Origin of the sequence: Anaerococcus ihuae, assembly GCF_928368155.1 — a bacterium.
GTDB lineage: Bacteria > Bacillota > Clostridia > Tissierellales > Peptoniphilaceae > Anaerococcus > Anaerococcus ihuae.
Window position 1 is genome coordinate 555,344 of sequence record NZ_CAKMRU010000001.1, and the last position, 115,343, is coordinate 670,686.

Annotated in this window: 114 protein-coding genes and 1 pseudogene (2 of these 115 running past the window's edge); 57 read left to right on the plus strand and 58 right to left on the minus strand. The window is 27.3% G+C overall.

All coding sequences use genetic code 11. The annotated features are described in order from the left end of the window. The 13 genes from L6653_RS02630 to L6653_RS02690 form a co-directional block, all read left to right on the plus strand. Window positions 1-1,231: the 3' portion of a sensor histidine kinase gene (locus tag L6653_RS02630; protein WP_236785391.1), read on the plus strand. The gene continues 131 nt to the left of window position 1, outside the view; only the last 1,231 of its 1,362 coding nucleotides appear in the window; the start codon falls outside the window, past its left edge; the stop codon is at window positions 1,229-1,231. Then, window positions 1,228-2,703, plus strand: coding sequence for a hypothetical protein (locus L6653_RS02635; RefSeq protein ID WP_236785392.1), 1,476 nt, complete (start codon window positions 1,228-1,230; stop codon window positions 2,701-2,703). The genes L6653_RS02630 and L6653_RS02635 overlap by 4 nt, the downstream gene beginning before the upstream one ends. A gap of 51 nt (window positions 2,704-2,754) precedes the next feature. Continuing rightward, on the plus strand, window positions 2,755-3,339 hold the full coding sequence (gene rdgB, locus L6653_RS02640; protein WP_236785393.1) for an RdgB/HAM1 family non-canonical purine NTP pyrophosphatase: 585 nt from the start codon (window positions 2,755-2,757) through the stop codon (window positions 3,337-3,339). Beyond that, on the plus strand, window positions 3,340-3,822 hold the full coding sequence (locus L6653_RS02645) for a YfcE family phosphodiesterase (protein ID WP_236785394.1): 483 nt from the start codon (window positions 3,340-3,342) through the stop codon (window positions 3,820-3,822). A 2-nt stretch (window positions 3,823-3,824) separates the two neighbouring features. Further along, window positions 3,825-4,172: a hypothetical protein gene (locus tag L6653_RS02650; RefSeq protein WP_236785395.1), complete on the plus strand. Its 348-nt coding sequence runs from the start codon at window positions 3,825-3,827 to the stop codon at window positions 4,170-4,172. Next, the gene (locus L6653_RS02655; protein WP_236785396.1) at window positions 4,159-4,902 is read left to right on the plus strand and encodes an HAD family hydrolase; all 744 of its coding nucleotides are present in this window, start codon (window positions 4,159-4,161) and stop codon (window positions 4,900-4,902) included. Before L6653_RS02650 ends, L6653_RS02655 begins: the two co-directional genes overlap by 14 nt. A gap of 364 nt (window positions 4,903-5,266) precedes the next feature. Further along, complete coding sequence (locus tag L6653_RS02660; RefSeq protein ID WP_236785397.1) at window positions 5,267-5,806, plus strand: hypothetical protein; 540 nt, start codon at window positions 5,267-5,269, stop codon at window positions 5,804-5,806. Window positions 5,807-5,857: 51 nt separating this feature from the next. Beyond that, entirely contained in the window at window positions 5,858-6,352 is a 495-nt protein-coding gene (gene ruvC / locus L6653_RS02665) for a crossover junction endodeoxyribonuclease RuvC (RefSeq protein WP_236785398.1), read from the plus strand. After that, window positions 6,352-6,945: a Holliday junction branch migration protein RuvA gene (gene ruvA / locus L6653_RS02670; protein WP_236785399.1), complete on the plus strand. Its 594-nt coding sequence runs from the start codon at window positions 6,352-6,354 to the stop codon at window positions 6,943-6,945. The genes ruvC and ruvA overlap by 1 nt, the downstream gene beginning before the upstream one ends. Window positions 6,946-6,954: 9 nt before the next feature. Beyond that, window positions 6,955-7,962 (plus strand): Holliday junction branch migration DNA helicase RuvB, encoded by a 1,008-nt coding sequence (ruvB, locus tag L6653_RS02675; protein WP_058990441.1) that lies wholly within the window; start codon window positions 6,955-6,957, stop codon window positions 7,960-7,962. Between the two features lies 1 nt (window position 7,963). Beyond that, the gene (gene queA / locus L6653_RS02680; RefSeq protein ID WP_236785400.1) at window positions 7,964-8,986 is read left to right on the plus strand and encodes a tRNA preQ1(34) S-adenosylmethionine ribosyltransferase-isomerase QueA; all 1,023 of its coding nucleotides are present in this window, start codon (window positions 7,964-7,966) and stop codon (window positions 8,984-8,986) included. An 8-nt stretch (window positions 8,987-8,994) separates the two neighbouring features. After that, a complete protein-coding gene (tgt, locus tag L6653_RS02685) occupies window positions 8,995-10,119 on the plus strand; it encodes a tRNA guanosine(34) transglycosylase Tgt (protein WP_236785401.1) in 1,125 nt (374 codons plus the stop codon). Further along, complete coding sequence (locus L6653_RS02690; protein WP_236785402.1) at window positions 10,109-10,378, plus strand: preprotein translocase subunit YajC; 270 nt, start codon at window positions 10,109-10,111, stop codon at window positions 10,376-10,378. The genes tgt and L6653_RS02690 overlap by 11 nt, the downstream gene beginning before the upstream one ends. Before the next feature lie 48 nt (window positions 10,379-10,426). Here L6653_RS02690 and L6653_RS02695 read toward each other — a convergent pair whose 3' ends face one another. Next, on the minus strand, window positions 10,427-11,809 hold the full coding sequence (locus L6653_RS02695) for an alanine/glycine:cation symporter family protein (RefSeq protein ID WP_236785403.1): 1,383 nt from the start codon (window positions 11,807-11,809) through the stop codon (window positions 10,427-10,429). Between the two features lie 171 nt (window positions 11,810-11,980). Here L6653_RS02695 and recJ point away from each other — a divergent pair, with 171 nt between their 5' ends. The 14 genes from recJ (at window position 11,981) to L6653_RS02765 (ending at window position 25,251) form a co-directional block, all read left to right on the plus strand. Beyond that, window positions 11,981-13,711, plus strand: coding sequence for a single-stranded-DNA-specific exonuclease RecJ (recJ, locus tag L6653_RS02700; RefSeq protein ID WP_236785404.1), 1,731 nt, complete (start codon window positions 11,981-11,983; stop codon window positions 13,709-13,711). An 8-nt stretch (window positions 13,712-13,719) separates the two neighbouring features. Beyond that, entirely contained in the window at window positions 13,720-15,897 is a 2,178-nt protein-coding gene (locus L6653_RS02705) for a RelA/SpoT family protein (RefSeq protein ID WP_236785405.1), read from the plus strand. Beyond that, complete coding sequence (dtd, locus tag L6653_RS02710; protein WP_236785406.1) at window positions 15,897-16,346, plus strand: D-aminoacyl-tRNA deacylase; 450 nt, start codon at window positions 15,897-15,899, stop codon at window positions 16,344-16,346. Before L6653_RS02705 ends, dtd begins: the two co-directional genes overlap by 1 nt. Then, on the plus strand, window positions 16,346-16,951 hold the full coding sequence (locus L6653_RS02715) for an MBL fold metallo-hydrolase (protein ID WP_236785407.1): 606 nt from the start codon (window positions 16,346-16,348) through the stop codon (window positions 16,949-16,951). Before dtd ends, L6653_RS02715 begins: the two co-directional genes overlap by 1 nt. 9 nt (window positions 16,952-16,960) lie before the next feature. Then, window positions 16,961-18,718, plus strand: coding sequence for an aspartate--tRNA ligase (aspS, locus tag L6653_RS02720; protein WP_236785408.1), 1,758 nt, complete (start codon window positions 16,961-16,963; stop codon window positions 18,716-18,718). Window positions 18,719-18,729: 11 nt separating this feature from the next. Further along, on the plus strand, window positions 18,730-19,143 hold the full coding sequence (locus tag L6653_RS02725; RefSeq protein ID WP_236785409.1) for a SoxR reducing system RseC family protein: 414 nt from the start codon (window positions 18,730-18,732) through the stop codon (window positions 19,141-19,143). Between the two features lie 66 nt (window positions 19,144-19,209). Continuing rightward, window positions 19,210-20,526 (plus strand): ribosome biogenesis GTPase Der, encoded by a 1,317-nt coding sequence (gene der, locus L6653_RS02730; RefSeq protein WP_236785410.1) that lies wholly within the window; start codon window positions 19,210-19,212, stop codon window positions 20,524-20,526. After that, on the plus strand, window positions 20,523-21,101 hold the full coding sequence (plsY, locus tag L6653_RS02735; protein ID WP_236785411.1) for a glycerol-3-phosphate 1-O-acyltransferase PlsY: 579 nt from the start codon (window positions 20,523-20,525) through the stop codon (window positions 21,099-21,101). Before der ends, plsY begins: the two co-directional genes overlap by 4 nt. Window positions 21,102-21,110: 9 nt before the next feature. Next, entirely contained in the window at window positions 21,111-22,091 is a 981-nt protein-coding gene (locus L6653_RS02740; protein WP_236785412.1) for an NAD(P)H-dependent glycerol-3-phosphate dehydrogenase, read from the plus strand. A gap of 11 nt (window positions 22,092-22,102) precedes the next feature. Then, a complete protein-coding gene (locus tag L6653_RS02745) occupies window positions 22,103-22,777 on the plus strand; it encodes a YggS family pyridoxal phosphate-dependent enzyme (RefSeq protein WP_236785413.1) in 675 nt (224 codons plus the stop codon). Continuing rightward, window positions 22,767-23,342: a cell division protein SepF gene (locus L6653_RS02750; RefSeq protein ID WP_236785414.1), complete on the plus strand. Its 576-nt coding sequence runs from the start codon at window positions 22,767-22,769 to the stop codon at window positions 23,340-23,342. The genes L6653_RS02745 and L6653_RS02750 overlap by 11 nt, the downstream gene beginning before the upstream one ends. A 16-nt stretch (window positions 23,343-23,358) precedes the next feature. Then, window positions 23,359-24,126 carry a YlmH/Sll1252 family protein gene (locus L6653_RS02755; protein ID WP_236785415.1) on the plus strand — a complete coding sequence of 256 codons (768 nt, stop codon included), beginning with the start codon at window positions 23,359-23,361 and terminating at the stop codon, window positions 24,124-24,126. Next, window positions 24,123-24,590, plus strand: coding sequence for a signal peptidase II (lspA, locus tag L6653_RS02760; protein WP_236785416.1), 468 nt, complete (start codon window positions 24,123-24,125; stop codon window positions 24,588-24,590). The genes L6653_RS02755 and lspA overlap by 4 nt, the downstream gene beginning before the upstream one ends. Then, on the plus strand, window positions 24,568-25,251 hold the full coding sequence (locus tag L6653_RS02765) for a uracil-DNA glycosylase (RefSeq protein WP_236785417.1): 684 nt from the start codon (window positions 24,568-24,570) through the stop codon (window positions 25,249-25,251). The genes lspA and L6653_RS02765 overlap by 23 nt, the downstream gene beginning before the upstream one ends. Here L6653_RS02765 and L6653_RS02770 read toward each other — a convergent pair. Continuing rightward, complete coding sequence (locus L6653_RS02770) at window positions 25,246-26,163, minus strand: ribonuclease H-like domain-containing protein (RefSeq protein WP_236785418.1); 918 nt, start codon at window positions 26,161-26,163, stop codon at window positions 25,246-25,248. The two genes, L6653_RS02765 and L6653_RS02770, sit on opposite strands and share 6 nt — an antisense overlap. A gap of 73 nt (window positions 26,164-26,236) precedes the next feature. Between L6653_RS02770 and L6653_RS02775 the strand changes: the two genes are divergently transcribed. The 21 genes from L6653_RS02775 to L6653_RS02875 all read left to right on the plus strand — a co-directional run bounded on the left by L6653_RS02775 (window position 26,237) and on the right by L6653_RS02875 (window position 41,982). After that, a complete protein-coding gene (locus L6653_RS02775) occupies window positions 26,237-27,355 on the plus strand; it encodes a cysteine desulfurase family protein (RefSeq protein ID WP_236785419.1) in 1,119 nt (372 codons plus the stop codon). Then, window positions 27,355-28,521, plus strand: coding sequence for a tRNA uracil 4-sulfurtransferase ThiI (thiI, locus tag L6653_RS02780; protein WP_236785420.1), 1,167 nt, complete (start codon window positions 27,355-27,357; stop codon window positions 28,519-28,521). The genes L6653_RS02775 and thiI overlap by 1 nt, the downstream gene beginning before the upstream one ends. A 99-nt stretch (window positions 28,522-28,620) precedes the next feature. Next, entirely contained in the window at window positions 28,621-28,932 is a 312-nt protein-coding gene (gene rplU, locus L6653_RS02785) for a 50S ribosomal protein L21 (RefSeq protein ID WP_058990419.1), read from the plus strand. Next, window positions 28,932-29,243: a ribosomal-processing cysteine protease Prp gene (locus tag L6653_RS02790; RefSeq protein ID WP_236785421.1), complete on the plus strand. Its 312-nt coding sequence runs from the start codon at window positions 28,932-28,934 to the stop codon at window positions 29,241-29,243. The genes rplU and L6653_RS02790 overlap by 1 nt, the downstream gene beginning before the upstream one ends. 1 nt (window position 29,244) lies before the next feature. After that, window positions 29,245-29,538, plus strand: a complete 294-nt coding sequence (gene rpmA, locus L6653_RS02795) for a 50S ribosomal protein L27 (RefSeq protein WP_058990417.1) — start codon at window positions 29,245-29,247, stop codon at window positions 29,536-29,538. 53 nt (window positions 29,539-29,591) lie between these two features. Next, window positions 29,592-30,875, plus strand: a complete 1,284-nt coding sequence (gene obgE / locus L6653_RS02800) for a GTPase ObgE (RefSeq protein WP_236785422.1) — start codon at window positions 29,592-29,594, stop codon at window positions 30,873-30,875. A gap of 8 nt (window positions 30,876-30,883) precedes the next feature. Beyond that, window positions 30,884-31,171: a ribosome assembly RNA-binding protein YhbY gene (gene yhbY, locus L6653_RS02805; RefSeq protein ID WP_049691028.1), complete on the plus strand. Its 288-nt coding sequence runs from the start codon at window positions 30,884-30,886 to the stop codon at window positions 31,169-31,171. Next, window positions 31,171-31,764: a nicotinate (nicotinamide) nucleotide adenylyltransferase gene (gene nadD, locus L6653_RS02810; protein ID WP_236785423.1), complete on the plus strand. Its 594-nt coding sequence runs from the start codon at window positions 31,171-31,173 to the stop codon at window positions 31,762-31,764. Before yhbY ends, nadD begins: the two co-directional genes overlap by 1 nt. Then, window positions 31,757-32,317: a bis(5'-nucleosyl)-tetraphosphatase (symmetrical) YqeK gene (gene yqeK, locus L6653_RS02815; protein WP_236785424.1), complete on the plus strand. Its 561-nt coding sequence runs from the start codon at window positions 31,757-31,759 to the stop codon at window positions 32,315-32,317. Before nadD ends, yqeK begins: the two co-directional genes overlap by 8 nt. Further along, a complete protein-coding gene (gene rsfS, locus L6653_RS02820; RefSeq protein ID WP_049691025.1) occupies window positions 32,310-32,621 on the plus strand; it encodes a ribosome silencing factor in 312 nt (103 codons plus the stop codon). The genes yqeK and rsfS overlap by 8 nt, the downstream gene beginning before the upstream one ends. A gap of 23 nt (window positions 32,622-32,644) precedes the next feature. Further along, a complete protein-coding gene (locus L6653_RS02825; RefSeq protein WP_236785425.1) occupies window positions 32,645-33,280 on the plus strand; it encodes a helix-hairpin-helix domain-containing protein in 636 nt (211 codons plus the stop codon). Window positions 33,281-33,289: 9 nt separating this feature from the next. Further along, a complete protein-coding gene (locus L6653_RS02830; protein ID WP_236785426.1) occupies window positions 33,290-33,694 on the plus strand; it encodes an RrF2 family transcriptional regulator in 405 nt (134 codons plus the stop codon). Window positions 33,695-33,707: 13 nt separating this feature from the next. Then, window positions 33,708-36,320, plus strand: coding sequence for an alanine--tRNA ligase (alaS, locus tag L6653_RS02835; RefSeq protein WP_236785427.1), 2,613 nt, complete (start codon window positions 33,708-33,710; stop codon window positions 36,318-36,320). 9 nt (window positions 36,321-36,329) lie between these two features. Then, on the plus strand, window positions 36,330-36,587 hold the full coding sequence (locus L6653_RS02840) for an IreB family regulatory phosphoprotein (RefSeq protein ID WP_236785428.1): 258 nt from the start codon (window positions 36,330-36,332) through the stop codon (window positions 36,585-36,587). Beyond that, window positions 36,580-36,999: a Holliday junction resolvase RuvX gene (ruvX, locus tag L6653_RS02845; protein ID WP_236785429.1), complete on the plus strand. Its 420-nt coding sequence runs from the start codon at window positions 36,580-36,582 to the stop codon at window positions 36,997-36,999. The genes L6653_RS02840 and ruvX overlap by 8 nt, the downstream gene beginning before the upstream one ends. Further along, complete coding sequence (locus L6653_RS02850; RefSeq protein WP_236785430.1) at window positions 36,992-37,222, plus strand: DUF1292 domain-containing protein; 231 nt, start codon at window positions 36,992-36,994, stop codon at window positions 37,220-37,222. The genes ruvX and L6653_RS02850 overlap by 8 nt, the downstream gene beginning before the upstream one ends. Window position 37,223: 1 nt before the next feature. Next, window positions 37,224-37,682 (plus strand): Fur family transcriptional regulator, encoded by a 459-nt coding sequence (locus L6653_RS02855; protein WP_236785431.1) that lies wholly within the window; start codon window positions 37,224-37,226, stop codon window positions 37,680-37,682. Beyond that, complete coding sequence (locus L6653_RS02860; protein ID WP_236785432.1) at window positions 37,666-39,342, plus strand: ribonuclease J; 1,677 nt, start codon at window positions 37,666-37,668, stop codon at window positions 39,340-39,342. The genes L6653_RS02855 and L6653_RS02860 overlap by 17 nt, the downstream gene beginning before the upstream one ends. Further along, the gene (locus tag L6653_RS02865; protein WP_236785433.1) at window positions 39,332-39,967 is read left to right on the plus strand and encodes an O-methyltransferase; all 636 of its coding nucleotides are present in this window, start codon (window positions 39,332-39,334) and stop codon (window positions 39,965-39,967) included. The genes L6653_RS02860 and L6653_RS02865 overlap by 11 nt, the downstream gene beginning before the upstream one ends. Beyond that, window positions 39,957-41,186, plus strand: a complete 1,230-nt coding sequence (locus L6653_RS02870; protein ID WP_236785434.1) for a peptidase U32 family protein — start codon at window positions 39,957-39,959, stop codon at window positions 41,184-41,186. The genes L6653_RS02865 and L6653_RS02870 overlap by 11 nt, the downstream gene beginning before the upstream one ends. Window positions 41,187-41,361: 175 nt before the next feature. Next, the gene (locus tag L6653_RS02875; RefSeq protein ID WP_236785435.1) at window positions 41,362-41,982 is read left to right on the plus strand and encodes a class I SAM-dependent DNA methyltransferase; all 621 of its coding nucleotides are present in this window, start codon (window positions 41,362-41,364) and stop codon (window positions 41,980-41,982) included. Between the two features lie 52 nt (window positions 41,983-42,034). Here L6653_RS02875 and L6653_RS02880 read toward each other — a convergent pair whose 3' ends face one another. Both L6653_RS02880 and pepT read right to left on the minus strand, forming a co-directional pair. Further along, entirely contained in the window at window positions 42,035-42,271 is a 237-nt protein-coding gene (locus L6653_RS02880; RefSeq protein WP_236785436.1) for an elastin-binding protein EbpS, read from the minus strand. A gap of 69 nt (window positions 42,272-42,340) precedes the next feature. After that, window positions 42,341-43,483, minus strand: coding sequence for a peptidase T (gene pepT, locus L6653_RS02885; RefSeq protein ID WP_369806164.1), 1,143 nt, complete (start codon window positions 43,481-43,483; stop codon window positions 42,341-42,343). A gap of 211 nt (window positions 43,484-43,694) precedes the next feature. On the opposite strand from pepT, the gene dut reads away from it, so the two are divergent. From dut to L6653_RS02915, 6 genes are all read left to right on the plus strand, one after another. Further along, window positions 43,695-44,129 carry a dUTP diphosphatase gene (dut, locus tag L6653_RS02890; protein ID WP_236785437.1) on the plus strand — a complete coding sequence of 145 codons (435 nt, stop codon included), beginning with the start codon at window positions 43,695-43,697 and terminating at the stop codon, window positions 44,127-44,129. After that, window positions 44,129-44,671: an oxidoreductase gene (locus L6653_RS02895; protein WP_236785438.1), complete on the plus strand. Its 543-nt coding sequence runs from the start codon at window positions 44,129-44,131 to the stop codon at window positions 44,669-44,671. Before dut ends, L6653_RS02895 begins: the two co-directional genes overlap by 1 nt. A 173-nt stretch (window positions 44,672-44,844) precedes the next feature. After that, window positions 44,845-47,454, plus strand: coding sequence for a DNA mismatch repair protein MutS (gene mutS / locus L6653_RS02900; RefSeq protein ID WP_236785439.1), 2,610 nt, complete (start codon window positions 44,845-44,847; stop codon window positions 47,452-47,454). Continuing rightward, the gene (gene mutL / locus L6653_RS02905; protein ID WP_236785440.1) at window positions 47,451-49,268 is read left to right on the plus strand and encodes a DNA mismatch repair endonuclease MutL; all 1,818 of its coding nucleotides are present in this window, start codon (window positions 47,451-47,453) and stop codon (window positions 49,266-49,268) included. Before mutS ends, mutL begins: the two co-directional genes overlap by 4 nt. Beyond that, the gene (gene miaA, locus L6653_RS02910) at window positions 49,258-50,211 is read left to right on the plus strand and encodes a tRNA (adenosine(37)-N6)-dimethylallyltransferase MiaA (RefSeq protein WP_236785441.1); all 954 of its coding nucleotides are present in this window, start codon (window positions 49,258-49,260) and stop codon (window positions 50,209-50,211) included. Before mutL ends, miaA begins: the two co-directional genes overlap by 11 nt. Continuing rightward, window positions 50,201-51,487 (plus strand): methionine gamma-lyase family protein, encoded by a 1,287-nt coding sequence (locus L6653_RS02915; protein ID WP_236785442.1) that lies wholly within the window; start codon window positions 50,201-50,203, stop codon window positions 51,485-51,487. The genes miaA and L6653_RS02915 overlap by 11 nt, the downstream gene beginning before the upstream one ends. A 60-nt stretch (window positions 51,488-51,547) precedes the next feature. Here the strand turns inward: L6653_RS02915 and L6653_RS02920 are convergent, their stop codons facing one another. The 15 genes from L6653_RS02920 to gmk all read right to left on the minus strand — a co-directional run bounded on the left by L6653_RS02920 (window position 51,548) and on the right by gmk (window position 68,836). After that, window positions 51,548-52,543 carry a tyrosine recombinase XerC gene (locus tag L6653_RS02920; RefSeq protein WP_236785443.1) on the minus strand — a complete coding sequence of 332 codons (996 nt, stop codon included), beginning with the start codon at window positions 52,541-52,543 and terminating at the stop codon, window positions 51,548-51,550. Between the two features lie 439 nt (window positions 52,544-52,982). Then, window positions 52,983-54,884 carry a glucosaminidase domain-containing protein gene (locus L6653_RS02925; protein ID WP_236785444.1) on the minus strand — a complete coding sequence of 634 codons (1,902 nt, stop codon included), beginning with the start codon at window positions 54,882-54,884 and terminating at the stop codon, window positions 52,983-52,985. Window positions 54,885-55,010: 126 nt separating this feature from the next. Beyond that, the gene (gene rny, locus L6653_RS02930; protein WP_236785445.1) at window positions 55,011-56,549 is read right to left on the minus strand and encodes a ribonuclease Y; all 1,539 of its coding nucleotides are present in this window, start codon (window positions 56,547-56,549) and stop codon (window positions 55,011-55,013) included. Between the two features lie 84 nt (window positions 56,550-56,633). Continuing rightward, window positions 56,634-58,376, minus strand: a complete 1,743-nt coding sequence (locus L6653_RS02935; protein WP_236785446.1) for an ABC transporter ATP-binding protein — start codon at window positions 58,374-58,376, stop codon at window positions 56,634-56,636. Then, window positions 58,369-59,055 carry an ABC transporter ATP-binding protein gene (locus tag L6653_RS02940; RefSeq protein WP_369806165.1) on the minus strand — a complete coding sequence of 229 codons (687 nt, stop codon included), beginning with the start codon at window positions 59,053-59,055 and terminating at the stop codon, window positions 58,369-58,371. The genes L6653_RS02935 and L6653_RS02940 overlap by 8 nt, the downstream gene beginning before the upstream one ends. Before the next feature lie 3 nt (window positions 59,056-59,058). After that, complete coding sequence (locus tag L6653_RS02945; RefSeq protein WP_236785448.1) at window positions 59,059-60,102, minus strand: ABC transporter transmembrane domain-containing protein; 1,044 nt, start codon at window positions 60,100-60,102, stop codon at window positions 59,059-59,061. A gap of 66 nt (window positions 60,103-60,168) precedes the next feature. Beyond that, window positions 60,169-60,696: a serine O-acetyltransferase EpsC gene (epsC, locus tag L6653_RS02950; protein ID WP_236785449.1), complete on the minus strand. Its 528-nt coding sequence runs from the start codon at window positions 60,694-60,696 to the stop codon at window positions 60,169-60,171. A 1-nt stretch (window position 60,697) separates the two neighbouring features. Beyond that, a complete protein-coding gene (cysK, locus tag L6653_RS02955; protein WP_236785450.1) occupies window positions 60,698-61,609 on the minus strand; it encodes a cysteine synthase A in 912 nt (303 codons plus the stop codon). 148 nt (window positions 61,610-61,757) lie between these two features. Then, window positions 61,758-62,429 carry a translation elongation factor Ts gene (gene tsf / locus L6653_RS02960; RefSeq protein ID WP_236785833.1) on the minus strand — a complete coding sequence of 224 codons (672 nt, stop codon included), beginning with the start codon at window positions 62,427-62,429 and terminating at the stop codon, window positions 61,758-61,760. A 10-nt stretch (window positions 62,430-62,439) separates the two neighbouring features. Continuing rightward, window positions 62,440-63,225, minus strand: a complete 786-nt coding sequence (gene rpsB, locus L6653_RS02965; RefSeq protein ID WP_236785451.1) for a 30S ribosomal protein S2 — start codon at window positions 63,223-63,225, stop codon at window positions 62,440-62,442. Window positions 63,226-63,359: 134 nt separating this feature from the next. Next, entirely contained in the window at window positions 63,360-64,487 is a 1,128-nt protein-coding gene (gene ftsY, locus L6653_RS02970) for a signal recognition particle-docking protein FtsY (RefSeq protein WP_236785452.1), read from the minus strand. A gap of 9 nt (window positions 64,488-64,496) precedes the next feature. After that, a complete protein-coding gene (priA, locus tag L6653_RS02975) occupies window positions 64,497-66,875 on the minus strand; it encodes a primosomal protein N' (protein ID WP_236785453.1) in 2,379 nt (792 codons plus the stop codon). A gap of 8 nt (window positions 66,876-66,883) precedes the next feature. Continuing rightward, window positions 66,884-68,056 carry a bifunctional phosphopantothenoylcysteine decarboxylase/phosphopantothenate--cysteine ligase CoaBC gene (gene coaBC, locus L6653_RS02980; RefSeq protein WP_236785454.1) on the minus strand — a complete coding sequence of 391 codons (1,173 nt, stop codon included), beginning with the start codon at window positions 68,054-68,056 and terminating at the stop codon, window positions 66,884-66,886. Then, the gene (rpoZ, locus tag L6653_RS02985) at window positions 68,049-68,237 is read right to left on the minus strand and encodes a DNA-directed RNA polymerase subunit omega (protein WP_049690993.1); all 189 of its coding nucleotides are present in this window, start codon (window positions 68,235-68,237) and stop codon (window positions 68,049-68,051) included. The genes coaBC and rpoZ overlap by 8 nt, the downstream gene beginning before the upstream one ends. Before the next feature lie 2 nt (window positions 68,238-68,239). Continuing rightward, window positions 68,240-68,836, minus strand: coding sequence for a guanylate kinase (gene gmk / locus L6653_RS02990; RefSeq protein WP_058990382.1), 597 nt, complete (start codon window positions 68,834-68,836; stop codon window positions 68,240-68,242). A gap of 97 nt (window positions 68,837-68,933) precedes the next feature. Here gmk and L6653_RS02995 point away from each other — a divergent pair, with 97 nt between their 5' ends. Then, on the plus strand, window positions 68,934-70,682 hold the full coding sequence (locus L6653_RS02995) for an Rqc2 family fibronectin-binding protein (RefSeq protein ID WP_236785455.1): 1,749 nt from the start codon (window positions 68,934-68,936) through the stop codon (window positions 70,680-70,682). Window positions 70,683-70,734: 52 nt separating this feature from the next. Here the strand turns inward: L6653_RS02995 and L6653_RS03000 are convergent, their stop codons facing one another. From L6653_RS03000 to rpiB, 10 genes are all read right to left on the minus strand, one after another. Next, complete coding sequence (locus L6653_RS03000; RefSeq protein WP_004813313.1) at window positions 70,735-71,016, minus strand: HU family DNA-binding protein; 282 nt, start codon at window positions 71,014-71,016, stop codon at window positions 70,735-70,737. Window positions 71,017-71,104: 88 nt separating this feature from the next. Further along, window positions 71,105-72,007, minus strand: a complete 903-nt coding sequence (locus tag L6653_RS03005; protein ID WP_236785456.1) for a SurA N-terminal domain-containing protein — start codon at window positions 72,005-72,007, stop codon at window positions 71,105-71,107. Beyond that, window positions 71,970-72,992, minus strand: a complete 1,023-nt coding sequence (locus L6653_RS03010; protein ID WP_236785457.1) for a peptidylprolyl isomerase — start codon at window positions 72,990-72,992, stop codon at window positions 71,970-71,972. Before L6653_RS03010 ends, L6653_RS03005 begins: the two co-directional genes overlap by 38 nt. Continuing rightward, window positions 72,989-76,483 carry a transcription-repair coupling factor gene (gene mfd, locus L6653_RS03015; RefSeq protein ID WP_236785458.1) on the minus strand — a complete coding sequence of 1,165 codons (3,495 nt, stop codon included), beginning with the start codon at window positions 76,481-76,483 and terminating at the stop codon, window positions 72,989-72,991. The genes L6653_RS03010 and mfd overlap by 4 nt, the downstream gene beginning before the upstream one ends. Then, window positions 76,476-77,060 carry an aminoacyl-tRNA hydrolase gene (pth, locus tag L6653_RS03020; protein ID WP_058990377.1) on the minus strand — a complete coding sequence of 195 codons (585 nt, stop codon included), beginning with the start codon at window positions 77,058-77,060 and terminating at the stop codon, window positions 76,476-76,478. The genes mfd and pth overlap by 8 nt, the downstream gene beginning before the upstream one ends. Before the next feature lie 2 nt (window positions 77,061-77,062). Next, on the minus strand, window positions 77,063-78,049 hold the full coding sequence (locus tag L6653_RS03025; protein WP_058990376.1) for a ribose-phosphate diphosphokinase: 987 nt from the start codon (window positions 78,047-78,049) through the stop codon (window positions 77,063-77,065). 2 nt (window positions 78,050-78,051) lie between these two features. Further along, window positions 78,052-79,443, minus strand: coding sequence for a bifunctional UDP-N-acetylglucosamine diphosphorylase/glucosamine-1-phosphate N-acetyltransferase GlmU (gene glmU, locus L6653_RS03030; RefSeq protein ID WP_236785459.1), 1,392 nt, complete (start codon window positions 79,441-79,443; stop codon window positions 78,052-78,054). A 9-nt stretch (window positions 79,444-79,452) separates the two neighbouring features. Then, a complete protein-coding gene (gene deoD, locus L6653_RS03035; RefSeq protein WP_236785460.1) occupies window positions 79,453-80,172 on the minus strand; it encodes a purine-nucleoside phosphorylase in 720 nt (239 codons plus the stop codon). 112 nt (window positions 80,173-80,284) lie between these two features. Continuing rightward, window positions 80,285-82,279, minus strand: coding sequence for a transketolase (tkt, locus tag L6653_RS03040; RefSeq protein WP_236785461.1), 1,995 nt, complete (start codon window positions 82,277-82,279; stop codon window positions 80,285-80,287). Beyond that, a complete protein-coding gene (rpiB, locus tag L6653_RS03045) occupies window positions 82,279-82,722 on the minus strand; it encodes a ribose 5-phosphate isomerase B (RefSeq protein ID WP_058990372.1) in 444 nt (147 codons plus the stop codon). Before rpiB ends, tkt begins: the two co-directional genes overlap by 1 nt. A gap of 158 nt (window positions 82,723-82,880) precedes the next feature. Between rpiB and murC the strand changes: the two genes are divergently transcribed. Then, window positions 82,881-84,269 (plus strand): UDP-N-acetylmuramate--L-alanine ligase, encoded by a 1,389-nt coding sequence (gene murC, locus L6653_RS03050; protein WP_058990371.1) that lies wholly within the window; start codon window positions 82,881-82,883, stop codon window positions 84,267-84,269. A gap of 16 nt (window positions 84,270-84,285) precedes the next feature. Here murC and L6653_RS03055 read toward each other — a convergent pair whose 3' ends face one another. The 10 genes from L6653_RS03055 to L6653_RS03100 are packed head-to-tail and all read right to left on the minus strand — an operon-like array spanning window position 84,286 to window position 96,401. Further along, window positions 84,286-85,170: a ComEC/Rec2 family competence protein gene (locus L6653_RS03055; RefSeq protein ID WP_236785462.1), complete on the minus strand. Its 885-nt coding sequence runs from the start codon at window positions 85,168-85,170 to the stop codon at window positions 84,286-84,288. Further along, a complete protein-coding gene (locus tag L6653_RS03060) occupies window positions 85,170-85,514 on the minus strand; it encodes a type II toxin-antitoxin system PemK/MazF family toxin (RefSeq protein ID WP_058990368.1) in 345 nt (114 codons plus the stop codon). The genes L6653_RS03055 and L6653_RS03060 overlap by 1 nt, the downstream gene beginning before the upstream one ends. After that, complete coding sequence (gene alr / locus L6653_RS03065; RefSeq protein ID WP_236785463.1) at window positions 85,504-86,601, minus strand: alanine racemase; 1,098 nt, start codon at window positions 86,599-86,601, stop codon at window positions 85,504-85,506. The genes L6653_RS03060 and alr overlap by 11 nt, the downstream gene beginning before the upstream one ends. Window position 86,602: 1 nt before the next feature. Then, on the minus strand, window positions 86,603-87,790 hold the full coding sequence (locus L6653_RS03070) for an NAD(P)H-hydrate dehydratase (protein ID WP_236785464.1): 1,188 nt from the start codon (window positions 87,788-87,790) through the stop codon (window positions 86,603-86,605). Beyond that, window positions 87,787-89,067, minus strand: a complete 1,281-nt coding sequence (locus L6653_RS03075) for an amidohydrolase (RefSeq protein WP_236785465.1) — start codon at window positions 89,065-89,067, stop codon at window positions 87,787-87,789. Before L6653_RS03075 ends, L6653_RS03070 begins: the two co-directional genes overlap by 4 nt. A gap of 28 nt (window positions 89,068-89,095) precedes the next feature. Then, window positions 89,096-90,517, minus strand: a complete 1,422-nt coding sequence (gatB, locus tag L6653_RS03080) for an Asp-tRNA(Asn)/Glu-tRNA(Gln) amidotransferase subunit GatB (protein ID WP_236785466.1) — start codon at window positions 90,515-90,517, stop codon at window positions 89,096-89,098. Beyond that, window positions 90,507-91,916 carry an Asp-tRNA(Asn)/Glu-tRNA(Gln) amidotransferase subunit GatA gene (gene gatA, locus L6653_RS03085; RefSeq protein WP_236785467.1) on the minus strand — a complete coding sequence of 470 codons (1,410 nt, stop codon included), beginning with the start codon at window positions 91,914-91,916 and terminating at the stop codon, window positions 90,507-90,509. The genes gatB and gatA overlap by 11 nt, the downstream gene beginning before the upstream one ends. Window positions 91,917-91,925: 9 nt before the next feature. Further along, on the minus strand, window positions 91,926-92,204 hold the full coding sequence (gene gatC, locus L6653_RS03090) for an Asp-tRNA(Asn)/Glu-tRNA(Gln) amidotransferase subunit GatC (RefSeq protein WP_236785468.1): 279 nt from the start codon (window positions 92,202-92,204) through the stop codon (window positions 91,926-91,928). 2 nt (window positions 92,205-92,206) lie between these two features. Next, complete coding sequence (ligA, locus tag L6653_RS03095) at window positions 92,207-94,210, minus strand: NAD-dependent DNA ligase LigA (protein WP_236785469.1); 2,004 nt, start codon at window positions 94,208-94,210, stop codon at window positions 92,207-92,209. A gap of 1 nt (window position 94,211) precedes the next feature. Next, window positions 94,212-96,401, minus strand: coding sequence for an ATP-dependent helicase (locus tag L6653_RS03100; protein ID WP_236785470.1), 2,190 nt, complete (start codon window positions 96,399-96,401; stop codon window positions 94,212-94,214). A 304-nt stretch (window positions 96,402-96,705) separates the two neighbouring features. On the opposite strand from L6653_RS03100, the pseudogene tnpA reads away from it, so the two are divergent. Further along, a pseudogene (gene tnpA, locus L6653_RS03105) lies at window positions 96,706-97,176 on the plus strand (IS200/IS605 family transposase). Between the two features lie 136 nt (window positions 97,177-97,312). On the opposite strand, the gene L6653_RS03110 reads toward tnpA, so the two are convergent. From L6653_RS03110 to L6653_RS03200, 19 genes are all read right to left on the minus strand, one after another. Continuing rightward, window positions 97,313-97,633: a YerC/YecD family TrpR-related protein gene (locus L6653_RS03110; protein WP_049690971.1), complete on the minus strand. Its 321-nt coding sequence runs from the start codon at window positions 97,631-97,633 to the stop codon at window positions 97,313-97,315. A gap of 9 nt (window positions 97,634-97,642) precedes the next feature. After that, complete coding sequence (locus L6653_RS03115) at window positions 97,643-99,292, minus strand: formate--tetrahydrofolate ligase (protein WP_236785471.1); 1,650 nt, start codon at window positions 99,290-99,292, stop codon at window positions 97,643-97,645. Between the two features lie 102 nt (window positions 99,293-99,394). Further along, the gene (locus L6653_RS03120; protein WP_236785472.1) at window positions 99,395-100,045 is read right to left on the minus strand and encodes a type 1 glutamine amidotransferase; all 651 of its coding nucleotides are present in this window, start codon (window positions 100,043-100,045) and stop codon (window positions 99,395-99,397) included. Further along, on the minus strand, window positions 100,042-101,373 hold the full coding sequence (locus L6653_RS03125) for a MurT ligase domain-containing protein (RefSeq protein WP_236785473.1): 1,332 nt from the start codon (window positions 101,371-101,373) through the stop codon (window positions 100,042-100,044). The genes L6653_RS03120 and L6653_RS03125 overlap by 4 nt, the downstream gene beginning before the upstream one ends. Before the next feature lie 138 nt (window positions 101,374-101,511). Next, on the minus strand, window positions 101,512-102,216 hold the full coding sequence (locus L6653_RS03130; RefSeq protein WP_236785474.1) for a glucosaminidase domain-containing protein: 705 nt from the start codon (window positions 102,214-102,216) through the stop codon (window positions 101,512-101,514). A gap of 76 nt (window positions 102,217-102,292) precedes the next feature. After that, entirely contained in the window at window positions 102,293-102,862 is a 570-nt protein-coding gene (gene pyrE, locus L6653_RS03135; RefSeq protein WP_236785475.1) for an orotate phosphoribosyltransferase, read from the minus strand. A gap of 8 nt (window positions 102,863-102,870) precedes the next feature. Continuing rightward, window positions 102,871-103,770, minus strand: a complete 900-nt coding sequence (locus L6653_RS03140) for a dihydroorotate dehydrogenase (RefSeq protein ID WP_236785476.1) — start codon at window positions 103,768-103,770, stop codon at window positions 102,871-102,873. Then, window positions 103,770-104,486, minus strand: coding sequence for a dihydroorotate dehydrogenase electron transfer subunit (locus L6653_RS03145; protein ID WP_236785477.1), 717 nt, complete (start codon window positions 104,484-104,486; stop codon window positions 103,770-103,772). The genes L6653_RS03140 and L6653_RS03145 overlap by 1 nt, the downstream gene beginning before the upstream one ends. Then, window positions 104,473-105,339 (minus strand): orotidine-5'-phosphate decarboxylase, encoded by an 867-nt coding sequence (gene pyrF / locus L6653_RS03150; RefSeq protein WP_236785478.1) that lies wholly within the window; start codon window positions 105,337-105,339, stop codon window positions 104,473-104,475. The genes L6653_RS03145 and pyrF overlap by 14 nt, the downstream gene beginning before the upstream one ends. Then, window positions 105,314-106,510 carry a dihydroorotase gene (locus tag L6653_RS03155; protein WP_236785479.1) on the minus strand — a complete coding sequence of 399 codons (1,197 nt, stop codon included), beginning with the start codon at window positions 106,508-106,510 and terminating at the stop codon, window positions 105,314-105,316. Before L6653_RS03155 ends, pyrF begins: the two co-directional genes overlap by 26 nt. Next, window positions 106,510-106,938 carry an aspartate carbamoyltransferase regulatory subunit gene (locus tag L6653_RS03160; protein WP_236785480.1) on the minus strand — a complete coding sequence of 143 codons (429 nt, stop codon included), beginning with the start codon at window positions 106,936-106,938 and terminating at the stop codon, window positions 106,510-106,512. Before L6653_RS03160 ends, L6653_RS03155 begins: the two co-directional genes overlap by 1 nt. Next, window positions 106,931-107,860, minus strand: coding sequence for an aspartate carbamoyltransferase (gene pyrB, locus L6653_RS03165; RefSeq protein WP_236785481.1), 930 nt, complete (start codon window positions 107,858-107,860; stop codon window positions 106,931-106,933). Before pyrB ends, L6653_RS03160 begins: the two co-directional genes overlap by 8 nt. Before the next feature lie 58 nt (window positions 107,861-107,918). Beyond that, the gene (locus tag L6653_RS03170; protein ID WP_236785482.1) at window positions 107,919-108,452 is read right to left on the minus strand and encodes a class IV adenylate cyclase; all 534 of its coding nucleotides are present in this window, start codon (window positions 108,450-108,452) and stop codon (window positions 107,919-107,921) included. Next, window positions 108,452-109,132 (minus strand): metallophosphoesterase, encoded by a 681-nt coding sequence (locus L6653_RS03175; RefSeq protein WP_236785483.1) that lies wholly within the window; start codon window positions 109,130-109,132, stop codon window positions 108,452-108,454. Before L6653_RS03175 ends, L6653_RS03170 begins: the two co-directional genes overlap by 1 nt. Further along, window positions 109,129-110,043 carry an ATP-binding protein gene (locus tag L6653_RS03180; RefSeq protein ID WP_236785484.1) on the minus strand — a complete coding sequence of 305 codons (915 nt, stop codon included), beginning with the start codon at window positions 110,041-110,043 and terminating at the stop codon, window positions 109,129-109,131. The genes L6653_RS03175 and L6653_RS03180 overlap by 4 nt, the downstream gene beginning before the upstream one ends. Before the next feature lie 29 nt (window positions 110,044-110,072). Then, the gene (locus L6653_RS03185; RefSeq protein ID WP_236785485.1) at window positions 110,073-111,035 is read right to left on the minus strand and encodes an AAA family ATPase; all 963 of its coding nucleotides are present in this window, start codon (window positions 111,033-111,035) and stop codon (window positions 110,073-110,075) included. Beyond that, window positions 111,028-112,059: a metallophosphoesterase family protein gene (locus L6653_RS03190; protein ID WP_236785486.1), complete on the minus strand. Its 1,032-nt coding sequence runs from the start codon at window positions 112,057-112,059 to the stop codon at window positions 111,028-111,030. The genes L6653_RS03185 and L6653_RS03190 overlap by 8 nt, the downstream gene beginning before the upstream one ends. Further along, window positions 112,056-112,625 (minus strand): histidine phosphatase family protein, encoded by a 570-nt coding sequence (locus tag L6653_RS03195; protein WP_236785487.1) that lies wholly within the window; start codon window positions 112,623-112,625, stop codon window positions 112,056-112,058. The genes L6653_RS03190 and L6653_RS03195 overlap by 4 nt, the downstream gene beginning before the upstream one ends. A 49-nt stretch (window positions 112,626-112,674) precedes the next feature. Continuing rightward, on the minus strand, window positions 112,675-115,343 hold the 3' portion of the coding sequence (locus L6653_RS03200) for an FtsX-like permease family protein (RefSeq protein WP_236785488.1). It continues 826 nt past the right edge of the window; 2,669 of the gene's 3,495 nt are visible here — the last part of the coding sequence; the start codon falls outside the window, past its right edge — the gene reads right to left on this strand; the stop codon is at window positions 112,675-112,677.

The window sequence follows — 115,343 nt, forward strand, 5'->3', positions numbered from 1 at the left end:
TTATCTGTCAAGGTATGATTTATCAGAAATTGTTATTGGTGATAAAAATTCTTTTTATAGAAATAATGTTAGCCAAGTTCAAATTTTGGATAATTCATCTAATGTTTTATTTGATTCACTTGGTTCTACAAAAATAGGCAGTAAAATTAAAACTTCTGATGTTTCAAATGCAAACAAGGGAGAGTATTCCTATCAGAAACTTTTTAATGATAAAACTGGAGAAGAGGTAATAGCCTTGTCATATCCGCTAAGTGATAATCAAAAACAAATTGGAATAATTAGGTTAATATCCTCGACAAAAAAGGTGAAAGAAAATGTAAATAATCAAATGTTTATATTTTTGTTTTTTGGATTAGTAATTTTTATTATTACTTTAATAGTTTCCTACTATGCATCAAAAAGATGGATTGTTCCTATTAAGAATTTAACTAAGGTTGGCGAAAAATTAGCTCAAGGAGATTTTAAGGCTAAGGCTAATGAAAATGGTAAAAATGAAATTTCTGAACTTGGACAAACTCTTAATTATATGAGTGAGAGTATCGTAAAAAGAGAGGATATGAAAAATGAATTTATCTCTTCAGTTTCACATGAATTAAGAACTCCACTTACTTCTATAAAGGGATGGGCAATAACTTTACAATCAAAAGATATTCAAAAAAATGAGGATATGCTAAATCAAGGTTTAACTATAATTGAAAATGAAGGAGAAAGATTATCCTTAATGGTTGAAGATTTGTTAAATTTTTCAAGATTATCATCGTCATCTTTCAAATATGAAAAAGAAGATTTGAATATTGTAGAAATAGTAAAAGAAGTTTACCACCAACTTTATCCAAGAAGCTTAAATGAAAAAATTAATTTTGAATTCAAAACAGCTTATGAAGAAATTTTAGTTCATTGCGATAAGAATAAAATGAAAGAAGTTTTTATAAACATTATAGATAACGCTATGAAATTTACATCAAAAGAAGGAAATATTGATGTTATGATAAGCAGGGATGAAGATTTTGTAAATATTGAAATTAAAGACGATGGGGAAGGAATAAAAGAGGACGAAATTTCTTTTGTATCAAGTAAATTTTTTAAAGGTTCTTCCTCAAAAAGTCAAACAGGTTTAGGTCTTTCAATTTGTGAAGAAATAGTAAAGGCTCACGATGGGAAATTGATTATAAAGAGTAAATATACTGTTGGAACCTCTGTTTCTGTAGTTTTGCCGAGGGTTAAGATATGAAAAAATTTAAAAAATTAACTTTACTTATATTTATTTTTATCTTGACTTCTTGTAGTTTTGGCAGACCTGAAGATGTTACAGAATTGATTGAACCTCCTATAGTTGAAGATCCAATCTTAAAAGGAACTTGGAAGATTAGTGAAATAAAGGAATCGACAAAAAATAATAATTCTATTAGTGTGTCAGTTGGAGATGAATTGTATATTGACAAGAATTTGGTAGCTCTAAATGATGATTATGCATATCCACCAAAATTTTCATCAAAATTTGTAAATTTAAAATCATATTTAGAAAGTAGGTCAGTTGATTTTGATTTTTCGAAAAATTCTTATGTGAAAATTTTATCTGCAAGTCAAGGTCAATTGTATTCAAGAGATTTTATTATTTTAGAAAAAAATAAAATAGCCTATCTTCAAAATGATTATGCAGTAATTTTGAAAAAAATAGATGATTCTGTCAAAAGAAGTGTAATAAAAAAATATGCAAAAAAAGCTTCAAAAGAAAGGACTACTTCAAAAACTGGAGAAAAAATTGAAGAAGATATAAGTGTATTAATTGGTGTGAGAGAAAGAATTGACACTAATAACTCTCACCCAAATTATTATTACTACACATATTGTATTAGAATTGAACCCAATAAAATGGCAAGGATTGAAAAAGCCGAACATATATTCTTCCCATTAAAAGAAGAATTTTGGAGACTTAAGTGTGAGCCTAATAACAAAAGTAAAAATTACAACACTATAATGGCATATCCAGTAAAAATTGAAAATCAAATTAATGATAGCAAATACAAGGGAAAATATAAATTTATAAACGATGATATTGATTTAAAAATCAATTATGTTGACGAGGATTATGTTTCCTTTGATTACACACTAGTTAGCGATAAACTTCCTATAAATAAGTACGCTGTCTTAAAAACTGATGAAATTGCTAAAGATTCTTTTTTAACTATTAATGAATTTACAGGGGATAGTACAAGTAAACAAACATTTAAAAATACCATTTATGATCAAATTAGTAAAAATATAAGCTCTGTAGATGAAAACAAAATTTCTTACGATTTTACAAATTTTGGTTTTATAAGAAATTTAGGTCTATGGGAATTGCAATCATCTTATCAAATGGAAAAAGATGATAATTTGGAACAAAAATCTTTTTCAATAAACATGGCTTTGAAAGATGATTTTATAAATCAAGATAATAAAGACCTTACAATTGATAAGGTTAAAAATATAAATAATCAAGCAAAAGATTATTTTGAACTTGCAAACGGACAATATGTTGCTATTCAAAGTCCTGATGAAATTTTATTTTATTCAATAAAAAACGGACTAATTGATCCAAATCCAAAATTTTCTATCCAATTATCTAATTCAACTGATATAGTTATGTTTGAACAAGGCTTAGGTTCTTACGCAGAAAAATGGGAAAAATCTTTTAATGATAATAATATAATTATTCACTAAAAAAATTGACTAGGATTTAAAATTTTTGATAAGATTATTTAAGAGGTGAAAATGAAAATAGTGCTTGCAACATCTAACAAGGATAAGGTTAGAGAAATTAAAGAAATTTTAGGAGAAAGTGTAGATATTTATACTACAGATGATTTTAATATAGAAAAATTTGAAGTTGATGAAGACGGAGAAACTTTAAAGGAAAATGCCTATAAAAAAGCAAAATCTCTATATGATATTTTAAAAATACCAACTTTAGCTGATGATACAGGTTTATTTGTAAAATCATTAAATTTAAAACCAGGTGTTTATTCTCATAGATATGCTGGAGAAAATCCAACTTACAAGGATAATAGAAATAAATTATTAGATGAATTGAAAGAATCAGACAATAGAGATGCTTATTTTAAAACTAGTGTTTGTTTTATTGATAAGGATGGAAAAGATTATTATTTTGACGGTAAAATTGATGGAGAAATAAGCGAAAAAGAATATGGAGATAAAGATTTTGGGTATGATCAAATTTTTAGAGTCAAAGAAATTGGAAAAACTTTTGGTCAAATGACTGATGAAGAAAAAAATTTATACAGTCACAGATCTTTGGCTTTAGAAAAGTTTAAAAAATTTTTGTTGAAAGAAGATTAAATGAGGATATTGGTAACAAGTGATACTCACGGAGATTTTTATTCAGTTTTAAAATATTTAAAAGAAAATCATATAGATTTTATGATTCACGCTGGTGACTACACAAAAGATGCTGAAAATATTTCAAAATATACAGGTATAAAATATGTTACAGTAAAAGGAAATAACGATTATGGGGATTATAAAAATTCTTTTGAACAAATAATACCCTTAGGTGAAATAAATATTTTATTAGTCCATGGTCACAAAGAAGGAGTATATTTTTCAAAAAATCAACTTATTCAAAAGGCTATGGACTATGACTGTAACTTTGTAATATTTGGTCACACTCATATGTATTATTATGAATATCTTGAGGATTTTGATATATATTTGCTTAATCCTGGATCTCCATCACTTCCAAGAGATAATAAAGCAGGTTTTGTAATTTTAGAAATTGATGAAAAAATTAAAGTAAAAAGAATAGATTTAACAAAGGAATAAATATGGCAGGTTTAATAAGCTTAGTAGCAGATAATATTTCAAAACTTATAGTTTTACCGATTTTATCTATAATTATAATGGGACTAACTTACTTTGTAAGTAGGCACAATGATGAAAAAATTGTAAAATTTTATCCATCATTTATAGTTGGAATTGTAGGTCTAGCCATAGGTGTAGTTGCATTTTTTAGCTTAACAAGTGCGATTGGACTTAACTTGGCTTGGATTAGTGTAATTTTACTTTCAAATGCATTAATAGGAATACTTTTTGCAGGAATTATTGGTCTTTTTGATGATGTAAAAGATTATTACAAAGAAGATGAAAAGGTGAAAAGAAATGGGAAAAAATAAGGCCGCATTTTTTGATATTGATGGAACCTTATTTAGAAATTCACTATTAATAGAGCATTATTTTCTTATGACAGAAGATGGAATTCTCGATAAGGAAAATTGGATTAAAAATGTAAAGCCTCTATACCAAAAATATCAAGATAGAAAAGGTCCATATGAGGATTATTTAGATAAAGCCTCATTACTTTATCAAAAAAACCTTGTAGGAATTGACAAAGATACTATAAACTTATATGCAAAAAAAGTTATTGAAATTAATAAAAGTAAAATTTATAGGGTAACAAAAAATGCTTTGGAATTTCATAAAAAAGAGGGATATAAAATCTTTGTGATTTCTGGATCTCCAGATTTTTTGGTAAGAGACTTTGCTAAAATTTATGGGGCAGATGATACAATAGCAACAAAATATATTTTTGATGAAAACAAAAAGTTTACTGGAAAGATTCTACCAATGTGGGATAGCAAAAATAAGAAAAAATCTATTAATTTTTTAACAAAAAAATATAATATTGACTTAGATAAATCTCATGCCTACGGAGATACAAATGGTGATTTTTCTATGTTTGAAAAAGTAGGAAATGCTCATGCTATTAACCCAAGTTTTGAGCTAATTAATAGACTATTTGATGATGAAAAATTAAGAGAAAAAACAAAAATTCATGTTGAAAGAAAAGATGTAAATTATAATTTTTTATTAAAGGATTTGAAAGTAAATTTTCATCAATTTTAAATTTTTTTCAGGTGAATAAAATTAAATTAAATTATTTTAAATAGCTAGATTGTAAATGATTTATACATAATTTAGTAAATATTGCATAAATTATACATCTGTTTTAGCTATTTTTATTTTTCCATAAATAAATATAAATAAATTTATTTGATTTTATGTTAAAATTTATTTACAGACTAAGAAGAGGGATAAGAAATATGACATCAAGTGCGGAAAAAAACCAATAATTGAAAAACTTGAATATGATTATTTAATTAATGAGGATATATCCTCACTTAATACATTGATGTCACTTTATGATAATAAAAATTTTAGTAATTATAAGAAAAATAAATTTTTTATAAAACCTTATATATTAAAAAATTTGAAAAAGAATTTTTGGTATTTATCTGATATAGATCAAATAATAATAAGCTTAGATAAATCAATTGGCAAAGATTTAGATAGGTTTGAATTTCTATTAACTTTAAAAAGCGAGTATAAGGCATTCAAAGATAAGGAATTAATTGATGACTTAGAGTACCTCGCTATTAATTATTATGGGGTGTCTTTTTTATTTGAGGAAAATCAAATTTTTACTGAAGATACTTCTTATGTAAGAAATGAAAAAGAAAATTATCTTAAGAAAATATATAATAACAAAGAGTTGGTTTCAAAAATTAGAAAAAGTGTTAAAAATTATTCTGATACATATTTAAAGTTAAAAGTTTTAAACCTTGATGTAAATACCAATAAACAATTAGCTTTTGATATTGATATGATTTACACAGAGGATATTACATTAAAGCAGGCTCAAGAAATAAACGACAAATTAGTTAGTCTTCTTTATAACATAGCAATTGATGTTTATGCTAATTATTATTGGAAGGGACTTTGTATAGAAGTTGTAAATAGGTATCATTAAGACAAAAGGGCGATTAGCCCTTTTTTAATTGTAAGTTTGAGAAAGGTTAGTATGATTATTTTAGGAATTGATCCAGGTATTGCTATTATGGGATACGGGGTATTAGAAGTAAATGGAAATAGGTATAAAGTTTTAGAAAATGGTGTAATCACTACTTCTGCTAAAACAAAAACACCAAAAAGGCTTGAAATTTTATATAATAATTTAAATGATATTATAAAAGAATTTAAGCCAGATGAGTTTGCTATTGAGGAATTATTTTTTAATCAAAATGTAAAAACTGCAATTACTGTAGGTCATGCTAGAGGAATTCAAGTTTTGTGTGCCCAAGTAAATGATTTACCAATTTACGAATATACTCCTCTTCAGATAAAACAAGCTATAACAGGATTTGGTAGGGCAAATAAAAAACAAATGCAAGAAACAGTTACGACTTTACTAAATTTAAGTGAGATTCCAAAACCAGATGATGCTGCTGATGCCTTGGCAGTTTCTCTTACTCACGCCTTTAGTCAAAGATTTAAAGAACAATTTAGGATGAATTAATGATTAGTTATATAATAGGTGAAATTAAATATATTGGAGAAGATAGTTTTGTTATTGAAAATAATAATATTGGTTATTTGATTAATTCTTCATTTAATACTATAAAAACTTTGGAAATAAATAATGAATTTAAAATTTTTACAAAGATGAATGTAAGGGAAGATGACATTTCTCTTTTTGGTTTTTCATCAAAAGATGAACTAGAAGTTTTTGAGCTTTTGACAAGTGTATCAACCATAGGTCCTAAAAATGCAATAGCAGTTTTATCAACTTTGAATGTAGATAAGATAAAACTAGCTATAGTAAATAATGATATTGATACTTTGACAAAAGCCAAAGGAATTGGCAAGAAAACTGCATCAAGAATTATTCTTGAGCTTGTCGATAAGGTTAAGAAAATGGCAATAAATGAAGATTTGACAATTTCAGATACAAAAATCACAGGTACTAATAGTGAAATTGATGTAGCAAGAGAAGCTTTAATAAATCTTGGATATCAAAGAAACAGTATTGATAAAGTTTTATCTTCACTAAAAGATTCTGACCTAAGCCTTGAAGAGATAATAAAAGAGGCTTTAAAGCGAATGATTTAGGATGGTTTTATGTACGATCAAAATGAAAGAATAGTTGGCTCTAATGAGCAAATAAATGACAAATACAAGGAAATAACTATAAGACCTAAGTGGTTAAAAGATTATATAGGTCAAGATAAAGCTAAAGAAAAATTGAAAATTTTTATAGAATCTTCAAAAAAAAGACAAGAACCCCTTGACCATGTTTTATTGCAAGGTCCTCCAGGACTTGGTAAGACTACTCTTTCAAATATTATTGCCAATGAATTGGGAGTAAATATTAGAATTACAAGTGGTCCTGCTATAGAAAGACCATCAGACCTTGCAAGTATTCTTACAAATCTTGATAAGGGTGATGTATTATTTATTGATGAAATTCACAGAATAAACAGGTCGGTTGAAGAAATTTTATACCCTGCTATGGAAGATTTTGCTCTTGATATTATTGTAGGAAAAGGCCCAAACGCCCAATCTATTAGAATTGACTTGGAAAAATTTACTCTTGTAGGAGCAACAACAAGGGCTGGTATGCTTTCAGCTCCTTTGAGAGATAGGTTTGGAGTTTTGCTATCTTTAAATTTATATGATACAAAAGATTTAACAAAAATTGTAAAAAGATCAGCAGATATTTTAAATATTCCAATAGAAGATAAGGGAGCATTTGAAATTGCTAGAAGAAGTAGGGGAACCCCAAGAATTGCAAACAGACTTTTAAAAAGAGTAAGGGATTATGCAATTGTAAAAAAAGATGAAGTTATTGATTATGAAACTTCATGTGAAGGACTTGAACTCCTCGAAGTAGATCACATGGGTCTTGATAGTATGGATAAAAAAATAGTCCTTACTATGTATGAAAATTTTGATGGAGGTCCAGTTGGAATTGATACGATTGCTGCTTCAACAGGAATAGAAAATGTTACTATAGAAGATGTTTATGAGCCATATTTATTACAAATCGGATTTTTAACAAGAACTCCAAGAGGAAGAATTCTTACAAAAAAAGCTTATGAACATTACGGATTAAAATTTGAGGATTAAGATGAGAACAGAAGATTTTGATTATTATTTACCAGAAGACTTAATTGCCCAACATCCGGCTGATAAGAGAGATTTTTCTAGGTTAATGGTTGTAGATAGAAAAACGGGTCAAAGAGAAGATAAACATTTTTATGATATTATAGAGTATTTAAATGAGGGAGATCTTCTTGTAATGAATGATACAAGAGTTATCCCTGCAAGACTTTTCGGACATAGAGAAGGAAAAGAAGAAGAAATCGAAGTATTTTTACTTGAAAATATTGAAAAAGATAAGTGGGAAGTTTTAGTTAGACCTGGAAAGAAGATGAAAATTGGAACAAAATGTATTTTTTCTGATGAATTAAGTCTTGAAGTTGTTGATATAAAAGAAGACGGTAATAGGATTGTGAAATTTTCTTATGAAGGAATTTTTCAAGAAATTTTAGATAGGCTTGGCAATATGCCTTTGCCACCTTATATAAAAGAAAAATTAAAAGATAAGGAAAGATATCAAACAGTTTATTCCAAAAATCCAGGATCTGTTGCAGCACCAACTGCAGGACTTCATTTTACAAAAGAATTGCTTAAAAAAATAGAAGAAAAGGGCGTAAAATTAGCCTATATAACATTGAATGTTGGACTTGGGACTTTTAGACCAGTAAAAGTTGATGATGTAAAAAATCATAAAATGCATTCAGAATTTTATCAAATCAGTAAAGAAACTGCAGATTTAATCAATGAAACTAAGAAAAATAATAAGAGAATTATTTCAACAGGAACTACAACAACAAGAACTCTTGAATCAGTTTACAAAAAAAATGGTGAAATAAAAGAAGATTCTGGCTGGACAGATATCTTTATATATCCAGGTTTTGAATTTAATGTTATTGATTGTCAAATAACAAATTTCCATCTTCCAAAATCAACTTTGATTATGCTTGTATCAGCTCTTGCAAGTAAGGAAATAATTTTGGATGCCTATAAGGATGCTGTTGATAAAAAATATAGGTTCTTTAGTTTTGGCGATGCTATGTTTTTGAAATAGGAGAGAAAATGCCGATAAAATACGAATTAATAAAAAAAGATAAATATTCTAATGCAAGATGTGGAATAATTCACACAGACCATGGAGATATACCAACACCGATTTTTATGCCAGTTGGAACAAAGGCTACAGTAAAAACTATGAGTGTTGAAGAATTAAAAGAAATCGATGCAAAAATAATTTTGGGAAATACCTACCATTTATATTTAAGACCAGGCATGGATATTATGAAAAAAGCTGGTGGTCTTCATAAATTTATGAATTGGAATGGACCGATACTTACAGATAGTGGTGGATTTCAAGTTTTTTCTTTGTCAGATACTAGAGATATTTCTGAAAAAGGAGTTGTTTTTAGATCTCATATTGATGGGTCTAAACACTTATTTACACCAGAAAAATCAATTGAAATTCAAAATGATATCCATTCAGATATAATGATGAGTTTTGATGAATGTATTCCATATCCTGCCGATTATAAGTATGTGGAAGAATCTGTTGAAAGAACAATAAGGTGGGCAAAAAGAGGTCTAGATTATCACAAAAAAAATTCCCACAAAGACCAATCTTTATTTGGAATTATCCAAGGTGGAATGTTTGAAGATTTAAGAAAAAGATCTGTCGAAGAAACTTGTGCTATGGATTTTGATGGATATTCATTGGGTGGTTTATCGGTTGGTGAACCAAAAGAGGAAATGATAAGACTTTTAAAATATACAACTCCTCTTTTACCAGAAGACAAACCAAGATACAATATGGGAGTAGGAAGTCCTGATTATTTATTTGAATCATTTGAGGCTGGAATTGATATGGCTGATTGTGTGCTTCCAACAAGAATTGCAAGAAATGGAACTGCTATAACATCTGAGGGTAGGCTTGTAGTAAGAAATGCAAAATACAAGGAAGATTTCACACCCCTTGATCATGATTGTGATTGCTATACTTGCAGAAATTATTCAAGAGCTTACATTAGACACCTTGTAAATGTAAATGAAATTTTGGGAGCAAGGCTTTTGACCTACCATAATTTATATTTCTTGCTTAAATTATGTGAAAATATAAGAAAATCAATAATGGAAGATAGATTTTTGGAATTTAAAAAAGAATTTTACGAAAAATATGGATATGAATCTTAAATTAGAATATATTATTTTAATAATTTTAGCCTTGATGTTTTATTTTTATTCTTTAAAAGATGATTTGGATAAGAAAAAGAATAAAAAATTTATTAAAAAAAATCTTAAAGTCGGTTCAAAAATTTTAACAGAAAGTAAAATTATTGGAGAAGTAATAGAACTTAACATAAGTGATTGTCTTATTATTACTGGTAAAGACGAGAAGTACTCTTACTTATTAATAGAAACTGACAGTATTGAAAAAATATTAGAAATTTAAAAGCTTTTCTAGATTGTTAAAAACAACAGTCTAAAAAAGCTTTTTTTTTTAATTATTTTTAAGTAAAAAATTATATTCATCAGGACTTTTTCTTATTTTTTCAGGATCTTTAAAAAAGTCTTTACTTAATTTTACAACAGTTGGTGCAAGATTTATTAGGGCATATAGGTTAGGAAGTGCCATAAAACCATTTAATATATTTGCAACAATCCAAACAAGCCCAAGATCCATATTTGCTCCAAGAAATACAAATATAACGTAAAGAATTCTATAAGGAATAATAATTTTTTCTCCAAACAAATATCTAAGAGCAGTTTCTCCATAATAAGCCCAGCCTAAAATTGTAGAAAAAGCAAAAAGACTTAAACCTATACTAACAATTAAACTTCCAAGGCTAGATCCTGTTGCAAATGCTCTTGCAACAAGGCTTGCTGCATTTTTTGTATCACTTATATCAACATTTGTAGAAAGAATTACAAGGGCTGTCATTGTACAAATTATAATAGTATCGACAAAAACTTCACTAATTCCCCAAAGACCTTGACGAACTGGATGGTCTGTTGATGCACAAGCATGAGCCATTGGAGATGAACCAAGACCAGCTTCGTTTGTAAAAACTCCTCTTGCAACTCCTGCAGAAATAACAGCTTTTATAGAAAGTCCAGCAAAAGATCCTCCAAGACTTTTTGGATTAAAAGCTCCAACAAAAATAGCTTTAAAAGCTGGTAAAATATTTTCTTTGTTTAAAAATAAAATCCATAAACAACCAATTATGTATAAAAAAGACATAAATGGAACCAATTTTTCTGTAACTTTTGTAATAGAATTAATTCCACCAACTATAACTATTCCTGCCAAAATGCACAAAACAAATCCAATTATAATTTTATTTATACCAAATGAATCGTGCAAAACTCCAGAAATAGCATTAGCTTGAGTAGAATCTCCAATACCAAAAACGGCAATTCCAGCAAAAATAGCAAAAGTTTTTGCAAGCTTTTTGTTATTTAAACCTTTTTCGATATAATACATAGGTCCGCCAACATATTGTCCGTTTTTCTTTTCCCTATAGGCAAGGGCCAAGGTAACCTCAGAAAATTTTGTTGCCATACCCAACAAAGCTGCAAGCCACATCCAAAAAATTGCACCAGGTCCACCTAAAATTATAGCAAGAGACACACCTACTATATTTCCAGTTCCTACAGTAGCTGCAAGTGCAGTAGCCAAGGCACCAAAAGGACTTATGTCACCTTTATGATTTTCACTTGGTTTTTCAAAAATTTTTCCAAGAGTATTTTTAATTGCATATGGTAATTTTCTAAATTGTATAGCCTTTGTTTTTATACTTATGTAAATTCCTGTGCCAACTATTCCGACTATTAAAGGAAAGCCCCACAATAAATTTTCAAAACTTTTTAATAATTCAATCATTTTTTTCTCCAAAAAAAATTATTTTTTATTATTTTATTTCTATTTTTATAAAATTCAAAATAATTTATAAATTATCAAAATTTTACATTTTTATAATGTTTTTTCATGATTCTACCTATATCTTTATATTGATTCTAAAAATGGTATAATTTATTCATAAGAGAGGGAATTATGACCAAGTGGTATATATATAATAAGAAAAATAATTATTTAGCAAATTTAAAAAATAAAAATATTACCAAATTAGAAGCGTTAATACTTGCAAATAGAGATATTGTAGAGGCAGATCTTGTAGAAAGTTTTATAAATCCAAGCCTTGATAAACTTCACGACCCATATTTATTAAAGGATATGAAAAAAGCCATTGATATAATTATTGAAACAATGGAAGATGGTGAATCTATAAGAGTATTTGGAGATTATGATCAAGACGGAATAAGCTCAACTATGACACTTCTTGATGGTTTATTATATTTTTATGATGATATAAGCTATGACATTCCAGATAGGATTATAGATGGGTATGGAATTAGCGATAGGATGATTGATAGGGCGATTGAAGACAGGGTAAGTCTTGTAATTACTTGTGATAATGGAATCACTGCAATAGATCAAGTCAAAAAATTAAAAGAAAATAATATAAAAGTTATAGTAACTGACCACCACCAAGTTTCAAAAGTGGAAGATGGAGAATGGATAAAGCAAATTTTACCTGAAGCTGACTGTGTTATAAATCCTAAAAGGTTAGACAATACCTATCCATTTGATGATTTGTGCGGGGCAGGTGTTGCTTTCAAATTAATGCAAGCTTTATACCAAAGACTTGAGGGAGATTTAGATTATTTATATGGTCTTTTGGAATATGTCGCTATGGGAACGGTTTGTGATATTGTTTCTTTAACTGATGAAAACAGGATTTTTGTAATAGAGGGTTTAAAAAGAATAAATAATACAGAAAAATTAGCTATAAAAGCCTTGGTTGAGGAAAATTCTTGGAATAAAGAAGTAAATGCATACACCTTAGGCTTTATAATTGGTCCTTGTATGAACGCAACGGGAAGACTTTCTACTGCAAAACTTGCAATAGATATGCTAATGGAAGATGATATAGAAAAAATCCACACTTATGCAAAAAAACTGGTAAGTTTAAACAATGAAAGAAAAGATTTAACAAATATCGGTCTTGAAAAAACTCTAGAGATTATAAAAAATAAAAAATATTATAAAGATGACATTATTATTGTAGATGTAGATAATATTGAAGAAAGTGTTTGTGGAATTATAGCAGGAAGAATTAAAGAAAAATTCAACAAACCAACTATAATTATGACTGAATCAAATGATAAGGGAGTATTAAAGGGATCTGGTAGGAGTATTGAAGCCTATAATATTTATAAGGAAGTCTTTGAAATAAAGGATTTGCTTGAATCTTTCGGGGGACACCCTATGGCATGCGGGCTTTCAATAAAAAAAGATAAGGTAGATGAATTTAGACAAAAACTTAACGAAAAGTCTAAATTAAAAAATGAAGATTTTGAAAATGTAATAAATATTGATGCTCAAATTTCAGTTGAAAAACTATCACTTGAATTTGCTCAAAGTTTAGAAAGATTAGAGCCTTTTGGTAAAGATAATCCAAAGGCAAAATTTGCAGATAAAAATCTCCAAATTAAAAATCTAAATATGATAGGAAAAAATAACAACACAATGAAAATGACCCTAAATAAAAATGGTCGTGATATTGAAGCTATAATGTTTAATGCAAAAAAAGAATATAAATTTTTAAATGATAAATTTGATTCAAATATTTTAGGAAATAAAATTGATGCTGTCTTTTATCCGGACATAAATGAATTTAGGGACCAAAAAAAATTACAATTAAGGTTGATTGATATAAGGTAGGTGATATTATGGCAAAAGATTTTCAAAAAGAATTTTTAAAATTTAAGGAAATTGTTCTAAAAAATAATGAAAATGCTAATCTTAATTTAATAAAAAAAGCATATGATTTTGCTGAGTATCATCACAGGGGTCAAAAAAGAAACTCTGGAGAAGATTATTTTATTCATCCAATCGTAGTTGCAGAGACTTTATCAAACATGCAATTAGATGATCAAACAATTTGTGCAGGTTTGATGCATGATGTTTTGGAAGATACTCCTGTTACAGAAGATCAAATGAAAGAACTTTTCGGTGAAGAAATTACTTTTTTGGTTGATGGTGTAACAAAGCTAAAAAAATTAAATTATAAAACAAGAGAAGAGAAACAAGCTGAAAACATTAGAAAAATGGTCTTGGCAATGAGTAACGATGTAAGAGTTATTTTAATAAAACTTGCTGATCGTTTGCACAATATGAGAACTTTGGAATATAAGACTGAAAAAAAACAAAAGCAAACTGCAAGTGAGACCTTGGAAATATATGTTCCTCTTGCTCATAGACTTGGAATTTATACAATGAAATGGGAGCTTGAAGATTTATGTTTTAGGTACCAAAAACCTGAAGAATACTATGAGCTTGCTCAAATGGTACACAACAAAAGAAGGGAAAGAGAAGCCTATATCAATGAAATTATTGATACTTTAAACAAGGCTCTTTCAACTTCAAAAATTAATTATGAAATTTCAGGTAGGCCTAAGGGTTTATATTCAATTTATAAAAAGATGAGTAGAAATAAGATTGAATTTAATGAAATTTACGATATGACAGCTGTTCGAGTTTTGGTTGATACGGTTGCAGATTGTTATGAAGTTTTAGGAAAAGTTCATTCAATTTGGAGGCCAATACCAAATAGAATTAAAGATTATATTGGCCAACCAAAACCAAATGGATATAGGTCCTTGCATACAACTGTTTTTGGTGAAGATTCAAAGCCTTTTGAAGTTCAAATAAGAACAAGGCAAATGCATTATGAATGTGAATATGGTATAGCAGCTCACTGGAAATACAAAGAAAATAAGAGTAAATCAACTGAATTTGATGAAAAACTCACCTTTATAAGGCAAATTATGGAATGGCAAAAAGAAGGCGGTAAGGATGTTGATAGTAAGGAATTTCTTGACACCTTGAAAGGAGATTTTTTCTCAAAAGAAATATATATTTATTCACCAAAAGGTGAAATATATTCTTTGCCAGTAAATTCTTGTGCTATAGATTTTGCCTATAGAGTTCATACAGAAGTTGGAAATAAATGTGTTGGAGCAAAAGTTAATGGGAAAATCGTTCCTTTTTCTCATAAACTAAACACAGGTGATGTTGTAGAAATTCTTACAAGCAAAAATTCACAAGGACCATCTAGAGATTGGCTTAATATGGTCCAATCTAACCAAGCCAAAAATAAAATCAAGCAATTTTTCAAAAGATATAGAAAAGAAGAAAATATTGAAATTGGAAAAGATTCTTTATTTAGGGAGCTTAGAAAAAATAAGGAAATTTATAAAAGAGATATCAAGGATGAGTGGCTTGAAGAAATTGCAAATGATTTAGGATATCCAACAAAAGATGAAATGTTTGCATCAATTGGATTTGGAAAAACTAATACTGAGCAAATAATTCAAAAATTAGTAAAAAAACACAAAGATGAATTGCCAAAACAAATTGAAGAAATTGATATTACAAGGACAAATAGCAAAAAATCTTTTTCAAATGAAGTAAGGGTGAGCGATCTTGATGATCAAGTAGATGTAAAATTTGCAAAATGTTGCAATCCAGTTCCAGGAGATCAAATCGTAGGATATATTACAAAGGGAAAGGGAATAAGTGTTCACGTTAGAAATTGTCCAAATATTACAAATTTAAAATCTCCAGAAAGATTAATTGATGTTTATTGGCAAAATAATTCTAATGATATCTTCCCAGTTAGAATTCAAATTACAACTAAAGACAAAACAGGAATGATTTTTGAAATAACAAAATTAATATCAGCTGAAAATGTAAGTATAGAAGCTATGAATGTGAGAAGTAATGATAACCATGAAGGAATAATAGATCTTACAGTTTTGGTTCCAAATACAGAAAAATTGAATGAATTAATTATGAAATTAAAAACAATAAAAATGATAGAAAGTATTTATAGGGTGAAAAGTTAATGAGAGCTATTGTACAGAAAGTAAAACAAGCAAGTGTAAAAGTTTCTGATGAGTTGATTTCAGAAATTGGACAAGGTTTATTGGTTTTTGTGGCAGTAACCGATTCTGATACTGAAAAAGATATTGATTATATTAAAAAGAAAATTGAAAAACTAAGAATATTTGAAGATGACCAAGGGAAAATGAACTTATCTGTAGAAGATGAGGGTGGAGAATTGTTAATTGTAAGCCAATTTACCCTATATGGAGATGCTAGAAAAGGAAATAGACCTTCTTTTATAAATTCATCTAGTGCCGAGAAGGCAGAAGAATATTATGAAATATTAATACAAAAATTAAAAGATGATGGATTTGATGTAAAAACTGGAAAATTCCAAACTCATATGGAAGTTTCATTGATAAATGATGGGCCTGTGACAATTCAATTAGATAGTGAAAGGTTATATTAATGCATATAAGAAAAATAACAGAAGGACCGATGATGGCAAATTCTTATGTGGTTTTTGATGATGAAAACAATGGATTTTTGATTGATCCAGTTTATCCAAGCGGAAAAATTGAAAATTATATAGATAAGAATAAAATTAATATAGGATTTATTTTGTTAACTCATACACATTTTGACCATGTATTGGGACTTGAATATTTTAAAAATAAATTAAATGTAAAAGTTTATGCAAGCGAGGACAGTAAGGATATAGCAAATGATCCAGATTATAATTTGTCTAGAGGATATTGTGATTTGGATTTGAAAATTGATTTTTATTTAAAGGATGGAGAAGTTTTTTCTGAGTATAAGATAAAGGCTATAAAAACTCAAGGTCACAGCTTAGATTCAATGTCCTACAAAATAGATGATGATATTTTTTCTGGAGATACCTTATTTAATTTATCAATAGGAAGAAGTGATTTTCCAGGTGGGAATTTTAATACATTAATAAATTCAATAAAAAATAAAATTTTTATATACGATGACGATACAAAAATTCATCCAGGCCATGGAGAATCTACAAGTATCAAATTTGAAAAAGAAAATAATCCATTTTTAATTTAGGAGGTTTGTATGGAATTTAAAAGAAGCCACATGTGTGGTGAGCTTAGAGAAGAAAATATTGGCGAAGAAGTAGTACTTATGGGCTGGGTTGCCAAAAAAAGAAATCTTGGATCTTTAGTTTTTATAGATCTTAGAGATAAAACTGGCATTACTCAAATCGTAACACGTGAAGATGATGAAGAAAATTATAAAACTGTAAAAGATGTGGCTGGTGAATATGTTCTTGAGGTAAAAGGAGAAGTAAGAGAAAGAGAATCTAAAAACCCAGATATACCTACAGGAAATATTGAAATAGTAGCTGAAAAAATAAATATTTTAGATAAAGCAAAAACACCTCCTATTTATATAAAAGAAAATGACGATGTAAGTGAAACTTTAAAATTAAAATACAGATATCTTGATATGAGAAAACAATCAGTTCAAAAAAATCTAAAATTAAGATCTGATATTGTAAGAAGTATGAGAGAATATATGTATGATAATAAATTTACAGAAGTTGAAACACCATTTTTAACAAAACCAACTCCAGAAGGAGCAAGAGATTATTTGGTTCCATCAAGAGTAAACCAAGGTAAATTTTATGCTTTGCCACAATCTCCTCAATTAATGAAACAATTGTTGATGATTGGTTCTTTAGATAGGTATTTTCAAATTGTAAAATGTTTTAGAGATGAAGATTTAAGAGCAAACAGACAACCAGAATTTACACAACTTGATATTGAGATGAGTTTTGCTAATCAAGATGATGTAATAAAAGTAAACGAAGGATTATTAAAGACACTTTTTGATAAATTTACTGATTATGATTTAAAATTACCAATTCCAAGAATGGATTATTCAGAAGCTATGAATTCATACGGTTCTGATAAACCGGATTTAAGATATGGTTATAAGATTAATGATATTTCAGAAATATTTAAAGATTCAGATTTTAAAGTTTTTACAGACAATATTAAAGAGGGACATTCTGTAAGAGCAATCAATTTTAAAGGACAAGCTTCAAATTACTCAAGAAAGCAATTAGACAAATTAACTGATTTTGTAAAAGATTACGGACTTAAAGGCTTAAGTTTTATTAAATTTAATAATAAAGATGATATAAATTCATCAATTAAAAAATTCTTAACTGAAGAAATCGTTGAAAATTTGATAGAAAAATTAGATATTTCTGACAATGATTTAATTTTAATTGGAGCTGATAAGGATAAAACTGTTCTTGAAGGACTTGGAGCATTAAGAAGAAAGGTTGCAAAAGATCAAAATCTTTATGAAAAAGAATATGCTTTTTGTTGGGTTGTAAACTTCCCTATGTTTGAATATAGCGAAGAAGAAGATAGGTATGTTTCTCAACACCATCCATTTACAATGCCAAATGAAGAAGATATTGATTTACTATTAACAGAACCTGAAAAAGTAAGAACTCAAGCCTATGATATTGTAATAAACGGAGATGAAATGGGCGGAGGTTCTGTAAGAATAAATAATCAAGAACTACAAGAAAAAGTATTTAAGGCTTTAAAATTATCTGATCAAGATATAGAACAAAAATTTGGTTTCTTTATTGAAGCTTTACAATATGGAACACCTCCTCATGCAGGACTTGCTTATGGACTTGATAGACTGGTAATGTTATTTGCTAAAACTGATAATATAAAAGATATAATAGCATTTCCAAAAACTCAATCAGCAACTTGTCCATTAACTCAAGCTCCAAGTATAGTCGATGAAAAAAGTTTAAATGAATTAAGTATAGAGGTAAAAGAATAGAGGTAGGATTCATGCAAACTATTAGCAAAAAAGGAATAGTTGTAGAAAATTTAAATGGAAATGTAAAAGTAATGATTCAAAGAGATTCAGGATGTGGATCTTGTTCTTCATGCGGTGGTTGTGAAATAAAACCATCATATTATACTACATTTACCAATGAGGATTTTAATCCTGGTGATTTTGTATATCTAGATTCTGATATAAAAACTGTAAATAAACTTTCTTATTTTACTTATTTGTTCCCAGTTTTTATGATGATTACAGGAGCTGTTTTGGCAAACACTGTTTTTAAAGATAGATTTCTAGATAATAATTTGCTTACTGTTTTATTTATATTTTTATTTTTGTCCCTTTCTATATTTATATTAAGAATAATGGATAAAGGATATGAAAATAAGGATATAATTACAATAAGAAAGGCTTAATATAGATAAGGTTAGCTCTGCCTAACTTTATCTATTTATTTATCTTAAATTAAAATGGAGAAAAATATGAACGCACCAATTGTTACACTAGTAGGTAGAACAAATGTGGGAAAATCTACTTTGTTTAATCGACTAGTAGGAAAAAGAAAAGCGATAACTGAAGATATAAATGGAGTTACTAGAGATAGGGTTTATGACAAGGTTGAATGGTTAAATCATGAATTTATCCTAGCTGATACAGGTGGACTTGACATATCAAATAAAGACCTAATGAATGTTGAAATTAAATCACAAGTTGAAAAAGCCTTATTAGAAAGTGATTTGATTTTATTTGTGGTTGATGGAAGAGAAGGAATTAATCCTCACGATTATGAAATAGCTAACGAAATTCGAAAATATAATAAAAAAGTTATAATAGTTGCAAATAAAATTGATGGATCAATAATTCCAGATCATATTTATGATTTTTACCAATTTGGTTTTGACGATTTAATTTCAATTTCAGCAGAAGGCTCAAAAAATCTTGGAGATTTGTTGGATAAGATAGTTGATTCAATAGATTTTTCAAAATTTGATACTAATTTAGATGCTACAAGGATTGCAATCATTGGAAAACCTAATGCAGGAAAATCATCTTTGGTAAATCATTTATTAAATGAAGAAAGAATGATTGTTACCGATATTGCAGGTACTACAAGAGATGCTATAGATTCTTATTGGCAATACAATGGAAATAATTATGTTCTAATTGATACAGCAGGACTTAGAAGGAAAAATAAGGTTAATGATAATATTGAATATTATGCTAACCAAAGAACTTTTGATGCTGTAGATAGCTCTGAAATATGTTTATTTTTAATAGATGCAAGTGTAGGAGTTACAGAACAAGATACAAAAATTGCAGGATATGCTCACAATAAGAAAAAAGCAATAATAATTGCCGTAAATAAGTGGGATAAAGTTGAAAAAGAAACAAATACTATGAGAAATATGGAAAAAGAAATTAGAAATAAATTATCTTTTGCCCTATATGCTCCAATTATTTTCATATCAGTTTTAAAAGGTCAAAGGATTACAGATCTTTTAAATTTAATTGAAATTGTAAACAGTAATTATCATACAAGAATAAAAACAGGTGTATTAAACACAATCTTACAAGATGCGATAATGATGACAGCGCCTCCTCAAGATAAGGGAAAAAGGCTTAAAATTTATTATATTTCCCAAGTTCAAACGGCCCCACCTAAGTTTTTATTGCATGTAAATGATAAAGAGTTGATGCACTTTTCTTATCAAAGATATTTAGAAAATCAAATTAGACAAAATTATAGCCTTCAAGGTGTACCTTTTACTTTTGAAATTAAAGAAAGGAAAGAAAAATGAAATTTGTTTTAGTCGCAATTTTTTCATACTTACTTGGATCAATTCCTTTTTCATACATAATAGCAAAAACTTTTTTTAAAAAAGATATAAGAAGTATGGGGAGTGGAAATCCAGGTACTACAAATGTTTTTAGAAATTTTGGAGCCTTAGCAGGATGCTTTTGTTTATTTTTAGATATGGCAAAAGGATTTGTTGCAGTATATTTTTCTACTCTTTTATTGGGTGAAAAATTTGGATTAATTGCTTTTGTTTCTGTAGTTTTGGGACATGTATTTTCAATATTTTTAAAATTCAAAGGTGGAAAAGGAGTGGCGACATCAGCAGGAGCTTTAATCGCTTACAATATAAGTATATTTTTGTGCTTACTTCTTGTATTTTTGGTAATATTTTTATTAACAAGAACAGTTTCAAAAGCGTCTTTAACTGCAAGTCTATTAGCTCCATTTATTTCTTATTATTTTCAAGGATTTAGCCTTTTCACAATAATAATATCATTAGTTGCACTTACTATTATTATTGAGCATAGGACAAACATAGTTAGGATTATAAACCACCAAGAAAAGAAAATGTTTTAAAGGAGTAATATGAAAATTTCAATAATAGGTTCAGGAAGTTGGGCAAGTGCTATTGCAGATTTTCTGTCAAAAGACAATGAAGTTTTGATGTATGCTAGAAATATTAAAGATGTAAATAATATAAATAATTTACACATTAACAAAAAATATTTTGAGGATATAAAATTAAGTGAGAATATAAAAGCAACAAATAATTTAAATGAATTATTAGACAATAAAATTATTATAAATGCTATTCCTACTCAAAATATTAGAGAAGTATTAAGTAAAATTAAAGATGGTCTTGATGGAAAAATATTAATTAACTTATCAAAGGGAATAGAAATTTCAACTTTAAAAAGAGTTTCTGAGATAGTTTATGAACTTAATCCAAATTGTACTTATGCTATTTTAACAGGACCAAGCCATGCAGAAGAAGTTATTAGAAAAATGCCAACTGCTTTAGTTTGCGCTTGTAAGAATGAAAATATTGCAATAAAAATTCAAGACTTATTTACAAAAGATTATTTGAGAGTTTATACTTCAACTGATGTTGTTGGAGCTGAGATTGGAGGAGCTGTTAAAAATGTTTTAGCCTTTGGAATAGGAATGGTAAATGGTCTAGGATTTGGGGATAATACCAAAGCTGCAATAATGACTAGGGGAATTTATGAAATGAATAAATTTGCTATAAGCCAGGGAGCAGATAGAAAAACAATAAGTGGTCTTTGTGGAATTGGAGATTTAATTGTAACAGCAACAAGTATGCACTCAAGAAATAATAGGTGTGGAATATTATTTGGTAAAGGATATTCTTTAGATGAAGCTTGTAAAGAAGTTAAAACTGTTGTAGAAGGAATTCCAACAACTAAAGCTCTTTATAAATTATCAAAAAAAGAAAATATTGAACTTCCTATTACAAATGAAATATATAAGGTTATTTTTGAAGACAAAAATCCTATAGATTCTGTAGAAGTATTGATGAATAGAGACAAAAAAAGTGAATATTGATTGGATGTGCTATGAATATAAAAGAAAATATAGATAATCTAAAAAAAGATTTAGAAAATTACGACGCTATGCTTTTGGCTGTAACAAAAACTCACGGAATAGATAAAATTATGGAAGTTTATGATTACGGCTTAAGAGATTTTGGAGAAAATAAGGTACAAGAATTAATAGAAAAAAAAGAAAAGATGCCAGATGATATAAATTGGCATTTAATCGGGCATTTACAAACTAATAAGGTAAATAAAATTGTTGGAGAAGTTTGTTTAATTCATTCTGTTGATTCATTAAAAATTTTAAATAAAATTAATAATAGAGCCAAATCTTTGTCAATTGTTCAGGATTGCTTGATTCAAATTAATGTATCAAAAGAAGAAAGCAAATCAGGCTTTTATGTTGATGAAATAGATAATTTAATAAAAGAAGCTAGTAAATTGGAAAATATAAAAATTAAAGGTCTTATGACAATGGCACCTAATACAGAAGATGAAAATCTTATTAGAAATTGCTTTAGAGAACTTAAAAAAATATTCGATAATTTATCCAATTTAAGTTATAATAATCTTGAAATGAAATATCTTTCAATGGGAATGACTCATGACTATAACATTGCACTTGAAGAGGGAGCAAATATAATTAGGGTTGGGTCAAAAATATTTGGTAAAAGGATGTACAAAAATGTTAGATAAATTTAAAGAATTTATAGGAATTGACGATGATTATGATGAATATGATGAAGAAATTGATGATGAAAGAGAAATAGAAAAAACTAGTGATAATACAGAGAAAACTTATAGTCCTAGTTCAACATATGACTTTAATAGTTCAGTAAGTAAGGAAGAAGAAAGATCAACTACTTACCCATCATTTTCAAATGATTATTCTTCTAATAACAAAAGTAGAAAAATTAGGGGAGGAGACAATATAGTAAGTATGAATTCAAATAATAGAAGTTTTGGTCAAAGCTCAGCTAGTTCTTTTAGAATTTCTATTCAAGAACCTTTAAGCTATGATGAAGATGGCCCAAAAATTGTCGATGATATCTTAGATAAAAAAGTTGTAGTATTAAATCTTGAAATGTTAGAAGTTGATAAGAAAAGACAAATTTTAGACTTCGTATCTGGTGCTGTTTATGCTCTAGAAGGAACTGTTGAGAAAGTATCAAAGGGTATTTTTGTAATTTGTCCTAAAGGAGTAGATATTGACAATTATGTAGAAGACCAAATTTCAAGCGGAAATTATAACCAATTGTAAATTTTAAAAATCTTTTATGAAACTAGAATATAATATAGATTTTGTTGAAGATAAGTCTGTAAAGGCAAACATAAAAAAAGCTATCTCTTTATTAGAAAAATCATTTTATACGAAAAAAGAAGTTTCAAGTTTTTTTCTAAACCCATTTGAACTTTCAGTATTAAATGATATAGCAAAAATTAATAATATAGAGATAGTTTTTTTGTCATGCAATAAAGAAAGCGAAAGAAATATATTCATTGCTAATCCATATTCCAATGAAATTGATTCTAAAGACTATCTTAGTGTTTTAGAATTTAAACAAAATAGTATTAATCATCCTGATGTTCTTGGAGCTCTTTTAAATTTGGGTTTAGAAAGAAATGATATAGGGGATATTTACATTGGTGATGGGATTTGTGAATTTGTAGTTTTAAATAAAGATAAGGACTTTGTAAAATTTAATTTGACAAAAATTAAAAATGAAAGAGTCAATCTTGATTTTAAAAAAGATAATATTTTATCTAAAAATAAAATAGAATATATTGAAAAAAGAGGCTTTATTTCTTCTTTAAGACTTGATAATATAGTTAGTGAATTTGTAAATCTTTCAAGATCAAAAGCTAAAACTTTAATTAAAAGACGCTTAATTAAGGTGAATTTTCAAATAATTGATAATCCATCAAAAATTATTGAAGAAAATTCTCTCATATCTATTAGAAAAGAAGGAAGATTCATATTCGACAAAGTTATTGGAAAAAGCAAGAAAGATAATTACCACATAGAATATAGGAAGTATAAATGATTTACACGATTTTAATAATAGCTGGAATAATACTCGATAGACTTAGTAAAGCCTATGCAATATCTCACTTTATAGAAAATCCTATTTTTACAAAGTTTATAAATTTTATTTATGTAGAAAATAGGGGAGCTGCTTTTGGGATTTTACAAAATAAAAGAATATTTTTTCTTATTTTAACCATAGCAGTAGTTTTTTATTTGTTGTATTATTTCATCAGAAATTTAAAAAGCAATCCAAAACTATTGAATATAGCCTTATCACTCATAGTTTCTGGTGCACTAGGAAATTTCTATGACAGATTATTTCATGGATTTGTTGTAGACTTTATAGAATTTTCATTTTTTGATTTTCCAGTTTTTAATATAGCAGATATACTAGTTACAACTGGATCAATCTTATTAATTATTTTTATAGGATTTGGGAAAATGGATGGAGAAAAAAATGACAGTTCAAATAGGAAATGATTGGGATGAAATATTAAAAGATGAATGGAGTAAAGATTATTATTTAAATTTAAGAAAAAATTTAATCCATGAATATAAAAATTATACAATTTATCCAAGCATGTATGATATTTTTAATGCATTAAAGAAGGTTCCTTATAAGGATGTGAAAGTTGTAATTTTGGGACAAGATCCTTACCACGGTCAAGGTCAAGCTCATGGTTTTTCTTTTTCTGTTCAAAAAGGCGTAAAAACTCCTCCGTCCTTGTTAAATATTTACAAGGAATTACACGATGACTTGGGCTTATATATACCAAATAATGGAAATTTGATAAAATGGGCAAATCAGGGAGTTTTATTACTAAATTCAACCTTAACAGTCAGAGCCCACCAAGCAAATTCTCACAAAGACATAGGCTGGTCAATCTTGACTGACAACATAATAAAATTATTAAACGAAAGAGAAAAACCTATAGTTTTTCTACTTTGGGGTAAATTTGCCCAATCAAAAGAAATTTTGATTACAAATAGAAAACATTTAATAATAAAAAGTGCCCACCCATCACCATTTGCAGCCCACAGGGGATTTTTTGGTTCAAAACCATTTTCAAAAACTAATGATTTTTTAATAAAAAATAATATGAGTCCAATTGATTGGCAAATAGAAAACCTAGACTTATAAATCTAGGTTTTTTTCGATTAAAAATTTCATAATATTTAAAATATTTTCACAAGAGTATATTCCATCTTCCATGATTGATATAAGATTTTTGTTTATTTCATATTTACCTTTATTTTTAAGCTTAAAATTATTAACTGTAACAAATCCAGAAGCATTTTTAGATAATTTTCCATATAAAACCATTATTTTTAGTTTTATTACATTATCTTCTACAAAAAAATAGTAATTATCTCCTTGAAATAATGCATTATCTAATTTTTTATCTGATATAAATTCAAAATTTCCTATATCCTTATCAATAAAAGCATTATTTAAGTAAATTTTACAATCATTTAAAGCAAAAGAAAGTTTATCATTTATTAAATCTTCAGCATTAGAAATAGCCTCTGTTGCAATTAAATCATTTTTATTATGAATCAAAATAGGCCGTGGATTATTTCGGTTTTCATCTTTTTTGCTTAACTTGCTTATAACTTTATATCTAGGCGGATCATTTCTTTGAATTCCAACAATTTTTTCAATTTCACTAAGCTTTAAAGATTTAAATTCAATTAATTTTCTTTTAGATTTAATAAATTTATATAGGTCTACATTTTCTGGCCAAACAGGTTCCAATTTATTTTCAATAAGTCTAACATTCAAAAATGGAAGATCAAAGATTTCCCCATTATAGGTAATTAATTTTTTATCTCTTATTTTTTCTTTATAAATTTGCAATAATCTTATTTCTTCATAATCATTTTTTGAAAAATATTGTTCTATATAAAATTTATTTTTTTTATAATCAAAGTATATTAGTCCTAAAACTACAAGCTTATCTCGTTTTGGATCAAGTCCTGTAGTTTCAATATCTAAAATACATTCATCTTTTTTTAAATTTTTTCTATAAAAAGGGTATCTAACACATAGCATATTTTTACTATACCTTATATTTGCTTTATTTTCTCTATAATAATATAATAAATAAGTTAAAGGATGTGATAAAATGATATACTTAGACAATGCAGCTACAACTAGAATGTATGATGAAGTTATAGATATAGAAAAAGATTTTGAAAAGAAATTTTTTGCAAATCCATCAGCCCTACATAGCTTTGGGATGGATGTTGAAAATAAAGTTAAAGAAGCAAGACAAATTATAGCTTCATATATAAATTCAAATGAAAATGAAATTTATTTTACAAAGGGAGCAACTGAATCAAATAATATAATAATTAACTCTATTGCAAGTGAAAAAAATACAGCTATTACCACAAAATTAGAACATTCATCAGTAATTGATGCCTTTGATAATTCATCTTTCAAAGAAGTTAAACTAATTTCAAACGATAATCAAGGATTTATAGATTTTGATTCTTTAGAAAACTTAATAGATAAAGATACTAAACTTGTTTCAATTATTTATGTACAAAATGAAATAGGTTGTATTCAAGATATAAGAAAAATATCAGATATAATTAAAAGAAAAAATAAAGATATTTTATTTCATATAGATGCAACTCAAGCTTTAGGGAAAATTTCTTGTGATGTAAAAAAATTGGGCGTTGATGCAATGAGCTTTTCATCTCACAAGGTCCATGGTCCAAAAGGAATAGGTGGTTTATATGTAAAAGATTCCTTTAAAATTAAAATAAAGCCTGTATTATTTGGAGGAAGACAAGAAATTTTCTCATCTGGAACTACTAATGCTCCAGCAATTTATAGTTTTGCCAAAGCTTTAGAATTATCAAATAAAAAAGAAGATTTTTCATATATAAGAGACTTAAATACTTATTTAAGAGAAATAATTGAAAACACAATCTCAGATATTCATGTAAATTCACCATACGAAAACTCTAGTCCCTATATTTTAAACATTGCCTTTAAAAATATAAAATCAGAGGTTTTACTTCATATGCTAGAGGGAGATGATATTTTCGTAGCAAGTGGATCGGCTTGTTCAAAAGGAAATAATAGTAGAATTTTATCTGCTTTAAACTTGGATGAAAAATATATGGATGGAGCTATAAGATTTTCTTTTTCACATGATATTAGTAAAAAAGATTTAGATTTTGTAGTAGAAAAATTAAACCAATACGTAGAAGAAATAAGAAAGGTGTTTTAATGGAAGATTTACTATCAGTAAGTTTTGGAGAGTTATTTTTAAAAGGAAAAAATAGAAATAAATTTTTCAAAGCAGCAATCGATAATATAAAAAGAAATATAAAAGATATTGGCTATGAAGAAATGTACCTTGAAAGTTCTAAATTATATATAAAAGCCGATAAAAATGACTTTGACAATTTGATAAAAGAAATAAAAAAAGTCTTTGGGATTATTTATATTTCCGAGATAAAAAGATGCGATAAAAATATTGAATCTATAAAAATCGCTCTAAAAGAAATTTTAGATAATAAGGATATTAAAAATAAAACTTTTAAAGTAATAACAAATAGGGTTGATAAGTCTTTCGAAATAAAATCTCCAGAATTTTCACAAATGATGGGAGGATTTATCTTAAAAAATTACGCAAAAGATAATAATTTAAAAGTTGATGTTCACGATCCTGATTTTAAGGTTTTTGTTGACATAAAAAAATACGCCTATGTCTATGCAAATAGACACGAGGGAATAGGTGGATTACCAGTAGGATCAAGTGGAAACGGACTTTTATTATTGTCAGGAGGAATTGATTCACCAGTTGCTGGATTTATGATGGCAAAAAGAGGCATGAAAATAGATTGCTTACATTTTCATTCCTATCCATTTACTTCAAAAAGAGCCTTACAAAAAGCTTTAGATTTAGGAAAAATCCTATCACAATATACTGGAAAAATGCGAATTTATTCTGTAAACATGGCAGAAATTTATAAATCCATAAATAAAAATTGTAGAAGAAATCAAACTACAATTTTATCTAGAAGATTTATGATGAGAATTGGAGAAAAAATTTCGGCAAAAAATAACTATAATGCTTTAATTACAGGAGAAAGCTTGGGACAAGTTGCAAGTCAAACTGTAGAAAGTATGACAGTAATAGAAGATGCAACAAATCTTCCAATTTTTAAACCTTTACTTGCTCTTGATAAAACAGAAATAATTGATAGAGCATTATTTATTGGATCATATGAAAAAAGTATAGAGCCGTTTGATGATTGCTGTTCAATTTTTGCTCCATCAAATCCAATTACAAAACCTAAACTACAATATATAAAAGAAAGCGAAAGCAAATTGGATATAGAAGAGCTTGAAAATAATGCTATTGAAAATATGGAAATATTTGACATATAAGTTGACAAAACTTGTAATTGTTGGTAATATATTATGGTAAACCGCTCAGTATGGGTTCTGATCACCTTGACTGGCGAGAATCTAAATAGGAGGTGTACTATGTACGCTATAATTAAGACAGGTGGAAAACAATATAAAGTATCAGAAGGCGATCTTGTTAGAGTAGAAAAACTTAATGCAGAAATAGGAGATAGTGTAAGCTTTGAAGATGTACTATTAGTTAAAAATGATAGTGATTTAAAAGTTGGAACTCCAACAGTCGAAAATGCAAAAGTTGAAGCAACTGTAAAAGATCAAGCTAAAGATAAAAAAATAGTTGTGTTTAAATATAGACCTAAAAAAGCATCAAAAACTAAAAAAGGTCATAGACAACCATATACTTTAGTTGAAATTAACAATATTTCTTGTTAATGATTGATGTTACTTTATTTATAAAAAACGAAGAAAGATTAGGATTTGCAATAAAAGGACATGCAAATTTTGATCAGCATGGATATGATATAGTTTGTGCTGCAGTATCAATTTTATCATACACAGCAGTAAATACCTTAGATTATTATGAAGTAGAATTTGATTTTTTTGATGATGATAATGAAATGAAAATTTCAATTGAAGATTCTAATGAAAAATCAGATATTATTTTAAAAGATTTTGAAATAGGTATTAAAACTTTACTCACAAATTATAATGAATATGTTAATTTAAATTATAGGGAGGTTTAGGATGTTTTTAAACATAAACTTACAAAGATTTTCTAGTAAAAAAGGAGTATCTTCTTCAAAAAACGGTAGAGACTCTAATGCTAAAAGACTTGGCGTTAAAAGAGCTGATGGACAAACAGTAAATGCTGGAACAATTATCGTTAGACAAAGAGGAACAAAAATTCACCCAGGCGAGAACGTAAAAAAGGGTGGAGATGATACACTTTTTGCATCATGCAGTGGTGTAGTTAAATTTGAAAGAAAAGGAAAAAATAGAAAACAAGTTTCTGTATATCCAAAGCAAGACATTGCTTAATAGAAAACCAGCTTGCCCAAGGGCAAGCTTTTTTTGTAAAAAGGAAATTTACAATGATAGATTATGCAAAAATTGAACTTCAAGCTGGGAAAGGTGGAGATGGTGCAGTAGCCTTTCGTCGAGAAAAATATGAACCTACAGGTGGGCCTGCAGGTGGAGATGGCGGAGATGGAGCAAGTATATATATAAAAGCAACAAATTCCCTATCAACCCTTGAAGAATATAGATATAAAACTAAATATAAAGCTTCTAATGGTGAAGATGGAATGGGTAAAAAAAGATTTGGCAAAAAGGGCGAAGACTTATATTTACTCGTTCCAGTCGGAACTGTTATTAGGGAAAATACAAGTGGAAAAATTATAAAAGATTTGAAAAAAAATGGTGAAGAATTTTTAATAGCAAAAGGTGGAAAGGGTGGAAAAGGTAATGTTCATTACAAATCTTCCACAAGACAAGCGCCAAGATTTGCTCAAAAAGGAAAAGAAGGCCAAAAGATCGAAATAAGTTTAGAACTTAAAATTTTGGCTGACGTAGGCCTAGTAGGTCTACCTAATGTAGGAAAATCTACATTAATATCCGTAATTTCAAAAGCAAAACCAAAAATTGCAAATTATCATTTTACAACACTTGATCCTAATTTAGGAGTAGTAAAAATTGATAAGGAAAGATCATTTATAGTTGCAGATATACCAGGCCTAATTGAAGGAGCAAATGAAGGCTTAGGTCTAGGTCATGACTTTTTAAAACATGTTCAAAGATGTAAAATTCTTGTTCATTTGGTAGATATTTCAGGATTTGAGGGAAGAAATCCAATAGAAGATTTTGAACTTATTAATAATGAATTAAAATTATTTGATGAGAACTTATATAATAAATATCAAATTGTTGCCCTTAATAAGTCTGACCTTGATTATAATGAAAATTATAAAAAATTTGAAGAAAAATACTCAGATAAATATAAAATATTTAGAATTTCAGCAGCCACAACAAGTGGAATAAAAGAATTGATCGATGAAGTTTCAAAAGTTTTATACGATTTTGAAGATGAAAAATATAATCTTGATGAAGAAGTTGACGAAGCTTATCTTGATGAGTTTTATGATATGTCTATTGCTAGCGACGAACTTAACTTTGAAATAGAAGATGGAATTTATGTTTGCAGTGGCTATAGAATTGATAAGCTTTTAGAGAAAGTAAACTTAGATGATTACGATAGCCGTATGTATTTTGAAAGAAATCTTAGAGAAATGGGAGTATTCGAAAAATTTATTGAAATGGGAATCCAAGAAGGAGATTCTGTAGCTATTGGAGATATAGTCTTTGACTATTATGAATAGGAGAAAATATGATATCAGGAAAGCAAAGATCTTATTTAAAATCATTAGCTCATGATTTAAAACCTATTATAAACATAGGGAAAAATTCACTAACTGATGAAGTTATTGAAGCAATTGATGAAGCTTTAGAGAAAAGAGAATTGATAAAAATAAAAATATTAAATAATAACTTGGACGACAATGATGAAATTGTTGATGAAGTTATAGAAAAACTAAACTGTGAATTTGTTTCTCATTTAGGTAATATTTTTACCATATACAGAGAAAGCAAGAAAAATAAAAAGATAGACTTATAATGAGAATAGGTTTATTTGGTGGCACATTTGATCCGATTCATATAGGACATATGATTATTATGGAAAATGTGATAAATTTTATGAATTTGGATAAAATCTATATACTTCCAAATTCAAATCCACCCCACAAATTAAAAAATGAAAAAACAAATATAAGTTTGAGATTAAAAATGATAGAAAAATCTATCAAAAATAATCCTAAACTTATTATAGATGATTATGATTTTAAAGATAATAAAATCCATTATACCTATAAAACCATAAATCATTTCAAAACTACTTATCCTAACGATGAATTTTTCTTTATAATGGGTGAGGACTCATTTTTAGATATAGAAAAATGGAAAAATTACCAAGAAATACTTGGTGAAAATTTAATTATTTTTAAAAGAACAAGTGGAAAAAATTCTCTGCTTTTATCTAAAATTAATGAGATAAAAAAGTATAATAAGAATATATATCTGATTGATAATTTAGCTTTAGATATTTCATCAACACTAATAAGAAATTTGGTGAAAAATAATAAAAGTATCAGGTATCTTGTAGATGATGATGTTATAAAAATCATTGAAGAGGAGAATTTATATGTTTGATTTTTCAAAATATGAGGATAAGTTAAAAAAAGATATTGGTGAAAAAAGATTTAACCATGTTCTAAGAGTTAAAGACATGGCTCTTAAATTAAATACAAATATAGATATAGAAAAAATTAAAACTGCAGCATTGCTTCATGATTGTGCTAAGTATAATGAAAAATATTTTTTAGAAAAATATAAAAAATATTGTGAATTTTCAGATGAAATCATATATAACAAATCAATCTTACATTCATTTATAGGACCAATTGTTGCTAAATATGAATATGGTGTAGATGATATTGAAATTTTAAATGCAATTAAATATCATACAACTGGAAGAGAAAATATGACAGATTTTGAAAAAATTATTTTTCTTGCGGATGCTTGCGAAGAAAAAAGAGATTATGAAGGTGTAAATGAGTTAAGAAAACTTGCTTTTAAGGATTTAGATGCAGCAGTTTTATTTAGTTTAGATGCTACCATAAAGTCTTTAGTTGATCGAAAAATAATTATTTTTCCATTGACTATAAGAGCTAGAAATTATTTATTAAGGAAGAAAAATGGGTAAATTAGATGTAATAGTAAAAACTTTAGAAGATAAACAGGCCTATGATATTAAAGTTATTGATCTTGAAAATAAATCATCAGTGGCAGATTATTTTGTTCTTGCTACTGGAAATTCAATAAATCAAAACAAGGCTTTAATAGAATATATTGAAGAAAATCTAAAAAAAGAAGGATTTGATGTTTTATCTGTAGAGGGTCTAAGAGAAGGAAAATGGATATTGATGGACTGTGGTGATGTAATAGTTCATATATTTTCATCTAATCAAAGGGAATTTTATAATATAGAAGATTTATGGGAGTCATAAATTATCGTTAATTGAGGTATTTTATGGAAACTGATAGAAAAGATAAGCTTATTATAGCTTTGATAATTGGAATTGTTATTGTTTTATCTCATAATTTTGTAAGTAGTCAAAAAAGTGATGATCTTGTATTTGAAAATATAAGTTCATCACTTAATGATCAAAAACAAGCTAAACCTATAAATAATAATGATAACAAAGAAAAAACTGAAAAATCCACTATTAAAAAAGTACATATAAGTGGGCAGATAAATAAACCAGGAGTTTATGAAATAAATGATGATTATAGGTTAGAAGATTTAGTTAATGATGCAGGTGGTCTAACAGAAAATGCTGATTTAAATAAAATTAATTTAGCCTTAAAGCTTGAAGATCAGATGAGAATTATTATCCCTAATATAAATGATAAAGATAATATTGAAAATAATATGACAACTCAATTAATAAGTCCAATAAATGAAAATGATAATAAAAAAGTAAACATAAATACAGCTGACCAAAGTGAGCTTATGACCCTACCTAACATAGGTGAAAAAAGAGCGAACTCTATTATTGAATATAGACAAAAAAATAAATTTAACAAGATTGAAGATATAAAAAATGTATCTGGAATAGGTGATAAATATTTTGAAGCTATGAAAGATATGATTGTAGTAAATTGAGGAGTGAATATGAAATTATCAACTAGGGGTAGGTATGGCTTAAGGGCTATACATTATTTAGCAGAAAATGAAGATAATGGTTATATTTCAGTTTCTGATATTTCAAATGCCTTAAATTTGCCAGAAAATTACTTGGAACAATTAATTAGAATACTCAAAAGAAATAATTTGGTAATATCAGCAAGAGGAGCCAAGGGAGGATATAAACTCTCTAGAAAATCAAGCGAAATTACAGTTGGAGATGTATTAAGAGTACTTGAAGGAGAAATGACTTCAAGTGAGTGTGTTGCTGATAGAGAAAATTGCAATAACGAAGACTGCGAAGCATATTATGTTTTTGCAAAAATAGATGATGCAATCAATAAAGCAGTCAATTCAATAACTATTAAAGATATGGTTAATGAAAAACTATAAATAGGAGAAATTTATGAGAAAACTTGGAATGAATGAACTTAGAAAAGAATATTTAGACTTTTTTGGATCTAAAAAAAATCATACAGTATTAAAATCATTTTCATTAGTGCCTGAAGATGATGATTCATTACTTTTAATCAATGCTGGAATGGCACCTCTAAAAAAATATTTCACTGGTGAAAAGAAAATGAAAAATAATAGAGCTACATCTTCTCAAAGATGTATAAGAACCGGTGATATTGAAAGAGTTGGTATTACAGAAAGACATGGAACCTATTTTGAAATGCTTGGAAACTTTTCTTTTGGAGATTATTTTAAAAGAGAAGCAATACATTGGGCGTATGAATTTTTAACTGTAAATCTTGAAATTGATAAAGAACTTTTATGGGTTTCAGTTTATGAAAAAGATGATGAGGCATTTAAAATCTGGAATGAAGAAATTGGCCTTTCAAAAGATAGAATTTTAAGATTTGGAAAAGAAGATAATTTCTGGGAACTTGAAGTTGGTCCTTGTGGTCCAGACTCAGAAATTTTTGTTGATAGGGGAATAGAAAAAGCCATTGATGAAAATGATAATAAACCTGGAAATGATGACTCAGATAGGTTTATGGAAGTTTGGAACCTAGTTTTTACTCAATTTAATAAAAATATTAATAAAGAATACACTCCTCTTGCTCATCCTAATATAGATACTGGAATGGGACTTGAAAGAATGGCAATGGTACTTCAAAATAAAGATAATATTTTTGAGATTGACGTAAATCAAAATATTATAAAAGAAATTGAAGATTTATCAAATAAAAAATATAAAGATGATAAAAAAGATGATATTTCAATAAGAGTAATTGCAGATCATGCAAAGGCTATGACTTTTATGGTTTCTGATGGAATTAGACCATCAAATGAAAAAAGAGGTTATGTTCTAAGAAGATTAATAAGAAGAGCTTATAGGCATGGTAAACTTTTGGGAATAAAAGGAGAATTTTTATCATCAGTTATTGAATATGTTATAGATTCTTATAAGGTTGAATATGACGAATTGGAAAAAAATAAAGAAAAAATTATTAGTGTTATAGAAAAAGAAGAAGAAAATTTCCAAAAAACCATAGATAGTGGTTTAGATATTTTAAGCTCATATATAAAATATTTAAAAGAAAATAGAAAAAATACTTTAAGCGGTAAAGATGCTTTTAAATTATATGATACTTATGGTTTTCCACTCGATCTTACAAAAGAAATTCTTACAGAAAATAATTTGAAAGTTGATACAAAAGAATTTGATAAACATATGGAAAATCAAAGGAATTTAGCAAGAAACGCTAGAAAAGTAGATGCTGGTTGGTCACTTGAATCAATAAATGTTGACGAATTTGATGAAACTGAATTTGTTGGTTATGATAATTTTGAAGTTAATGCAAATATAATTGGTCTATTTGATAATAAAGATAAAGTAAACTTTATAAAAGAGGGCCATAAGGGTATAATTATTAGTGATAAGACTTCTTTTTACGCTGAAGGCGGTGGACAAGTTGCTGATACTGGATATGTAATTACAGATTCAGCTAAAGCAAAAGTTTATAATGTTCAAAAGAAAAAAGATGTAATTATTCATTATGTAGAAGTTATCCAAGGTGAAATATCTAAAAGTTGTGCTTTATTTAAAGTAGACAAGGAAAGAAGATTAGACATAACTAGAAACCATACTGCAACTCATCTTTTAGACCAAGCTCTTAGAAATGTATTGAATAATGAAGTTAAACAAGCAGGATCTTTAGTAGATGAAAACAAACTAAGATTTGATTTTACTTATCCAAATGCATTGACTGATGAAGAAATTAAAAATATTGAAAATGAAATAAATGAAAAAATAAGAGAACAATTATCAGTAAGTAAGAAAATAATGTCTTATAAAGAGTCTGAAAAAATTGGAGCTATTGGTTTATTTGAAGATAAATACAAAGATATGGTAAGAGTTGTTTTGGTAGCTGATTATTCAAAAGAATTGTGTGGTGGTTGTCATGTCAACAACACATCTGAGGTTTTAATGTTTAAAATAATTCAAGAATCTTCAGCAGCTTCTGGAGTAAGAAGAATTGAAGCTATCACAGGAAGAAAAGTTTATGATTATTTAAATAAAAATCTTGGATTAATCGCTGTAATTTCAAAAGCTTTAAAAACAAATCCAAACAATATTTTATCAAGAGCTGAGTCATTGAATGAAGAAATTAAAAATCTAAAATCTGATATTCAAAAATTAAAAGAATTTAATGATAAAGATATTTATAAAGATATAGAAAACGAAGTAAAAGATGCTAATGGCATAAAAGTACTAGTTCATAAATTTGAAAACGAAGATCTTGATACATTAAGAAATTTTGAAGAAAGAATTAAAGAAAAATATAAGGATTTGATAATTTTATTTGCAACTGTAAAAAATAATAAAATTATTTTTACAGCTTCTGTTTCTGACTCATTAACTGATAGATATAGTGCAGGTAAAATAGTTAAAGAGGTAAGTAAAATAACAGGTGGAAATGGTGGAGGAAAGAAAAATTTTGCTCAAGCTGGAGGAAAAGATATTTCTAAGCTAGATGAAGCTTTAGAAAAAGTTTATGATTTAATATAAGGAGAAATTATGTCAGAGAAAAACTTCAACGAAACTATGCGTTTTGATCCTCAAGAGGAAAAAAAACTTGATATAAGAGAAACTATTACTAAAGTTTATAAAGCTTTAGAAGAAAAAGGATACAAACCTACAAATCAAATTATAGGATACCTTATAAGTGGCGATCCTACTTATATTACAGCTCATAAAAATGCAAGAAAACTTATAAGACAAGTTGATAGAGACACTATCCTAGAAGAAATATTAAAATACTATATAAATGAGTAGAATTATGGGAATAGACTTGGGTGATAAAACAATCGGTGTGGCATTAAGCGATCCGTTTTTTATCACCGCCCAAGCCTATGTTACAATTAAAAGAAAAAAAACAAGTTTAGACATAAAAAAACTTATAGAAATAATTGATGAAAAAGAAGTAAATTTAATAGTTATTGGACTTCCCAAAAACATGAATAACACCTTAGGTCCTCAAGCCATGAAGGTGATTTCTTTTGTCGATTTATTGAAAAAATCCACTGATATTGAAATTAAGTATCAAGATGAAAGAATGACGACCATGCAATCAGACCAAGTATTAAGTGATATGAATGTTGATAAAAAAAATAGAAAAAAATATATAGATAAGATTGCCGCCTCTTTTATTTTACAAACCTACCTAGATGGGAGAAATAATGGATAAGATAATTTTAACAGATCAAAATAATAAAGAAGTTGAATTTAACATAGTAGACACATTCGGAGTAGACGATAAAGATTATGCTGTTTTGGAACCGATAGATGAAGATTTCTTACTAATTTATGAGATTATAAAAAATGATGACACTATCAGTTTTAAAACAATAGACAATGATAGAGAATTGGACGAGATAATAAAAATATACGAAAATATGAAAGAAGATTAATATGAACATTGAACAATTAAAAAAAGTATTTGAAAAAAATGGTCACAAATTTACAAAGCAAAGGCAAATAATATTCAATGCTCTTAAAAATTCTAATTCAAAACATTTGACACCAGAAGAGTTATTTTCTATTGTTCATCAAGAAAATAAACAAGTTGGTATAGCCACTGTTTATAGAACTCTTAATATTTTTGAAGACTTAGGAATTGTTAACAAGCAAGAGTTTACAGACTCTGTTAACACTTATGAGCTCATTAGTCAAAATGATGCCCACCACGACCATTTAATTTGTACAAATTGTGGTAAAATTGTCGAAGAAAAAATACTTGATAATGATAAATTAGCAAAAAGTTTGAAAGATAAATATGATTTTGAATTAGACTACTATTCTTTAAGAATATATGGTATTTGCTCCGAATGTGATAATGATTTAAGGAGTAAAAATGAGAATGCAAAATAAACTAAAAGTTATCCCATTGGGAGGACTTGGTGAAATAGGTAAGAACTGTACAGTTGTTGAATATAAAAATGAAATGATTATGATAGACTGTGGGCTAACATTCCCAGATGAAGATATGCTAGGCGTTGACATCGTAATACCAGATTTTACCTATATTGAAGAAAATAAAGAAAAATTAAAAGGGATTTTTATAACTCATGGTCATGAAGACCATATTGGCGGTATAGCTTATCTTTTAAAAACAATAGATACAAATGTTTACTGTTCAAAGCTAACAAAAGGCTTATTAGAAAATAAGTTTAAAGAACATGGATTAAATCCAAATAGACTTAAGATGGTTAATGTTAATAATACTGTAAAAGTTGGAAATTTAAGTGCAGAATTTATAAGAGTAAGCCATTCTATTCCGGATTCGTGTGCTATAGCTGTAAAATCTCCAATAGGAACAGTACTATTTACAGGCGATTTTAAAATGGATTTTACACCAATAGATGGTGAGCCTACAGATATACAAAAACTTGCTTCACTTGGTAGAAAGGGACTATTATGCCTGTTTTCTGATTCTACAAATGTAGAAATTGAAGGAAGCTCAATGAGTGAGATGAAAGTTGGAGAAACTTTCATAAATTTATTTGGACAAGCTCCAGGTAGGATTATAGTTGCAACTTTTGCATCAAATCTTCATAGGGTTCAACAAGTAATATATGCTGCCGAAAAATATAATAAAAAAGTTGTATTATCTGGTAGATCTATGCTAAATAACGTAAAAATAGCAAGCAACCTAGGTTATTTAAAAATTAGGAACAACACCCTAATTGATATGAAAAGCATAAAAGATTATTCTGATGATCAAATTGTAATCTTATCAACAGGAACCCAAGGTGAACCTTTATCTGCTTTAACAAGAATGGCAAATAATGAGCACAAACAAGTTCATTTAAATTCTACAGATACCGTGATTTTATCATCTTCTGCAATACCTGGAAATGAAATGCCAATTAATAACACAATAAATAATCTTACTAAAATTGGATGTAATATTATCTATGATTCTTTGGCAAAGGTTCATGCTTCAGGTCACGCTTGCCAAGAAGAAATTAAATTAATGCACCAATTAACAACTCCAAAATATTTTATACCTGCTCACGGTGAGCCACGTCAACTAAAAAAACATAAAGAAATAGCAATGGATATGGGTATGAATAAGGAAAATATTTTGGTTGGCCAAAATGGTGATGTTTTTGAATTTACTAAAAAATCAGCTAGAATAAATGGTAAAGTTCAAGCAGGTAATGTCCTTGTGGATGGTTCAGGAATAGGCGATGTTGGAAATATTGTTCTAAAAGATAGAAAACACTTATCTGAAGATGGGCTTTTAGTTGTTAGTTTAACAATTGAAAAACATAGTCAAAAAGTTCTATCAAATCCTGAGATTGTTTCTAGAGGATTTATCTATGTAAAGGAAAATCAAGATTTAATTGAAAACTCAAAAGATATTGTTTTAAGAACTATGAAAAAATGTCAAAAAAATGATATCCATGCTATCAGTCAAATAAAATATCAAATAAGAGAATCTTTAAAATCTTATATATACAATCAAACTGGAAGAGATCCTATGATTTTACCGGTTTTAACAGAAGTAGAAAGCAATGAATATTAATTATAATCATATAGTTGATTATCTAAATAATATTTATATTGATGAAGATTTTATTGAAATAAGAAATTATGGAATTGAAAATAATATTCCTATAATGAAAAAAGAAAGCAAAGAATTTTTAAAGACTATAATCTCTATTTCAAAACCAAAAAATATTTTAGAAATAGGAACAGCTATTGGTTATTCTTCTTTACTTTTTTCAAAATATTCTAATGCAAAGATAACAACAATAGAAAAAAGTAGAAAGATGGCTGATATAGCTAAATCTAATTTTAAAAAATATGATAAAGAAATAAAATTAATAAATATGGATGCAAAAAAAGCCTTGAGTAATTTAAATCAAGGCTTTGATTTTGTTTTTATAGATGCAAATAAATCTCAGTATGAATATTATTTTAATAAATCATTAGAATTATTAAATGAAAATGGCCTAATTGTTTGTGACAATATCCTTTTTAGGGGAGAAGTTACAAATGATGATATTATAAATAGAAGGCACATTACTATGGTTAAAAATTTGAGAAAATTTTTGTCATATATTACAAACTTAGATGATTATGTTACAAGTATAATACCTATCGGAGATGGCATTAGTTTAAGTACAAGGAGAATTGATGAAAGATAAAGTAGAATTATTGGCACCAGCTGGTGATATGGAAAAATTAAAAGCTGCTATAAAGTTTGGAGCAAACGCAGTTTATATGGCAGGAAATAATTTTGGCCTTAGAAAAAATTCTAAAAACTTTGATAAGGATGAGCTAAAAAAAGCTGTTGATTATGCTCATGAACATGGCGTAAGATGTCATATTACAATGAATATAGTACCTCATGATAATGATCTTAATGGGATTGTTGAGTATATTAAATATCTTGATGAAATTGGAGTGGATGCTCTTATAATTTCTGATCCTGGGATTTTTAATATAGCAAAAGAAAATTCTAATATAGACTTACACATTTCAACTCAAGCATCAGTTACAAATTCACACACCATTAATTTTTGGTATAATTTGGGTGCAAAAAGAGTAATTCTTGCAAGAGAATTATCTCTTGATGAAATAATTGAAATTAGAAAAAATGTTCCAAAAGATTTAGAAATAGAATGTTTTATTCATGGTGCTATGTGCATATCATATTCAGGAAGATGTTTGTTAAGTAATTATATGACTGGAAGAGATGCAAATAGAGGGGATTGTGCCCATGCTTGTAGGTGGAAATATGCCCTTCAAGAAGAAAAAAGACCTGGAGAATACTATCCAATTGTTGAAGATGAAAATGGAACTTTTATAATGAATTCTAAAGATCTATGCTTAATTGATGAAATTGATAAGTTAATTGAGGCAGGTGTAGACTCATTTAAAATTGAAGGCAGAATGAAAACTGTATTTTATGTTGCTACTGTAATTAGAAGCTATAGACAAGCAATTGATGCTTATTATAATGGAACTTATGGGCTAGATATAGCAAATAAATATATGGATGAAATAAAAAAAGCTAGTCATAGACACTTCACAAAAGGATTTTTCTACAATAAAGCAGATTCAAATTCCCAAATTTATGAAAACTCATCTTACATTAGAAACTACGATTTTATAGCTGTTGTTCTTGATTATGATAAAGAAAATAAAATTGCAAAACTTGAGGAAAGAAATAAATTTATTGTAGGAGATGAAGTTGAAATCTTTGGAAATACACCAGACTTTATTAATTTTAAAATTGAGAGTATGAAAGATTCTAAAGGAAATGATATAGAAGTAGCAAATAAGGCAAAACAAATGGTTTATATAAAAATTGACCATGAACTTAAAAAAGGTGATATGGTTAGACGTAAAATTGAAGAATAGTTTTTATTGTTAAATATATCCTTTGGATTGTTCAAAATATCTATATACCTTCTGATTAGTATAAAATAATTCTTATCAGAAGGATTTTTTATAGCTAAATATAAGTTAAACTTAAATTGATTAAGAAAAACTATTATAATAAAAATATAGTTTAAATAAATATATGGAGGAGATAATGCTAAGTAGTAAAGGTTTTGATTTGTGGGCTGATAAATATGATGAAAGTGTTGACCTATCTGATGATGAAGGTTCATATCCTTTTGCAGGATATAAAAAAATACTCAATGAAATATATAATAGCATATTAAATAAATCTTATAAAAATATCTTAGATATTGGATTTGGTACAGGAACTTTAATTTCAAAGTTATATAATCATGATTGTAAAATATATGGGCAAGATTTTTCTAAAAAAATGATAGAAATTTCACAAGCAAAAATGCCTAATGCCAAACTTTTTTATGGTGATATTTCTAATGGACTGGTAAATCCATTGAAAAAGTATAAATATGATGCAATAGTTGCTACATACTCGCTTCATCATATATCTGATAAGAAAAAAATTATCTTTTTGAAAAATTTGTTAAAGAAATTAAATAATGGAGGATGCATATACATTGGGGATATAGCTTTTGAAACTCGAGATTTACATAATAAGTGCATGAATGAATTTGGAGATGAGTGGGATAAAGATGAAATTTATTTTGTAGTTAATGAGTTATTGCCATTTTTTCCTAATTTGCATTTTAAAAAAATATCTGAATGCTCAGGATTAATTACAATTAAAAAAGAGTAATTTATATAAAACTAAAAATTAAAAAGAGGCTGTATTTTTACAGCCTCAAAATTTATTTATCTTTTGAAGGATTTTCTGAGAAATCTGATCTTGTTCTTCTAGCTTCAGCTCCTACATTTGAGTTTTCATCAGCTTCATCGCTAATGCTTCTTAAATTTTCTTGATCTGCGTGTGCTTTTTTATCTAAAGATTCGCTTCCATCAGCTTTGTTAGCTTCTCTAGATTTTTTATCAAGTTCTTTATCTCCTCTGTATTGATTGTCATTGCTTATTTCGTTTTTATCACTCATTATTTTCTCCTTTAATATAAAATTAGAATCTTATTATTAGTATACCCGTCCGTTTATAATTTAACCAATTTATTTTCTATTTATTTCCTTAATTATTTCTACAATAAGTTCAGATGACTTTTTCATATCTTCTATCGGTATTAGCTCGTAGATACCGTGGAAATTATATCCGCCTGTAAATAAATTTGGACTAGGAAGTCCCTTAAAAGATAATTTCGAACCATCTGTACCACCTCTAATAGGTTGTTCTATAACTTCTATACCCAAATTTTCCATGGCTTTTTTTGCGTATTCAACTATTTCCATGTGATCTTTTAAAATATCTCCCATATTATAATAAGTATCAGACATATCAATTGAAATAATATTTCCATATTTTTTATTTAAAAAACCTACACAGTCTTTTAGGAAATTTTTCATATTTTCAAATTCTTTCCTATCAAAATCTCTTATTATATAAACTAGATTTGTATCTTCAATACTTCCTGTAATTGAAATCATATGATAAAAGCCCTCATATCCTTCTGTATGTTCTGGTCTTTTATTTTGACCCAACAGGTCATCTAATTCTTTTGCTACAGTTATAGAGTTAATCATGGTGTTTTTTGCTGTTCCAGGATGAACAGATTTGCCTTTTATAGAAATAATCGCCTCAGCTGCATTAAATGATTCGTATTCCAATTCTCCAAGTTTTCCTCCATCTATAGTGTAAGCAAAATCTGCATCAAAAAAATCTATATCAAAAGTATCACATCCAGTTCCTATTTCTTCATCTGGTGTAAAGGCAATTTTTATATCACCATGTTCAATTTCAGGATTTTCTACTAAATATTCAAGCGCGTCCATTATAGCAGCAATACCTGCCTTATCATCTGCACCCAAAAGCATTTCGCCATTTGTTGTTATTAGAGTTTTTCCTCTTAAATCTTTTAGAAATGGAAAGTCTTTTTCTTTTATATAAATATTTTCCTTTAGTTTTATATCTCCACCTTCATATTTTATAATTTGAGGATTTGTTATTCCTCCAGGCATTTCAGGTGAAGTATCCATATGAGCAATAAAGCCAACTTTTGGAAGTTTTTTATCTGTATTTGCTTTTAAATATGAAAAAACAAATCCTTCATCATTTATAGAGGCTTTGAGGCCTAGGTCATTTAATTCATTTTTTAAAATTTTTCCTAATTCAATTTGACCTTCACTTGTTGGTTTTATTTTATTTTTTTAGATTCATCACTTCTGTATCAACTGCAATATATTTTAAAAATCTTTTAGTAATATCTTCCATTTTATCCTCCTACAAGACAATTATACTACTTAAAAATTTTTAAATATATAAATATATTGGAAATTAAGAATTAGGATTTTAATTTAAATTCAAACAAATATATGATAAAATGTAAATGATAATTAGATAGGAGTTATTATGGCAAATAAAATTTTAAAAATAAAAACTGATAGCATATTACCAGAATATAAAACTGAGAATTCTGCTGGTATGGATATATATTCTGCAAATGAAGATGATATTGTTATTAAACCTGGTGAAATAGGAAAAATTGAAACAGATTTAAGAGTAGAAATTCCATATGGGTATTTTGCCGCCATTTATCCAAGGTCATCAACCGGTGTAAGAAGAAATTTGATGCTTGCTAATTCTACTGGTATTATTGACAGTGATTATAGGGGAGAAATAAAATTGTTTTTCTATAATTTTGGTAATAAAGACCAAATAATCAAAAAAAATGAAAGATTAGCTCAAATGGTTATTCAATCTTATGAAAAAGTTCAAATTAAAAAAGTTGACGATTTATGCGATAGTGAAAGAGGAGAGGGTGGATTCGGTTCAACCGGAAAATGATGAGAGATAGAAAAAATAATAATATTTCAAGACTTTTTAATAAAAATAAATATAATTTTATACTTTTTATAATTGTACTTATAATTTCTTTGTTTTTATTTTCAAAGCTTGCTTCTTACATTTCAAATAGATCTTTATTGGCTTATGATAAAGAAATTCTTACTATAAAAAACAAGGATAGTGAAATTGATACTTTGACTTTAAAAGATATTAGAAAAATGGGGCAAAGTGAGATGAAAATAATCACAGATAAGGGTGAAGAATTTAAAGTGGCCGGTGTTTCTATTGAAAAAATCTTGACAAGAGAAAAAATTAATCCAAATTTAAATAATACAATTGAGTTTTCTAATGAATTTGGACACAAAACTAATATGAGTATGGAAACTGCCTTGGAAGTTAATAGGGTTTTACTAGTTTATAAGATTGATAATAAAGCTAATATGGACTACAAAAAAGATCTGGGAAGTTTTGTTATAATTGATAAACAAGAAAAAGATTATAGTAAATGGATAAAAAATATTCAAGTTATTAATATTAAATGAGGCATCAAAAATTTAATTTATTGTTTCATATTAAACTCATCTAATAATCTTAAAAGTTTAAAATTTTAAGATTATATTAAGGATAGTTTTTATTGAAACAATAATTTTTTTTGCACTAGTCTTATTTCTTTTGAATTTTACCATATGATATAATAGTCAAAGGATGTGATTAAATGAATTCGGATTTTAAATATGATAAATTAACACCAATGCTTAGACACTATGTTGATGTCAAAAATGATTTTAAAGATTCCCTTCTTTTGTATAGGGTGGGGGATTTTTATGAAGCATTTTTTGATGATGCAATAACTATAAGTAAAAATCTCCAACTAGCTCTTACAGGTAAAGAATGTGGCCACGATAAAAGAGCTCCTATGTGTGGAGTACCTCACCATGTTATAGATACTTATATAAATAAATTAGTTCAAAATGGTTTTAAAGTTGCCTTGTGTGATCAAATTGAAGATCCAAAAAAAGCCAAAGGACTTGTAAAAAGAGCTATTACTAGGGTTATAAGTCCTGGAACTATTGTTGACTTGGAATCTCTTGATAAAAAAGAAAATAACTTTCTTCTTTCTATTTTTGAAAATAAATTTGGCCTTGGTGCTTGTTTTTCAGATATTTCTACTGGAAAATTGGTGGCTTTTGAGATAAAAAACAATCCAAGTATTAGTGCAAATAAATTAATTGATGAAATAGAAAAAATCTCTCCATCAGAAATTATTATAAATTCAAACTTTTCAAATAAAAAAGTTTTAAATTACCTAAGTTTAAACAAAGATATACTAATTAATAAAATTGAAGATAGTAAAGACTATGAAAAATTATCTAGAAATGTTTATACAAATTTAGGAATGAAAAACTTTAAAAAGATAGAAAATTTGAGAATTTCTTTGATTGCTATATCTAATTTACTTGATTATATTTATAGCTATCACAAAGAAAAACTTGCCCATATTAATGATATAGAAATCCTTGATATATCTTCATATTTGCAATTAGATGCAAATACCAGAAGAAATTTGGAACTTCATACAAATATTGACAAAAAAGGCAAGGAAAACTCTTTATTTAAGTTGATAGATAAGGCTGATACAGTTATGGGCTCAAGACTTTTAAATGAATGGCTTGAAAGGCCCTTAATAGAGAAAGAAAAAATTGACAAGCGCCTAGACTTGGTTGAATTTTTCTTTTTAAATCCTGACCTATCAAGTAAAGTTTCATATTTTTTAGATGATATTTTTGATCTTGAAAGAATAATAGGAAAAATTTCTTATCAAAGAGCAAATGCAAGAGATTTTATTTCTTTAAAAACCTCTATAAGAAATATTCCTGAATTTAAAAGATTTTTGCAAGGTCTTGACAACAAAGATATAGTTTCTTTTTCAAAAAATATCCCTGATGTTTCAAATATTTATAAAATCCTTGATAAATCGATTCTAAATGATCCTCCAATTTTAATTACTGAAGGTGGAATCATAAAAGAAGGATTTAATGATGAATTAGACAAATTAAAAAAATCTTCTTTATCTGCAGAAAATGATTTGCTTTTATATGAAAATGAAGAAAAAGAGAAAACTGGAATAAATAAATTAAAAATAAATTACAACAAAAACAATGGATATTCCATTGAAATTACAAAATCAAACCTACATTTGGTTCCAGAAAACTATATAAGAAAACAAACCTTAAAAAATCAAGAAAGATATACAACCGAAAGGCTAGAAGAGCTTTCAAATCTAATTTTAGGATCAAGCGATAAGATCAATAACCTTGAGTATGAAATTTTTGGGGAAATAAGAGATTTCATTTTAAGTGAGGCAAAAACTCTCCAATACTTATCAAAATTAATTGCAATTATAGATTCCATAAATTCTCTATCAAAGCTTGCAAGAGAAAATAATTACACAAAACCCAAAATTACAAAAGATAATATTATAAAAATAAAAGATGGAAGACACCCAGTAATTGAGAAAAAACTTAAGGAAAATGAATTTATTTCTAATGATACAGATATTGGAGAAGATGATAATTTAATTCAAATAATCACAGGGCCAAATATGGCAGGAAAATCTACTTATATGAGGCAGATGGCCCTTATAATAATTCTTGCTCAAATGGGATCTTTTGTTCCTTGTAAAGAGGCTAGCATTTCAATTTGTGATAAAGTTTTTACTAGAATTGGAGCAAGCGATAATATATCAAAAGGTGAATCAACTTTTATGCTAGAGATGAATGAAGTTAGCAATATTTTAAAAAATTCTACAGACAAATCATTTATAATTTTAGATGAAGTAGGTAGGGGAACAAGCTCTGATGATGGTTTATCTATTGCTATGAGCCTAGTTGATTATTTAAGTAAAAAGAAAAAGGCAAAAACTGTTTTTGCAACACATTTTCATGAGCTTACAATCCTTGAAAATAAGCTTGATAATGTTATTAATTTAAAAATTGATATACTTGAAGAAAATGATAATCTTGTATTTTTAAGAAAAATTTCTAGAGGCAAATCTGATAGGTCTTATGGAATTGAAGTTGCAAGAATGTCGGGCTTACCAGATGAAATAATTGAAAATGCAAAAGTATTTATGAATAAGCTTGATCAAAGTGATGAAATATTCAAAGATAGCCACAAAATTGTTAAATCTTCAATTGATGATATAAAAGATATTGAAATTGAAAAGATTAAAAACTTTAGCGATTCTATAAACATAAATGAATTAACCCCATTAGAGGCTATAAATATTTTAAATAAATTAATAGGAAAAATTAAGGAGATATGATGAAAATCATAGAACTAGACAAAAATACTATAGAAAAAATTGCAGCAGGAGAGGTCATTGAATCTCCTGTTTCTATAGTAAAAGAATTGGTTGAAAATTCTATAGATGCAGAAGCAAAAAATATAATAGTAGAAATTAAAAATGGGGGAAAATCCTATATTAGAGTAACTGATGATGGGATTGGAATAGAAGAAGATGATTTTAAAAAAGCTTTTAAAAGACATGCCACATCAAAGATAAAAGATTTTTCAGACCTATATGATTTGTTTACCCTAGGGTTTAGGGGCGAAGCGCTCTCATCAATTCTTGCTTGTGCAAATGTAAAGGCAATTTCAAAAACAGAAAATCAAGAAATTGGTAAAGAAATAATTTTTCAAAATGGAAATATGATATCTTTTAATTCTATAGCTACAAATATAGGAACTAGTATAGAAGTTTATGATTTATTTTTAAATCTTCCTGTAAGGCGAAAATTTTTAGGATCAGATATAAATGAGTCAAATAAAATTTCAAAAATAATCCTAGCTCTAGCTCTAGGTTATGATAAGGTATCTTTTAAATTTATAAAAGATAATAGACTTGTTTTTCAAACATTAATAAATGAAGACTTAGAAAATAAAATTTATAAGTTATTAGATGAAAATTTAAAGGATAATATTATTGAAATAAATATTGAAAATTCTTTATATAGGGTAAAAGGCTATATTTCAAAGGCTAATTATTATAGGGGAAATAGGTCTATGGAGTATATTTTTGTAAACAATAGGCTTATTGAAAATGAAAATATAAGTAGAGCTATTGAAAATGAATACAAATCCTTAATACCAAGTCAAAGATTTCCTGGATTTTTTATATTTATTGAAACAAAGGCAAGTAATATTGATGTAAATATTCATCCAAATAAAAAAGAAATCAAATTTACCTATGAAAATGAATTAATTGACTTATTAAAAGAAAATATAAGCGAAAAATTATATGAAAATTCTAGTATAAAAGAGCTTAAAGTAAATGATAATAAGAAAAAAGAGTTAAACTTCTATGATGATTATAGTGAAGTTTTAAATACCTATAATAAACTTAATGAAGAAGAAAATTCTTATGATATATCTTACAAAATTGAAAATAAAGATATAGAAAATAAGGAAATTCAAAATAAAGAATATGACTTTTTTAAAGGTCTCGAACTTAATTTTATAGAAGATAAAGTCCCAAAAAATTCTACAAGTATAGAAAAAACTAAGACTAATAAGATTGATATTTCTAATTTATCCTATACTTGCTCGATTTTTAATAGGTACTCTTTATTTACTTATAATGATAAAATCTTAATACTTGATCATAGAAGAGCTGATCAAAGAATTAAATTCGATCAATATATGAAAAATTTTAATAGTAACAGCATTTCTTCTCAACGATTATTAGAACAAAAAATAATCAAAGTTAGCCTTGAAGAATACAACAAATATATCCAAAAAAAAGATTTATTTATTAAAATGGGTTTTGATATAGAAGAATTCTCCTTTGATAAACTTATAATTAGGTCAGTTCCTCTTGTATTTAAAAATCCAGAAAATAATGACTTTTTCTACGACCTACTTGATATTGATTTAGAAGATGAAGAATATTTTAAAGATAAAATAGAAAAACTTATAAATAAAAATATCTTTAGAAAAGGTGATACTATTAATAAGTCAGAAGCCCTTGCAAGTATTGAAAAATTAAATTCTTGTGATAATCCTTATAAAACCTATGATGGAAAAAATACCCTTATTATGATCGAAGAAAATGAATTGGAGAAATATTTTGACAAATAAAGTTTTAATTATTACAGGTCCTACCGCATCTGGAAAAAGTGATTTTGCAATTAAACTTGCCAAAAAATTTGGTGGTGAAATTATTTCAGCTGATAGCCAACAAATTTATAAAGATATGGATATTGGGACTAATAAAATTACTGAATTCGAAATGGAAGGGATTTATCATTATGGTCTTGATATCAAATATCCAAACGAGGATTATTCTGTGCAAGAATTTAAAGATATGGCAAGATCTTTAATTGATGAAATAAATTCTAAAGGAAAACTTCCTATTATTGCAGGTGGAACTGGATTTTATATAGATTCTATTTTATTTGACTTAAATTATGGAACAAGTAAAAAAGATGAAAATCTAAGAAAAGAGCTTACAAATTTAGCAAAAGTAAAAGGAAACAAATTTATTTACCAAAAGCTCATTAAAATTGATCCAATAGAGGCAAAAAAATATCATCCAAATGAAGTTCAAAGAATAATAAGAGCTCTAGAAACTTTTGAATTAACAGGAGAAAAACCAAGTGATTTAAGAAGAGGTTTTAAAAAATTAAACGAAAATATAAGTCCTCTTTTATTTTTTATTAACTATAATGATAGGTCAATTCTTTACGATAAAATAAATCAAAGAGTTGAACAAATGTTTGAAGCAGGCTTAGAAGATGAATTTAAAAATCTACTTGATAAATATAAATTAAATTCAAAATCAAAATCCCTCCAAGCGATTGGTTATAAAGAATTTTTTCCTTATATAGAAAATAAAATTTCATTTGATACACTTGTTTCTGAAATCAAAAAAAATACCAGACGTTATGCTAAAAGACAAATAACTTGGATGAAAAAATACTTGGAGTATGATTTTTCTCATTTAGTATACAGAGATGAGAAATCAGATGAAGATATTTTATTTAATATGGACAGAATAATAAAGGAGAATTATGATTTATAATAAATTATATGGAATTGATACAAATATAGAAAATTATGTAGAAAAAATCGACCAAGATTTAGAAGATAGATTTAAAGAGCTTGATAAAATCAGCGAATATAATCAAATAAAAGTTCTAAAGGCTTTTAGTGAAAACAGCCTATCAACTATGCACTTTAATTCAGCAACAGGATATGGATATGCTGATATTGGAAGAGATGTAGTTGAAGATATTTTTTCTACAATTTTTAAGGCAGAAGATTCATTAGTTAGACCAAATATAGTTTCTGGAACCCACGCAATTTCTCTTGTCCTATTTTCTTTATTAAATTATGGAGACAAAATATTATCTATTAATGGAGATCCTTATGACACATTACAACAAGTTATTGGAATTGAAGGCAATAAAAAAGGAAATCTTATATCTAAAGGCATAAAATACGAAAAATTAGATTTAAAAAATGAACAAGAAATCCAATATGGAAAAATAAAAGATGTATTGGACGGTAAAACAAAGCTTGTAATGATTCAAAGGTCCACAGGCTATACCAATAGAAGAGCATTTAGTATCGAAGAAATTGAAAAAGCAATCAAAGAAATAAGAAAAATAAATAAAAATGTAATTATTTTTGTCGACAATTGTTATGGAGAATTTACAGAGACAAGAGAGCCTATTGAAATAGGGGCAGATATTATGGCAGGATCTCTTATAAAAAACCTCGGTGGGGGAATAGCTATAACAGGCGGTTATATTTCAGGAAAAAAAGATTTAGTAGAATACTGCTCAAATACCTTAACAGCGCCAGGAATCGGTAAAGATGAAGGTTTGAGTTTTGGTACAACAAGAAATGTTTTACAAGGCTTATATTTTTCAAGCAAAACCACTATAGAATCTATAAAAGTCGCTCTCCTTTTTGCCAAAGTTTTCGATGATTTGAATTATGAAATAATACCAAAAATAGATGATCCAAGAAGCGATATTGTCCAAGCAATAAAATTACATTCTAGTGATAAATTAAAATTATTTTGCAAGTCAGTTCAAGAATCTTGTAGCGTTGACGCTAATTTAACACCAATTGCAGATGAAATGCCAGGATACGAAGATCCTGTTATAATGTCGTCAGGAGGCTTTGTAGAAGGAGCAACATCAGAATTATCATGTGATGGACCTTTAAGAGAACCTTACACGGTTTATTTACAAGGTGGATTAAATAAATATCATGGAAAACTTGCATTAATGAAAGTATTGGAAAAATTTATAAATAATAATTTTCTTGATATTAATTCAATAGTCTGATTTTAAAAAAATTATTTCTATTGATAAAATAAAAATCTAATCTGACTAATGCAAGTTAGATTAGATTTTTAAATTTGATAAAGGATTTTTATTTACCGCATTTTTTAAATCTTCATTATCAAGATGGGTGTAAATTTGAGTGGTCGATACACTTTCATGTCCCAAAACATCTTTTAAGGCTCTTATATCAACATTACCATATTTATACATCAAAGTTGCTGCAGTATGTCTTAATTTGTGGGTGGAGTAGACGCTAGTATCAAAACCTGCTTTTTTTAAATATTTTTCTACTGTAGATTGAACTGCTCTATTAGAAATTCTATTTTTTCTCGTAGATATGAATAGAGCGTCAGTTTTTTTATCTTTCAAATAATTTTTTCTTATCATTATATAATTATCAAGTAAATCTATACAATTTTTTGTTAAATATATAGTTCTTTCTTTATTTCCTTTACCAATAATGGAAAAATGATCATCTTTAATATCTGATAAATTTATGCTAACAAGCTCAGAAAGGCGCATGCCAGTTGTAAGAAAGGTGAAAACAATAGCCATATCACGATTTCTCAAAAATTCGTTTTTTTCGTCGGCTATAGTAGAAAGTAAATGCTCAGTTTCACTTAAAGTTAAATAAACCGGTTGACGTTTCTGGATTTTAGGATTTCTAAGCTTTTCACTAATATTATTGTCAATCATTTCAATTTCTTGGTGCAAATACTTATAAAAAGATCTTAAAGCAGAGATTTTTCTTGACCTTGTAGAAGTATTATCATTAAGCTCATTATCAAGATATGAAATATAAGCGTACATATCTTGAATATTAATGTCATTTATAAAGGATTTAGTAAATATTTTATTAGAATCTATATTAGAGTTTTCTAAATCTTGATTAAACCTATCAAAATCATCAAAATAAACTTTCCTTATAATTTGAAAAGAAATAAAGTTAATAAGATCATAATTATATTCACTAATAGTTTTTTTAGAAAGACCTCTAATAGATTTAAGATAAGATAAGTAATCTTTTAAAATTAAAGGCTCTTTAATTTTTTTCATAAATTTCTCCTAATTGTACTGAACTAGCTTTATTGTAGCATAAATCGAATCATTTTTCAAATTATTGCACAAAATTATTATTTTGTGCAATAATTTGAATTTTTAAATACCCCTTCTCAACTGTAATTATAACGGATTCATTTTTTATAAAACCATAAAATTTTATAATGAAATTTTTAGTATTTTATTTTTTTATCCAAATCATCATCCTATCAATAAAAATATGCAAAAATTGTAACCCTCCCAAAAAAATTAAAGCTCTAATCTTCGATTTAAGCGATTTTATATTTTCACTAATACTATTTTTTCTATTGCTAAAATTTATATATTTTTAAAATATATGAACGAAATTTTAAATCAATCACTTTTATCTTTTTATTTAATCTATAAAGGAAAAATAAAAAATCGGATAAAGTTTTACCCTTATCCGATAAATTAGTTATTTTCTTTTTCTACTAGAAAATAAAGCCATACTTGAAGCAGATAAAGTCAATAGGACTGAACTTAAAGATCCAACTCCTGTTTGTACATTATCAGATTTAATATTTTTATATGAAGACTCAGTTTTAACTTTATTTTCTGTTACTTGTTGGTTTTTTCTATAATTTTTATTTTCAGCTTTATCTATTATATTTTTATCAACCAAATCAGCAGACTTAGATTTTAATATAGTTTTAGTAGATTTTTCTGCATTTAAATTACTTGTTTTTTTACTATCAACCTCTTTTGAATCTTTATCTATTAAAGATTTTTTAACACTTAAAGAACTTCCTACTTTACTAATAGAAACAGGATTGGATATTTCAATTTTATTTTCAGATTCTTTTTTTACATCTTTAATTACTTTTGGTTTTTCAATATTTTTCACCTTATTTGTTTTTGTTGTAACGGACTTTTTAATAGGAGTCTTCTTTACAGAAGGAACAGAAGAAATATTTTTAACTTCGTTTTCAACTATTACAGGGTTAGACCTTTTAACATCCTTACTTACACCGCTAGTTGTTTTAGAAGCTTTTAAGTTTGTACTTGAGTTATTATCCTTAACTAAGATCGTTTTTGGTTTTTCTGCTGTTGATCCTAAATATTTATTAGCAACATCAGATAAGCTAGAACCAGAAATTACATTAAGAACCTTATTAACATACCTACTATCAGTAGCATATCCAGCATTTTTAATTCTTTGAATTTGTTCCTTATAATCTTTAGCTTTATTTACACCAAAACTACTATAATAATTACCTGTTAATAAATTTAAATATTGCCTAATACTTTGCTCATATGTATCAAACTTTCTAAATTCATCACTTATTCTTATTGTTTTTCCATCTATTTCTTCATAAGTTTTATATACTACGCCTTTTCCCTTTCCACGTTCGGAATAAGGAACTTTTACACCAAATAAATTTTTATTATACTTAGCAAGTCCAGATTGTCCCCAGCCTGACTCAAGAATAGCTTGACCCATCATAACTTCAGGGAAAATATTATATTCTTTTGCAAGACTTGAGTGGCTTGCAAGCATCTCAAGAAATTCTTTTTTATTATTATAATTATTTATATATTTACCATTATAATTTGTTTGGTTTTGATAAGAAACAGTTTTAGGTGCAAGATTTGATGAATAAGTTCTTACAGCAACTTTTTTTATTACCGGAGCTACTTGTAAAGCTTCACTATCATTTTCTTCATTTTTTTGTTCAGTTATTTCAACTTCTTCTTTTATTGATTCTTTTTTGGAAGCTTCACTTGCTTCTTCTTCAGCCTTATCTTCCAAAGATTTTTCATTAACTATATCTTTATCACTTTGTAAATTTACGGAAATTTCAGTTTCATCTTTTTCTATATAATCAAGCTCATCAACATGATTTGTATCTTGTTCATCAATTATAAGATTTTCTTCATTATTTACTTCTTTTATATCTTCTATTTTTTCCGCATTGTCATTTGAAACTTCAGGACTTTTTACTTCATTTTGAGTTTGGTCTAAATTTTTTTCTTCAGAATCTACACTATCAGTTTTATTGATTTCTATATTATCTACAAGATTTTGAATAGTTGGATTTTCATCATTTTTTTCATCACTTTTATTATCCAAAACTTCTTCTATATTTTTTTCTTCATTCTCAATAACTTCGTTTTTATCTAAATTTTCTTTAGATTCCTTCTCTTCAATTTTATCTTTTTCTTCAGAAAGAAGTTTTTTATCTACTATAACCTTTTCAACATTTGTGGATTCAATGTCCTTAGCTGAGGAACTAGAAAACAATCCACCACTTGCAAGCAACAAAACTAATGCGCCGCTTGTAATCTTTGTTATATTTTTGTTATTATTTTGTTTCATTTACAACTCCTTAAACTATTATTAATATAATGATATAATTTTCTGTAACAATTGTCAATTTAAATGTGTAAATTAGAATAATTTGTAATTTTGATTACAAAAAAGAGAGGCTTAAACCTCTCTAAATTATTTAGCATATTCAATTGCTTTAGACTCTCTTATTACATTAACTTTTATTTGACCAGGATATTCTAGTTCATTTTCAATTTTTTGTGCGATTTCTCTAGCAATCACAACCATTTGATCATCTGATATTTTTTCTGGTTTTATCATAACCCTTAATTCTCTTCCTGCTTGTACAGCAAAAGTTTTCTCGATTCCATCAAATGAATTCGCAATTTCTTCTAGATTTTCTAGTCTTTTAATATAATTTTCTAAGCTTTCTCTTCTTGCTCCAGGTCTTGCTGCTGATATTGCATCTGATGCTTGTACTAAAATTGCAGCTATACAATTAGCTTCTACATCTCCATGGTGAGATTCTATACAATTTATTACGTTTTTATTTTCACCATATTTTCTTGCAGCTTCGACCCCGATAGAAATATGAGTTCCTTCTACCTCATGATCTATGGCTTTGCCCAAATCATGCAATAGTCCTCCTCTTTTGGCATCTTTATCATCAAGACCCAATTCCTGTGCTAGCATTCCAGCAATTTTTGCAACTTCTATAGAATGTTTTAAAACATTTTGTCCATAAGAAGTTCTAAATTTTAGCTTTCCTACAAGCCTAACAAGTTGTGGGTGAAGATTGTGTATGCCTACTTCTTCGATTGCCCTTTGTCCGTCTTCAATTATTCTTTGTTCAACTTCATCTTCTGCTTTCATTAGCATTTCTTCAATTCTTGAAGGATTTATTCTTCCGTCAAGGATTAGTCTTTCCAATGCTACTTTTGCAATTTCTCTTCTTATTGGCTCAAATGCAGAAATCACTACAGCTTCTGGTGTATCATCAATTATCATATCAGTTCCTGATAATTGTTCAAAAGCTCTTATATTTCTTCCTTCTCTACCAATTATGCGACCTTTCATTTCATCATTTGGCAATGAAACTACTGTAACTGTACTTTCAGCTACTTCATCAGCCGCATATCTTTGAATTGTTGTTGCTATAATTTCTGAAGCTAATTTTTTACTTTCATTTTTAGTTTTTTCTTCAAACTCTTTAATGATTTTAGCTTGCTCATGAACAACATCATTCTTTAAGCTTTGAAGTAAAATATCTTTGGCCTCATTTGTTGTAAGACCTGCAATATCTTGTAACTTCAACTCTTGTTCTTCGATAAGTTTCTCAATTCTGTCTTCTTTTTGTTTTAACTTTTTTTGGTCACTAGAGATTTCATCAGATTTCTTATCTAACAATAAGGATCTTTTGTCTAGACTCTCTTCTTTTTTTAAAAGATGACCTTCTTTTGTAGCAAGTTCATTACTTTTTTTGTTAATTTCTTGCTCGCTTTCCATTTTGCGTTTAGAAATCTCATCTTTTGCACTTATCAGTGCATCTTTTTTTAGGGATTCAGCATCCCTGTTTGCTTCCTCAATAATTCTTGCAGAATAATCTTCTGCAGAAGAAATTTTTGATTCACCTATTTTTTTTCTACAAAGATAGCCTATAAAAAAAGCTAATATTATGAAGGCGACAGATAGAATAATTTGATTAAAATTCATTTTATCACCTCCTGTAATTAGGATTTTCATCCTATAAATAATTATATCATAAATCTATATTTATACGAAAAAGTTTTTCTTAATTTATTTCTCTTTCATTTGTTTTAGATACATTTTCTTATATTCCCCATTTAATGACATTAAATAATCATGATTTCCACTTTCTAAAATTTTCCCGTGAGATAATACTATTATTTTATCAACATTTTTTATAGTAGATAATCTATGAGCAACTATAAATGTTGTTCTATCTTTTTTTAATTCATTAATCCCTTCTTGAATTATATTTTCAGTTTCTGTATCAATATTTGAAGTAGCTTCATCTAGAATTAAAATTTTTGGATTTCTTATATAGGCTCTAGCAAATGAAATTAATTGCTTTTCACCTTGACTTAAATTCGATCCATTTTCTAAAATTTCACTATCTATTCCCCTATCAATGAGTTTTTTTCCTCCCACTTTTTTTAAGGAATCTATAACTTTTTTATCTGAAAATTCTTCTCCTAGACAAATATTTTCCTTTATGCTTGCTTTAAACAAAAATGCATCTTGTAAAACTACAGCCATATCCTTTCTCAAATTATCTCTATTAATTTTGTTTATATCAGTATTTCCTATTAAAATTTTTCCTTCTCTTGGAGAATAGAAATTTAAAAGCAAATTTATAAGTGTTGATTTTCCTGAACCTGTTTGACCAACAAAAGCTATAGAGGATCCATTACCCACATTAAAGCTAAGACCTTTAATAACATCTTCATATCCATCATAAGAGAAATATATATCTTTAAAATAAATATCTTTATTAAGGTCTATTTTTTTATCTTCCAACTTATCCATAGATTTCATTTCCAATAATTCGAAAATATGATTTGCTGAACTAAGGGCATCCTCTACATCACCAAATCTCATGATTATTGTATTCATATTATTAAATATTTTAGTTGTATAATCAATAGCCATATACAAGGATCCAATACTTACAAGATAAATTTTTGTAATTGAACCAATACCAAAATAAATCAGCACGATAATTATAGCCAAAAATTGAATTATATCCATAGCCCTGTAGCCAGAATATGATCTTAATTTAGATAATTTAATATTTAAATCATAAATTTTTTTATTTATATTTTCAAACTTTTTGAAAATAAAATTTTCTCTATTAAATACTTGAATAATTTCCATATTTTGAATATATTCATTTATTTTGGCATTTATATCTGCTGTATATATTTTTATATCTTTTGTGTAGGCATAAGTTTTATTTAGATAACTTCTAAAGATTATAAATACAAGAGGAATTAGTATTAAAAGCATGAGGGCTGCTATAGTATCTGTAAACAAAAGTGTTATATAAAGTCCAACTATTAAAATTATGGCATTTATAATATCAGAAAATAAAAGTTGAAACATAATTTTTAACTTGTTTGTATCATTTGTTATTCTTGATGCAATTTTTCCTGATGGAAGTGTATCAAAATATGATATAGGAAAAGTTGAAACCTTATCGTATACATCTTTTTGAACTCTTGCCGCAATTTTATTAGCTGAAATTTGAAAATAAACTCTAGACCTATTTAGTAAAATCCCTGATAAGACAAAAACTATAAAATATAAGGCTAGCAATAAGGCGATTTTCTTAAAATTTTCTCTATCCATATCTGATTTTAAGACATTATTTATAATATATCCAATTATCATCGGTCCAATTATCTCAAGTATGGTCCTTAAAAAAGAAAAAATAAAACCAATTGATAAAAATTTCTTTTCGCTAAGAGAATATATTTTTAATTTTCTATAATTTTCTTTATTTTTCGTCTTAATCATTTTTATCACCTAAAATTTGATTTTCATATTGACTTTTATACCACTTTCCATTTTGAATAAGCTCATAATGATTTCCCATTTCAACAATTTTCCCATTATCTAATACAATTATATTGTCGCAATTTTGTACTTGGCTAATTCTATGGGCTATTATTATTGTAGTTTTATTTTGCCTGTGTTTTTTAAGCTTATTAAGTATGTTTTTTTCTGTATTGGCATCTACCGCACTCATAGCATCATCTAAAATTAAAATTTCAGGATTTTTTAGGACAGCTCTTGCTATTGATAGTCTCTGCTTTTGACCTCCAGAAAGTGATACTCCCTTTTCACCTGTTATTGTGTCAAGGCCTTTAGGAAATTCATCAATATCTTTTTTAAAATCTGCAATCTCTATTGCTAAATTTAATTCTTCATCACTTGCATCTTCTTTTGCAAATAAAATATTATTTCTTAAGCTATCTGAAAAAATCATATGTTGTTGAGGTACATAACCAATATTGTCATTTAAACTTTTAAAAGAAATATCTGATGAAATATCTTCATTAAAATATATAGTTGATTTATCCACCTTATATAAGTCTAGTATTTGCTTAATAAGTGTAGTTTTTCCAGATGAAGTTTTTCCTAATATTCCCAAAGAAGTAGAATTTTTGATTTTTAAGCTTATATAATTTAATATATTTTACTTTGAGCTTGGATATTTAAAACTGTGATTATCAAATTCAATGTCCAAAGGAAATTCTGCTTTTTTCTTTTTTTCTGAGTTTTTAATCTCTTCTTTATAATCAAGTGTTTCAATTATTCTATCCATAGCGGCACTAGCCTGTTGTTTTACATTTATAAAATCGCCCAAGGCATACATAGGCCAAACTAACATATTTAAATAATAAGTAAAGGAAACTATTTGACCAATAGAAATTTTCCCAAGACTCATAAGATAAGATCCAAAACCTATAGCAATAATAAATGTAAGTGATGTTATTATTCTTTCAACTGGAGCAAGAAGAGCCTGATATTTTGCAAGAATAATATTATTATCAGCTAGTTTATCAGCATTATTGTAAAATATTTTTCTTCTATTTCCTACAATATTAAATACTCTAATAAGTCTAATCCCTTCAGCATCTTCGAGAACACTGTCATTTAATTTATCAAAAGATTGGTTTACTTTCTTAGATTTATCATAAATTTTATCCCCTATTTTAAAATATATGAAAGCAATAAAAGGTAGGGGTAAAATAGAAAGTAAAGTCAATTTAAAATCTATAGTAAAAATCATAACTAAAACAATACTTAAAGGAAGAATTGTAGCATCAATTAAAGATAATGTTCCATAACCTGCCATTATTGAAATTTGTGAAATGTCGTTAGTAGATTTTCCCATAAGAGATCCTGTAGAATTATTTTCAAAAAATTCTTGAGATTGAGCCAAAAATTTCTTCATCAACTTATTTCTAGTTAAATATTCAATAGTCCCACTAGCCTTAAAAACATTGTAAGACCATCCCATAGCAAGCAAATATTTTAACAAAATAACAAAAATAGTAAATAAAATTATTTTAATAAAATTTTCTAGATTAATTGAATTATTATAGACTAAATCTATTAATTCACCTATTATATAAGGCAAAAATAAAGAAACTATATCACTTAATAATAAAAATATAATACCAATTATATAGGGCTTTCTATAGTATCTTATAAACCACTTAAATTTCTTATACATATTTACCTCTAAAATTAAAGAGCTGTTAATTTAAATAATTTTAAATTCAGAATTAACAGCTCTTTTTTAATTATGCTTATGTTTAATTATCTTTGCTGGAGCACCAACTGCAGTACAATCATCAGGTACATTTTCTAAGACTACTGAATTTGCTCCAATTTTACAGTCATTTCCAATTGTAATATTTCCTAATAAAATTGCTCCAGCTCCAATTAAAACATTATTTCCAACACTAGGATGTCTTTTAACCCTTTTATTTACCAATCCACCAAGGGTAACTCCATGATACATTAAAACATCATCACCGATTTCTGCAGTCTCTCCTATTACTACACCCATCCCGTGATCTATGTAACATCTTCTACCAATTTTTGCTCCAGGATGAATTTCTATTCCAGTTTCTTTTCTAGCTTCTAAACTAATTTCATTCGCCTTAGAAAATTCACCTTTTAGATATAGTTCATGAGCCTTGTAATGTGCCAATAAAGATCTTACACCTGGAGAAAATCTTATTGCATCATCAGCCTTAGTTAAGGCAGGGTCCTTGGCTAAGGCCGCCTTAACTAATTCATCTTTATATTCTTCAAAAGTCATATTAGTCTAAATTATATAATTCTGTAGATAAATATCTTTCACCAGTATCTGGTAAAACAGTAACAACTACTTTTCCTTCGCCAATTTTATCAGCTATTTCAATGGCACCTAATACATTGGCTCCTGATGAAATACCAACAGCTAAGGCTTCATTTTTTGCAAGTTCTCTTGACATTTTAATAGCATCATCACCTTTTACATCAACAATTCCATCTACTATATCAAAATCTAAATTTTTAGGAATAAAGTTTCCACCAATCCCTTGGATTTTATGACCTGAAGCTTTTCCGCCAGAAAGTAGAGGGCTTTCAGCAGGTTCAATTGCATAAATCTTAACATTTTTATTATTTTCTTTTAATCTTTTACCTACACCTGTTACAGTTCCACCTGTACCAACTCCTGCTATAAAAGCATCTGGAGAAATTTCATTCAAAATTTCAACTCCAGTTGTTTCGTAGTGAGCTTTAATATTTGCAGGATTTGAAAATTGATCAGGCATAAAGTATCCATCTTTTTTAGAAAGCTCTACTGCTTTATCAACAGCTCCTTGTAGGGCATTTTCAGTGGTTCTTATAACTTCTGCACCGTAAGCTTCAGCAAGTTTTGATCTTTCTATACTCATAGAACTTGGCATTGTCAAAATGCATTTGTATCCCTTTGCAGCAGCAAGAGCAGCCAAAGCTACACCAGTATTTCCACTTGTTGGTTCAACTATTGTATCACCTTTTTTTAATTTTCCAGATCTTTCAGCTTCTTCAATCATATAAAGAGCAATTCTATCTTTGATAGATCCGGCTATGTTATTTTTTTCAACTTTAACGTATATATCTGCTCTTCCCTCTTTTTTAAGAGAATTTAATTTTAGAAGAGGTGTATTACCTATTAATTCTTTCGCATTTTTATTTATTGTCATTTTAACTCCTTTTAAAAATTAAAATTATTTTATCGGTTGTCCTAAATATTATATTAGAAAAAATATTTCTTTCAATTAATTCATAGTAAAAAAATATGAATTCTTTGTAAAAAAAGAAAGCCCATAGGCTTTCCTTTAAATTTAATTATTAAGCATTCATTTGACTTTGAACTTCTTTAGCAAAATCTTCTTCTTTTTTCTCTAGACCTTCACCAACTTCAAATCTAGCAAATCTTCTAATTTTAATGTTTTCTCCTACATTGTTAGCAGTATCTCTTAGATATTGTTCAATTGTAAGATCTGGATTTTTGATATATTGTTGGTCTAATAAGCATACTTCTTTGAAATATTTTTTAAGTCTGCCTTCAACTTTTTTATGAGCTATCATTTCTTTTTTATCTTCAGGCATGTTTTCATTAGCTTCGTTCATAGCTTGTTTGATTAATATTTCTTTTTGTTCTGCTACATCTTTTTCATCAGCATCTTCTTCTGATATATAAAGTGGATTTAAAGCAGCTATATGCATAGCGATGTTTTTAGCAAATTCTTTAACAGTATCAGTGTTTGCTGAGAAATCTGTTTCTGTATTAATTTCAACAATAACACCTATTTTATCATTATGAATGTATGAACCAATTACTCCTTCAGCAGCTATTCTATCAGCTTTTTTATCTAGAGTAGCTTGTCCTTTTTCCTTTAATAGTTTTATAGCTTCATCTATATTACCATTAGTTTCAGTTAAAGCTTTTTTACAATCCATCATTCCAGCGCCAGTTTTTTCTCTTAATTCTTTTACTAATTTTGCACTTACTGCCATAATATCCTCCTAATTATTCCTCAATTGCTTCTTCTTCATTTTCTTCAGCTGATTGTTCAGATTCTTCTTCATCAATTTCTGTTTCTTCGAAGTCTTCCTCGCTTACAGCAAATTCGCTTCCTTGGTTTCCTTCTATAACAGCATCTGCCATTAATGAAGTTATAAGTTTTACAGCTCTTATAGCATCATCGTTTCCTGGTATAGCTATATCTACAACATCAGGATCACAGTTTGTATCAACAATTGAAATAACTGGAATTCCTAAAATTCTTGCTTCGTGAACTGCTATTTCTTCATTTGATGGATCAACTACAAATAATACATCTGGTAGTTCTTCCATTTCTTTAATACCACCAAGATTTTTTTCTAATTTATCCATTTCTTTATTTAATTGTAAAACTTCTTTTTTAGGTAGAAGATCAAAAGTTCCATCTTCTTCCATTGTTTCATATTTTTTAAGTTTATTTACAGAATTTCTAATTGTGTTGAAATTTGTCAACATTCCACCTAACCATCTGTTAGATACATAATATTGACCACATCTTTTTGCTTCTTGTTCTATAGAATCTTGGGCTTGTTTTTTTGTTCCTACAAATAAAACGCTTCCGCCTTCACTTGCGATATCTCTAATTGTTTCGTAAGCTTTTTCGATTTGACCTGCAGTTTTTGCAAGATCTATTATATAGATTCCATTTCTTTCTGTGAAGATGAATTTTTTCATTTTTGGGTTCCATCTTCTTGTTTGGTGTCCAAAATGTACACCAGCTTCTAATAATTTTTTCATTGATACTATTGACATATATATTACCTCCGTTTATTTTCTTCCATCTTTTTCAACTAGATTTTAAACTAATTAAAACTAGCAACGTAAACCTATCCAAAGATGTGCATAGTACTAATGTAATATACCATAAATTTAAATATATTACAAGTTTATTCGAACATTGCTTCTACAAATGATTTCGAATCGAATTTTTCCAAATTATTTATTCCTTCTCCTACTCCAATATACTTAACCGGAACTTCAAGTTCAACTTGAAGAGGGAATATAACTCCACCTTTTGCTGTTCCATCAAGTTTTGTTAAAATTAATCCTGTTATATCACAAACATTTTTAAATTCTCTGAGTTGACTTATAGCATTTTGTCCTGTTGTTGCATCTAAAACCAATAAGTTTTCTCTATTTGCATTGTTAGCATGAGTAGAAATTGTTCTATTTATTTTTTCAAGCTCATTCATAAGATTTTTTTTGTTATGAAGTCTTCCGGCAGTATCACAAATTAAAACATCTGAACCATTGGCCTTTGCTGCTTGTATAGCATCGAAAATTACTGCTGATGGATCAGATCCCTCTTTGTGGGCAATCATTTGTGTATTTGATTCTTTTGCCCATGAATCAAGTTGCTCTATAGCTGCCGCTCTAAATGTATCAGCAGCTGCTAATGTTACCTTGTGACCTTCTTTTTTCAGATTATAAGCAAGCTTTCCAATAGTTGTAGTTTTTCCGACACCATTTACTCCAATTACCAAAATAACGCTTAACTTATCATTTGATATATTTAACTTATTTTCAAGATTTTTTTCGTCTAACTTGTTTTCCATTATTTCTTTTAGTAAAGGAAAAATTTCTTCTGAGTTTTTTATTGATCTTTCTTTTATTTCATCTTTTAATTGATCTACAATTTCAATTGTGGATTGCATTCCTATGTCAGCAGATATTAAAATTTCTTCTAACTCATCATATAAATCATCGTCAATTTTTACATTTGCAGTAAATAAGTTTTTAAGATTTGATGAAAATTGCTCTCTAGTTTTCGATAAGCCTTTAGACAATTTCGCAAAAAAACCTAAATCATCTTCTTCATCTTTTTTATCTTCAAAATCATTATCTATTAAATCTTCACTTTTTAAAGAATTTTCTTCTAAATTATCTTTATTATTTTCTTCTCTTATATTTTTATTTAAATTTTCATTTATTTCTTCATTTTGATGAGGCTCTTTTTCTAGCTTTTCATTATCAACTTCTTCATTTTTATTTTTTTTCTTAAAAAAATCAAACATCCTGTCTCCTTAATTTATATCGCTTGGGTTTAATGCTACTAATATACTTGTATCTTTACTCTTATTTATAAAATAATTTTTAAGTCTTACAAGAAAATTGGAAATTTCTTCTAATTTTTCATCTTTTATTTTTATAATTATATTGTATCTGTATTTGTTATTAATGCGAGATATTTTACATGGATTTGGTCCAATTATTTTTATCTCCCTATCTTTTTCGTATTCTAAATCAAGATAATATTTTATTTTTTTTGAAATATCTATACATTTTATTCTTGACTCATTTAATATTTTTATAGTTATCAAATTTACAAAAGGTGGATATTCAAACGCTTTTCTCGCTTCAATTTCATAATTATAAAAGCCCTTATAATCATTTTTACTTGCAGCATTTATAACAAAATTATCAGGTTTGTAAGTTTGTATTACAACTTCTCCTTTTTTATCCGCCCTACCAGCTCTTCCTGAAACTTGAGTTAAAAGCTCATAACTTGTTTCATAAGCAGTATAATCATCAATATTTAATGATAAGTCTGCACTAATTATCCCAACTAAAGTAACGTTATCAAAATCAAGACCTTTTGCAATCATTTGGGTTCCAATAAGTATATCTACCTCATTTTCTTTCATTTTCTTATACATTAACTCATAAGATGATTTATCTTTAGCAGTCATTGAATCCATTCTAATAACTTTAGCTTTTGGAAATAATTCTTTTATCTCCTCTTCTAATTTTTCGGTTCCTGCTCCAAATTCTTTAATTTTTTTTGATCCACACGCAGGACATATTTGCGGTTGATTTTTAGTTCTTCCACAATAATGGCAAACAAGTTTTGATACATTTTTATGATAGGTCATAGAAACATCACAAGCTTCGCATTTTATAACATAGCCACAGTGTCTACAAAATGTAAATGAATTATGTCCAATTTTATTTAAAAATAAAATAACCTGTTCATCTCTTTCTAATTTTTCATTTATTTTTTCATATAAAAGCGAGCTTATCATAGAATAATTTGATTTTTTTAGCTCTTCTCTCATATCTACTATATGAACTATTGGAAGTTTTCCATTTACTCGATTTTTTAATTCAATTAAATTATATTCTTCATCCAAAGTCTTTGTCATGGTTTTTATTGAAGGAGTTGCTGATGCAAAAATCAAAGTCGCCTTATTGTAAGCTCTCCTAAACAAAGCTAGTTCATCAGTATGAAATTTAGGATCTTGGGAAGATATATAACTTTTATCGTGTTCTTCATCAATTATAATAAGACCTAAATTTTTAAATGGAGCAAATATTGCACTTCTTGCTCCAACAACAATTTTGACTTCTCCATTTTTAATCATTCTCCACTGTTGAAATCTTTCTTTTTGACTAAGCCTTGAATGCATTATGGCGATTTTTTGATTAAATCTTCCTTGAAATCTTTCTATGGTTTGAGGGGTTAAGGAAATTTCTGGAACAAGTATTATTGAATCTTTTCCCTTTTTTAAATTTTCTTCAACAACTTGTAGAAAAACCTCTGTTTTCCCACTTCCAGTAACTCCTTTTAATAAAAATGAAGAATCTGGATTTTTTATTATTTTTTTAAAAGCTGAATTTTGTTCATCATTTAAGCTAAATTTATGATATTTTTCAACGTCCTTTACCAAAGCCTTATTTACTTCAATTTTTCTAATATTTAGTATATTTTTTTTAACTAAGCTATCAAAAGAGTTTTTACTAGATTTAGTTTTGCTTAAAAGTTTTTTATATTCAACTTCTGGATTTTTTTTTAAATAATTTATAATCTCTTTTTGTTTTATAGCGTTTTTTGATATTTTACTATCATCAAAATTTTCTTTTAAACTTACAAAAATCTCGTAATTAATTTTTTGGTTTGAGCTTATATCAAAATATGAATCTATTAGACCCTTATCCTTATATTCTTCTATAGTATCTTTATTTATCTTATACTTATTTAAAAGATCATCCAAAGATTTTTTGCTTTCAAAAATATGATAAAATTTATCTTTTTGACCTAACTTTTCTGTTTTATAAAAATATTCTTTTATTTCTTTTATATTTCCAGCAGGTAGTATTTGTCTAATACAAGATCTTAGTGGTGAAAGATATCTTTTATTTATAAAAAAAGCTAGATTTATTAGCTCATCATCAACTAAGGCTTTTGAATCTATAATTTCTACTATATCTTTAGTTTCAAAATCATCATCAATATTTTCTACTATATCGTAAACAAAGGCAATAGTATTCTTATTGCCTTTGCCAAATGGGACAATAACCCTCATCCCTTTTTTTATTTTATTTTTAAAATTATCAGGAACGTGATAAGTAAAAGACCTATCCAAAAATCGGCTTTTACTATCAAGTATTACATAACAATACAATTTATCACCTAAACTAAAAGATCTAAAATTCTATTTGCCAATTCTTTTTTTGTCATTATATCAAGTTTTTCAACCTTATCTTTTGAAAGTATTGATGCAATATTTGTATCTACATCAAATCCTGCACCTTTCTTTTTAAGGTCATTTGCTATAATATAGTCTGCTTTTTTTGACTCCAATTTTATTTTTGCATTTTTGATAAGATCATCTGTTTCTGCAGCAAAACCAATTAAAATTTGCTTATCTTTTTTATTTCCAAAATATTTTAAAATATCAATATTTTCAATCAATTCTAAATTTAAATTATCCCCATTTTTTTTGATTTTTTTATCACTTACTTCTCTTACCTTATAGTCAGTAGGTGCAGCTGACATGATCAAAGCATCACAATCATCAAAATCCTTCTCGATTGCATCTTTCAAATCCTTATTTGTTCTAATATTAATTTTATCAATACCAGATGTATCCATTGGATTTACAGGACCTGAAACTAATTTTACATCAGCTCCTCTTTTGAAAGCTTCTACGGCAATATTATAACCCATTTTTCCGCTTGATTTATTTGTGATAAACCTTACATAATCTATAGGCTCTACTGTTGGGCCTGCTGAAACTATAATTTTCTTTCCTTTTAAATCTTTTTTTGTAAAATAATAATCAAGGTATCTAACTATATTTTCAGGTTCTTCCATTCTTCCATCTCCCCTAGTATCACATGCTAGAAGTCCAGAATTAGGATTAATTACATGTACTCCTCTTTCTTTTATTATTTTTAAATTATTTTGGGTTGCTTCATTGTTTAGCATATTTGTATTCATAGTTGGTGCAACTATAATATCTTTATCACAAGCTAAAATAGATGCTGTAAGCATGTTATCTGCTATTCCATAGGTCATTTTTGCAAGTGTGTTTGCACTTAAAGGTGCTAGTAAAAAAACATCTGCCCATTTTGGGAGTTCAATATGATAAACTTTATCATGATGACCTTCAAACATGTCAGAATATACTATACATTTTCCCATTGTTTCAAATGACAAAGGACTTACAAATTCGCAAGCTGCCTTTGTCATAATTATTTTTAAATTTGCTCCTTCTTTTTTTAATCTAGAGCAAAGTTCTAAAACTTTGTAGGCTGCTATTCCCCCACTTACACCAAGGAGAATATTTTTACCCTTAATCATTTTTCTTAACTTTTCCTTCCATAATTTCATGTAAAGCTTGGGTAACAGGTTTATCTTCACTATCTTTGGTTAATAAATCTGAACCATTTACAATTCTTCTTGCTCTTTTTGCTGCCATCATGCAAATTTCATATCTGCTTGAACTTATTTCTGATAATTCTTTAAAAGATGGATTATTCATTTTTACTCCTTTTCAAAATCTATATCTTCTCTAAAAACCCTATGTTTTTCTGCATTTATTATTTCATTAACTAAATTTATAGCAGAATTTAAATGATCATTTACAACTAAATAATCGTAGTTTTTTATATAAGATAATTCTTTTCTTGCATTATTCATTCTTAGATTGATGTCACTTTCAGTTTCAGTTCCTCTATTAACGATCCTATTTTTTAGTTCACTAAGACTTGGAGGCGCTAGAAAAATATATACACCATTATCAATATTTTTCTTAACATTTAATGCTCCTTGAACATCTATTTCTAAAATAACTATCTTACCTTCATTGATTTTTTCTTCAACAAAATCTTTTGGTGTACCATAATAATTATCATGAACTTTTGCGTACTCTAAAAATTTATCTTCCTCAATCATTTTTTCAAATTCTTCATGACTCTTAAAAAAATAGCTTACCCCTTCTATCTCACCAGGTCTACTCTTCCTAGTTGTAACAGAAACTGAATAAACTAAGTTTTTCTGTGTATTCATAAGGTCATGCAATACTGTTCCTTTTCCAACACCTGAAGGTCCAGATATTACTAATAAAAATCCTTTTTTCATCGTGCCTCCTTAATAATACTATTTTACTTTATGGAAAAATTTAGTTCAAGTTTATTATCTGATATAATATACATATAAAAAATTAAGAGGTGATTGAATGAGTTTTGATGGTTTAGTTACAAGATCTATAACTTATGAAATAAAAAAAATATTACTTGGAGGTAAAATTCAAAGAATAAGCCAACCTTCAAAAAACGATATAATTTTTAATATATATTCTGTTGGAAAATCCTACAAATTATTACTAAGTGCAAATAATAATGAAGCTAGAGTGCATATAACAAATAAAAAGTATGAAAATCCTATAAGTCCTCCAAATTTTTGTATGGTTTTAAGAAAACACTTAAATCAAAGTAAAATCGTAGATATTGAACAATATAAACTTGATAGGGTTATAGTTTTTCATATTTCATCAGTTGATGAGATGGGTTTTGATATTTCAAATAAATTAATTGTTGAAATTATGGGAAAATACTCCAACATAATTTTAACCGATGAAAATTATAAAATAATTGATTCCATAAAAAGAGTAAATCTAAAAATGTCATCTGTAAGACAAATTCTACCAGGACTTTCTTATAGTTTTATTGAAAGTGAGAAAATAAATATTTTGGATTCTGACTTTTCTGATGACATATTAAAATTAGATAAAAATATTCCAGATAATCAAAATCCACAAAAATTTTTATACCAAACTTACCTTGGATTTTCTCCCACAATATCCAAAGAATTAATTTATAGGTCAAATATTGATTCAAGAATTAATTGGGGACTTGTAAGTGAAGATGAAAAACAATTATTAAATGAAAATATTTACAAACTTAGAGATAGTCTTATAGAAAATTCATATAGTCCTGTTTTGTATAAGGATAGTAGAAAATACAAGGAATTTTATTTTACAGAATTAAAATCTCTAGGATTTGAAAAAATAGACTATGAAAAAATGAGTAATGCTATTGAAACTTTCTATGAAAGCAACAAATCTAATGATAGATTAAGGCAAATTAAAAATAATCTAATAAGAAAAGTTAATGGTCAAATTAAAACTGTAAATAAAAAAATGAGTATTTTAAACAAAAATTTAGCAAAAGAATCTAACATGGATTCCTACAGGATGAAAGGTGACCTATTAGCTGCAAATGTTAATAAACTAAAAAAAGGAGATAAAGAAATCATACTTAATAATTTTTATAACGAAAATAAAGAAATAAAAATTAATCTTGATGATAGAAAAAATCCTTGGGAAAATGTAGATTCTTATTATAAAAGATATAAAAAAATTAAAAATTCTATAGATTTTGCAAAAATCGACCTTCCAAAAGAAGAAGATTTACTAAAATATTTAGAGCAACTAAGAGATTTTGTTGAAAGAAGCGAGAGTATAAACGACTTAGATGATATAAAAGAAGAATTAATAGAAAATAAAATAATAAAAAATACAAGCAGAAATAAGAAAAAAAACAAGTCTAAATCAAACCCTATGCAGTTTAAAACTATTGATGATAGTACCATCTTTGTTGGAAAAAATTCAAGACAAAATGACTATATAACTTTAAAGCTTGCGAGTAAAAATGATTATTTTTTTCATGTTAGAAATGCACCAGGAAGTCATGTTATTTTGAAAACTAATTCACTAACAGACAATGATATAAAAACAGCGTCTTATCTTGCAGCAGAAAATTCATCGCAATCAAAATCAAACAAAGTTGATGTCGATTACACTGAAAAAAAGAATGTAAGAAAAGAAAAAGGCGCTAAACTTGGTATGGTTTATTATGAAAATTTCAATACAATTACAGTCGATATGACCGATAATCCAAGTAAGCTATATAAAAAAATAAAATAAATACAGAAAAACCCAGAAATAAAATTCTGGGTTTTTATATATAATCAAATTATTATTTATTATTTACAGCTTCTTTTAAAGTTTTACCTGCTTTGAAAACTGGTGCTTTTGAAGCTGGAATTTTAATAACTTCGTCAGGTTTTCTAGGGTTTCTTCCTTCTCTAGCTTTTCTGTCTCTAGTTTCAAATGTACCAAATCCTACAAGTTGAACTTTTTCTTCTTTTTGAAGTGATTCTGTTACTGTTTCAATAAAAGCATTTAAAGCTCTTTCAGCTTCAACTTTTTTAAGTCCACTTTTTTCTGAGATATTAACTAATAATTCTGATTTATTCATATATCCTCCTTATAAATCAATCTTAATCTTATTCTGCTTAACTCTAAATTAGATTATACATAAATATTTTATTTATTTCAAGCATTTATCAAATAAAAAGCTTGATATTTGAATTTTTTATAAGTTTTTCCAAATATTTATTATATTCATTCTCTAGATAAATCTCTTTTGCATCAAGCAGTAAATTCTTTTTATTTTTGTTTTCTGAATTAATCATAAAAATAATATAAGAATCTTTAAATTTAAAGACATTTCCAACAATATTTACTTTTGATAATGATGATTTTTTAAGCAAAGCATCATCTTTGTATACAAAATCTGACCTATACACATCATAATTTCTAATTCTAGATTTCATTTTATTCTTGAAATCTTCAGAATTTTTAATAGATTCCCTTACTTTTATAGCTTCATTTTTATCATCAAAAATCAAACAATCATACTTATATTTTTTTTGGAGATTTTTATTCTCCTCAAAATATTTAAGTACTTCAGTATCTTTAACATTATTATTGTTTAAAAAATAATCAAAATGTTTTTTTCTGATAGAATCTTGATAGGTAATTTCATCAAACTCATCTTCACTAACACCAAATGTTTTTACATTTTCTAGTAAAGAATCTTTTGAAGAAATTTTTTCGCTAAGTTTATCAATAGCTTCTTTAGAATCATTTTTGGTAACTTTAACATTATTTTTCTTCAAATCATTTACCATTACCTGGTCCATAACAATAGAATCTAGAAGTTCAGATTCTAATTTTTTATAATTGGAATTCCCTTTTTTAGATTTTTCTTCTAAGAAATTATCACCATATTTTTTTATATAATATTTTTGGTAGTAGCTTAATTCTTTTTCAAATAACTCTTTAGAAATACCTTCATCATCCACAACAGCTACGTACTTATCTTTATCAAATTTCTTTGAACATGAAGTTAAAAAAATACAAAAAACACTAATTATTAGAATTGCTATTTTCTTTTTGTTTTTCATCTTTGTTTAAATTTTCAGTTGCTTTTTTGTCCTTTTCTATATCTTTTTTTTGTGGACCATCTTCTGTAACAACTTTTGCTTTATTAAATAATTCTGTTAAATAATCAGCATATTTTTTATCATTTAACTTTTTAGATATTTCTTCTTTTAATGCATCTGGAGAATCTTTTTTATCTTCAACTTTTATAATATGGAATCCATAAGAAGTCTTAACAGGATCAGAAATTTCACCTTTTTTCATAGCAAAAGCTTTATCTGCAAATTCTTTAACCATTTTATCTTTTGTAAAATATCCTAAATCTCCACCTTTGCTTGCATTTGCTGTATCTTTTGAATATTCTTTAGCAAGTTTTGCAAAATCTTCGCCATTATCAAGTTTTTCTTTTACTTCTTTTGCAGTATTTTCATCAGCTAATAAAATGTGACTTGCTTTAACTTGAGCTAATGTGTCTTTATTTTCGTCATAATATTTTTTAATTTCTTTTTCATCAACAGGATTCTTTTCTTCAAACCAAGCTCTATGTTTTTGATAAATTTCATCTTTTTTTATTGTTTCTTTAAATTTATCACTGCTCATATTGTAGTCTTCAAGCATTTTATCAAATTTTTCTTGACCGCCGAACTGTTGAATGTATTGTAAAAATTTATCGTTGAGTTCCTTATCTTCAACTTTTACCTTATTTTTTTTCATATCATCTGCTATAAGTTTATCTTGAACTAACATTTGCACAATTGAAGGTTTTAGTTGTTGTTGGCTAGCAAGCATAGCAGAGTAAAAACTCATTTCATCTTTATAAGCATCTTTTGTAATTTTTTCTCCACTAACTAAGGCAACTGCATCATCAGGTAATTTTTCACCTTTTGCACTTTCTGAAGTTTCGGTTTGATTAGAACCACTATCTTTTTTGTCCTTATCTGCATTATTTCCACAAGCACTTAAAGCAAAACTAGTTGCTAAAACCAAGGCTATTAATTTTTTATTCATTTTTTCTCCTTAACATTTTTTAAAATTTTTAATAATTCGTAACAGTCTAACAATTTTGTATTTTTATTTGGTAATTTAAAAGACGGATTTTGAGATAAGTCAAACGAAAGCTCGCTATTATAATCCTCATTAATTTGAGATAATTGTTCAAAAGTAAATTTATTCCTATCAGGATAAGAAACTTTTATTTCATTTTTAACTTCCCTAATTTCATCAAAACCTAATTGATCAGCAAGTGATTTTATCAAAGATACATACATAAGATTATCAACCATCAAAGGTATATCTCCATACCTATCAATTAAATCTTCAACTAATAAACTATAATCTTCTAAATTTTCAATTCGTGAAATTCTAGTGTAAATTTGAATTTTTTGACTAGAATCTTCAATATATGAATCCGGAATATAAGCATCGACTTTTAAATCTATATATACATCATTATAATCTTTCTTATAGATTTCTTTTCCACTCGCCTTATTGATAGCTTGTTGCAAGAACTTAACATACAAATCGTATCCTATAGCTTCGACTTGACCACTTTGACTTTCGCCTAAAATATTTCCTGCTCCCCTAAGCTCTAAATCTCTCATAGCTATCTTATAACCACTACCAAAATCAGAAAAATCTTTTATAGATTTTAATCTTTTTTCACCTATTTCAGTTAATACTTTTCCTTTTGCATAAGTAAAATAAGCATAAGAAGATCTAGATGAACGACCAATTCTACCCTTTAACTGGTAAAGTTGGCTCAGTCCCATCATGTCAGAATCATAAACTATAATTGTGTTTACATTTTGTATATCCATTCCAGTTTCAATAATAGTCGTTGCTAGTAAAATATCAATTTGGCCACTTACAAAATCTTCCATGATTTTTTCTAAACTTTTTGCAGACATTTGACCATGTGCAATTTCTATACTAGCATCAGGAATTAACTCTTTTAAATGGTTATATATTTTTTCAATATTATAAACCCTATTATATACAAAATAAACTTGTCCATCTCTATCAAGCTCTTTTTCAATTGCTCTTTTTATAATTGATTCATCATATTCTAATACATAGGTATTTACAGGAAGCCTTCTTTCAGGAGGTTCATCTAAAGTTGACATATCTCTAATTCCTGTAAGAGACATTTGTAAAGTTCTAGGAATTGGAGTTGCAGATAAGGTAAGAACATCTATGTTTTCTTTTAGTTTTTTTAATTTATCCTTATGTCTAACACCAAATCTTTGCTCTTCATCAATTATTAATAAACCTAAATTTTTAAATTTAATATCTTTTGATAAAAGCCTATGCGTTCCTACAATAATATCTACTTTTCCACTTTTTAGGTTTTTTATATTTTTATCTTGGTCTTTTTTACTGACAAATCTAGATAAGAGAGCACAATCGACAGGAAAATCTTTAAACCTTTCTTTCATAGTTGAAAAGTGTTGGCTAGCAAGAATTGTTGTCGGAACAAGAAAACAAACTTGATATCCATCCATTATAGCTTTAAAAGCTGCTCTGAGTGCTACTTCCGTCTTTCCATAACCAACATCTCCACACAAAAGCCTGTCCATCGGTTTTATTTCTTCCATATCATTTTTTATTTCATCAATTGACCTATTTTGACTGTCAGTTTCCTCATAAACAAATGAATCTTCAAATTCTTTTTGCCAAGTTGTATCTTTGCTGAAAGCATGACCTTTAGCTTTTGATCTTTTTGCATAAAGTTCTACCAAATCATCCGCTATTTCATCAACCGCTTTTCTAGCTCTTTGTTTAGCTTTTTTCCATTGATTACTTCCTAGTGATGAAATTTGTGGCTTGTCCCCTTTGTTACCAATGTATTTACTCACCAAATCCATTTGATCAACTGGAACAAATACCTTGTCATTTCCCTTATACTCAATTACAAAGTAATCTTTTTTTGTATTATTGACTTCTATTTTGGAAATTCCCTTATAAATTCCTATTCCGTTATTTTCATGAACAACATAATCTCCAATTTCAATGTCAGAATAATTTATTATATCCTTTGCACTAACAGGTTTCTTGGTCTTTTTTCTATTTCTATGCTTTTCTTTTCCAAAAATATCCCTATGGGAATATAAATTTATTTTAAAATCTGTAAAAATATAGCCTCTTGATATTGAATTTTCGGCTAAAATAATATTGTTCTTATTTAAATCACTATCAAGACCAAGTGCATATCTATTTATGTTATTTTCATTGAATATATCCTTAATATTTGTAAGTGATTTTTCATCAGATGCAAAAATAAGAGCTTTTTCATTGTTTTTTATGATTGATTTTATATTTAAAACAAAATTTTCTATATTTTTATTGAAATTTTCCTGTTCAATAGATTTTAATTCTATGATTTTTCTTGCCTTAATCAGATTATTATTTTTTAAAAGAGATGAAGAATTTATTATTGGATAAGATTTTATATTTGTAAAAATTTCTTTGATATCTAATTTTATATTTTTAAACGATGAAAAAACTTCCTCATTTTCCATCTGACTAGTTAGATCTAGATCTAATTTTTCCTTATAATCTTTGAAATTATCTATTGACCTATTTAAATCTTGAAAAATAAATAATGAATCCTTATCAATATAATTAAAAAAACTATCAAAATTGTTTTTTCGATAAGGAGTAATCAAATCATCATTTGCTATATATAAGCTATCTTTAAGATAAGAAATAATTTGCCTATATTTATCTTTTAATTTTACAAGTTTCTCATCATTAGATATTGCAGATAAATCATTTTCAATTTCCTTAATTACATTATCATAATCATTCTTATCATAAATTAATTCTTTTGTAGGTCTTACTATGATTTCATCTATATTTTCTAATGATCTTTGTGTATCTTTATCAAAAAATCTAATAGAATCAATTTCTGTATCAAATAGCTCTATCCTAATTGGATTATCATATTCAATTGGCCAGAAATCTATGATTGATCCTCTAATTGAAAATTCTCCCTTAGACTCAACCAATTTTGAAAAATCATAATTTAATTCAATAAATGACTCTTTTATTTTCCTTAAATCAATTTCACTTTCTATATCAATTTTAAAAGATTTATTTTCAAATATTTTTTTTGGTGTTAATTTATTTCTAAGTCCATCTAAACTTGTAGTTATAATAAATTTCTCACCATTAATAAGTCTAATTAAAACTTCTAATCTTTTTATTTCATTGTTTTTTTCAAGATTTTTAATATTATAATAATTTATTTCAGTTGATGGAAAATACATGCATGTATCTTCTACAAAAGAATTAATATCATCACACATAAGCTTGGCTTTTTTTTCATTTTCACAAATTATAACCAAACTTTTTTTAGTATAATGAAAAATCGTCTCATATATATGAGATTTACTTTCATCAGTCAATCCATGTAAAAAAATAGGAGATAAATTTTTATAATTTTCTATAATTTCTTTTACTTGACCAATATTATAAATTTCATTAATAAGACTATTCATTATCTTCAACTAACCTTTTAGAATTATACATACTCATGGTTTTATCTATTCCTTCTTCTAAAATCATCTCAATTGATTCTCCTACAAGCATTATTTCTTCTTCTAGGATTTTTGCTTCGTTTTTTGAAAATCCACTCAAAACAAAATTAGCTAGATCCATATAAGATGGTTTTTTTCCAACTGCAACTTTTATTCTTGGAAAATCATCAAATTCTAAATTATAAATTATTGACTTCATTCCATTGTGAGTCCCAGCTGAGCCTTTTTTTCTAATTCTAATACTTCCAAAATCAATATCTATATCATCATAGATAACTATGAGCTTATCGTGTTCAAAATCAAAATATTTGTATATTTCTCTTATAGCTTCTCCTGAATTATTCATATAAGTTTGAGGTTTTACAAGCATAACTTTATGGCCAGAAATTACTCCCTGGCCAATCAAAGATTTAAATTTAATTTTTCTTACATCTATACTATATTTTCTAGCTAAATAATCTATACTTATAAAGCCAGCATTATGTCTTGTATTCTCATACTGTATACCAGGATTACCCAAGCCTACAATATAATACATATCTATTTACCATCCTCAAATAAACCACTTATTGATTCGTAAGTGTTAATTCTATTGATAGCTTCTGCTAATAAAGGAGCTATTGATATTTGCTTTATTTTATCAATTTTCTTTTCTTCTGGTAATTTTATTGTATCTGTTATTATTACTTCTTTTACACAAGAATTTTCTAAGTTTTGACAAGCATTAGCACTCAATACACCGTGAGTTGCTGCTATTGAAACTTCTTTTGCTCCGTGTTCTTTTAGATAATTCGCTGCATTACAAATTGTTCCGGCAGTGTCAATCATATCGTCAACAAGGATACAGTGTTTACCTTCAAAATCACCTATAACATTCATAACCTCAGATACATTTGGTTTTGGACGTCTTTTTTCAATAATCGCTATTGTTAATTTTAAATAATCAGCAAAGCTCCTTGCTCTTGTAACTCCACCCAAGTCAGGGCTTACAACTACATATTCATCTGGTTTATTATAAGCTTTTTCTTTAAAATAAGATGATAGTAATCTGATTGCAGTGAAATGATCAAGTGGTATGTCAAAATAACCTTGAATTTGTCCAGCATGAAGATCCATTGTAATAACCCTATCAGCACCTGAAACTGTTATTAAATTTGCTACAAGTTTTGCACTAATTGGCTCTCTTCCCCTTGTTTTTCTGTCTTGTCTTGCATATCCATAATATGGAACTACAACATTCACATATCTTGCAGAAGCCCTTTTGCAAGCATCTGTCATGATTAGTAATTCCATCAAATTATCATTTGTAGGATAAGAAGTAGGTTGAATTATATAAACATCTTTTCCTCTTACAGCTTCATTTATTTTTACATTTATTTCACTATCTGCAAATTTTTTAACTTCAACTTTTCCTAATTCTATCCCTAAAGATTTTGCTACAGCTTCAGCCAAATCTGGATTTGAATTTCCTGCAAATACTATCAACTCGCCTCTTGTAATATGTGATGAACTTGAACATTCACTCATTTTTATTTTTGCTCCTTTAACTTTTCTAAATCTCTTTTTTTCTTTTTCTCAACATAACCCGGTATATTTTTTTGATCAGCTCTTTCTATTGAGAGGACTCCCTCTTCAACATCTTTTGTAATCGTTGAGCCTGCTGCAATATAGCCTTCTTTTTTAACATGAACTGGTGCCACAATATTTGAATTTGATCCTATAAATGCCCCATCTTCTACTTTTGATCTGTGTTTAAATTTACCATCGTAATTTACAAAAATTACTCCACAACCAACATTTATATCTTTTCCAAGATCACTATCCCCAATGTAAGCTAAATGTCCAGCTTTTGTATTGTCATCAACATTAGCATTTTTAACTTCTACAAAATTTCCTATATGAACATTTTTACCTAATTTGGCTTTTGGTCTTAGATGTGAAAATGGTCCTATATCAGTTTTTTCATCAACAAAAGATTTTTCGATTACAGAATTGTCAATTTTTACATTATTTTTTATAATAGAATCCTCAATCCTTGATGAACCTTCTATTATACAATTTTCTCCAATTTCTGTAATTCCCAAAATTTTGCAAGGCCCAGAAATTATAGTATCTTTTCCAATTTTTACTCCCATTTCAATATCTACTATACTAGGATTTTCAATTATTACACCATTTAGCATATGATAATCATTTATTCTTTCTCTCAATAATTTAGCAGCATTAGCTAACTCTTTTTTATTATTAATTCCGTAAAATTGATCTGGATTATCAGCTCGATAAGCTTCTACTTTTTTCCCATCTTTAATTAAAATTTCTATGCAATCTGTTAGATAATATTCATTTGATTTGTTATTAGTATCTATTTTTTTCAAGGAATTTTTTAAATCTTCTCCTTTAAAAGCATAAATACCTACATTAATTTCATTTACCAATCTTTCATCTTCACTTGCATCTTTTTCTTCAACTATTTTTAGAAAATTTTCATTTTCTCTAATTATTCTTCCATATCCTTTTGGATTTTCAATATTAGTTGACATAACTGTTAGGTTATTATTATTTTCTTTATGAAAATTAATAAAATCTTCAAGTGAATTTTTTGTAATTAGTGGGATATCTCCATTTAAAATCAAACAATCATCAGCATCATCAATTAAATCTATAGCCATGCTAACAGCGTAAGCTGTTCCATAAGGAAAATCATCTCCTATTTTTTGTTCCTTTATTTCAAGTTCAGGATATTTTTTCTTCAATAAATCTTTATTTTTTCCACCAATAATTATAGTTTTTGAATTTTTGAAATCACATGCATCAACAATGTAGGAAATTATTTCTCTATTTAAAATTTTAGTCATTACTTTTGAAGTACTAGATTTCATCCTAGTTCCTTCGCCTGCTGCAAGTATTATATTTTTTAACATCAAATCTCCTTATTCTGGTGCAACTTCTAGGGCTAGTTTCATCATTTGAGTATAAGCGTTTTGTCTATTTTCTGCGCTGTCAGCTTCGTTTGAAACCAAAGAATCAGAAATAGTGAAAATTCCCAAGGCCTTTTTTCCGTATTTTCTTGCTAGAGTAAATAGGCCATAGGATTCCATTTCAACACACAAAACTCCATATCTTTGCAAATTTTCAAAAACTTTTGGGTCCATTTCACTATAAAATTGATCTGATGAATGAACTTGACCACAATGAGTTGTATAACCTAATTCTTGACTTTTTTTATAAGCTTCAAGCAACAAAGCAAAATCTGGTGTTGGTGAAAAATTTATATTTCCAAATAAATTATCATTAATTGATGATTCGCTACAAGCACTTGTTGCAAGAACTATATCATGTAATTTTATATTTTCTTGCATGCTTCCTGCACTTCCAACTCTAATAATTGTATCAACATCATAGAAATTAAATAATTCATTAAAATAAATCATAGATGATGGAATTCCCATTCCACTTCCCATTACTGAAACTTTTTTTCCATTATAAAAACCAGTGTATCCTAACATTCCCCTTGTCTCAGTAAATTGTTTTACATCTTCTAGGAAATTTTCAGCTATATACTTAGCTCTTAATGGATCTCCTGGCATCAAAACTGTACTTGCTATTTCGTCTTTACTTTTTGCTGAAATATGCGGTGTTGGTATAGTCATAGTCACTCCTTTTTAAATATTTCTAATAATATAATATCACTTTTTAAAATTTTTTAAAAATAAAATGGGCTGTTACAAACTTATATGATAAATTTGTAACAGCCTTATAAATTTAATTAAATTTTTCTATATATTTTTTTGCAATTTCTTCTTTAGTAAATCCTAATTCTTCTTTTACATCTTTAAAGTTTCCAGAAATTCCAAATCTATCTATTGATATATTTAAACCACCTTTTCCAGTAAATTCACTCCATCCAAAAGATGTTCCCATTTCAATTGAAACCCTATTTTTAATATTTTTTGGTAGGATTTTTTCCTTATAATCTTGATCTTGTTTTCTAAATAATTCCATTGAAGGCATTGATACAACTCTAACATCAATATTAGATTTCTTTAACTCATTCTTTGTATCTATTGCAAGTTCTACTTCACTTCCTGTTGCAATTAATATACCATCTGGAATTTCTTTATCAGAATCTTCAATTATATAAGCTCCTTTTGAAATATCTGATAAATTTTCAGTTCCTTTAAGATTTTTTACTCCTTGTCGAGTTAGAGCAATAACTACTGGTGAATCTTTACTTTCTAAAGCAATCTTCCAAGAAAGTCTAACTTCATTTGCATCTGCAGGTCTAAGCATAATTGTATTTGGAATTGATCTTATCATTGCCAATTGTTCAATTGGTTGGTGAGTTGGACCGTCTTCTCCTACAGCTACTGAATCATGAGTAAATACGTAAGTAACTGGTATTTGTGAAAGAGCTGAAATTCTAAGTCCTGCTTTTAAATAATCTGAAAATACAAAAAATGTTGAAACGTGGTGGAAAGTTCCTCCATGTGCTACAATTGCATTTGCAATTACACTCATAGCAAATTCTCTAACTCCATACCAAACATTTCTACCTTGTGGATTTTCGTCAGAAAATCTATCACTGTCTTTTATATTGGTTTTATTTGAAGAAAATAAATCTGCACTTCCTCCCCAGAAATTTTTAGTAATCTTTGCTATATCTTGGATGATTTCTCCACTTGATGCACGACTTGCTATGCTTTCATCATTTGAAGAATATTTTTTAACTTGATCAATCCAATTTTCTGGTAATTTTCTTTCGAATCCATCCAAATATTCTTTGTAATCTTCTGGATATTTTTCCTTATATGAATTTAAAGTATTTTCCCATCTTTCATATGATTTTTGTCCATTTTTGATTATATTCTCATTAAATATTTCATAAATATCGTCAGAAATTTCAAAATCTTCATATTCCCAATTGTAGGCTTTTTTTACTGCTGTAAAATCTTCATTTCCTATTGGAGCACCATGAACCTTATTTGTTCCTTGATTTTTTGATCCAAAACCTATAACTGTTTTAACTTCTATAAAAGTTGGTCCATTTTTATTTTCTTTAGCCTTTATTATCGCTTTATATATTTCTTCAAGATTATTTCCATCAGAAACTTTAATGTAATTCCAATTTTGAGCTTTTACTCTTTGTTCAATATTTTCAGAAAAAGATGTATTCAAATTACCATCAAGGCAAATATCATTTGAATCGTGCAAAATTATTAATTTATTTAAATTTAAATGGCCAGCAAGTGACATAGACTCATAGGATATTCCTTCCATTAAATCTCCATCACCACAAATTGCATAAGTATAATGATCAACTACATTTAAATCGTCCTTATTATACATTGCTGCAAGATGTTTTTCTGCTATTGCAAATCCAACTGCATTTGCAATTCCTTGACCCAAAGGTCCTGTTGTTACTTCTATTCCATCTGTATGTTTTCTTTCAGGATGACCTGGAGTTTTTGAACCGATTTGTCTGAAGTTTTTCAAATCTTCAATGCTTAAATCATATCCTGATAAGTGCAATAAGGAATAAAGCATAGCAGATCCATGGCCTGCTGATAAAACAAATCTATCCCTGTTATGCCAATCACTTTTTTTAGGATTAACATTTAATATTTTATTCCATAAAACGTAAGCCATTGGACTTGCTCCCATTGGAAGGCCTGGATGACCACTATTTGCTTGTTCAATTTGTGCTACTGATAAACATCTTATGGCATTTACAGCCTTTAAATCTTTTTTATCAAACATTAATTATTCTCCTCAATTTCTTTAATTTTATTAATTCTATTAAGATGACGTCCACCTTCAAACTCAGTTTTCGAAAACACTTCTACAATCATTTTAGCAAGTTCAGAACCAATAACTCTTGATCCAATACATAAAACATTACTGTTATTATGAGCCCTGCACATTTTTGCAGAATAAACATCTGATAAACAAGCTGCTCTAATTCCTTTAAATTTATTTGCAGCAAGACTCATTCCAATTCCAGTTCCACAAATTAAAATGGCAAAATCTGCTTCTTTATTTAAAACTTTTTCGCAAGCTATTTTTGCAAAATCAGAATAATCACATGAATCTTTTGTAAAAGTTCCAACTTTTTCAACTTCATGTCCAAGTTCTAATAATTTTTCTTCAACACTATCAACTAAGTCTATTCCACCATGATCGTTTGCAATTATATATTTCATTAATAACCTCTCTAACTATTTACTTCTAAATAAAGATTATCATTTTATAAGTTTACTGTCAATTTAGTTATTATTTTGAAATATACTTAATAAATGGTTAAAGTCCAAATTTTATGGTATAATATATAGGCGAAAATTATAAAAACAAAGGAGCATCAATGTTCGAATTTAATATAAATGATTTTAAATATAAAAATATACATATGATAGGTATAGGTGGCATATCAATGAGTGGTATCGCCATTTTATTAAGCAATAATGGCTATAATGTTACAGGATCAGACCTTTCAATTTCTGAAACTAGCAAGCATTTAGATAAAAATGGAATTAAATATGTAATTGGACAAAAAAAAGAAAATATTAAAAACCCAGATTTAGTTATATATACAGATGCAATTTCTGATGATAATGAGGAACTAATTGCAGCAAGAGAATTAGGAGTACCTGTTGTTACTCGTGGAGTTTTCTTGGGAAGTTTGATGAAAAATTACAAAAATTCAATTGCAATTTCTGGTTCTCATGGAAAAAGTACTACTACAAGTATGATTTCTAAAATTCTTATGAATTCTACAAAAAATCCTACTATTTTACTGGGTGGAGACCTTGATGAAATTGAAGGAAATGTTCATGTTGGTGATAAGGATATATTAGTTACAGAAGCTTGTGAATACAAGGGGAATATCAGATATTATTACCCATCAATAGGAATTATTTTAAACATTGATGAAGATCATCTTGATTATTATAAAGACATAAATGATATAGTTGAAACTTTTAAATTTTACTTGAGAAATCAAAGCAAAGATTCAAAAACTATTTTAAATTTAAATGAAGAAAATAATAAATTAGTTATAGATGCAGTTCAAGGTGAATTGATTACTTATGGTCAAAATAACCCTGAAGCTGATTATAATGCAACAAATATAAGCTTTGACGAAGATGGAAAACCAAAATTTGATTTAATTATGAAAAATGGACAAACAGAACATTTTGAATTATCAATTTTGGGAAGACATAATATAAATAATGCTTGTGCATCTATAATTGCAACACTTGAAACAGGAGTTGATATCGAAACAATAAAAAAATGTATACAAGCTTATACTGGACTTGAAAGAAGAATGCAATTAATCGGAAATGTTAATGATTGTAATATTATTTTAGATTACGGTCACCATCCTTCCGAAATCAAAGTAAATTTAAATGCCTTGGCTGAGCATACTAAGGGAAGATTAGTTTGTGTATGGCAACCTCATACCTATACAAGAACAAAGAGATTATTCAATGAATTTGTAAAATGTTTTGACGATGCAGATGAAGTCATAATTACAGATATTTTTGCAGCTCGTGAAGCTTTTGACCCTAGTATTTCAAGTAAGGATGTTGTTGATGCTTTGGTTAAATCTGGGAAAAATGCAAAATATATTCCGACCTTTGAAAGTGTAAAAGAATATATATTAACAGATATCAAAAAAGACGATCAAGTTATAGTTACAGGAAGTGGAGATTCTGATAACTTGGCAAAAATGATTGCGGGAGTTATGTAAAAATAAAAAGCAAGTTTTAAAAATCGATATGATTTTCTAGACTTGCTTTTTTCTTTTTTGTATTTATTTTTATTTTATTTCCATGACATTTTATTATTATATTTCCATCAAAATCAGTTCTTAAAATTTTTATATTTTTCTTATTTAATAAATTTAAAACTTCATTTGATGGGTGTCCGTACCTATTATTTTTTCCAACAGAAATAATTGCAAGTTTAGGATTAACTTCTTTTAAAAATTCTTTTGAACTTGAATATTTGCTACCATGGTGACCTAACATCAAAACATCACTTTTTAAATTATATCCTGAGTAAATCAATTGGTCTTCTACATTTTTACTTGCATCTGCAGGAAATAAAAAAGACATATTCCCATAGGAAATTTTTACTACTATAGAATTATCATTATCTACGCCATTTCTATAAACTTTTGGCCATAGAATCTCTATCTTTGCATCTCCTAAATAAAATTTATCACCCTGTTTAGGATTAATTACATTAGCATTTGATTTTGATAAACTTCTTGTAAAAGATTTATAAATTTTAGTTTCTTTTTTATAAGAAGGAGTAAGAACATTTATAACTTCATAATTTTCTAGGATAGAAATTAATCCAGCTATATGATCTTCATCATAGTGGCTTGCAATCATATAATCAATTTTTTTAAGATTTTTATTTTTTATGTAATTATAATAATACCTACTTTTTGACCTGTTACCACCATCAATTAATAGATTTTTATTTTTGCTTCTTACAAGAACGGCATTACCTTGACCTACATCTATATAATTAATTTCAAGCTCATCTAAATTTTTATATGTATTTTCTTTTATATTTATAAGCAAGAAAATCAAAACAACAGATAAGATTATTATTAAAAGATTTTTAAATTTTATTTTCATTAATCTATGCCAACAGAAATTGCAATTGCTGCATCAATTTTTAGCATAACTGATTTATCAAAAGATCCCAACTTATCCCTAAGTCTTCTTTTATCTATTGTTCTTAGCTGTTCTAGAAGGGCAACACTATTTTTTGGTAGGCCAAATTCATTCGCACTCAATGAAACGTGAGTTGGAAGTTTAGATTTTTTCAATTGGCTAGTAACAGGAACAACAATTATAGTTGGAGAATATTTGTTTCCCATATCATTTTGTACTACAATAACAGGTCTTACTCCACCCTGCTCACTTCCTACTACTGGAGAAAGGTCCGCATAAAACAAATCCCCTCTTTTAACCTTCATGATATTCTCCTAAAATATTAGATTTATATATTCTTGGAACTCTTTTTGAAATAGAAGTCATAAGTTCATAGGCAATTGTATTTATTTTTTTTGCTTCTTTATAAATATCAGGATAAAGAGTAATATAATCACCAATTTTACAATCAATACCACTTACATCAATCATCATTTGGTCCATACAAACTCTTCCAACTACCTTAGTTGGTTTTCCATTGACCAAAACTTCCCCAATATTTGAAAATGATCTTTTAAATCCATCGGCATATCCTATAGCAACTGTAGCAACTTTCATATCTTTTTCAGCTACAAAAGTTCTTCCATATGAAATACTTGTTCCCTTTTTTACTTTTTTTACAAAAGAAATTTGCGCTTTGAATTCAAAGGCTTGCTCTAATTTTATTTTAGAAACTTCCTTTATATAATCAGATGGATAAATTCCATATAAAGAAATCCCAACTCTCAACAAATCTGATTTAAAATCATACTCCATTGATGCCGCAGAATTTGCTATATGAACCAATTTCAGATCAAAATCTTCTTTTATTTGATTTATTATATATGTAAATTTTTTATATTGTTCTTTAGTATAAGTCAAGTCTTTCTCATCAGCAGTTGCAAAATGAGACATAGCTCCAATAAAATTAAGATTTACTAAATCTTTTAACTTATTAATTTTTTCTATTTCAAAATCCCTAAAACCAATTCTTGTATGACCCGTATCAAGGCCTATATGGCAATTTATTTTTGAATCCAAGCTCTCATTAATTTTTTTTGCATAATCTAGGTCATAAATTACAACATCTATTCCAAGTTTTGCACATTCTTTATACTTATCCAAAGGCAAATATCCCAAAATAAGAATTGGAGTTTTTATTCCATTTTCCCTTAAATATTTGGCTTCTTTAAATTGAGCTACTGCTATATAATCTATGTAATTTTTTATGTAATTTGCTACTTCTAAAGATCCAAGTCCATAAGCATCTGCCTTTAAAACTGCACAGAATTTTGATTTTTGAGCTTTTTTCTTTATTGACTTTATATTATTTAATATTTTATCTAAATCTACTAGTAAATAATTTTCTTCCATATTAACTCCTCATTAATTTATAGGCCTTGGGTAGGTTTTTAATTATGTCACTTGCAATTAATGAATCCTCACAATTTTTCGATGCATAAATATCTCCGGCAAGTCCATGAATATAAACTGATAAAACAGCTGCATCAAAGACTTCCATATTTGATAAATTAGAAAGTATTATTCCGGTTAAAACATCACCACTACCTGCAGTAGCCATACCACTATTTCCAGAATTATTTATGTAAAGTTTATATCCATCAGTAACGATTGTGTTCTTACCTTTTAAAACTAAAACAATACTATGTTTTTTTGCAAAATCTTTTGCTACTTTTTCTCTATTATTTTTTATAAAATCTAAAGGCAAATTTGAAATTCTAGAAAATTCCATCTCGTGTGGAGTAAGGACAAGATTATGTTTTTTATCAATTATATCAATATTTTCTTTTAAAGCGTTTATTCCATCTGCATCTATTACGAGGTTTTTGTCAAAATTATCTACTATTATTTCGATTAATTTATCAAGATCTTTCCCCTCGCCCATGCCAGGACCAATAGCTAGAGCGTTCTTGTTTTTTATTAAAGATAAAATTTTTTCTGCAATTTCTTTCTCATAATAAAAATAATCGCAATCAACTTCTTCTATTATACATTCTGTAGACTTTATTTGTAAAATATGTGAAATAGATGATGGACAAATTACATAAGATAGACCGGCACCTGATCTTAAAGAAGCATTTGAAGATAAAAAAACAGAACCTGCCATTCCTTTTTGTCCACCGATTATTGCAACTTTTCCAAAATCTCCCTTATGACCATCACTTGGCCTATTTTTTAATAATTTCTGTATATCTCTATTTATCTTAAAATTTGGTTCATTCTTATTGCAAACTGCTATAGCATAATTTCCATCATGACTTATGCTTATTTCTGCATTTGTTTTTTTTCCATTTATAAAAACTATAGGTATGTTATCAACATGTTTAATTTCAATTTTTTTTCTTAATATGTAGGCTAAATTAAAGTTATATGCTTTAATTATAGCTTCTTTTCCTGCAAATATTCCAGCAAAAGTTTGTAAGGAATTTGCTTTTGAATTAGAATAATGAAATTCATTATCAGTAAATATTTTACTCGCAAAATCATTTTTTTCTAATTTATTTCTAAATTTTTTTATATCTACTATGTCAATTCCAATCATTTTCTTTTCCTTAAATTTTCAAATGATTCTTCTGATTTTTTTAGTATTTCATCTAAATCGAGATAGGTAAATTTTTTATTTTCATAAACAAGATTACCGTTAATTATTACATAAGATACATCTGTATCAAAAGTTGAATAACACAAGGAAGATATAAGATTATTTTGTGGAGTATGGTTAGGATTATTTAAATCAATTAGTATAATATCTGCTAATTTACCTTCTTCCAAAGTCCCAATTTTATCATCAAGTCCTAGTGCCTTTGCCCCATTTATAGTTGCCATTTTTAAAATATCATAAGCTTTTAAATTTTTTGGATCCTTATATTTTGAAACAAGAGAAGTTAGAGAAATTTCCTTTAACATTGATAGATTGTTATTGCTTGCTGATGAATCTGTTCCCATGCAAAGATTTATTCCCTTATTAATTATTCTTGTACAATCAAGAAAACCTGAAGATAATTTTAGGTTACTAGATGGATTATGAGCTATACTAAGGTCATATTTTGATAAAATTTCAAGATCTTTTTCTGATAAGTGGACTCCATGAGCAGCTATTGTTTTATTTTCAAAAATCCCACATTCTTCAAAAACTTCAGTAGGACTTTGATTAAATCTTTTCATACAATCGTCATTTTCAACTTTCGTTTCTGAAAGATGAATGTGTATTGGCATCTTATATATTTTTGCATATTTGTTTATTTCCTTTAAATAGTATTTATCTGTTGTATAAACTGCGTGAGGTCCAAAGGCTATATTTATTCTTCCATCTTGACTATTTTCATATTTTTTAAAAAGATTAATATTTTCTTTTATTTTTGCACAGTCTTTATCTTCAAGAGTAAGACCCCTTGAAATTTGTGCTCTCATTTTTGATTTTTCTAGGGCTTTTATAGTTTGATCTTCAAAATAATACATATCTGCAAAAGTTGTTGTTCCTGTCATAATCATTTCAGCTTGGGATAAGAGTGATGCCCAATAAACATCTTTAGCAATTAATTTATCTTCCAAAGGCCAAATTTTTTCATTCAGCCAGGTCATTAATTCCACATCATCACTAAAATTTCTAAATAAACTCATCCCTACATGAGTATGAGCGTTTACAAAACCCGGCATAGCTAGAAAATTTTTCCCGTCTATTTTTTTATCAAAGTTAAAATCTAGTTTTTCTTTTGTAATTTTACTTATCTTATCATTTTTAATATAAATATTTGCATTTTTTATTTCTTCACCATCTGCCATGGTGAGAATTTTTACATCTTCTATAAGTATATTCATAACAAATAAGAGCGGCCAAAGCCAGCTCTTACATCTCTCCTATTCTTTCTTTTAATAAGGCATTTACTTGTTGAGGATTAGCCTTACCCTTTGTTTTTTTCATACATTGGCCAACCAAAAATCCAAACGCTCTGTCTTTTCCGTTTTTAATATCTTCAACGGATTGTGCATTTTCACTCAAAACTTCTTTTACTACATCTTCTAGAAAACTTTCATCGTTAATTTGAAGAAGATTTCTTTCTTTAGCAAGTTTCTCTGGATTTTCATTTGATTCAAAAATTTCTCTTAATAATTTTTTACCAACATTATTATTTATTTTATTAGATAAAACTAAATTGATTAAGTTAGCAAAATTTTCTACAGACAAATTCATTTGGTCAGCTTCAATCTCACTTTCATTTAAGCGTCTTGAAAGCTCTGTTAATATCCAGTTTGAAACTTCCTTAGGATTTTTTACCAAATCATTTGTTTTTTCAAATAGATTTGCAAGCTTCCTATCGTTTGACAAAAGTCCTGCATCATAGTCTGAAAGTTTATATTCTTCCATATACCTTTTTGCTTTTGCTTCAGGCAATTCTGGTAAATTTTCTTTTATTTCATCAATAAATTCTTTACTTAGCTCAATTCTTGGTATATCAGCTTCTATAGAAAACCTATAATCATTAGCAGTTTCTTTAGTTCTCATAGAAATTGTGCTTTGAGAATCATCATCCCATCTTCTAGTTTCTTTTACAGATTCTTCTCCGTTTTCTAGGATTTTTTTATGTCTATCAGTTTCAAATAAGAGGGCATCTTCAATAGCCTTAATTGAGTTTAGGTTCTTAATTTCAGAAATAGCTGTTCTATCACCATTTTCAAGATTTTCTAAATTTATATTTACATCACAACGCATTTGCCCTTCTGCCATAATACAATCAGAAACGTCTAAAAATCTTAAAGTTTGAGCTAATTTTTCAACAAATTCTCTTGCTTGTTTTGCAGATTTTAAATCTGGTTCAGTAACAATTTCAATTAGAGGAAGTCCTGCCCTATTGTAATCCATTAAGGTGTTGTTATTTTCATCATGATTAGATTTTGCAGTGTCTTCTTCCATATGAATTGAATTTAATCTTATTTCATCCCCATCACTTAAAATTATATGACCGCCTACTGCATATGGTTCGTCTTGTTGGGTTATTTGATATCCCTTTACAAGGTCTGGATAAAAATATTTTTTTCTATCCATTTTCATAGACTCTCTTATATCACAATCAAGAGCAAGACCTGCTTTTATTGCATATCTTACAGCTTCCTTGTTTATTAAGGGTAAAGTTCCTGGATGACCTAAACAAATTGGGCAAGTATTTGTGTTTGGTATAGCTCCAAATTCATTTTTACAGGAACAAAACATTTTTGTTTTTGTAGATAATTCTACGTGAATTTCTAATCCTATAATAGTTCTAGTTTTCATCTCTTTTCCTTTCGAAAGTTTCGCAAGCGTTTATTATATCTTTATCCTTAAATCTATCTCCAATAATTTGAATACTTCCAGATATTCCTTTTCTAACTGGAATAGATATTCCACAAGATCCTGTTAAATTTACGCATACATTAAAAATATCTGAAGTAAAATCTTTTAATGGATCATCAGTATATATTCCTAATTTTGATGGAAGATCTACTGTTGTTGGGGTAATTAATAGATCATAGTTTTTAAATATTTCTTTAAATTCTTCCACTATTAATGTTCTTAATTTTAGTCCTTGCTTGTAAATTCTTTGGTCATCTTCACTTGATAAATACATAGTTCCAAGAGCTATTCTTCTTTGAACATTTTCTCCAAAGCCTTCTGACCTATTTTTTATAAATAATTCTTCAACATTCTTGTACTCGTCAGTTTGGTGACCATACCTAATTCCATCAAATCTTGATAAATTGCTTGAAACTTCTGAACTCATTACAACATTATAAACTTCATTTGCATATTTAGAATATTTTAAATATATTGGACAAATTTCTGCGCCCATATCTTTTAAAATTTCTATTGCTTTTTTATAATCTTCTTCTACTTCCTTATCCAAATTATATACATTATTTTCATTTTTAATTACAGCAATTTTTTTTCCAGAAAAATCATAATTTTCTTTTTCAAAATTATAATCTTCAAGACTTGCTGTCATATCAAATTTATCTGGGCTTTGACTTGCTGATGCAAGAGATCTTAAATCACTAACATTTTTTGCAAATAAAGAAACTTGATCAAGGCTATTTGCCATTGAAACAACCCCATACCTACTCATAAGAGAATAAGTTGGTTTGTATCCAATAATATTACAATAGCTTGCAGGTTGTCTTACAGATCCACCTGTATCCGTTCCTAAAGAAACTAATACATCACCTTTTGCTACACTAACTGCAGAACCTGATGAAGATCCTCCTGGAATTAAATTTTCATCTAAGGGATTTTTTATTGGTCCAAAATATGAAGTTTCTCCTGATCCTCCCATAGCAAATTCATCCATATTTGTTTTTGCAATTATTATAGCATCTTCTTTTAGTAAATTCTCAACAACTGTAGCATTATAAACAGGTTCAAAATCTTTAAGCATTTTTGATGCACAAGTTAATTTCATATTTTTGTAGGAAATATTATCTTTTACGCTTACAGGAATACCAAATAATTTTCCTAACTCTTTCCCGTTTTTTAATTTTTCATCTAAAAATTTTGCTCTTTCTAGACTATCATCTTCATTAAAAGAAATATATGCATTAAATTCATCATTTTTTATTTTTTCTAAAACATTTTTTGTATTTTCGTAGACTGAAATTTCTTTATTTTTAAATTTATTAATAGTATTTTGAATATCCATATTTTCTCCTTAAAGTTTCCAATCCAACCTAAAATAACCATATTCTGTATCTTTTGCATTTTTAAGAGCATCTTTCCTGTCTAGAGATTTACCTACAACATCTTCTCTTAATATTGCATTATGATTATCTAACATTTCTGTCATTTTTACATTTTCACAATCCACATCAAATATATGGTCTATAAAATCTAAAATTGTATTATATTTATCGGAAATTTTGTCTATATCTTGGTTGGATAAATCAAGATTTGCTAGTCGATAAATTCTTGTAACTTCACTTTTATCCATAATTACTCCTCTAATTTTTTTATAAATTCGTATAAATCATCATTTTCTAAAACTTTAATACCTAATTGGTCTGCCTTTTCTTTTTTGCTTCCTGGTTTTTCTCCACACAAAACAAGGTCTGTGTTTTTTGAAACAGAAGATGTAACATCTCCATTATGATCTAAAATCAATTTTTTTATATCATTTCTCTTATAATTTTCAATGCTTCCTGTAATAACTATCTTCATCCCGTCTAAAGAATTACTCGTATTTTTTTCTTCAGTTTTTTTAATATTGATCCCTTTGTCTAAAAGTTTATCAATAGAATCTTTTATATTGGGATCGTGGAAAAATTCAACTATATCGTGGGAAGTTTTTTCACCAATATCTTCAACTTCAACTAACTCTTCTTCTGTTGCATTTCTCAAATTTTCCAGACTTTTAAATTTTTCCTGTAAATCTCTTGCGGTTTTAACACCAACATTTGGAATTCCGATTGCATATATAAAATGATTTAGTTCACAATTTTTGCTATTTTCAATTGCACTTAATAAATTGTTGGTTTTTTTATCTTTGAATGATTCCAAATTTATTAAATCTTCATACTTTAAATCATACAAATCATAAATTTCTTTAATATCAAGTTTATTAATAAATAATTCCACAGTCTTTTCTGACAAACCTTCTATATCCATAGCATCTCTTGATGCAAAATGAACCATCCTCGCCTTTAATTGAGGTGTACAAGATATTGAATTTGGACAATATATGTGAACATTTCCCTCAATTAATTCGCTATGACAATAAGGGCACTTTGTTGGCTTTTTAATTTCTACAGTATTTTCTTGGTTTTGATCAACAACTCCAAGAATTTCAGGAATTACATCATTCGACCTTCTTATAAATACTTTTGATCCTATTTTAACTTTTTTTCTTAAAATATCATCGTAATTATTTAAAGTTGCTCTTCTTACAGTTACTCCAGAAAAATCTACCGGTTCAAGAATAGCTGATGGTGTAACTTTACCAGTTCTACCAACATTCCAGCTTACATCTAAAAGCTTTGTCGTGTATTCTTCTGCTTCATACTTATAAGCAATTGACCATCTAGGAAATTTATTTGTATAACCTAAAACTTCTTGAGTTTTTACATCATTTACTTTTATAACTACACCGTCTGTCAAAACATCTATATGGTGTCTTTCTTCTTTTATAAAATCTATTTCTTTTACTATATCGTCAAATTTTCTTATTACTTTTTTGTATGGATAGACTGGTAATTTTTGATCTTTTAAAAATTCCAACTTTTCTTCTTCAGTTTTAAAATCAAGACTGTTGGTTGAAATTTGATAAAAATAAGCCTTTAAATTTCTCTTTCTAGTCTGACTTGTATCAAGATTTCTGATTGCCCCTGCTGCAGCGTTTCTTGCATTTTTTAATGGAATTTCATTTTCTTCATTGTATTTTTTTAAACTTGATAAAGGCATTACTGCTTCACCTTGGATTTCAATTAAAGATTTTTCCTTAATTTTTGTAGGGATTGTTGGAATTGTCAAAACTTGTTTAGTTACATCTTCTCCTACTATCCCATTTCCTCTTGTAGATGCAGTTTGTAATATTCCATTTTCATAGGTCAAATTAATAGTTAAACCATCAAATTTATATTCTGTAATAAATTCTAATTCATCAAGTTTTTCATCGTGTGTTTCATTGTACTGGTCACGAAGTTTTTTTGTCCTTATAACCCAATCTTTAAGCTGGTCAATATTTTGAGACTTATCTTGAGAATATAATCTTGAAATATGGTAGTGTTTTTCAAACTTATCTAAAATTGTCCCGCCGACCCTTTGGGTTGGAGAAAATTCATTTATATATCCAGTTTTATTTTCAAGATTTCTAAGCTCATCGTATAACTTATCATATTCACCATCAGAAACTATAGGCTCATCCAAAGTATAGTAATGATAATTTAAGTTATTGATTTTATCAATCAGCTCATCTATTTTAATCTTATCTTTCTTATCCATTTTACATCCTTTTTATTGGGGCATAATCTTGATTTAGTTTTTTTAGTCCTTTTTTATCAAATGCTACTACAAGTTCATTTCCATCATCTGATTTTTTTATTTGAACTATCATTCCTTGACCCCATTTTGTATGAATAATTTTATCACCAATTTGAAATTCTTCTTTTGATGATTCTTTTACAGTATTTTTCTTTAAGACACTCTCTCTTGCCTTATCTCTCATGTAAGATTCATTGCTTTTCATTTTTACATAGGGAGAATAAGCAGGGGTTTTGTCTTGGTCTATTTTTTTAATAGAAGATTCAATTTCTTTTAAAAATCTTGAAGGTTTATAATAAACAGCTTGGCCAAATTGCCTTCTAATTTCTGCACTAGAAAGATATAATTTCTCCATAGCCCTTGTTATTGCAACATAACAAAGTCTTCTTTCTTCTTCAATATTTCCTTCATCAATAGATCTTTTTGATGGAAATAAACCATCATCCATGCCAACAACAAAACATACCTTAAATTCAAGGCCCTTTGCAGAGTGAATAGTCATAAGTGAAATTGAATCATCACTATCTTCAGTTTTATCCAAATCTGATAAAAGTGATAAATTTTCCAAATAATCGTGGATATTATCTTCTGGATTATTTGACTGATATTCTGCGGCTGAGGAAATAAATTCATTTAAATTGTCTATCCTTGACCTGTTTTCTACAGAATAAGATTCTTCCAAAGCTTTTATGTATCCACTCTTATCAAGTAACTCTTCTATCAATTCCACAATGTCATAATCCCTGTAATTATCAAAAATTTTTGCCAAGGGATTATAAAATTTTTCGCAAGCACTTTTTAATTTTGTAGGAAGATTTAAAAATAAAGACGGATCACAAACAAGCTCTGTTAAAGAAAAACCTAACTTATTAGCTTCATTTTCTAATTTTTCTACAGTTTTATTACCAATTCCTTTTTTAGGTTCATTAATAATTCTTTTTAAACTTATATCATCTTTTGGATTTACTAAAACTTTTAGGTAGGAAACTAGGTCTTTTATTTCTTTTCTATCATAGAATTTAAGTCCACCAACTACCTTATAATCAAGTAAATTTTTCATAAGATATTCTTCAAAAACCCTTGATTGAGCATTCGTCCTATATAAAATTGCCATATCTTTTAGTCTATAGCCATCATTTAATAAAGAATTTATTTCATCTATTACAAATTTTCCTTCTTCAGATTCAACAGATGACTTTTTATACAAAACTTCCGAACCATCATTTTTTGATGTCCAAAGATTTTTGTCTTTTCTTTCAGTATTGTTTTTGATTAATTTATTGGCAACATTAATAATATTAGAAGTTGACCTATAATTCTCTTCAAGTTTTATAGTTTTTGCGTCCTTAAAGTCTTTTTCAAAATCTAAAATATTATTAATATCTGCACCTCTAAAACTATAAATTGATTGATCAGCATCCCCAACAACCCTAACGTTATTGTGAACTTTACCAATAAATTTAATTAATTCATATTGACTTTTATTTGTATCCTGATATTCATCTACATAAACATATTCAAATTTATTTTGATAATATTTCAAAGTATCTGGATCTGTTGCAAATAAATCTAGGGTTTTTAATATTAAATCATCAAAATCTAGAGAATTGTATTCAAATTTTTTCTTCTCATAATTTTTGTAAATGTTATAATATTCCTCTTGCTTAGCATAAGATGTATTTATATTTAAAAAATCTTTAGGACTTATTGATTTGTTTTTACAAAAACTTATAACATTTAAAGCCTCTTTTGGACTAATATCATCTTTGTAATTCAAATCATTTATAATTTCTTTTACCAAAGTTTTTTGATCATTTGTATCATAAATAGTGAAATTATTGTCATATCCAATTTTATTTATATTCATTCTTAAAATTCTTGCACAAATAGAGTGAAAAGTACCAATCCACAAGTGAGAAACATCTTCATCTAAAAGATCTGATATTCTTTCTTTCATTTCATTGGCAGCCTTATTTGTAAAAGTAATAGCCAAAATATTAACCGGATTTACATTTTTTTCCTTTATCAAATATGCAATACTTGTAGTTAATACTCTGGTTTTTCCACTCCCAGCTCCCGCTACAACAAGAAGGGGACCTTTGTCATGTAAAACCGCCTCTTTTTGTTTATCATTTAAATTAGATAAGTCCATTCTTCACATCCTTTCATCCTTATAATTATACCATAAGAGTTGGACTAATCTAAGATATGAAAATAATTTATATTTTTTCTTTTACTATTATTTTAAAAAAAATTAAAAGAAAAACGAACTTATCTTTTTAGATAAATTCGTTTAATCTTTGTCCACTTAAGTGAGTTGAGCGAACAAAAGAGAGCGAAACAAAAAACCACCTGCTATGCAGGTGGAGGGATTTAGCTTTAGCTTCAAGCACCAAGAAAACCTCCTTAAAGTATAATTGTGATAGTCACATGCACAATTAAACAAGGAGGTAATCATGGATAAAAATACTTTATCGCATACAAGCTGGAGATGCAAATATCATATAGTTTTTGCACCCAAATATAGAAGACAAGTAATATACAGACAACTAAGAAAAGATATAGGTAGCATACTTCGATAATTATGTTCAAGAAAAGGAATAAAAATAATAGAAGCAGAGCTATGTCCAGATCATGTACACATGTTGGTAGAAATATCACCAAAATATTCAATATCACAAATAATGGGATATTTAAAAGGAAAAAGTTCACTGATAATATTTGATAGACACGCAGATTTAAAATATAAATATGGAAATAGACACTTTTGGTGTAGAGGATACTATGTAGATACAGTGGGAAGAAATGAAAAGAAAATAAAAGAATATATACAAAATCAATTAAAAGAAGATTATTACACTGACCAAATAAGTATAAAAGAATACTATGACCCGTTTACGGGAGAGTCAGTAAATAAAAACAAATAAAAAACTGCTTCAGCAGTAGTTGGGATAGTGGTGCATGTGATGGAATATTCGGAGCCCCAATAGGGGGCGTGCCGGTATTCGCGCCTTATAGGCGCTGTGCAAACTACCAGCTAAGCTGGTAGTTTTGATTAAAATTTTATTTTTTATTTTTCTCTTCTTTTAGATTGTTTGCAATTAATTTTTCAAGAACTAAATCATATCCATCACTACCATAGTGCAAGGACCTATTTACTCTTGAAATTGTTGCTGTAGATGCTCCTGTTTGCTCTTCTATTTCGCTGTAAGTTTTTCTTATTTTTAATAATTTAGCAACTTGCAATCTTTGTGAAATAGATTGAAGCTCTCTTGCTGTACAAGCATCTTCAAAAAAATTATAACACTCGTCTCTATCTTTTAACATCAATATAGCGTCAAAAAATTCATCTAATTCTTTACTTTGTAATTTTGAATCTGTCATTTTCTTCTCCTAAAATAATCCTATGATATTTCCATTTTCGTCAATATCTATGTCATATGCTGCAGGTCTTTTTGGAAGTCCTGGCATAGTTAAAATATTTTGAGTAAGTGCGACAATAAAGCCTGCACCTTTATTTAGTTTAATATCATTAATTGTAATCTCATATTCACTATCTGGATTTAAATTTTTCGGATCATCTGATAGGGAATATTGAGTTTTTGCAATACATATTGGTAAATTATTTGAATTTAAATCATTTATTCTTTTAATTTCATTTAAGGCCTTTTTAGAATATTTAACTCCACTCGCCCTATAAATTTCTTTGGCAATAACTTCAATTTTCTCTTTTATAGGAAGATTTTCATCATATAAAACTTTGAAATTATTTTCTTCTTGGCTTTTTTCTATAATATATTTACAAATATCAAGACAGCCTTCTGATCCTTTATGATATACATCACATTCAAAAGCTTTTAATGATAAATCTTCTACAAGTTTTTCCAAAGTTTTTAATTCATTTTCCGTATCTTGGTCGAATTTGTTGATCGCCACAACGATATTATTTGAGAATTTCTTTAAATTTTCTAAGTGAATTTTTAAATTTTTAAATCCTTTTTTTAATGTTTCAATATTTTCTTGGTCAATATTTTTTAAATCTTGACCACCATGATATTTTAAGGCTCTTACCGTTGCAACAACTACTGTCATATTTGGTTTTAAACCTGCTTTTCGACATTTAATATCGTAGAATTTTTCAGCACCAAGATCTGCACCGAAGCCTGCTTCTGTTACAGCAAAATCTGATAAAGAAAGGGCTGTTTTAGTAGCTATAATTGAATTACAACCATGGGCTATATTTGCAAATGGTCCACCGTGAATTATTGCAGGTGTATTTTCTAATGTTTGGCATAAATTTGGTTTCAATGCTTCTTTCATCAAAACACAAACTGGACCTGTTGCTTTTATATCATCTACAGTTACTGCATTTCCATCAATATCATAAGCAACAATCATTTTTGCGACTTTTTTCTTAAAATCAAATAAATCATTGCTTAAACAAAATACAGCCATCATTTCTGTTGCAACAGTAATATCAAAACCATCTTGTCTAACAATTCCATTTGTTTTTTTACCCAAACCTACAACAACTTCTCTTAAGGCTCTATCATTTAAATCTACACATCTTTTCCAAACTATATTATTTAGGTCGATGTTTTTTTCATTTCCTTGATAGATATGATTATCAATCATAGCAGCAACCAAATTAACTGCACTTGTTATTGCATGAAAATCACCAGTAAAATGAAGATTTATATCTTCCATTGGAATAACTTGGGAATAACCTGCTCCACACGCTCCTCCTTTAATACCAAAAGAAGGTCCTAATGAAGGTTCTCTTAAAACCGAAATAGATTTTTTTCCAAGCTTATTTAATCCCATAGATAAGGCTACATTCATAGTAGTTTTTCCCTCACCAAAAGGTGTAGGAGAAATTGCCGTTACTAAAACAAGTTTTGAATCCTTATTTTTGTCAAATACAGGATTAATTTTCGCCTTGTATTTACCATATTTTTCATAATCTGTAATATTTAGATATTTGGCAATTTCGTCAATATCTTTAATCTTAGCTTCTCTTGCAATCTCAATATCTTTTTTCATTTAAACTCCTATAATTACAATATGTTTTGCTTTTCAAATATATTATATCAACTTTTCACATTCAGTGCAATAGTTTATTAAAGTGAATTAAAATTTATTTATTCATCTTTTCCTATTTTCTATAATTTCTATGAAGGTATTTGCCAAATTTTCGTTACGTGCAAGCAAGGGACCATGTAAATATGATGCAAAAGCATTTTTGTATCTAAATCCTTCAGTAGAATCTTCACCATTGTTTCCGTTTCCAGAAATAACACTCGCAAAAGCTTGGTTTTTATCTTTTAGATAGGTAACTCCTCCATGGTTTTCAAAACCATGATAAATCTCACCATTTTTCAAATCTTTTATTTCAATATTTCCTACAAATCTATTACCTTTTTCTTGATTCTTTGTATAATAATCAAAAATTTTAAGTCCTTCTATTTTTCTATTGTAAGCATCATAATAATATTGACCCATAAGTTGAAATCCACCACAGATTGCAAGAAAAAGTCCAGCATTTTCAATATATTTTTTTATATTCTCTTTTTTATTTTCCAGATCTTTTTCTACAATAGACTGTTCATAATCTTGACCACCACCAAAAAATACAAAATCATATTTATCAGGATCAAATTTATCATCTAAACTTATCACATCAAGATTTACTTTGTGGCCTTTTTTTTCAGCAAAATATTTTAAGGCCATTACATTACCAACATCACCGTAGGTGTTTAACAAATTTCCATATAAATGGCATATGTTTATAATCATTTAAGTTTTAAAACCTCCCTCAACCTTAACATGGCAGTATAGGTAGAAAGTATATAAATTTTTTTAGTTACCTCACTCTTTATATTTTCTAAAATTTCATTTTCAAAATCAAATTCCTTTATCTCACCATCAAATATATCAGCAATTTCAAGTCTTCTTTTCATATCTTTTTTTCTTGTTCCTGAAACTTTTATTCTTTTTATATTTAATTTTTTCAACCTCTCATAATAAGAATCATAAATCCAAGACACATCTGTACCATCAGCGTAATTATCATTTAATAGACAATACAAGCTAATTGGTTCATTTTCTAATAGCATGAGATTTATTATTTGATTTAAACCTGTTGGATTTTTAACAAGATTTATAATTAATTCTTTATTTTCAATATTAATTACTTCTTGCCTTCCAAAAACGTGTTCTTGAAATTTTAAACCATCAAATATTTTTTCATACGGAATTTCTAATTCTTTTGCCAAAGCTATGGCACTTAGGGCATTATATATATTATAAAATCCTCCAATTTGAGTTTCATACTTTTCACCATTTACTATAAATTTTGAAAAATTAGCATCCATAGATAATATTTCACTAATATTATAAGAAAGTTCAGGAGAATGAAAATCACAATTTGGACATGAAAAGTCTCCCAATGAAGAATAATTTACCAATTTATATTTTAAGATTGAATTACATTTTGGACATAAAATTCCATCACTATTAAATTCGGCTTCTTTGTCATAATTATCATTGATTTTATTATCTTCTCTAATTCCATAATAAATTGGTTTATATTCTTTTAAATCATCATAAGAAAAAATAGGTAAGTCACCATTTGCAATGATTTTTACATTTTCGCAATTTTTAAGTCCATCCATAATTTTTTTATAAACATTATAAATTTCTCCAAACCTATCCATTTGATCTCTAAAAATATTTGTCAAGATAACATAATCAGGCTTTAAAAATTCACTTATTTTAACTAGGTTAGCCTCGTCCACCTCCAAGACTGCAATTGTATCCTCATTTTTTGGAACATCTAATAAAACTGTTATAATTCCTTGAATCATATTTGAACCAGAATCATTAGTGAAAACATGTTTATAATATTTTCTTAAAATATTTGTAACAAAATGTGTAGTCATAGTCTTACCGTTTGTACCAGTAACAAAAATAAATTTTGTATTTTCGCTTAAAGCACTCAAAATATCATTATCCAAGTTATAAGCAATTTTTCCTGGCAAACTTGTAGCCTTATGATTAGTCATTTTAAGTAATACTTTACTAAACTTTGCAATTTTAATAATTAATTTATCTTTTATATTCATAAAAAAATTATAACAGATTAAAGGGTAAAAAGTCTATAATATTTTTATTCAAAATATTTTAAATAATGAGATTAAATTATTTGATTTTTGATATTAAATAATTAAAAAAATCAAAAAAAATAGACTATAAAAATTAGCCTATTTCTCTTCAAGTATATATGTACAAACTTCTTTCATCATATAGTCAACTTTATCTGACCAATCTGGGTCACTTGCATATAATTTTCCTATAGATTTTGTAGATATACCATTATAATATTTTCCATCTTCACTTAAGTAATTTTCTTTTAAAAATTTTGCAACGTGATTGATTGATTCACCCTTGTCTTTAAACTTATTAGCTGCATTTATAGGATCTTGATCAATTGCATTAAAACCAAAAAGGTTGTTTTTTGACTTAGCAAGATATGAATGACCATTGCCAGTTTCATGTTTTGCCATAGCCATTAGCAATATGGCATTTACTCCATGTTTTTCTTCAGCTTTTTTAAATTCAACTCCAAGACCTTGTAAATTTGTATTTTTAAGTCCAAATTCAAGTTCATCAGCTGTCAAATTTGTTTTATTTGTCAAATATAGCATGGAATTTTTGCTAATTTTATCAGAACCATTATTTTTTAATTCTTCTAAATCTTTTTCTAATTTTTCAAATCTATCTATTCTAGATTGTTTTAAAGAAAGGGTTTCGTTGCTAATTTCATTTACTCCAGTAATCAAACTATCTCTTTTATCTTTGTTTTTTGCAGCTAAAGATGATTTATCTAATCCTGTTGCAATAACTAGCACAAGAACAATAGCTAAAAAAGATAAAAATGATATTTTAAATCTATTATTTCTTATCATCTAGACCTCTTTTCATAAATAAATTGTAACAAAACAGTTACAATCATTATATCATTCTTTTGCTAGAATGCAAATACTATTTTCTAGAACCAGGTTTTACTGCTGGAGTGTCTTTTAAATCATCTGGTAAATTATCTGGATCGAAGGTATCAATTTGAACTTGTGTCGCTGAAATTAATTTTAAACCATTGATTTCATCTTTTCCTGACCTATTTACAATTGATGTAAGAGCCTTAACTTTTCCACCAAAGCTTTCTATTACATCAACAGTTTCGAATGAAGATTTTCCTGTTGTTACAACATCTTCAACAATAATAACATTCATTTCTTCTTTAATTTCAAATCCTCTTCTTAGAGTCATAATATTATCAACTCTTTCAGTAAATATTGCATTTACTCCCAAAGCTCTTGCAACTTCGTAGGCTATTATTATTCCTCCCATAGCAGGCCCTACACACAAATCAACTTTAATTCCGGATTCTTTTATTTTTTCTGCAATAATTTTTGCAACTTCTTCACAATAAACTGGGTTTTCTATTAATTTTGCACATTGAATATATTTTTTTGAGTGCTTTCCACTTGATAATAAAAAGTGACCTTCTAAAAGTGCATCTGATTTTTTTAATAATTCAATTGTTCTATCCATATCTTCTCCTAAATAATTTTTCTTATCTCATCTAATGAATCTAGATTTTCTCTTTGCATATATCTTTCTAAATCATCAACTATATTTATCATTGTATTAAAATCTACAAAATTGCTAGTTCCAACTTGTATAGCACTTGCTCCTGCCATAATAAATTCCAAACAGTCCCTATAATTTGAAATTCCACCCATACCAATTATTGGTAAATTTGTAGCATTGCTTGCTTCATACACCATTCTTAAAGCAATAGGTTTTATACAAGGTCCTGATAAGCCTGCAGTTTTATTTTCAAAAACAGCCTTTTTATTATCAACATCAATTGCAAGAGCATTAAAAGTATTTACAAGAGATATGCAATCAGCTCCTGAATTTTCAGCAACTTTTACAAATTCTTTTATATCTCCAACATTTGGAGAAAGTTTTACCATCAAAACTTTTTTTGTAACTTTTCTTACCTTCTCTATAACTTCACAAGCTTTTTTGGGATCTGTACCAAATGCCATTCCACCTTCTTTTACATTTGGACATGAAATGTTTAATTCAATTATTGGTACACTTGTTTTATCAAGCATGGATGCTCCCTTAACATAATCTTCGACACTATGTCCACCAAGATTTGCAATTGTAACAGCATCTTTTGTTTCTAAAAACGGTAATTCTTCTTTTATGAAATATTCTATTCCAGGATTTTGTAAACCAATAGAGTTCATAATTCCAGCAGCAGTTTCATAAATTCTTATTCCCTTGTTTCCCAAATTTTTATGTAGGGTTAGTCCTTTAGAAGAAATTCCTCCAAGTTTATTTATATCAATATAGTCTGCAAATTCTTTTCCAAAACCAAAAGTTCCACTTGCAGCTATAACTGGATTATTAAATTCAATTCCACAAATATTAACTTTTAAACTCATTAGAAAATCTCCTTTGAATCAAAAACTGGTCCATCCTTGCAAACTCTAATGAAATCGCCATGAACATTTTCTACTGTGCAGCCAAGGCATGCACCAATTCCACAAGCCATATGGGCTTCCATTGAAATTTGAATTTCAGCATTTTTATTTTTATTTGCCAAAGTTTTTAACATTTGATTTGGACCACAAGCATAAATTACATCATATTTTTCTGTATCAATTTTATCTGTTATAAAAATTTTATCTTTTTTATCGATGGTTACAGTTGTAGAATTTACATAATCTTTAAAATAATCTGTAAAATATTCCTCATCACTAAATCCTGCATAAAAATCAGCTTTTAAGTCGAGAGATTTTGCTAAATATAAAAGTGGAGCTATTCCAATTCCTCCAGCAACTATTGCAGCTTTTTTTCCTTTTTTAATTTCAAATCCATTTCCCAAAGGACCAAGTAATTTTACCTTGGATCCTTCTTTTAAATCACTCAAAATTTTCGTTCCTACGCCCTTTACTTGGTATAAAAAAGACATAGATTCATCATCTTGATCACAAACACCAAAGGGTCTTGAAAGAAGTGGTGAATTTCTAAAACTATCACATCTTAACATAAAAAATTGACCAGGTCTTGCATTTAATCTTGTTTTTAACTTGCAAAAATAAATATCTTCTTTTATTTTTTTGTTAAAAATTACAGAAGCTTCCCTATAAGATTCCATTATCTTGGATTTCCTTTCTAGTTTCTATACATTTTTCTCTAGCATAAAAACCTACCTTGTCATCTCCATCTTCAAAATTTAAATAATTCTTTAAAATTGCCCTAGAAGAATTTACAACTCCTCCATTTAATGAATTTAAAAGTTTATAAACATTTAAAGAATCAGCTTTTTGAGCTCCAAAACCAGGAATCAAGAAAAACATATTATTATATCTCTCTCTTATTTTTTCAACTTCTTCCTTGTGAGTTGCCCCAACTACAAGGCCAATTGGACCGTATCCAGAATTATCAATCAATTCATCATTTACTTCTTTTAATTTATCTCCAATGGTATAGAATAATTCGTTATCATCTTTTAATCTTAAACATTCAAAATCATTTGCTCCAGGATTTGAAGTTCTTAAAAGAACAAAAATTCCCTTATCCTTGTTTTTGATAAATTCCAGATATGGTGAGATAGAATCCATGCCCATATAAGGATTTAAAGTCATAAAATCAGCTTCAAAGTCTCCTGAAAAATGTGCTTTTGCATATTGACTAGCACTTTGAGCGATATCAGATCTTTTAACATCTGCAATTGATAATAAATCATTGTCTCTTAAATACTTTAAAGTATTTTTATAAGCAAGCATCCCCTCTATGCCGTATGATTCGTAGTAGGCAATTTGAAGTTTATAAATTGCACAAACATCTTTTGTATTATCAATAATTTCTTTATTAAAGTCAAACAAACTTTCACTTACACTTTTATTTTCCTTCATTTTTTCAGGAATATAGTCAAGTGAAGTATCAAGACCTACACACACAAATCCATTTTCTTCAATTTTTTTATAAAGTCTTTCCATTAAGGTCATATTTTAAAATTCCTTTCTTATAAACTCTAACAATTTCACCTTGAAGTTTTTGATTTAAAAATAATGAATTTTTTGATTTTGATAATATATTTTCTTCTTTATATTCATATATTTTATCCAAATCTATAAGGGTAAAATCTGCCTCATATCCTTCTTTTATTTTACCTTTTTTAATTTCAAGAAGTTTAGATGGGTTTGTTGACATTAATCTGATTAAATCATTTAATGAAATAATTCCAGTCTTTACAAGGCTCATATATGATGTAGAAAAAGCCGTTTCAAGTCCAATAAAACCAGGTTTTCCATCTTCTTTTTCCTCTTTAGTGTGAGGAGCATGATCTGTTGCTATACAATCTACATATCCTTTTTTTATCATATCCAATAAAGCTTTTTTATCTTTTTCTTTTCTTATTGGTGGATTTACTTTCAAATCATCTCTATCAGAAAAATAAATATGGTGTGGAGTTACTTCACAAGTAATATTTGCACCCAAATCTTTAAAATATCTTATTGCTTCAATTGCTCCTTTTGTAGAAACATGTGAAAAATGAATAGGAACATCCATTTTATAGGAAAAATAACAATCTCTTAAAGTCATCAAATCTTCTGCAATTTCATAATCATGTTTTGAAATTTCTTTGCACTCTTCATGTAGGGTAAACTTCAAATTATTTTCTTTGGCAATTTTTATTGCTTGATACATAGAAAAATCATCATCTACTCCCTTACCATCATTTGACAAAAATAAAAGACCTTCTGGCAAATCTTTTAAATGACTTAAATCATCGGTTTTGAAATCTTTTGTTATTGAATAAACTTGCTTAATATCAATTAAATCTAAATCTTTTCCTCTTTTTATAATATCTTGGTAGACTTCTTTGCTTGATACTATTGGATTTGTGTTTGGCATCAAATTTACAGTTGTATATCCGCCTTTAAGGGCAGTCATTGATCCAGTTTTTAAATCTTCCTTGTAGGTAAAGCCAGGATCTCTAAAATGCGTATGCATGTCCACAAAAGAAGGAACCAAGATAAGACCATTACAGTCTATAATCTCAGTTTCCTCATCTTTTTCAAATTCTTTTGTTATAAATCCGTCTTCTACAAAGATGTTCCTTCTTGATATTTTAATATCATCAACAGCAACAAGATTTGTAAAAATTTTCTTCATTATTCCTCCACATCATAAATGTGATCACAATATGCGCATTTGTACATTTTTTCTTCTCTATCTATTAAGATAAATTTGCTTTCAATATTTCTTTCAGTTGTAGAAACACAAGTTGGATTTTGACATTTTAAAATTCCCTTGCTTACTTCTGGTAATTCTAATTGTTTTTTCTCAACTACTTTTTCATCTTCAATAAAGTTTACAGTTGCATTAGGATCAATAATTGCTACTGCATCAAGATTTATATCAAGATTATTTGCAATTTTTACTATATCTTTTCTTCCTTGAGAAGAGGAATTTGCATTTAAAATTAAGGCAACCTCATCTTCAATTTCGTCTAGGTGTAAAAGATTAAAAATTTTAATTCCCAATCCTCTTTTTATATGGTCTATTACAATTCCTTTTTTAAGTGAAGTAATCTCAAGCATTATTTGCCTCCAATAATTTTATAATTAGTGCCATTCTTGCATACATTCCACATTTAACTTGTTGAAAATATAAAGCTCTTGGATCAGAATCTACATCTTTATCAATTTCATTAACTCTTGGAAGTGGGTGTAGGATTGCAAGATCTTTTTTTGCATTTGCTAATTTTTCTCTTGTCAAAACATATGAATCTTTTAATCTTGTATATTGATTATCTGAGAAAAATCTTTCTTTTTGAATTCTTGTCATATATAAAATGTCAAGATCATCAAGAGAGTTATCTAAAGATCTTTTTTCAACATATTCTATATTGTTTTTCTCGAAAACACTCTTTTTAATGTAGTTTGGTAATTTTAATTCTTCAGGAGATATTAAAACATATTCGTTGTTATCAAACAAGGTCATTACTTTTAATAGTGAATGAACTGTTCTTCCGTATTTTAAATCTCCACAAATTCCTATCTTTAATCCTTCAAGTCTTTTCTTATAAGTTGAAATTGTTAGGATATCTGTTAGAGTTTGTGTTGGATGTTGGTGACCACCATCACCTGCATTTATAATTGGACAGTCAGAAGTTTCTGATGATAATTTTGCAGCTCCTTCTTGAGGATGGCGCATAGCAATTACATCAACATATTGACTTACAGTTCTAATTGTATCTTGTAAGCTTTCACCCTTAGCTTGGCTTGATGCTTTAGGATTTGAAAATCCCTCAACACTTCCTCCAAGTCTTAACATTGCTGATTCAAAAGAAAGTCTTGTTCTAGTAGAAGGCTCAAAAAAAAGAGTCCCTAATAGTTTTCCACTACAATAATTGGAAAACTTATCAGGACTCTTCATTATGTCTTCTGCTAAATCAATTATTTCAAGTAAATCATCTTTAAACAAATCTTCTGCACTTAATAAATTTTTAATCTTTAGCATTTAGACACTCCTTTTTTGTTTTTTTTATTATACCAAATGAATTTATACTCGTCAATATTTATTTACGCTTTTCAATTAATTCATTAATTGATTCACTTGTCACATTTTTTCTATCAATTTCAAATTCATCTAAAATTTCTTCCAATAAATTTACATTTGTAAATTCAATTTCCATGTAAGGATCTGGGTATACATTTTTTGACCAAATGTCTATATCAAATCGTTGGCCCTTATAGGAATAAGAAATTCTTTTTTTATCTCCAACATATCTTTCAACTAAACCTATTTCCTCCAAAATTTTAATCATATTTGAAGTTGAATTGATAAATGTGGTGTATTCATTATTTACTCTTATATTATCTTTGTTATCTACTGATTCTTTAAAGGTAAGCTCTGTTGCTTCTTTCTTATCATTTATAGTTTTTTCCCTAATCCTTAAATATCCATTAGGAAATTCTTTCGAATTTTTTGGAGCAAAAGTATGATTTGTTTGGATTTCTACTCCCAAAAATTCAGCTCCCTTCTCCTTTAATTTCTCTTCCATTTCTTCGATATCAATGTTTAATACCTTAATTTCTAATTCTCTATCCATTAACTTATCCTTTCTGGCAAAAAATTTATATAATCTCCTGCCACACATTTTATTCCTATACCATCTACTATACCCTCAAAAATTTGTTTATGTCCTGGACCGTGTAAATGTCCATACAATAAATATTCTACTTGATAGTCCTTGCATATTCCAAAAAATTCATTTAATGACTTGTCGCTATTTAAGGGTGGATAATGTAAAATTACTATTTTTTTATTATTTTCTTTATTAAAATCAAGTGAATTTTTAAGTCTTTGAAGCTCTCTTTTAAAAACTTTCTCATCATGGTCAGTAAATTCACTGTTATCCCTACTTATCCATCCTCTTGTTCCACAAATATCGTATCCTTCTACAAAAAAAGAATTATTTTGTAGAAATTTTATACTTTTAAAATCCAAATCATTTAGTTTTTTTAAGGATGACCACCAATAATCATGATTTCCTTTTAAGAGAATTTTCTCTCCGTTCAAATCATCTATTTTTTTAAGGTCAATGTAAGCCTCTTCAATATTCATAGCCCAAGAAATATCTCCAACAATTAAAACAGTATCTTCTTTTTTTACAATTTTATTCCAATTATTAAATATTTTTTCTTGGTAATTTTCCCAAGCTTTACCAAATACTTCCATGGACTTTTTTTCTGTATAGTCAAGATGTAAATCTCCTATCGCATATATCATATTTGCTCCATATTTATAAAATTTATTTCAATATCTTCTCCATCAAAAACATTTTTTTCTCTTTTATGGCAAGTAAAGTATATTATTTGAAATTTTCTTGATAAATCTAGTAAATTTAATAAGGCCATTCTTAGCCTATTATTATCATAATTTATAAAAGCATCATCAAAAATCATAAATGAATTATCCAAGAGATTGTTTGAAAGTGCGAATCTCAACGAAAAATTTACTTGATCAAAAAATCCCACAGATACTTTATCCATTCCAATTATCTCATTTTTTGATGTAACAATTACGGGTTCAAGATTATCATCATAGTCAATTTTTTTATATTTTCCTTTTGAAATTTGTCTTATAATTTGACTAATTAATGATGACATTTGATTTTTGTTATAAGTTAGCTTATCTTTATTAGAATTTATAATATCAATTGCCATATTAGAAGCTTTAATCTCAATTTCTAAGTTAGCTTTCTTTTTCATTATAATTTTTATGTCCTCAACTAGGTCAAGTTCTGTTGAAATAATGTCTTCTACACTTGAAAGCTTCTTTTCCAATTTTAAATTTTCTTCCATTAATTTCTCATAAGCTGATTCATAAAATTTTATTTTATTTTCAATATCAACGATATCTAAATTCTTATCTTTTAAATCAATAGCTTTATCATATTTTTCTTGACTAGATAAAATATTTAAAATTTCTAGAGTTTTATCCCTTTCAATTTTTAATTTTTCATATTCTTTATAAGAATCTTTTGCCATATCATAAGATATTTTAGAAGAAACAGAAATTTTAGAAAATTCATTATTTATTTTTATATTTAAGTCATTAATTCTTTCTTTTTCATTAATGTCTTTATTTTTATCTTTAAAATAAAAAAATAATAAAATAGGAATTATTAAAAAAATCATATAAGATCTTTTACTTAAAAGTCCTAAAATTAGAAAAAAATCGAAAATATTATAGGAAAAAAATAAGTTTTCTCAGCCTTATTTTGATAAAAGCTTGCTTTTTCTTCTAGTAATTTATCAACTTTATCAAAATAAAAATCATTAATATCCTCAAAACTTTTGTATTTTTCCAATTTTTTTTCAATAATTTTTAAGGAATCTTTTCTAGATTTTTCTTCTATATAATTTGAATTCGCCTTATATTTTCTGTAATTATCTCTTGATTCTTTTAAACTTTCTATATTTGTTTTTAATTCATGTATCTTTTTTCTTTGATTTTTTAATTTTATTATATCTAAATTGTAAGATTTTTTTATTTCTTTTATTTTTTGAGCTTCTTTTGTTTTTTCTTCTAGAAGTTTTATATTTTTTGCATAGGGTTTAGTGTAGGCCCTTGGACTTCCAATCTTTTCAAGGTTTTTTTCTATATTTGAAATAGCCTTAAGTTTTGAAAAAACTAAATCTTTTGAAGGATTTTTTAAAAAATCTATAATGACTTTTTTTGAGTCTTTATTTATTTTCTGAGCTTGATAGTTAGACAAGATATTCTTATATAAAGAATAATTTAAACCTAAAAAATACTCTCCCGGATAATTTAAATTTGATTTTTTTGAAGGAATTCCAATATTTTTTGCCAAGTTATATATCTTATATGATCCATCATCAAAGTTTCTATCAATTCTATAGTCATCCCCATTAAAATATAAAATCATACTCCCTGAATATTTAAAAGATCCTATGGGTTTATATTTTTCTTTTTTAGAGGAAAATCTAATTTTTTTATCTCCCTCATCAAAACCGTAGAAAATTCCCTCTACAAAATCAGAAATAGTTGATTTACCACTTTCGTTGTCCCCATAAATTAGATTAAAATTTTCTTTAAGTATTAAAGATTTATTTTGAAATTTACCAAAAGATGTCATATTTAATTTTTTTATAAAAATATTATTCATCTTTACTCCTTAAAATAGCATCAAAACCAATCTCCAAAGCTCTTTTATTTACAGGATCATCCATATCCAAATCAACAAAATACTGATAAAAATCTCCTAATATAGTTGATTCATAAATCTTTGATAAATCCTTATAGTAGTTTTGGTTTCTCAAATAATTTATTTTTAAATAAGCCAGATCTAGGCTATCTTTTAAATATTTTTCACTTATGTTAAATTTATCATAATTTGACACATTGATAGTAAAAAAATTATATTTTTTAACAAGTTTTTTTTCTAAAAATTTTTCAAAGTCTTCACTACTTTTGAAATCATTTAAGTCAAAGTCAAAAGTATTAAAAGACATTTGTGATGAATTTATGAATTTAACCCCATTTTCATCAATGAGATTATAACCAAATTCACCCTTATCCTTAAAACTCATAGGCTCAATACTTCCAACATAAAAAATTTTATCAGAAAATTTTTCTTTTTTGTGGATATGACCGAGGCCTACATAATCAAAACCAATATTAGAAATTCTTTCTAAATTTAAATTCATATAGGAAGAATTATTTTCATTAAAAACACCATGACCTATTAAAATATTATAATAATCATGATTTAGACTTATATTATAATTAAATCTTTTATCAAATATTCTATCCTTGTAAGAAATTCCATAAATTCTAACATTATTGTGTTCAAAAAATTCTATTCTATCACTTGAAAAAATATGGAGATTATCTGGTTTATCTGAAAAAAATATTTCATTTTTCCCATCAATATAATCATGATTTCCACATAAATAATAAATATCCTTGGGAAAATCTTCTAATATTTCAAATAATTTTTGGTAATCTTTTAAAGTAAAAAAATCTCTTTCAAAAAGATCTCCAGAAATAAGCAAAAAATCCTTATCCCTATTTTCTTTTAAAATTTTTTCAAAACTATCCCATTTCATTTTTCTAATAAGCTTACTATTAGATGAGTCAAAATCAAGCTTATCTGATAAATGAATATCAGAAATATGTATAAATTTCATATCAAATTCACACACTCAATCATTTTTTTATCTCTGCTTATATCAAAAACTGTAAGAGATCCATTATCTATCCAAAAGTTTTTAAAATTTCCCAAATCTTTTAAAACAGTAAATAAAGATGCTCTTATGGCAATTCCATGACTAATACATAAAATATTTCCATCAAATAAAGATTTTTCTTCCATAAAATCATTAATTCTACTTATCAAATCCTCTACGCTTTCTCCATTAGGATATTTTGTTGAATAAGGACTTTTCTTTAATTTATCATAAAAATCCTTATATTTTTCTTTTGTATCAAAAACTTTTTGCCCTTTAAAATCTCCAAAATCTAATTCATTTATTCTTTTATCTTCTATAAATTCATCAAATCCCAGATATTTTGCAGTTTCTTGACTTCTTATAAGTTTTGATGTATAAATTCTATCTATTTTATATTTTTCTAAATTTTTTTTACTTTTATCTAAATCAATATAGGCATTTTTCGAAATTCTAGTTTGTGGAGTAGAAAATCTTAAATCCTTGTTTGACTCAGTTAGTCCATGTCTTAAAAATATTATTTTCATATAATCACCTATTTTATTATAACATATAAAAAAGCAGGCTCGATGCTTTTTATTCGCCTGCTTTCATTGCTTCTGCCATATTTATTTTTTTCAATTTAAAATGAACTATTATCATTATTAAAAATGATGTAAATAAAGTTATAAAGGCTGAAATTATATATGATGATAAATGAGTCTTATGAGAAATATAAATTCCATCAGGAGCAACAACATTTAAAACATATACTAACATTATATAACCCAAAATATATCCTAGAATTATACCCAATATTGTCAAAATATAAGTTTCCCTATAGATATAGGCTGTAGTTTCTCTTGGGAAAAATCCTAGAACTTTTGTAGTTGCAAGTTCTTTTTTCCTTTCGCTTACATTTATATTTGTAAGATTATATAAAACAACAACAGCAAGAATCATTGATACAAGAGTAATTATTCCAATTACCAAATTCAAATTTGCCATCAAAACATCCATGGTTTCATAAAATTTATTTGGTTCTACAAGGGCAAGACTTGCCTTGTTATTTAATATTTTATCCCTAGTTTTCTCATTTGCCCTGACAAGATTGGCATTTGCTATAAATTTTTTCGAGAAAATTCTTTCATAAGACTTTTTTGACATATAGATATAATCATCTATATAATTTTCAGCAACACCTTTTACACTAACTTTAACATTTTCATTATCAGTTTCAAATTTTAAATCGTCATCTAAATTTATTTTATTAGATAAATTTTTGCTAATAATTACATTTTTTTTATCGAGTATAATTCTCTTTTTATTTTTATCCCTAATTTTAATAAATTCATCAACTTTATTAGGATTTTCAAAGACCATTAAATTTACTTTCATATTTCCATCTTTGCTATCTACATCAGCTTTTTGGTAAAGAATTTTCATAGACTCAGAACTTTTTAGGATATTTTCGTAAGAATTTTTATCTTTTTCATCTGCATTTTTGTCAAAAATAGAAATAAAATCATATCGGGTTATTTCTTGTCTTTGGAGTTTTGATGTGTCTTTTACAGAATTAGTCATAGCAAAACCGAAAAATAAAAGTGCAGTACATCCTCCGATTCCAAAAATAGTCATAAACATTCTAGACTTATACCTAAACAAATTTCTAAAGGTGATTTTTGTCATAAAAGAAAGTCGTCTCCATATAAATTTTACTTTTTCAAGAAATATTCTTGAACCTTTTTTTGGAGCCTTGGCCCTTAATAAATCTGCAGTTTGCTCTTTGACCTCACTTATACTTGTAAAATAAACTGTCATTGAAATTAAAAAAACTGATAAGAAAATTGTAAATAAAACAATCAAACTTGAATTTATATAAGTAAGTGATAAAACATCAAATCCTGAAGAATAGGCTTTAAAAATAACCTTACAAATTATATATTTACCTATAATAGCACCTATAATTGAGCCAAAAATTGTTGGAATTAAAGCATAAATGAAAAATTTTTTTCCTATATCAAAATTGCTATAACCCAAAGCTTTCAAGGTTCCATTTTGAATTCTTTGCTCCTCAATATATCTTTTTATTGTAGTAAGAGAAACTAAAAGAGCTATAAAGTAGAAAAATGTAGGAAAAACTTTTGATAATTCATCCATATTTAAGCTATTTTTATAGTAAGTATCTATAGATTTATTTAAATATATAGATTCAAATTCATAGCTAGGATCTACAAGTTTAATCAAATTTTCACGAGCCTTTTTGATTTTTTTATATCCATCATCAATATCTTTTTTGGCTTTACTTAGATTTTTTTCATATTCATTATTTGCCTTATCAAGTTCTTTTTGATTTTCCAAAAGTTTATTGAAAGCTTGGTCAAGTTTTTCTCTTCCCTTTACTTTTTCTTCATTTAATTTTCTTTTTCCATTCTTATAAGAAACCAATCCTTCATTTAAACTTTTCTCGTTTTGATCGAGATCTTTTTTTGCCTTATCTAACTTCTTTGATCCATTTATTTTTTCTTGGTCAAATTTATTTTTGGATTCTTTATATAGTAAATTTTTTTCGTCTAAACTTTCTTTTTCCTTGTTTAATTTTTCCAAATTTTTATTTATGGGATCCATAGCTTGGGCATAAGCCTTATCAAATTGATTTTTTGTATAAGAATATTCTTTGTTTAGATTTTTAATAATATTTTCACTTTGAATAATTTTTTCTTGTAAATCTTTTTTTTCTAGATTTAGCTTATCCAATTCGTTTTTTAAAGCTTGAATATCATCTTCATTTTTTGAACTTTGATTTAATAAACTTTCTAATTTTATATTTAAATTTTCAATTTTAGAATCAATTTCACTTAATTTATTTTTATTGCTTGATAAATTAGAATTCTCATTACTAATTTTTTCTTCCAAACCTTTAACCATAGCTTTTTTATCAGCAAAGGACTTATCAAGTAAATCTTTACTTGAATTGACTTTTTCATAATTTTTATTTATTTTTTCATAAGCTTGGTCAATTTTATTCTTAGAGTCGTTTAGTTTTTCTTCATTCTTTTTAATTTTTTCATTAAAAGTAGCTAAATTTCTATAATAAAGATTTTTCCCATCATTAAGTTTTTTAAAACCACTATCTATTTGGATTTTTGACTGGTCTAATTTGTTTTCTCCATCTCTAATTTTAAGATTAAAATCACTTTCTGCCTTATTATAATCATCAAGACCCTTATTTAATTTTTCATTTGCTTCAATAAGTTTATCTTTTC

Bases quoted from the DNA above. Each gene is read 5' to 3' on its own strand.
- L6653_RS02755 (WP_236785415.1), top strand. From the start codon at position 23,359: ATGAAACTAGAATATAATATAGATTTTGTTGAAGATAAGTCTGTAAAG.
- rpiB (WP_058990372.1), bottom strand. From the start codon at position 82,722: ATGAAATATATAATTGCAAACGATCATGGTGGAATAGACTTAGTTGAT.
- glmU (WP_236785459.1), bottom strand. From the start codon at position 79,443: ATGTTAAAAAATATAATACTTGCAGCAGGCGAAGGAACTAGGATGAAA.
- L6653_RS03120 (WP_236785472.1), bottom strand. From the start codon at position 100,045: ATGATTATAAACATATGCCATTTATATGGAAATTTGTTAAACACCTAC.
- L6653_RS02745 (WP_236785413.1), top strand. From the start codon at position 22,103: ATGAATATAAAAGAAAATATAGATAATCTAAAAAAAGATTTAGAAAAT.
- der (WP_236785410.1), top strand. From the start codon at position 19,210: ATGAACGCACCAATTGTTACACTAGTAGGTAGAACAAATGTGGGAAAA.
- L6653_RS02995 (WP_236785455.1), top strand. From the start codon at position 68,934: ATGAGTTTTGATGGTTTAGTTACAAGATCTATAACTTATGAAATAAAA.
- queA (WP_236785400.1), top strand. From the start codon at position 7,964: ATGAGAACAGAAGATTTTGATTATTATTTACCAGAAGACTTAATTGCC.
- ruvB (WP_058990441.1), top strand. From the start codon at position 6,955: ATGTACGATCAAAATGAAAGAATAGTTGGCTCTAATGAGCAAATAAAT.
- L6653_RS03160 (WP_236785480.1), bottom strand. From the start codon at position 106,938: ATGCTTGAGATTACTTCACTTAAAAAAGGAATTGTAATAGACCATATA.
- L6653_RS03010 (WP_236785457.1), bottom strand. From the start codon at position 72,992: ATGAATAAAAAATTAATAGCCTTGGTTTTAGCAACTAGTTTTGCTTTA.
- L6653_RS03130 (WP_236785474.1), bottom strand. From the start codon at position 102,216: ATGATAAGAAATAATAGATTTAAAATATCATTTTTATCTTTTTTAGCT.
- mutS (WP_236785439.1), top strand. From the start codon at position 44,845: ATGAATTCGGATTTTAAATATGATAAATTAACACCAATGCTTAGACAC.
- L6653_RS02875 (WP_236785435.1), top strand. From the start codon at position 41,362: ATGCTAAGTAGTAAAGGTTTTGATTTGTGGGCTGATAAATATGATGAA.
- cysK (WP_236785450.1), bottom strand. From the start codon at position 61,609: ATGACAATAAATAAAAATGCGAAAGAATTAATAGGTAATACACCTCTT.
- L6653_RS02825 (WP_236785425.1), top strand. From the start codon at position 32,645: ATGGAAACTGATAGAAAAGATAAGCTTATTATAGCTTTGATAATTGGA.
- L6653_RS03155 (WP_236785479.1), bottom strand. From the start codon at position 106,510: ATGAAGAAAATTTTTACAAATCTTGTTGCTGTTGATGATATTAAAATA.
- L6653_RS02650 (WP_236785395.1), top strand. From the start codon at position 3,825: ATGGCAGGTTTAATAAGCTTAGTAGCAGATAATATTTCAAAACTTATA.
- L6653_RS02865 (WP_236785433.1), top strand. From the start codon at position 39,332: ATGAATATTAATTATAATCATATAGTTGATTATCTAAATAATATTTAT.
- gatA (WP_236785467.1), bottom strand. From the start codon at position 91,916: ATGGATATTCAAAATACTATTAATAAATTTAAAAATAAAGAAATTTCA.
- L6653_RS02790 (WP_236785421.1), top strand. From the start codon at position 28,932: ATGATTGATGTTACTTTATTTATAAAAAACGAAGAAAGATTAGGATTT.
- rplU (WP_058990419.1), top strand. From the start codon at position 28,621: ATGTACGCTATAATTAAGACAGGTGGAAAACAATATAAAGTATCAGAA.
- rpoZ (WP_049690993.1), bottom strand. From the start codon at position 68,237: ATGAATAATCCATCTTTTAAAGAATTATCAGAAATAAGTTCAAGCAGA.
- L6653_RS02895 (WP_236785438.1), top strand. From the start codon at position 44,129: ATGAGAGATAGAAAAAATAATAATATTTCAAGACTTTTTAATAAAAAT.
- L6653_RS03005 (WP_236785456.1), bottom strand. From the start codon at position 72,007: ATGAAAAACAAAAAGAAAATAGCAATTCTAATAATTAGTGTTTTTTGT.
- thiI (WP_236785420.1), top strand. From the start codon at position 27,355: ATGGAAGATTTACTATCAGTAAGTTTTGGAGAGTTATTTTTAAAAGGA.
- L6653_RS03140 (WP_236785476.1), bottom strand. From the start codon at position 103,770: ATGAGTTTAAAAGTTAATATTTGTGGAATTGAATTTAATAATCCAGTT.
- ruvA (WP_236785399.1), top strand. From the start codon at position 6,352: ATGATTAGTTATATAATAGGTGAAATTAAATATATTGGAGAAGATAGT.
- murC (WP_058990371.1), top strand. From the start codon at position 82,881: ATGTTCGAATTTAATATAAATGATTTTAAATATAAAAATATACATATG.
- mfd (WP_236785458.1), bottom strand. From the start codon at position 76,483: ATGAATAGTCTTATTAATGAAATTTATAATATTGGTCAAGTAAAAGAA.
- rny (WP_236785445.1), bottom strand. From the start codon at position 56,549: ATGAATTTTAATCAAATTATTCTATCTGTCGCCTTCATAATATTAGCT.
- L6653_RS02705 (WP_236785405.1), top strand. From the start codon at position 13,720: ATGGCAAAAGATTTTCAAAAAGAATTTTTAAAATTTAAGGAAATTGTT.
- L6653_RS02855 (WP_236785431.1), top strand. From the start codon at position 37,224: ATGAACATTGAACAATTAAAAAAAGTATTTGAAAAAAATGGTCACAAA.
- L6653_RS02830 (WP_236785426.1), top strand. From the start codon at position 33,290: ATGAAATTATCAACTAGGGGTAGGTATGGCTTAAGGGCTATACATTAT.
- L6653_RS03000 (WP_004813313.1), bottom strand. From the start codon at position 71,016: ATGAATAAATCAGAATTATTAGTTAATATCTCAGAAAAAAGTGGACTT.
- L6653_RS02725 (WP_236785409.1), top strand. From the start codon at position 18,730: ATGCAAACTATTAGCAAAAAAGGAATAGTTGTAGAAAATTTAAATGGA.
- rsfS (WP_049691025.1), top strand. From the start codon at position 32,310: ATGGGTAAATTAGATGTAATAGTAAAAACTTTAGAAGATAAACAGGCC.
- L6653_RS02765 (WP_236785417.1), top strand. From the start codon at position 24,568: ATGACAGTTCAAATAGGAAATGATTGGGATGAAATATTAAAAGATGAA.
- ruvC (WP_236785398.1), top strand. From the start codon at position 5,858: ATGATTATTTTAGGAATTGATCCAGGTATTGCTATTATGGGATACGGG.
- pyrE (WP_236785475.1), bottom strand. From the start codon at position 102,862: ATGGATAGAACAATTGAATTATTAAAAAAATCAGATGCACTTTTAGAA.
- L6653_RS02850 (WP_236785430.1), top strand. From the start codon at position 36,992: ATGGATAAGATAATTTTAACAGATCAAAATAATAAAGAAGTTGAATTT.
- L6653_RS02740 (WP_236785412.1), top strand. From the start codon at position 21,111: ATGAAAATTTCAATAATAGGTTCAGGAAGTTGGGCAAGTGCTATTGCA.
- gatB (WP_236785466.1), bottom strand. From the start codon at position 90,517: ATGAAAACTAGAACTATTATAGGATTAGAAATTCACGTAGAATTATCT.
- L6653_RS02945 (WP_236785448.1), bottom strand. From the start codon at position 60,102: ATGTATAAGAAATTTAAGTGGTTTATAAGATACTATAGAAAGCCCTAT.
- pyrF (WP_236785478.1), bottom strand. From the start codon at position 105,339: ATGACCTTAATGGAAAGACTTTATAAAAAAATTGAAGAAAATGGATTT.
- yhbY (WP_049691028.1), top strand. From the start codon at position 30,884: ATGATATCAGGAAAGCAAAGATCTTATTTAAAATCATTAGCTCATGAT.
- L6653_RS02840 (WP_236785428.1), top strand. From the start codon at position 36,330: ATGTCAGAGAAAAACTTCAACGAAACTATGCGTTTTGATCCTCAAGAG.
- deoD (WP_236785460.1), bottom strand. From the start codon at position 80,172: ATGACTATACCAACACCGCATATTTCAGCAAAAAGTAAAGACGAAATA.
- L6653_RS03100 (WP_236785470.1), bottom strand. From the start codon at position 96,401: ATGGACTTATCTAATTTAAATGATAAACAAAAAGAGGCGGTTTTACAT.
- tkt (WP_236785461.1), bottom strand. From the start codon at position 82,279: ATGTTTGATAAAAAAGATTTAAAGGCTGTAAATGCCATAAGATGTTTA.
- L6653_RS03115 (WP_236785471.1), bottom strand. From the start codon at position 99,292: ATGAAAAAAGATATTGAGATTGCAAGAGAAGCTAAGATTAAAGATATT.
- dut (WP_236785437.1), top strand. From the start codon at position 43,695: ATGGCAAATAAAATTTTAAAAATAAAAACTGATAGCATATTACCAGAA.
- L6653_RS02920 (WP_236785443.1), bottom strand. From the start codon at position 52,543: ATGAAAAAAATTAAAGAGCCTTTAATTTTAAAAGATTACTTATCTTAT.
- L6653_RS02860 (WP_236785432.1), top strand. From the start codon at position 37,666: ATGAGAATGCAAAATAAACTAAAAGTTATCCCATTGGGAGGACTTGGT.
- rpsB (WP_236785451.1), bottom strand. From the start codon at position 63,225: ATGTCAATAGTATCAATGAAAAAATTATTAGAAGCTGGTGTACATTTT.
- ligA (WP_236785469.1), bottom strand. From the start codon at position 94,210: ATGGATAAGAAAGATAAGATTAAAATAGATGAGCTGATTGATAAAATC.
- ruvX (WP_236785429.1), top strand. From the start codon at position 36,580: ATGAGTAGAATTATGGGAATAGACTTGGGTGATAAAACAATCGGTGTG.
- L6653_RS02775 (WP_236785419.1), top strand. From the start codon at position 26,237: ATGATATACTTAGACAATGCAGCTACAACTAGAATGTATGATGAAGTT.
- gmk (WP_058990382.1), bottom strand. From the start codon at position 68,836: ATGAAAAAAGGATTTTTATTAGTAATATCTGGACCTTCAGGTGTTGGA.
- recJ (WP_236785404.1), top strand. From the start codon at position 11,981: ATGACCAAGTGGTATATATATAATAAGAAAAATAATTATTTAGCAAAT.
- dtd (WP_236785406.1), top strand. From the start codon at position 15,897: ATGAGAGCTATTGTACAGAAAGTAAAACAAGCAAGTGTAAAAGTTTCT.
- mutL (WP_236785440.1), top strand. From the start codon at position 47,451: ATGATGAAAATCATAGAACTAGACAAAAATACTATAGAAAAAATTGCA.
- L6653_RS03195 (WP_236785487.1), bottom strand. From the start codon at position 112,625: ATGAAAATAATATTTTTAAGACATGGACTAACTGAGTCAAACAAGGAT.
- L6653_RS03170 (WP_236785482.1), bottom strand. From the start codon at position 108,452: ATGGATAGAGAATTAGAAATTAAGGTATTAAACATTGATATCGAAGAA.
- nadD (WP_236785423.1), top strand. From the start codon at position 31,171: ATGAGAATAGGTTTATTTGGTGGCACATTTGATCCGATTCATATAGGA.
- aspS (WP_236785408.1), top strand. From the start codon at position 16,961: ATGGAATTTAAAAGAAGCCACATGTGTGGTGAGCTTAGAGAAGAAAAT.
- epsC (WP_236785449.1), bottom strand. From the start codon at position 60,696: ATGACTTTTGAAGAATATAAAGATGAATTAGTTAAGGCGGCCTTAGCC.
- L6653_RS02870 (WP_236785434.1), top strand. From the start codon at position 39,957: ATGAAAGATAAAGTAGAATTATTGGCACCAGCTGGTGATATGGAAAAA.
- L6653_RS03185 (WP_236785485.1), bottom strand. From the start codon at position 111,035: ATGAATAATATTTTTATAAAAAAATTAAATATGACATCTTTTGGTAAA.
- L6653_RS02770 (WP_236785418.1), bottom strand. From the start codon at position 26,163: ATGCTATGTGTTAGATACCCTTTTTATAGAAAAAATTTAAAAAAAGAT.
- L6653_RS02935 (WP_236785446.1), bottom strand. From the start codon at position 58,376: ATGATTAAGACGAAAAATAAAGAAAATTATAGAAAATTAAAAATATAT.
- L6653_RS02925 (WP_236785444.1), bottom strand. From the start codon at position 54,884: ATGAAACAAAATAATAACAAAAATATAACAAAGATTACAAGCGGCGCA.
- pth (WP_058990377.1), bottom strand. From the start codon at position 77,060: ATGTATTATATTGTAGGCTTGGGTAATCCTGGTATACAGTATGAGAAT.
- L6653_RS02690 (WP_236785402.1), top strand. From the start codon at position 10,109: ATGAATCTTAAATTAGAATATATTATTTTAATAATTTTAGCCTTGATG.
- gatC (WP_236785468.1), bottom strand. From the start codon at position 92,204: ATGGATAAAAGTGAAGTTACAAGAATTTATCGACTAGCAAATCTTGAT.
- L6653_RS02750 (WP_236785414.1), top strand. From the start codon at position 22,767: ATGTTAGATAAATTTAAAGAATTTATAGGAATTGACGATGATTATGAT.
- rpmA (WP_058990417.1), top strand. From the start codon at position 29,245: ATGTTTTTAAACATAAACTTACAAAGATTTTCTAGTAAAAAAGGAGTA.
- L6653_RS03110 (WP_049690971.1), bottom strand. From the start codon at position 97,633: ATGACAGATTCAAAATTACAAAGTAAAGAATTAGATGAATTTTTTGAC.
- L6653_RS02645 (WP_236785394.1), top strand. From the start codon at position 3,340: ATGAGGATATTGGTAACAAGTGATACTCACGGAGATTTTTATTCAGTT.
- obgE (WP_236785422.1), top strand. From the start codon at position 29,592: ATGATAGATTATGCAAAAATTGAACTTCAAGCTGGGAAAGGTGGAGAT.
- L6653_RS03075 (WP_236785465.1), bottom strand. From the start codon at position 89,067: ATGAATATACTTATAGAAGATGTAAAAATTCTCACCATGGCAGATGGT.
- L6653_RS02695 (WP_236785403.1), bottom strand. From the start codon at position 11,809: ATGATTGAATTATTAAAAAGTTTTGAAAATTTATTGTGGGGCTTTCCT.
- pyrB (WP_236785481.1), bottom strand. From the start codon at position 107,860: ATGCTAAAGATTAAAAATTTATTAAGTGCAGAAGATTTGTTTAAAGAT.
- L6653_RS03180 (WP_236785484.1), bottom strand. From the start codon at position 110,043: ATGATTTTTTTAATAATTCCTATTTTATTATTTTTTTATTTTAAAGAT.
- L6653_RS03175 (WP_236785483.1), bottom strand. From the start codon at position 109,132: ATGATATATGCGATAGGAGATTTACATCTTGACTATACAGAAAAAAAG.
- L6653_RS02880 (WP_236785436.1), bottom strand. From the start codon at position 42,271: ATGAGTGATAAAAACGAAATAAGCAATGACAATCAATACAGAGGAGAT.
- ftsY (WP_236785452.1), bottom strand. From the start codon at position 64,487: ATGTTTGATTTTTTTAAGAAAAAAAATAAAAATGAAGAAGTTGATAAT.
- L6653_RS03060 (WP_058990368.1), bottom strand. From the start codon at position 85,514: ATGAAGGTTAAAAGAGGGGATTTGTTTTATGCGGACCTTTCTCCAGTA.
- L6653_RS03025 (WP_058990376.1), bottom strand. From the start codon at position 78,049: ATGAGTGAATGTTCAAGTTCATCACATATTACAAGAGGCGAGTTGATA.
- coaBC (WP_236785454.1), bottom strand. From the start codon at position 68,056: ATGATTAAGGGTAAAAATATTCTCCTTGGTGTAAGTGGGGGAATAGCA.
- alr (WP_236785463.1), bottom strand. From the start codon at position 86,601: ATGGAAGAAAATTATTTACTAGTAGATTTAGATAAAATATTAAATAAT.
- yqeK (WP_236785424.1), top strand. From the start codon at position 31,757: ATGTTTGATTTTTCAAAATATGAGGATAAGTTAAAAAAAGATATTGGT.
- plsY (WP_236785411.1), top strand. From the start codon at position 20,523: ATGAAATTTGTTTTAGTCGCAATTTTTTCATACTTACTTGGATCAATT.
- L6653_RS03145 (WP_236785477.1), bottom strand. From the start codon at position 104,486: ATGGAATCTTATAGGGAAGCTTCTGTAATTTTTAACAAAAAAATAAAA.
- tgt (WP_236785401.1), top strand. From the start codon at position 8,995: ATGCCGATAAAATACGAATTAATAAAAAAAGATAAATATTCTAATGCA.
- lspA (WP_236785416.1), top strand. From the start codon at position 24,123: ATGATTTACACGATTTTAATAATAGCTGGAATAATACTCGATAGACTT.
- L6653_RS02635 (WP_236785392.1), top strand. From the start codon at position 1,228: ATGAAAAAATTTAAAAAATTAACTTTACTTATATTTATTTTTATCTTG.
- alaS (WP_236785427.1), top strand. From the start codon at position 33,708: ATGAGAAAACTTGGAATGAATGAACTTAGAAAAGAATATTTAGACTTT.
- L6653_RS03070 (WP_236785464.1), bottom strand. From the start codon at position 87,790: ATGATTGGAATTGACATAGTAGATATAAAAAAATTTAGAAATAAATTA.
- L6653_RS03055 (WP_236785462.1), bottom strand. From the start codon at position 85,170: ATGAAAATAAAATTTAAAAATCTTTTAATAATAATCTTATCTGTTGTT.
- L6653_RS02915 (WP_236785442.1), top strand. From the start codon at position 50,201: ATGATTTATAATAAATTATATGGAATTGATACAAATATAGAAAATTAT.
- L6653_RS03190 (WP_236785486.1), bottom strand. From the start codon at position 112,059: ATGAAATTTATACATATTTCTGATATTCATTTATCAGATAAGCTTGAT.
- L6653_RS02655 (WP_236785396.1), top strand. From the start codon at position 4,159: ATGGGAAAAAATAAGGCCGCATTTTTTGATATTGATGGAACCTTATTT.
- L6653_RS02715 (WP_236785407.1), top strand. From the start codon at position 16,346: ATGCATATAAGAAAAATAACAGAAGGACCGATGATGGCAAATTCTTAT.
- rdgB (WP_236785393.1), top strand. From the start codon at position 2,755: ATGAAAATAGTGCTTGCAACATCTAACAAGGATAAGGTTAGAGAAATT.
- L6653_RS03125 (WP_236785473.1), bottom strand. From the start codon at position 101,373: ATGAATATAAAAGATAAATTAATTATTAAAATTGCAAAGTTTAGTAAA.